This window comes from Listeria sp. ILCC792 (genome assembly GCF_900186135.1).
In the GTDB taxonomy this organism is placed as follows: Bacteria; Bacillota; Bacilli; order Lactobacillales; family Listeriaceae; genus Listeria; species Listeria goaensis.
The window spans coordinates 1-115343 of the sequence record NZ_FYBO01000004.1 but is presented as its reverse complement, the minus strand read 5'-3'; the positions used below and the strand labels follow the sequence as shown (position 1 = coordinate 115343).

119 protein-coding genes and 1 tRNA gene (1 of these 120 running past the window's edge) are annotated in these 115343 nt (G+C 40.9%); 88 read left to right on the top strand and 32 right to left on the bottom strand.

Annotated features, from left to right (window positions below):
• From CFS60_RS06535 to CFS60_RS06525, 3 genes are all read right to left on the bottom strand, one after another.
• Positions 1 to 871: the 5' portion of an LCP family protein gene (locus CFS60_RS06535; protein WP_088809725.1), read on the bottom strand. It extends 185 nt beyond the left edge of the window; only the first 871 of its 1056 coding nucleotides appear in the window; the start codon lies at positions 869 to 871; the stop codon falls past the left edge of the window.
• A gap of 219 nt (positions 872 to 1090) precedes the next feature.
• On the bottom strand, positions 1091 to 1633 hold the full coding sequence (locus CFS60_RS06530; protein ID WP_088809726.1) for a GNAT family N-acetyltransferase: 543 nt from the start codon (positions 1631 to 1633) through the stop codon (positions 1091 to 1093).
• Positions 1634 to 1637: 4 nt separating this feature from the next.
• Complete coding sequence (locus CFS60_RS06525; protein ID WP_088809727.1) at positions 1638 to 2270, bottom strand: YigZ family protein; 633 nt, start codon at positions 2268 to 2270, stop codon at positions 1638 to 1640.
• Between the two features lie 364 nt (positions 2271 to 2634).
• Here CFS60_RS06525 and CFS60_RS06520 point away from each other — a divergent pair, with 364 nt between their 5' ends.
• The 5 genes from CFS60_RS06520 to hpf all read left to right on the top strand — a co-directional run bounded on the left by CFS60_RS06520 (position 2635) and on the right by hpf (position 6930).
• Positions 2635 to 3321: a response regulator transcription factor gene (locus tag CFS60_RS06520; protein WP_088809728.1), complete on the top strand. Its 687-nt coding sequence runs from the start codon at positions 2635 to 2637 to the stop codon at positions 3319 to 3321.
• A gap of 18 nt (positions 3322 to 3339) precedes the next feature.
• Positions 3340 to 4194, top strand: coding sequence for a DegV family protein (locus tag CFS60_RS06515; RefSeq protein WP_088838997.1), 855 nt, complete (start codon positions 3340 to 3342; stop codon positions 4192 to 4194).
• A 196-nt stretch (positions 4195 to 4390) separates the two neighbouring features.
• Entirely contained in the window at positions 4391 to 5704 is a 1314-nt protein-coding gene (locus CFS60_RS06510; protein WP_088809730.1) for a DEAD/DEAH box helicase, read from the top strand.
• A complete protein-coding gene (locus tag CFS60_RS06505) occupies positions 5694 to 6194 on the top strand; it encodes a hypothetical protein (RefSeq protein WP_088809731.1) in 501 nt (166 codons plus the stop codon). Before CFS60_RS06510 ends, CFS60_RS06505 begins: the two co-directional genes overlap by 11 nt.
• 181 nt (positions 6195 to 6375) lie before the next feature.
• Entirely contained in the window at positions 6376 to 6930 is a 555-nt protein-coding gene (gene hpf / locus CFS60_RS06500; RefSeq protein ID WP_088809732.1) for a ribosome hibernation-promoting factor, HPF/YfiA family, read from the top strand.
• A gap of 45 nt (positions 6931 to 6975) precedes the next feature.
• Here hpf and CFS60_RS06495 read toward each other — a convergent pair whose 3' ends face one another.
• Positions 6976 to 8043 carry a chitinase gene (locus CFS60_RS06495; protein WP_088815777.1) on the bottom strand — a complete coding sequence of 356 codons (1068 nt, stop codon included), beginning with the start codon at positions 8041 to 8043 and terminating at the stop codon, positions 6976 to 6978.
• A 399-nt stretch (positions 8044 to 8442) separates the two neighbouring features.
• Here CFS60_RS06495 and secA point away from each other — a divergent pair, with 399 nt between their 5' ends.
• The 19 genes from secA (at position 8443) to CFS60_RS06400 (ending at position 29972) form a co-directional block, all read left to right on the top strand.
• Positions 8443 to 10956: a preprotein translocase subunit SecA gene (gene secA, locus CFS60_RS06490; RefSeq protein WP_088809734.1), complete on the top strand. Its 2514-nt coding sequence runs from the start codon at positions 8443 to 8445 to the stop codon at positions 10954 to 10956.
• Between the two features lie 117 nt (positions 10957 to 11073).
• Positions 11074 to 12175, top strand: a protein-coding gene (prfB, locus tag CFS60_RS06485) for a peptide chain release factor 2 (RefSeq protein ID WP_117590150.1) whose coding sequence is annotated in 2 segments (ribosomal slippage) — positions 11074 to 11145 and positions 11147 to 12175 — 1101 coding nt in all. Because the reading frame shifts where the segments join, the coding sequence is not laid out codon by codon here.
• Positions 12176 to 12188: 13 nt separating this feature from the next.
• A complete protein-coding gene (locus CFS60_RS06480; protein WP_088809841.1) occupies positions 12189 to 13052 on the top strand; it encodes a YitT family protein in 864 nt (287 codons plus the stop codon).
• Positions 13053 to 13666: 614 nt separating this feature from the next.
• Positions 13667 to 14353, top strand: coding sequence for a cell division ATP-binding protein FtsE (gene ftsE, locus CFS60_RS06475; RefSeq protein ID WP_088809736.1), 687 nt, complete (start codon positions 13667 to 13669; stop codon positions 14351 to 14353).
• Entirely contained in the window at positions 14343 to 15227 is an 885-nt protein-coding gene (gene ftsX / locus CFS60_RS06470) for a permease-like cell division protein FtsX (protein ID WP_088809737.1), read from the top strand. The genes ftsE and ftsX overlap by 11 nt, the downstream gene beginning before the upstream one ends.
• A gap of 63 nt (positions 15228 to 15290) precedes the next feature.
• Positions 15291 to 16496 carry an NlpC/P60 family protein gene (locus CFS60_RS06465; protein ID WP_088809738.1) on the top strand — a complete coding sequence of 402 codons (1206 nt, stop codon included), beginning with the start codon at positions 15291 to 15293 and terminating at the stop codon, positions 16494 to 16496.
• 111 nt (positions 16497 to 16607) lie between these two features.
• Complete coding sequence (locus tag CFS60_RS06460) at positions 16608 to 17924, top strand: murein hydrolase activator EnvC (RefSeq protein WP_088838996.1); 1317 nt, start codon at positions 16608 to 16610, stop codon at positions 17922 to 17924.
• Positions 17925 to 18085: 161 nt separating this feature from the next.
• The gene (gene cls, locus CFS60_RS06455) at positions 18086 to 19534 is read left to right on the top strand and encodes a cardiolipin synthase (RefSeq protein WP_088809740.1); all 1449 of its coding nucleotides are present in this window, start codon (positions 18086 to 18088) and stop codon (positions 19532 to 19534) included.
• 26 nt (positions 19535 to 19560) lie between these two features.
• Positions 19561 to 20736 carry a PDZ domain-containing protein gene (locus CFS60_RS06450; RefSeq protein ID WP_088839011.1) on the top strand — a complete coding sequence of 392 codons (1176 nt, stop codon included), beginning with the start codon at positions 19561 to 19563 and terminating at the stop codon, positions 20734 to 20736.
• A 146-nt stretch (positions 20737 to 20882) separates the two neighbouring features.
• Entirely contained in the window at positions 20883 to 21596 is a 714-nt protein-coding gene (locus CFS60_RS06445) for a response regulator transcription factor (RefSeq protein WP_088809741.1), read from the top strand.
• Positions 21593 to 23371 (top strand): two-component system histidine kinase PnpS, encoded by a 1779-nt coding sequence (pnpS, locus tag CFS60_RS06440; protein ID WP_088815775.1) that lies wholly within the window; start codon positions 21593 to 21595, stop codon positions 23369 to 23371. The genes CFS60_RS06445 and pnpS overlap by 4 nt, the downstream gene beginning before the upstream one ends.
• Before the next feature lie 211 nt (positions 23372 to 23582).
• The gene (locus CFS60_RS06435; protein ID WP_220387153.1) at positions 23583 to 23942 is read left to right on the top strand and encodes a peptidoglycan-binding protein; all 360 of its coding nucleotides are present in this window, start codon (positions 23583 to 23585) and stop codon (positions 23940 to 23942) included.
• Between the two features lie 235 nt (positions 23943 to 24177).
• The gene (locus CFS60_RS06430) at positions 24178 to 25074 is read left to right on the top strand and encodes a phosphate ABC transporter substrate-binding protein PstS family protein (protein ID WP_088809743.1); all 897 of its coding nucleotides are present in this window, start codon (positions 24178 to 24180) and stop codon (positions 25072 to 25074) included.
• A gap of 114 nt (positions 25075 to 25188) precedes the next feature.
• Positions 25189 to 26112, top strand: a complete 924-nt coding sequence (gene pstC / locus CFS60_RS06425; RefSeq protein WP_088809744.1) for a phosphate ABC transporter permease subunit PstC — start codon at positions 25189 to 25191, stop codon at positions 26110 to 26112.
• The gene (gene pstA, locus CFS60_RS06420) at positions 26109 to 26996 is read left to right on the top strand and encodes a phosphate ABC transporter permease PstA (RefSeq protein ID WP_088809745.1); all 888 of its coding nucleotides are present in this window, start codon (positions 26109 to 26111) and stop codon (positions 26994 to 26996) included. Before pstC ends, pstA begins: the two co-directional genes overlap by 4 nt.
• Positions 26997 to 27013: 17 nt before the next feature.
• Positions 27014 to 27841: a phosphate ABC transporter ATP-binding protein PstB gene (pstB, locus tag CFS60_RS06415; RefSeq protein ID WP_088809844.1), complete on the top strand. Its 828-nt coding sequence runs from the start codon at positions 27014 to 27016 to the stop codon at positions 27839 to 27841.
• A 45-nt stretch (positions 27842 to 27886) separates the two neighbouring features.
• Positions 27887 to 28633 (top strand): phosphate ABC transporter ATP-binding protein PstB, encoded by a 747-nt coding sequence (gene pstB, locus CFS60_RS06410; protein ID WP_220387234.1) that lies wholly within the window; start codon positions 27887 to 27889, stop codon positions 28631 to 28633.
• Positions 28634 to 28646: 13 nt separating this feature from the next.
• Positions 28647 to 29306, top strand: a complete 660-nt coding sequence (gene phoU / locus CFS60_RS06405) for a phosphate signaling complex protein PhoU (RefSeq protein ID WP_088809747.1) — start codon at positions 28647 to 28649, stop codon at positions 29304 to 29306.
• 81 nt (positions 29307 to 29387) lie between these two features.
• Positions 29388 to 29972: a DNA-binding protein gene (locus CFS60_RS06400; RefSeq protein WP_088838994.1), complete on the top strand. Its 585-nt coding sequence runs from the start codon at positions 29388 to 29390 to the stop codon at positions 29970 to 29972.
• On the opposite strand, the gene CFS60_RS06395 is transcribed toward CFS60_RS06400, so the two are convergent.
• The gene (locus tag CFS60_RS06395; protein WP_088838993.1) at positions 29962 to 31188 is read right to left on the bottom strand and encodes a DUF4408 domain-containing protein; all 1227 of its coding nucleotides are present in this window, start codon (positions 31186 to 31188) and stop codon (positions 29962 to 29964) included. The genes CFS60_RS06400 and CFS60_RS06395 overlap by 11 nt on opposite strands.
• Positions 31189 to 31648: 460 nt before the next feature.
• Between CFS60_RS06395 and CFS60_RS06390 the strand changes: the two genes are divergently transcribed.
• The 24 genes from CFS60_RS06390 (at position 31649) to namA (ending at position 55994) form a co-directional block, all read left to right on the top strand.
• A complete protein-coding gene (locus tag CFS60_RS06390) occupies positions 31649 to 31948 on the top strand; it encodes a metalloregulator ArsR/SmtB family transcription factor (protein WP_007474071.1) in 300 nt (99 codons plus the stop codon).
• Positions 31949 to 32012: 64 nt separating this feature from the next.
• The gene (locus CFS60_RS06385) at positions 32013 to 32399 is read left to right on the top strand and encodes a hypothetical protein (protein WP_088809750.1); all 387 of its coding nucleotides are present in this window, start codon (positions 32013 to 32015) and stop codon (positions 32397 to 32399) included.
• Positions 32400 to 32420: 21 nt separating this feature from the next.
• Complete coding sequence (locus tag CFS60_RS06380) at positions 32421 to 33074, top strand: HD domain-containing protein (protein ID WP_088809751.1); 654 nt, start codon at positions 32421 to 32423, stop codon at positions 33072 to 33074.
• A gap of 28 nt (positions 33075 to 33102) precedes the next feature.
• Positions 33103 to 33345, top strand: a complete 243-nt coding sequence (locus CFS60_RS06375; RefSeq protein ID WP_240310354.1) for a CsbA family protein — start codon at positions 33103 to 33105, stop codon at positions 33343 to 33345.
• Positions 33346 to 33528: 183 nt separating this feature from the next.
• A complete protein-coding gene (gene uvrB, locus CFS60_RS06370) occupies positions 33529 to 35502 on the top strand; it encodes an excinuclease ABC subunit UvrB (protein ID WP_088809753.1) in 1974 nt (657 codons plus the stop codon).
• Positions 35503 to 35509: 7 nt separating this feature from the next.
• Entirely contained in the window at positions 35510 to 38377 is a 2868-nt protein-coding gene (uvrA, locus tag CFS60_RS06365) for an excinuclease ABC subunit UvrA (RefSeq protein WP_088825724.1), read from the top strand.
• A gap of 185 nt (positions 38378 to 38562) precedes the next feature.
• Positions 38563 to 39813 (top strand): DUF4097 family beta strand repeat-containing protein, encoded by a 1251-nt coding sequence (locus tag CFS60_RS06360; protein ID WP_088838992.1) that lies wholly within the window; start codon positions 38563 to 38565, stop codon positions 39811 to 39813.
• A gap of 67 nt (positions 39814 to 39880) precedes the next feature.
• Positions 39881 to 41095: a PspC domain-containing protein gene (locus CFS60_RS06355; RefSeq protein WP_088838991.1), complete on the top strand. Its 1215-nt coding sequence runs from the start codon at positions 39881 to 39883 to the stop codon at positions 41093 to 41095.
• Between the two features lie 31 nt (positions 41096 to 41126).
• On the top strand, positions 41127 to 41324 hold the full coding sequence (locus CFS60_RS06350; protein WP_088809757.1) for a PspC domain-containing protein: 198 nt from the start codon (positions 41127 to 41129) through the stop codon (positions 41322 to 41324).
• A gap of 6 nt (positions 41325 to 41330) precedes the next feature.
• Positions 41331 to 41687, top strand: coding sequence for a phage holin family protein (locus CFS60_RS06345; RefSeq protein ID WP_088809758.1), 357 nt, complete (start codon positions 41331 to 41333; stop codon positions 41685 to 41687).
• A 93-nt stretch (positions 41688 to 41780) separates the two neighbouring features.
• Positions 41781 to 42716 (top strand): HPr(Ser) kinase/phosphatase, encoded by a 936-nt coding sequence (gene hprK, locus CFS60_RS06340; protein ID WP_088809759.1) that lies wholly within the window; start codon positions 41781 to 41783, stop codon positions 42714 to 42716.
• Positions 42717 to 42813: 97 nt separating this feature from the next.
• On the top strand, positions 42814 to 43644 hold the full coding sequence (lgt, locus tag CFS60_RS06335; RefSeq protein WP_088815770.1) for a prolipoprotein diacylglyceryl transferase: 831 nt from the start codon (positions 42814 to 42816) through the stop codon (positions 43642 to 43644).
• A gap of 30 nt (positions 43645 to 43674) precedes the next feature.
• Positions 43675 to 44328 (top strand): pyrophosphatase PpaX, encoded by a 654-nt coding sequence (gene ppaX, locus CFS60_RS06330; protein WP_088809761.1) that lies wholly within the window; start codon positions 43675 to 43677, stop codon positions 44326 to 44328.
• 1 nt (position 44329) lies between these two features.
• Positions 44330 to 44824 carry a DapH/DapD/GlmU-related protein gene (locus tag CFS60_RS06325; protein ID WP_088809762.1) on the top strand — a complete coding sequence of 165 codons (495 nt, stop codon included), beginning with the start codon at positions 44330 to 44332 and terminating at the stop codon, positions 44822 to 44824.
• Positions 44825 to 44903: 79 nt separating this feature from the next.
• Positions 44904 to 46367, top strand: a complete 1464-nt coding sequence (locus tag CFS60_RS06320) for a hypothetical protein (RefSeq protein ID WP_088838990.1) — start codon at positions 44904 to 44906, stop codon at positions 46365 to 46367.
• A gap of 82 nt (positions 46368 to 46449) precedes the next feature.
• Positions 46450 to 47406, top strand: a complete 957-nt coding sequence (gene trxB / locus CFS60_RS06315) for a thioredoxin-disulfide reductase (RefSeq protein ID WP_088809764.1) — start codon at positions 46450 to 46452, stop codon at positions 47404 to 47406.
• A 272-nt stretch (positions 47407 to 47678) separates the two neighbouring features.
• On the top strand, positions 47679 to 48068 hold the full coding sequence (locus tag CFS60_RS06310; protein ID WP_088809765.1) for a hypothetical protein: 390 nt from the start codon (positions 47679 to 47681) through the stop codon (positions 48066 to 48068).
• 104 nt (positions 48069 to 48172) lie between these two features.
• The gene (gene galE / locus CFS60_RS06305) at positions 48173 to 49162 is read left to right on the top strand and encodes a UDP-glucose 4-epimerase GalE (RefSeq protein WP_088809766.1); all 990 of its coding nucleotides are present in this window, start codon (positions 48173 to 48175) and stop codon (positions 49160 to 49162) included.
• A gap of 67 nt (positions 49163 to 49229) precedes the next feature.
• Positions 49230 to 50264, top strand: a complete 1035-nt coding sequence (locus tag CFS60_RS06300) for an aldose epimerase family protein (RefSeq protein ID WP_088838989.1) — start codon at positions 49230 to 49232, stop codon at positions 50262 to 50264.
• A gap of 48 nt (positions 50265 to 50312) precedes the next feature.
• Entirely contained in the window at positions 50313 to 52043 is a 1731-nt protein-coding gene (locus tag CFS60_RS06295; protein ID WP_088809768.1) for a phospho-sugar mutase, read from the top strand.
• A 102-nt stretch (positions 52044 to 52145) separates the two neighbouring features.
• The gene (rapZ, locus tag CFS60_RS06290; RefSeq protein WP_088809769.1) at positions 52146 to 53021 is read left to right on the top strand and encodes an RNase adapter RapZ; all 876 of its coding nucleotides are present in this window, start codon (positions 52146 to 52148) and stop codon (positions 53019 to 53021) included.
• Position 53022: 1 nt separating this feature from the next.
• Positions 53023 to 53985, top strand: a complete 963-nt coding sequence (gene yvcK / locus CFS60_RS06285; protein WP_088809770.1) for a YvcK family protein — start codon at positions 53023 to 53025, stop codon at positions 53983 to 53985.
• Between the two features lie 5 nt (positions 53986 to 53990).
• Positions 53991 to 54965: a DNA-binding protein WhiA gene (whiA, locus tag CFS60_RS06280; RefSeq protein WP_088809771.1), complete on the top strand. Its 975-nt coding sequence runs from the start codon at positions 53991 to 53993 to the stop codon at positions 54963 to 54965.
• 15 nt (positions 54966 to 54980) lie between these two features.
• Positions 54981 to 55994, top strand: coding sequence for an NADPH dehydrogenase NamA (namA, locus tag CFS60_RS06275; RefSeq protein ID WP_088809772.1), 1014 nt, complete (start codon positions 54981 to 54983; stop codon positions 55992 to 55994).
• Between the two features lie 44 nt (positions 55995 to 56038).
• Here namA and clpP read toward each other — a convergent pair whose 3' ends face one another.
• Complete coding sequence (gene clpP / locus CFS60_RS06270) at positions 56039 to 56632, bottom strand: ATP-dependent Clp endopeptidase proteolytic subunit ClpP (RefSeq protein ID WP_088809773.1); 594 nt, start codon at positions 56630 to 56632, stop codon at positions 56039 to 56041.
• A 182-nt stretch (positions 56633 to 56814) separates the two neighbouring features.
• Here clpP and CFS60_RS06265 point away from each other — a divergent pair.
• The 4 genes from CFS60_RS06265 to CFS60_RS06250 all read left to right on the top strand — a co-directional run bounded on the left by CFS60_RS06265 (position 56815) and on the right by CFS60_RS06250 (position 58916).
• A tRNA-Arg gene (locus CFS60_RS06265) sits at positions 56815 to 56886 on the top strand.
• 406 nt (positions 56887 to 57292) lie between these two features.
• The gene (locus CFS60_RS06260; RefSeq protein ID WP_088809774.1) at positions 57293 to 57523 is read left to right on the top strand and encodes a hypothetical protein; all 231 of its coding nucleotides are present in this window, start codon (positions 57293 to 57295) and stop codon (positions 57521 to 57523) included.
• Positions 57524 to 57589: 66 nt separating this feature from the next.
• A complete protein-coding gene (locus CFS60_RS06255) occupies positions 57590 to 57973 on the top strand; it encodes a hypothetical protein (protein ID WP_088838988.1) in 384 nt (127 codons plus the stop codon).
• Between the two features lie 16 nt (positions 57974 to 57989).
• Complete coding sequence (locus CFS60_RS06250; protein WP_088809776.1) at positions 57990 to 58916, top strand: dipeptidase; 927 nt, start codon at positions 57990 to 57992, stop codon at positions 58914 to 58916.
• A gap of 83 nt (positions 58917 to 58999) precedes the next feature.
• Here CFS60_RS06250 and CFS60_RS06245 read toward each other — a convergent pair whose 3' ends face one another.
• A complete protein-coding gene (locus tag CFS60_RS06245; protein ID WP_088809777.1) occupies positions 59000 to 59296 on the bottom strand; it encodes a hypothetical protein in 297 nt (98 codons plus the stop codon).
• 129 nt (positions 59297 to 59425) lie between these two features.
• Between CFS60_RS06245 and rpoN the strand changes: the two genes are divergently transcribed.
• The 10 genes from rpoN (at position 59426) to CFS60_RS06195 (ending at position 71316) form a co-directional block, all read left to right on the top strand.
• On the top strand, positions 59426 to 60769 hold the full coding sequence (gene rpoN / locus CFS60_RS06240; protein ID WP_088825720.1) for an RNA polymerase factor sigma-54: 1344 nt from the start codon (positions 59426 to 59428) through the stop codon (positions 60767 to 60769).
• Between the two features lie 409 nt (positions 60770 to 61178).
• Positions 61179 to 62225, top strand: a complete 1047-nt coding sequence (locus tag CFS60_RS06235; RefSeq protein ID WP_088809779.1) for a sugar-binding transcriptional regulator — start codon at positions 61179 to 61181, stop codon at positions 62223 to 62225.
• A gap of 35 nt (positions 62226 to 62260) precedes the next feature.
• Positions 62261 to 63271 carry a type I glyceraldehyde-3-phosphate dehydrogenase gene (gap, locus tag CFS60_RS06230; protein WP_088809780.1) on the top strand — a complete coding sequence of 337 codons (1011 nt, stop codon included), beginning with the start codon at positions 62261 to 62263 and terminating at the stop codon, positions 63269 to 63271.
• A gap of 140 nt (positions 63272 to 63411) precedes the next feature.
• A complete protein-coding gene (gene pgk, locus CFS60_RS06225) occupies positions 63412 to 64602 on the top strand; it encodes a phosphoglycerate kinase (RefSeq protein ID WP_088809781.1) in 1191 nt (396 codons plus the stop codon).
• Positions 64603 to 64635: 33 nt separating this feature from the next.
• Positions 64636 to 65391 carry a triose-phosphate isomerase gene (gene tpiA / locus CFS60_RS06220; protein WP_088809782.1) on the top strand — a complete coding sequence of 252 codons (756 nt, stop codon included), beginning with the start codon at positions 64636 to 64638 and terminating at the stop codon, positions 65389 to 65391.
• Between the two features lies 1 nt (position 65392).
• Positions 65393 to 66925, top strand: a complete 1533-nt coding sequence (gene gpmI, locus CFS60_RS06215; RefSeq protein ID WP_088809783.1) for a 2,3-bisphosphoglycerate-independent phosphoglycerate mutase — start codon at positions 65393 to 65395, stop codon at positions 66923 to 66925.
• 428 nt (positions 66926 to 67353) lie between these two features.
• Positions 67354 to 68646 (top strand): phosphopyruvate hydratase, encoded by a 1293-nt coding sequence (eno, locus tag CFS60_RS06210; RefSeq protein ID WP_088809784.1) that lies wholly within the window; start codon positions 67354 to 67356, stop codon positions 68644 to 68646.
• Between the two features lie 225 nt (positions 68647 to 68871).
• Complete coding sequence (locus CFS60_RS06205; protein ID WP_088809785.1) at positions 68872 to 69615, top strand: carboxylesterase; 744 nt, start codon at positions 68872 to 68874, stop codon at positions 69613 to 69615.
• A 61-nt stretch (positions 69616 to 69676) separates the two neighbouring features.
• Entirely contained in the window at positions 69677 to 70279 is a 603-nt protein-coding gene (locus tag CFS60_RS06200; RefSeq protein WP_088815752.1) for an SGNH/GDSL hydrolase family protein, read from the top strand.
• Between the two features lie 281 nt (positions 70280 to 70560).
• Positions 70561 to 71316, top strand: a complete 756-nt coding sequence (locus CFS60_RS06195) for a carbonic anhydrase (protein ID WP_088838987.1) — start codon at positions 70561 to 70563, stop codon at positions 71314 to 71316.
• A gap of 17 nt (positions 71317 to 71333) precedes the next feature.
• Here CFS60_RS06195 and CFS60_RS06190 read toward each other — a convergent pair whose 3' ends face one another.
• Positions 71334 to 71765, bottom strand: coding sequence for a MerR family transcriptional regulator (locus tag CFS60_RS06190; protein ID WP_088809788.1), 432 nt, complete (start codon positions 71763 to 71765; stop codon positions 71334 to 71336).
• Positions 71766 to 71874: 109 nt separating this feature from the next.
• Between CFS60_RS06190 and CFS60_RS06185 the strand changes: the two genes are divergently transcribed.
• Entirely contained in the window at positions 71875 to 72897 is a 1023-nt protein-coding gene (locus CFS60_RS06185; protein WP_088809789.1) for an aldehyde reductase, read from the top strand.
• A 41-nt stretch (positions 72898 to 72938) separates the two neighbouring features.
• On the opposite strand, the gene CFS60_RS06180 is transcribed toward CFS60_RS06185, so the two are convergent.
• The gene (locus tag CFS60_RS06180) at positions 72939 to 73904 is read right to left on the bottom strand and encodes a cation diffusion facilitator family transporter (protein WP_088809790.1); all 966 of its coding nucleotides are present in this window, start codon (positions 73902 to 73904) and stop codon (positions 72939 to 72941) included.
• A 154-nt stretch (positions 73905 to 74058) separates the two neighbouring features.
• Here CFS60_RS06180 and CFS60_RS06175 point away from each other — a divergent pair, with 154 nt between their 5' ends.
• The 4 genes from CFS60_RS06175 to CFS60_RS06160 all read left to right on the top strand — a co-directional run bounded on the left by CFS60_RS06175 (position 74059) and on the right by CFS60_RS06160 (position 77083).
• A complete protein-coding gene (locus tag CFS60_RS06175; RefSeq protein ID WP_088809791.1) occupies positions 74059 to 74283 on the top strand; it encodes a DUF896 domain-containing protein in 225 nt (74 codons plus the stop codon).
• A 133-nt stretch (positions 74284 to 74416) separates the two neighbouring features.
• Positions 74417 to 75352, top strand: a complete 936-nt coding sequence (locus tag CFS60_RS06170; RefSeq protein WP_088809792.1) for a ribose-phosphate pyrophosphokinase — start codon at positions 74417 to 74419, stop codon at positions 75350 to 75352.
• 21 nt (positions 75353 to 75373) lie between these two features.
• On the top strand, positions 75374 to 76132 hold the full coding sequence (locus CFS60_RS06165) for a tyrosine-protein phosphatase (RefSeq protein WP_088809793.1): 759 nt from the start codon (positions 75374 to 75376) through the stop codon (positions 76130 to 76132).
• A 108-nt stretch (positions 76133 to 76240) separates the two neighbouring features.
• Positions 76241 to 77083, top strand: coding sequence for a DUF72 domain-containing protein (locus CFS60_RS06160; protein WP_088825744.1), 843 nt, complete (start codon positions 76241 to 76243; stop codon positions 77081 to 77083).
• A gap of 62 nt (positions 77084 to 77145) precedes the next feature.
• Here the strand turns inward: CFS60_RS06160 and CFS60_RS06155 are convergent, their stop codons facing one another.
• Genes CFS60_RS06155 through CFS60_RS06145 form a run of 3 tightly spaced genes read right to left on the bottom strand, consistent with a single transcriptional unit; the run spans position 77146 to position 79032 of the window.
• Positions 77146 to 78231 (bottom strand): DUF4097 family beta strand repeat-containing protein, encoded by a 1086-nt coding sequence (locus CFS60_RS06155; RefSeq protein ID WP_088809794.1) that lies wholly within the window; start codon positions 78229 to 78231, stop codon positions 77146 to 77148.
• Complete coding sequence (locus CFS60_RS06150) at positions 78228 to 78710, bottom strand: DUF1700 domain-containing protein (RefSeq protein WP_088809795.1); 483 nt, start codon at positions 78708 to 78710, stop codon at positions 78228 to 78230. Before CFS60_RS06150 ends, CFS60_RS06155 begins: the two co-directional genes overlap by 4 nt.
• The gene (locus CFS60_RS06145; RefSeq protein WP_088809796.1) at positions 78703 to 79032 is read right to left on the bottom strand and encodes a PadR family transcriptional regulator; all 330 of its coding nucleotides are present in this window, start codon (positions 79030 to 79032) and stop codon (positions 78703 to 78705) included. The genes CFS60_RS06150 and CFS60_RS06145 overlap by 8 nt, the downstream gene beginning before the upstream one ends.
• 215 nt (positions 79033 to 79247) lie before the next feature.
• On the opposite strand from CFS60_RS06145, the gene CFS60_RS06140 reads away from it, so the two are divergent.
• Genes CFS60_RS06140 through CFS60_RS06130 form a run of 3 tightly spaced genes read left to right on the top strand, consistent with a single transcriptional unit; the run spans position 79248 to position 81307 of the window.
• On the top strand, positions 79248 to 80069 hold the full coding sequence (locus CFS60_RS06140; RefSeq protein WP_088809797.1) for a YusW family protein: 822 nt from the start codon (positions 79248 to 79250) through the stop codon (positions 80067 to 80069).
• 59 nt (positions 80070 to 80128) lie between these two features.
• The gene (locus CFS60_RS06135; protein ID WP_088809798.1) at positions 80129 to 80665 is read left to right on the top strand and encodes a hypothetical protein; all 537 of its coding nucleotides are present in this window, start codon (positions 80129 to 80131) and stop codon (positions 80663 to 80665) included.
• Between the two features lie 54 nt (positions 80666 to 80719).
• Positions 80720 to 81307, top strand: a complete 588-nt coding sequence (locus CFS60_RS06130) for a DUF5105 domain-containing protein (RefSeq protein WP_255387555.1) — start codon at positions 80720 to 80722, stop codon at positions 81305 to 81307.
• A 40-nt stretch (positions 81308 to 81347) separates the two neighbouring features.
• On the opposite strand, the gene CFS60_RS06125 is transcribed toward CFS60_RS06130, so the two are convergent.
• Together CFS60_RS06125 and CFS60_RS06120 are read right to left on the bottom strand one after the other, a co-directional pair.
• Complete coding sequence (locus CFS60_RS06125) at positions 81348 to 81689, bottom strand: DUF1634 domain-containing protein (RefSeq protein WP_088809846.1); 342 nt, start codon at positions 81687 to 81689, stop codon at positions 81348 to 81350.
• A gap of 30 nt (positions 81690 to 81719) precedes the next feature.
• The gene (locus CFS60_RS06120) at positions 81720 to 82556 is read right to left on the bottom strand and encodes a sulfite exporter TauE/SafE family protein (protein WP_088809800.1); all 837 of its coding nucleotides are present in this window, start codon (positions 82554 to 82556) and stop codon (positions 81720 to 81722) included.
• Between the two features lie 135 nt (positions 82557 to 82691).
• Here CFS60_RS06120 and CFS60_RS06115 point away from each other — a divergent pair, with 135 nt between their 5' ends.
• The 7 genes from CFS60_RS06115 (at position 82692) to treC (ending at position 90552) form a co-directional block, all read left to right on the top strand.
• Complete coding sequence (locus CFS60_RS06115) at positions 82692 to 84068, top strand: bifunctional UDP-sugar hydrolase/5'-nucleotidase (RefSeq protein WP_088815749.1); 1377 nt, start codon at positions 82692 to 82694, stop codon at positions 84066 to 84068.
• Positions 84029 to 84340, top strand: a complete 312-nt coding sequence (locus CFS60_RS06110; protein ID WP_369821464.1) for a YutD family protein — start codon at positions 84029 to 84031, stop codon at positions 84338 to 84340. Before CFS60_RS06115 ends, CFS60_RS06110 begins: the two co-directional genes overlap by 40 nt.
• Positions 84341 to 84355: 15 nt before the next feature.
• The gene (locus CFS60_RS06105; protein WP_088815748.1) at positions 84356 to 85120 is read left to right on the top strand and encodes a TIGR01457 family HAD-type hydrolase; all 765 of its coding nucleotides are present in this window, start codon (positions 84356 to 84358) and stop codon (positions 85118 to 85120) included.
• Positions 85121 to 85167: 47 nt separating this feature from the next.
• On the top strand, positions 85168 to 86457 hold the full coding sequence (locus tag CFS60_RS06100; RefSeq protein WP_088838986.1) for a hemolysin family protein: 1290 nt from the start codon (positions 85168 to 85170) through the stop codon (positions 86455 to 86457).
• Positions 86458 to 86516: 59 nt separating this feature from the next.
• A complete protein-coding gene (gene treR / locus CFS60_RS06095; RefSeq protein WP_088809805.1) occupies positions 86517 to 87215 on the top strand; it encodes a trehalose operon repressor in 699 nt (232 codons plus the stop codon).
• A gap of 171 nt (positions 87216 to 87386) precedes the next feature.
• On the top strand, positions 87387 to 88844 hold the full coding sequence (treP, locus tag CFS60_RS06090) for a PTS system trehalose-specific EIIBC component (RefSeq protein ID WP_088815746.1): 1458 nt from the start codon (positions 87387 to 87389) through the stop codon (positions 88842 to 88844).
• 46 nt (positions 88845 to 88890) lie between these two features.
• Positions 88891 to 90552, top strand: a complete 1662-nt coding sequence (gene treC / locus CFS60_RS06085; RefSeq protein WP_088815745.1) for an alpha,alpha-phosphotrehalase — start codon at positions 88891 to 88893, stop codon at positions 90550 to 90552.
• Between the two features lie 46 nt (positions 90553 to 90598).
• On the opposite strand, the gene CFS60_RS06080 is transcribed toward treC, so the two are convergent.
• A complete protein-coding gene (locus CFS60_RS06080) occupies positions 90599 to 91099 on the bottom strand; it encodes a phosphatidylglycerophosphatase A (RefSeq protein ID WP_088809808.1) in 501 nt (166 codons plus the stop codon).
• 87 nt (positions 91100 to 91186) lie between these two features.
• Positions 91187 to 91423, bottom strand: a complete 237-nt coding sequence (locus CFS60_RS06075) for a NifU family protein (protein WP_088809809.1) — start codon at positions 91421 to 91423, stop codon at positions 91187 to 91189.
• Between the two features lie 392 nt (positions 91424 to 91815).
• Here CFS60_RS06075 and CFS60_RS06070 point away from each other — a divergent pair, with 392 nt between their 5' ends.
• Positions 91816 to 92145, top strand: a complete 330-nt coding sequence (locus tag CFS60_RS06070; protein WP_088809810.1) for a YuzD family protein — start codon at positions 91816 to 91818, stop codon at positions 92143 to 92145.
• Between the two features lie 50 nt (positions 92146 to 92195).
• The gene (locus CFS60_RS06065) at positions 92196 to 92429 is read left to right on the top strand and encodes a YuzB family protein (RefSeq protein WP_088809811.1); all 234 of its coding nucleotides are present in this window, start codon (positions 92196 to 92198) and stop codon (positions 92427 to 92429) included.
• A gap of 33 nt (positions 92430 to 92462) precedes the next feature.
• On the opposite strand, the gene CFS60_RS06060 is transcribed toward CFS60_RS06065, so the two are convergent.
• Positions 92463 to 93092 (bottom strand): SDR family oxidoreductase, encoded by a 630-nt coding sequence (locus CFS60_RS06060; protein ID WP_088809812.1) that lies wholly within the window; start codon positions 93090 to 93092, stop codon positions 92463 to 92465.
• 173 nt (positions 93093 to 93265) lie between these two features.
• Between CFS60_RS06060 and CFS60_RS06055 the strand changes: the two genes are divergently transcribed.
• Entirely contained in the window at positions 93266 to 93463 is a 198-nt protein-coding gene (locus tag CFS60_RS06055; RefSeq protein WP_088809813.1) for a hypothetical protein, read from the top strand.
• Between the two features lie 86 nt (positions 93464 to 93549).
• On the opposite strand, the gene CFS60_RS06050 is transcribed toward CFS60_RS06055, so the two are convergent.
• Positions 93550 to 94545 carry an NAD(P)/FAD-dependent oxidoreductase gene (locus tag CFS60_RS06050; protein WP_088809814.1) on the bottom strand — a complete coding sequence of 332 codons (996 nt, stop codon included), beginning with the start codon at positions 94543 to 94545 and terminating at the stop codon, positions 93550 to 93552.
• 425 nt (positions 94546 to 94970) lie between these two features.
• Here CFS60_RS06050 and CFS60_RS06045 point away from each other — a divergent pair, with 425 nt between their 5' ends.
• Positions 94971 to 96182: an NAD(P)/FAD-dependent oxidoreductase gene (locus CFS60_RS06045; RefSeq protein WP_088809815.1), complete on the top strand. Its 1212-nt coding sequence runs from the start codon at positions 94971 to 94973 to the stop codon at positions 96180 to 96182.
• Between the two features lie 342 nt (positions 96183 to 96524).
• On the opposite strand, the gene CFS60_RS06040 is transcribed toward CFS60_RS06045, so the two are convergent.
• A complete protein-coding gene (locus tag CFS60_RS06040) occupies positions 96525 to 96938 on the bottom strand; it encodes a hypothetical protein (protein WP_240310352.1) in 414 nt (137 codons plus the stop codon).
• Positions 96939 to 97027: 89 nt separating this feature from the next.
• Positions 97028 to 97510, bottom strand: coding sequence for a divergent PAP2 family protein (locus CFS60_RS06035; RefSeq protein WP_088809817.1), 483 nt, complete (start codon positions 97508 to 97510; stop codon positions 97028 to 97030).
• Between the two features lie 118 nt (positions 97511 to 97628).
• Here CFS60_RS06035 and menI point away from each other — a divergent pair, with 118 nt between their 5' ends.
• Positions 97629 to 98000 carry a 1,4-dihydroxy-2-naphthoyl-CoA hydrolase MenI gene (gene menI / locus CFS60_RS06030; RefSeq protein ID WP_088809818.1) on the top strand — a complete coding sequence of 124 codons (372 nt, stop codon included), beginning with the start codon at positions 97629 to 97631 and terminating at the stop codon, positions 97998 to 98000.
• A 41-nt stretch (positions 98001 to 98041) separates the two neighbouring features.
• On the opposite strand, the gene mnhG is transcribed toward menI, so the two are convergent.
• From mnhG to CFS60_RS05990, 8 genes are all read right to left on the bottom strand, one after another.
• Positions 98042 to 98626, bottom strand: a complete 585-nt coding sequence (mnhG, locus tag CFS60_RS06025; protein ID WP_088809819.1) for a monovalent cation/H(+) antiporter subunit G — start codon at positions 98624 to 98626, stop codon at positions 98042 to 98044.
• The gene (locus CFS60_RS06020) at positions 98610 to 98897 is read right to left on the bottom strand and encodes a Na(+)/H(+) antiporter subunit F1 (RefSeq protein ID WP_088815737.1); all 288 of its coding nucleotides are present in this window, start codon (positions 98895 to 98897) and stop codon (positions 98610 to 98612) included. The genes mnhG and CFS60_RS06020 overlap by 17 nt, the downstream gene beginning before the upstream one ends.
• Entirely contained in the window at positions 98894 to 99373 is a 480-nt protein-coding gene (locus CFS60_RS06015; RefSeq protein ID WP_088809821.1) for a Na+/H+ antiporter subunit E, read from the bottom strand. Before CFS60_RS06015 ends, CFS60_RS06020 begins: the two co-directional genes overlap by 4 nt.
• A gap of 6 nt (positions 99374 to 99379) precedes the next feature.
• On the bottom strand, positions 99380 to 100864 hold the full coding sequence (locus tag CFS60_RS06010; protein ID WP_088809847.1) for a Na+/H+ antiporter subunit D: 1485 nt from the start codon (positions 100862 to 100864) through the stop codon (positions 99380 to 99382).
• On the bottom strand, positions 100857 to 101204 hold the full coding sequence (locus CFS60_RS06005) for a Na(+)/H(+) antiporter subunit C (protein ID WP_088809822.1): 348 nt from the start codon (positions 101202 to 101204) through the stop codon (positions 100857 to 100859). Before CFS60_RS06005 ends, CFS60_RS06010 begins: the two co-directional genes overlap by 8 nt.
• Positions 101205 to 101627 carry a Na(+)/H(+) antiporter subunit B gene (locus CFS60_RS06000; protein WP_088809823.1) on the bottom strand — a complete coding sequence of 141 codons (423 nt, stop codon included), beginning with the start codon at positions 101625 to 101627 and terminating at the stop codon, positions 101205 to 101207.
• Positions 101614 to 104028 carry a Na+/H+ antiporter subunit A gene (locus CFS60_RS05995; protein WP_088809824.1) on the bottom strand — a complete coding sequence of 805 codons (2415 nt, stop codon included), beginning with the start codon at positions 104026 to 104028 and terminating at the stop codon, positions 101614 to 101616. The genes CFS60_RS06000 and CFS60_RS05995 overlap by 14 nt, the downstream gene beginning before the upstream one ends.
• A 385-nt stretch (positions 104029 to 104413) precedes the next feature.
• Positions 104414 to 105622 carry a lmo2377 family MFS transporter gene (locus CFS60_RS05990; protein WP_088809825.1) on the bottom strand — a complete coding sequence of 403 codons (1209 nt, stop codon included), beginning with the start codon at positions 105620 to 105622 and terminating at the stop codon, positions 104414 to 104416.
• 238 nt (positions 105623 to 105860) lie between these two features.
• Between CFS60_RS05990 and CFS60_RS05985 the strand changes: the two genes are divergently transcribed.
• Positions 105861 to 106448, top strand: coding sequence for a peptidylprolyl isomerase (locus CFS60_RS05985; RefSeq protein WP_088809826.1), 588 nt, complete (start codon positions 105861 to 105863; stop codon positions 106446 to 106448).
• A 36-nt stretch (positions 106449 to 106484) separates the two neighbouring features.
• Here CFS60_RS05985 and CFS60_RS05980 read toward each other — a convergent pair whose 3' ends face one another.
• Positions 106485 to 107846 (bottom strand): aspartate kinase, encoded by a 1362-nt coding sequence (locus CFS60_RS05980; RefSeq protein WP_088825706.1) that lies wholly within the window; start codon positions 107844 to 107846, stop codon positions 106485 to 106487.
• A 225-nt stretch (positions 107847 to 108071) separates the two neighbouring features.
• On the opposite strand from CFS60_RS05980, the gene CFS60_RS05975 reads away from it, so the two are divergent.
• Entirely contained in the window at positions 108072 to 108383 is a 312-nt protein-coding gene (locus CFS60_RS05975; RefSeq protein WP_088809828.1) for a PTS sugar transporter subunit IIB, read from the top strand.
• A gap of 37 nt (positions 108384 to 108420) precedes the next feature.
• On the opposite strand, the gene CFS60_RS05970 is transcribed toward CFS60_RS05975, so the two are convergent.
• The 3 genes from CFS60_RS05970 to CFS60_RS05960 all read right to left on the bottom strand — a co-directional run bounded on the left by CFS60_RS05970 (position 108421) and on the right by CFS60_RS05960 (position 111594).
• Complete coding sequence (locus tag CFS60_RS05970) at positions 108421 to 109101, bottom strand: ABC transporter ATP-binding protein (RefSeq protein ID WP_088809848.1); 681 nt, start codon at positions 109099 to 109101, stop codon at positions 108421 to 108423.
• Positions 109101 to 110198, bottom strand: a complete 1098-nt coding sequence (locus CFS60_RS05965; protein ID WP_088809829.1) for an ABC transporter permease — start codon at positions 110196 to 110198, stop codon at positions 109101 to 109103. Before CFS60_RS05965 ends, CFS60_RS05970 begins: the two co-directional genes overlap by 1 nt.
• A gap of 226 nt (positions 110199 to 110424) precedes the next feature.
• On the bottom strand, positions 110425 to 111594 hold the full coding sequence (locus CFS60_RS05960) for a MalY/PatB family protein (RefSeq protein WP_088809830.1): 1170 nt from the start codon (positions 111592 to 111594) through the stop codon (positions 110425 to 110427).
• 165 nt (positions 111595 to 111759) lie between these two features.
• Here CFS60_RS05960 and yugI point away from each other — a divergent pair, with 165 nt between their 5' ends.
• The 4 genes from yugI to CFS60_RS05940 all read left to right on the top strand — a co-directional run bounded on the left by yugI (position 111760) and on the right by CFS60_RS05940 (position 114969).
• On the top strand, positions 111760 to 112110 hold the full coding sequence (gene yugI / locus CFS60_RS05955; protein WP_088809831.1) for a S1 domain-containing post-transcriptional regulator GSP13: 351 nt from the start codon (positions 111760 to 111762) through the stop codon (positions 112108 to 112110).
• Positions 112111 to 112295: 185 nt separating this feature from the next.
• Complete coding sequence (locus CFS60_RS05950) at positions 112296 to 112718, top strand: NUDIX hydrolase (RefSeq protein ID WP_088809832.1); 423 nt, start codon at positions 112296 to 112298, stop codon at positions 112716 to 112718.
• 75 nt (positions 112719 to 112793) lie between these two features.
• A complete protein-coding gene (locus CFS60_RS05945; RefSeq protein ID WP_088809833.1) occupies positions 112794 to 114146 on the top strand; it encodes a glucose-6-phosphate isomerase in 1353 nt (450 codons plus the stop codon).
• 64 nt (positions 114147 to 114210) lie between these two features.
• A complete protein-coding gene (locus CFS60_RS05940; RefSeq protein ID WP_088809834.1) occupies positions 114211 to 114969 on the top strand; it encodes a DeoR/GlpR family DNA-binding transcription regulator in 759 nt (252 codons plus the stop codon).
• Positions 114970 to 115343 lie beyond the last annotated feature (374 nt).

The window sequence follows — 115343 nt, the reverse complement described above, 5'->3', positions numbered from 1 at the left end:
TTTCAATTGAATTGGTCATACCGAATTTTGCAATAGAAAGCATTTGATTAAATGTTAGGTTCGTTTTCATATTTTCGCCAACAGCGTCAATGATGCTTGAGTATTTATTGATGGATGAGAATTTTGTAGCTTCTTCAACGATGGCTTCAATAATTAATTGCTGGCGTTTTCCACGTTCAATATCATTATCAATATGGCGTGTTCTAGCAAGAGCCAGCGCTTCTTCCCCGTTTAAACGTTGCTTACCTTTTTCGAGTGTGATTGCGCCAGCTTCATCTTTTGAGTTTTGTTCTGTAAAGGAAACAGGAACATCAACAGTGATGCCGCCAAGGGCATCGATAATCTTAAGGAAAGCATCGAAGTCAAAACGAACATAGTAATCAATTGGAATTTGGAATTTTTCTTCGACGGTTTGCATAGTTAGCTCAGGACCGCCATAAGCGTGAGCAGCATTTATTTTTGTATATTTGTCAATGCCTTTTTTGTCTGATTGAATATGAACATAGGAGTCTCTAGGGATGCTGGTCATTTCTACACGAGCATCTTTAACGTTTACTGTGGCTAAAATAAGTGAATCGCTTCGAGGATTACCATCAGAGGCGCGTTTTTCGCTTGTGTCGACACCGATAATTAAAACAGAAAAACTATCTTTAATCGGATCAATATCTTTTGTTCTTAAAGTTGAAGCCTGCCCGTTTCGGACGTTATCGTATGAATTATCTGCAGCTAATTTTGTTTTGCTAAATAAGAAAGTACCATATCCTACACCAACTAAAATGACAAGCATAATTGGTATGAGTATCCAGTAAAGTATCCTGCGACGGCGTTTGTATTTGGTTGCACGCTGGCGACCGTTAAAGCCATTATCCATTATCTTTTTCTCCTTAAAATGTCGTTTTCATTTGCTAACAACAAACATAAACATAATTGTACCATTTATAAGCAACCAGTTTGTTACATAAAATTTAAGATTTCCTAAATTTTAGCTGTCTTTTGAAATTATAGTACTCATCTTTACATTATACCTAACTATTTATGAAAAAAACATCGAAAACATACAAGCTTTCAAAAATGTAATATAAATGAAAGCTTACTTTTGGCTAAAATAAAACTTGTAAATAAAAATTGGGCTTACATTTTGTGTGTAAAGATCAAGCTCCGAAGTTTTGGTAGTGAGCTTAAAACCAAGCTTTTCTAGTAGGAAAATAGAAGCTGTGTTTTCAGGGAGAACTTTTGCAGAAACACCAGAAAAGGTTAAACAGTTTTGAATTTGTTTGAAAAAAGCCTTTAATAATTCTGTCATAAAACCGTTGTTCCAAAATTCTTTAGCAAGCTCATAACCAACTTCGAGAGTATTATCTAATGAATTGAATTCATTAATGCCAAGTGAGCCGATAATTCGATTGTTAAAAAAGATTGTATAACGGCAAGCATGTGGTTCTGCTTCAATGGCTTTTATCATTTCCTCGGCTTGACGGACAGTTGTAAATTGTTCGATATTCATGTATTCAGCGACTTCCATATCTGACCAAATTGTAAATAAAGCAGGTGCATCAATGATTGACGTTCGCTTCATCTGCAATCTATCTGTTTGAATGATAGCTGGAAGAGCCTGAAAAAAATCTGTACGCATTTAATTAAACATCCTTCTCACGATATTTTTGTTCTCCTTCTGTACAAGAAACTTGTCCACTAGAAATTTCTGTTAGCCATGCTTTAAAAGAAGATAAATCATCTTGGTCAACAAACACAGATAACGTTACCATTTCTGTAAACTGCTTATCCATAAGCTGGTAATTTCTTTGCTCTAGAAGATTTTCAAATTTACCTAGTTGACTATACTCGATTGTAAAATGAACAATAGTAGCTAATTTGCGTTCCACTATACCAATTTCATCACAAGTTTTGCTAACAGCGCCACCATAAGCGCGAACTAAACCGCCAGCACCTAACTTTGTACCGCCAAAATAACGAGTGACAACAGCCACAACGTTTTTTAGCTGTCGTTTTTTCAACACTTCAAGCATTGGAACGCCAGCTGTTCCGCTTGGTTCCCCGTCATCATTCGCTTTTTGGAATTCATCTCTCGCACCAATAAGGTAGGCAGAGCAATTATGAGTAGCATTCCAATGTTCTTTTTTTATTTGCGCAATGAAATTTTGAGCCGTGGTCTCATCTTCTGCTCGTGCAATATAACAAATAAAGCGTGATTTTTGTATAATCGTTTCGCATTCGCCTTGTTCTTTAATCGTTAAATATTGTTCTAACATAGTTTCCTCCTAACAAAATAGAAGTTCATAGTTGCTTTCATTTTAGCCGAAATAAAGTAGCTTGTATATAATTTTTTTTAGCAAAGATATCCTTCTTGATGAAGCGGGATTAAATTCATGTTATAATAAATTATACTATTACTTTAGATAGAGATATTGCTGAAAATATCTTTTCATATAGGCAAAATGAAACATATCTTCAGAGTGGAAAAGGATAATGAATAGCAGTAATAGAATTTGTTTTAAGAGCAGATGAAGGAAACTTACTATAGGTGTATTTAAGGGGATACTTTAGGGCTAGAAAACCAACAATGATTACAAACGGTAAATGAATTTTGGTTAAATCAGAGGAGGAAGTATTTATATGACTCTCAAAATTATGATTGTCGACGATCACCAATTGTTTCGCGAAGGAATTAAACGAATTTTAGAGTTAGAAGACTCGTTTGATGTCATTGCAGAAGCAGAAAATGGAAAAAATATCGTTGCGAAAGTTAGAGAATACAAACCAGATATCGTCCTAATGGATATTAACATGCCAACAGTTAACGGCTTAGATGCAACAGAAATGTTAGTAAGACAATTTCCAAGTATTAAAGTAATCGTATTAACTATCCATGATTCAGATGAATATGTTACCGAAGCTCTTCGCTCCGGTGCAGTGGGGTATTTACTAAAAGAAATGGATGCAAAAGAACTTGTGGATGCCATTAAAATTGTAGATGCGGGCGGCGCATACATTCACCCTAAAGCTGCAATTAAGCTTATTCGTGAATATCGCCATTTAGCAAGCACAAATACAGCGCAAGGCATTTATGGTTATCAACAACCCGAAGTGAAAATGCCACTCCATATTTTAACGCATAGAGAATGCGAAGTTCTCCAATTACTTACAGATGGAAAAAGTAACCGTGGTATTGGAGAAACTCTATTTATAAGTGAAAAAACGGTTAAAAACCACGTTAGCAGTATTTTGCAAAAAATGAAAGTGAACGATAGGACGCAAGCTGTTGTAACAGCCATAAAAAATGGCTGGGTTTACATCCGTTAAAAGGTTCAGGGGGAAGCCATGTCAAAAGAAAAAATTGCAATTGTCACAGATAGCACAGCCTATATACCAGCCGAATTGATTGAAAAGTACCAAATTCATGTGGTGCCTCTTTCGGTCATCATTGATGGCGTTGCCTATAAAGAAGAAGTAGAATTAAGTACAGCCGATTTTTATAAAAAGGTAAAAGAATCAACTAATTTCCCTACGTCTTCACAGCCCGCGCCAGGGGACTTCATTACACTTTTTGAAACCCTCAAGCAAGAAGGTTATAACAAAGTGCTTACTATCCACTTAACAAGTGGAATTAGTGGGACCTACCAAAATGCAGTGACTGCAGGCAACTCGGTTGACGGCATTGAAGTTATCGGCATTGATTCGGGAATTGCTTGCATGGCTCAAGGCTCAATCGTATTAAGTGCCGCTCAAATGGTTGCGGAAGGAAAAAACGTATCCGAAATTTTAGCGCACATCGAAGCCATTCAAAATACCATGGATGCGTATTTCATGGTTGATGATTTAAATACTTTACAGCGCGGCGGACGCTTAACGGGAGCTCAGGCTATCATCGGAAGCTTGTTGCAAATCAAGCCGATTTTGCATTTCCAAGATAAACAAATCGTTCTTTTTGAGAAAGTGCGCACGCAAAAAAAAGCATTGAAGCGGATTGAAGAAGTCCTGCAAGAAGCAGTTCAAAAAAAAGAGGCGGAACAAGCTTATGTTATTCATGGAAATGCGCCTGAAAAAGGGCAAAAATGGTTAGATGAGTTACAAAGCATGTTTCCAGAAGTTGAATTCCACCTCAGCTATTTCGGCCCAGTTATCGGCACGCACTTAGGCGAGGGAGCACTAGGCCTCACATGGTCAATTAAATAAACTTAAAAACTTGGTGATTTAGATCACTGAGTTTTTTTGTATAAAAAAGTTGGGTTGGCAGCGGAAATCATATTTTGCGGTACAGGAAATCATGTTTTTCACTAAGACAAAACCGTATTTTTACCCCTCGAAAAAGTGGTTTTAGCTTCTGCAAAGAAAACGAAAATAAGGTATAACTAAGTGGACGAGGTGATTTATGGCAAAAGGTATTTTATATTTCGAAAACGAGGTAACGCATCTGGAAAATTATGAGGCGCTGCCAAGTATCGTTGAAACAGATGTGAGCCCATTTTGCTTTAGGTGCGGGAATAATCAAGCTGAGCGTTTTGCGAATTTGCCTAGCAATGAACGGTATTGCAGAAATTGTCTGCTAATGAAACGAGTGAGCAGCTTACAGAAATTTTATTATCAAAAGCCAGCAGAAACAGAACGAATTTATTTTGAGGCACCGTTAATGTGGGAAGGTGTGCTTTCGTTTGCGCAACAAAGGGGAGCTGACGCGATATTAAATGCTATTCAAGAGCAGAAATCACTTTTGTTATGGTCTGTCGCAGGATCAGGTAAAACGGAAATGATGTTTCAGGGCATTGAAGCGGGTCTCGAAAAGGGCTTGCGAATTTGTTTAGCATCACCGCGAGTAGACGTATGCATTGAACTGGCGCCACGTTTGCAAGATGTTTTTCCTGATGTTCCACAAGTATGCCTTTACGGGGATTCAGAGGCAGTTTTCAACAATGAAACGTTTGTCATTGCAACAACACATCAATTGATGCGCTTTTATCGCTACTTTGATTTGATATTTATTGATGAAGTCGATGCCTTTCCATACGCCAAAGATCCTTGCCTTGAATACACGGTTCGAAAAGCGGGTAGCGAAGGAGCTATCCAAATCTTTGTGACGGCAACGCCAGAAAGAAAATGGCAACAGGAGTGCTTGATAGGAAAACGCAACTACGTAAAAATTCCAGCGAGGTATCACGGCTTTCCGTTACCTGTGCCACATAATTGCTGGATTGGAGATTGGCAAAAACAGCTAAATAAAAAACGGATTTCCAAAAAAGTTTTAACTTGGATAATGCGCTATGCAAAATTAAAGAAGCCCATCTTAATTTTCTTCCCAAAAATCGATGTTATGTTTGAATTTAGTGAAGTTATGAAACGATACGGATTTGAGCAGTTGACTACAGTCCATTCAGCGGACAAGCTACGCAAGGAAAAAGTGCAACAACTACGAGATGGAGCTATCCAAATTTTACTTACGACGACTATTTTAGAACGCGGCGTGACATTTGCAGATGTACAAGTAGCTGTTTTTGGTAGCGAGGGTTCAATTTTCACTGAAGCGGCACTGGTTCAAATAGCGGGAAGAGTTGGAAGGAAGCGAGATTTTCCGGCAGGTGAAGTTTGTTTTTTTCATTTTGGAAAAACAAACGAAATGATGCGAGCTATTCAACATATTAAACTTATGAATAAAATCGGGTGGGAAGAAGGGCTGCTTGGTGACAAATAAATGCTGCATTTGCTACCAACGAATTGAACGAGAATTTACTTGGCAGACATTACTATCTCCGTACAAAAAAAGCCTGATGTGCTCAAATTGCCGTGAAGAGTTTATTTGTGAGGAGTTGAGTGCGGAAAATAAAATAGTCCTTTTTAAGAAATCGATTTTTGTTGAAGAATTGCTAGAACGATTTTTAAAACTAGGTGATTATGCATTAGTTGGGGTCTTTAGTGAGTTGATAGCCGAAATCTATAGTTTTGATAAGTTACTGTATATTGAAACGGAAAAAATAAACGATGATTTAGGCTATAATCCTGAGCTAGAAGTGTTAAAGCAAGCGGGACTTGAGGTTGCTCACGTAACTAAAATGGATGAGGTTGCTTATTTAAATATATTCACTATTGTAGAATGGGAAAAGGAGCGTGAGCAAGAATTCATTGGAAAATATTGTATAAAAAGTGTTGAAGAGATTTACTTTACTGCTTTATTCGGAAAATAGTTGAAAATGAGGTTTGTTTTTTAGAAAAAGTGGAATGAATTAGTAAAGTAGGAGAAGACGAAAATTCCGTATTTGCCTAAGTAAATATTTGCAAAAAGTGGCATTATACCTTAGACTAGAAGTAAGAAGAGAAGCTTCTTCTTCGAAAGAATTTTTGTTTTATCCCAAAGGAGGAATTACAATGCTTAAGTACAACATTCGTGGTGAAAATATTGAAGTAACAGAACCGATTCGTAATTACGTTGAGAAGAAAATCGATAAACTCGAACGTTATTTTACAGAGGTTCCAGATGCAAATGTGCATGTGAATTTAAAAGTTTACTCTGATAAAAATGCAAAGGTTGAAGTAACAATTCCTCTCCCAAATCTTGTTCTTCGTGCTGAAGAAACAAGCGGAGATTTATATGCAAGTATTGATTTGATTGCAGATAAATTAGAAAGACAAATCCGTAAACATAAAACAAAAGTGAATCGTAAAATGCGTGATAAAGGTGCACAACAAGACTTCTTTGCTTTTGGAGAAGTTAGTGAAAGCGCACCAGATGAACATGAATCTGATTTAGAAATTGTACGTACAAAACAATTTGATTTGAAACCAATGGATAGTGAAGAAGCGGTACTTCAAATGAATCTGTTAGGGCATAGCTTTTATGTTTATACAGATGCTGAATCTGATGGTACAAATATCGTTTACCGTCGTAAAGACGGAAAATATGGTTTGATTGAAACAAATTAATTTGAAATTAAAACGTCCTGCCACATCGAGCAGGACGTTTTTTATTTATTTAGTTCCTAAAAATGGACCGTATGCGTTTGCGAATCCATTGTTATAAAGGACGCCGTTTTTATCTTTACCGACATCCCAATTTGCGGACCAGGTCATGAGTCCTTTAAGTGGGGTGCCGTCAGCTTTCAATTGGTTGAAGGCATCGTAAACGTTTTGTGGATTTATGACGTAGCCGGTTGCGGCAGCATCGTTATTGGCTGGAAGACCTAAGACTAATTTGTTGGCAGGAATTTTAAGGAAGCCGCGTGTTCCGTGAATCAACGAATCGGACATGTAGTATAAAAATTCTTTTTTGAGGGTATCATTGTTTTGCGCAATCCATTGGTTCGTTTCGTCCACCCAGACGCCATCGCCACCTTGGTTGTATAGTTGTGGTGCGATGTAGTCATAATAGCCATTTAGGGAAGTAATATACGTTTCGTAGGCACCGCCTGGTTTTAAGTAAGGGAATTCAGGCGCCATTGTAATCATGAAGTTTTTTCCTTCTGTCGCGTAATGGTTTTTTACTATTTTTAGTGCCGCGGGAATAACGGTTTGATTGTTTCCTGCCGTGATGGCAGTTTGTTCCAAGTCGATATCTAGGCCGTCAAAGCCGTATGTTTCAACTTGACGAATAATTTCATTTGCGAAGGCCTGCTCGTCGCCAGTTTGCAGTTGGACGTGCCCATCAGCACCGCCGAGAGCTAAAAGTACAGCTCGTCCTTGTTTATTTAGGTCCGCGACTTGGGCGCGAAATTCGTTATCTGTTTGGCCAACTGGTTTGAATGTTGGAATGCGGTTAACGCCATCGCCTTTCATAAAGGCAACAGGAATGACATTGTAAGCTGAGTTTACATCTTTTAACGCGATGTCTGCTGATGTGCCTTGTTTGTAGCCATCATTTCCAGTTGATTTCCAACTATGCCAATAACCTACGAGTACTTGTTTGCTTGTAAGGTCTGGCATGATTGTGGCATCATCTGTTATTGCTTTGGCTGTTTCGCCTCCCGTAAAGCTAAGTCCAATTGCAACAATACCTGCTAAAACACTTCCTGCTATCCATCTTCTTTTTTGAGTTAACATAAAAACCCTCCTTCTTTTTGTACGCGCTTACATTTGTGAGCGCGATTTGGTCGTGCTCTTGAAAATACCCGAGGAAATCGAGGCTAAACATGGAAAAATAAGATATATATTAATATGGTATAGACCAAATTGCAGTGAAAGAAGTTATAAGTAGTTTTTTTATGTGAACCAAAAAAACAAAATTTTTTTCAGGAAGTTAAACTTTTTCACACAATATCCACATCTATTTTGGGTATAAGGTGTTATAATGGTTGGTAGCTTATAAATCGGGGTATAAATAATCAATCCTATTTTCAATTTTGGAGAATAAGTGATAAAATTAATAAGTGTATCTTGTATAAGATAATCTGGAAATTTAAAATAGAGGTAGCAGTCAATTTATGTGGAGGAGAATCAATTATGGCAGGAATGTTAAAAAAGATTTTTGAATCGGGTAAAAGAGATATCAAATATCTTGAAAAGAAAGCCGATCAAATTGAAGCACTGGCTGATGAAACAGCGGCGCTTTCAGACGACGATCTTCGAGCAAAAACAGTAGAATTCAAGGAACGTGTGCAAGCAGGTGAAACTTTAGATGATATTCTAGTTGAAGCTTTTGCTGTTGCGCGTGAAGGTGCAAAACGTGCGCTTGGCATGTATCCATTCCGTGTTCAACTTATGGGTGGTATTGTTATTCATGAAGGTAACATTGCAGAGATGAAAACCGGGGAAGGTAAAACTTTGACGGCGACGTTACCGGTTTATTTAAATGCGCTTTCTGGTGAAGGTGTCCACGTTGTTACGGTCAATGAATACTTATCACAACGTGACTCGGAAGAAATGGGCGTGTTGTACAACTTTTTAGGTCTCTCGGTTGGGTTAAATTTAAATGCACTTTCTAGCGAGGAGAAACGGGAACAATACGCGTGTGACATCACGTATAGTACGAATAATGAATTAGGTTTTGATTATTTACGTGACAACATGGTGGTTTATAAAGACCAAATGGTACAAAGACCGCTTTCGTTCGCGATTATTGATGAAGTTGACTCGATTTTAGTTGATGAGGCGCGTACACCGCTAATCATTTCGGGTGAAGCTGAAAAATCGAATGTTTTATATGTTCGCGCAGACACTTTTGTGACGACTTTGACGGAGGAGAAAGACTATACGGTTGATATTAAAACAAAATCTGTCAATTTAACCGAAGAAGGTATGGCACGTGGTGAAAAATATTTTGATGTTGAGAACTTGTATGATTTAGAAAATACTGTTTTGCTGCATCATATTGCGCAAGCGCTGAAAGCAAACTACACGATGGCGCTTGATGTGGATTACGTGGTTCAAGATGATGAAGTTCTAATTGTTGACCAATTTACGGGTCGTATTATGAAAGGTCGTCGTTTCAGTGAAGGTTTACACCAAGCTTTAGAGGCGAAGGAACATGTGACGATTCAAAATGAGTCGAAAACGATGGCGACGATTACGTTCCAAAACTATTTCCGTATGTATAAAAAATTGGCGGGGATGACGGGTACGGCGAAAACGGAAGAAGAAGAATTCCGCGATATTTATAATATGCGTGTTATTGAAATTCCAACGAACCGCCCAATTGTTCGTGATGATCGCCCAGACTTGATTTATACATCAATTGATGCGAAATTTAATGCGGTTGTGGAAGATATTGCTGAGCGCCATGCGAAAGGGCAACCTGTTCTTGTTGGTACTGTGGCAATTGAAACATCTGAATTGATTGCGAGCAAGTTGAAACGCAAAGGGATTCGCCATGACGTCTTGAATGCGAAACAACATGAGCGCGAAGCGGATATTATTATGAATGCAGGGAAACACGGCGCGGTTACTATCGCAACGAATATGGCCGGTCGTGGTACAGATATTAAACTTGATGAGGAAACGGTTGCGGCGGGTGGTTTAGCTGTAATTGGTACGGAACGTCATGAGTCACGTCGTATTGATAATCAGTTGCGTGGTCGTTCGGGTCGTCAAGGGGACCCAGGGGTGACACAATTTTATCTTTCGATGGAAGATGAGTTAATGCGTCGCTTTGGCTCTGACAACATGAAGAGTATGATGGAACGCTTCGGAATGAATGAGGAAGCGATTCAAAGCAAGATGGTTAGTCGGGCGGTTGAGTCTGCACAAAAACGTGTTGAAGGAAACAACTTCGATTCTCGTAAACAAGTTCTTCAGTATGACGATGTTTTACGTCAACAACGTGAAGTGATTTATAAACAGCGTTATGATGTTATTACAGCGGAAAATGGCTTGCGTGAAATTATTGAAAAAATGATTGAACGTGCGGTTCATTATGTTGTCATTTCAAATGCTTCGTCGCATGAGGCTGAAGAAGATTGGAATTTACAAGGTATTGTGGATTATGTGGATGCGAATTTACTTCATGAAGGCGCGATTACGGTAGATGATTTACAAGGTCGTATCACGGAAGACATTGAAGCCTTTATTTTAGAAAAAATTAAAGAAGCTTATGACGAAAAAGAGCAGCTTTTACCTGAAGAAGAATTTAATGAGTTCCAAAAAGTTGTTCTGCTTCGTGTTGTGGATACGAAATGGGTTGACCACATTGATGCGATGGATCACCTTCGTGACGGGATTCATTTGCGTGCGTATGGTCAAATTGATCCGCTTCGTGAGTATCAATCGGAAGGTTTCGCGATGTTTGAGGCAATGATTTCTTCAATCGATGAAGATGTTGCACGCTACATCATGAAAGCTGAAATTAGACAGAACCTTGAACGTGAGCAAGTGGCGAAAGGGGAAGCTGTTAATCCGGATGAAGGGAAGCCAGAAGCGAAACGCAAGCCAGTTGTTAAGGGTGAGGAAATCGGACGTAACGATCTTTGTCCTTGTGGCAGCGGTAAGAAATATAAAAATTGTCATGGTAAGGAAGCATAAAAATCTCGGGGCGCTATTTTGGCGCTCCTTTTCTTCGGAAAAAATGTTCTGGCTTTATGCTCTTGATTTTTATATACTAAAATAAGTTTAGAATAATAAAAAAAGGTGGAAATAACTATGGAATTAGCAGAAATTCGTAATTCGCTTGAGAAAACGGCGAGCCAAATCACAGACTTTAGGGGGTCTCTTTGACTTAGAAACGATGGAGGTGCGCATTGCGGAGTTGGAAGATCAAATGCTCGATCCAAATTTTTGGAATGATCAACAGGCGGCGCAAAAAGTTATCAATGAGTCGAATGGTTTGAAAGAGGTTTACAATGCTTTTCATAAATTAGAAGAAGAACAGGAAAATTTAGAGGTGAGCTTGGAGCTCCTTCGTGAGGAAGCGGATGCTGATTTGCAAAATGAGCTGGAAGCGGAACTCATGACGTTTGTAAAAGAGCTTGATGAGTTTGAACTCAAGCTTATGTTAAGTGATCCTTATGATAAAAATAATGCAATTTTAGAGCTTCATCCTGGGGCTGGTGGTACGGAATCACAAGACTGGGGTTCGATGCTTTTACGTATGTATCAACGTTTTGCGGAGAAAAAAGGCTTCAAGGTGGAGACGCTGGATTATCAGGCGGGCGACGAAGCGGGGATCAAAAGCGTTACGCTACTCATTAAAGGGCATAATGCTTATGGTTATTTAAAAGCTGAGAAAGGCGTGCATCGTTTGGTGCGGATTTCGCCATTTGATTCATCTGGTCGTCGCCATACGTCTTTTGTGTCGATTGATGTGATGCCTGAAATGGATGATGATATTGAAATTGAAGTGCGGACGGAAGATTTGAAAATTGATACGTACCGCGCGACGGGTGCTGGTGGTCAGCATATTAATACGACGGATTCTGCTGTGCGGATGACGCATATGCCTTCTGGAATTGTGGTTACTTGCCAGTCGGAACGTTCGCAATTGAAAAACCGGGAACAGGCGCTTAAAATGCTTAAGGCAAAGCTTTATCAAAAAGAGCAAGAGGAGAAAGAGGCAGAGCTAGCAGAAATTCGCGGAGAACAAAAGGAAATCGGCTGGGGTAGCCAAATTCGCTCGTATGTTTTCCACCCATATTCGATGGTGAAGGATCACAGGACGAATGTGGAAACGGGGAATACACAAGCTGTCATGGACGGTGAGTTGGATGAATTCGTGAATGCATATTTGCGTTCGCGCATTCAATAAGGCGGGTGTTCGTATGACTAAAAAACGAAATCGCGCGCCGAGAAAATTGTGGCTTATGAAAACGCTAGATTATTTGTATGTTGTTTTGGGGGCAGCCTTTATTGCGATAGCCTTTAATGTGCTGTTGCTCCCCAATCACATTGCTTCTGGCGGCGTAAGTGGTATTAGTACAATTGTGAATTATTTGACGGGATGGACGCCAGCTTTTATCCAGTGGGCGCTCAATATTCCGCTTTTCATTGCGGGTGTATTCTTTTTGGGCTACCAATTTGGGATTAAAACATTTATAGGAACGATGACCATTCCGCTCTTTGTTTATCTGTCACAGGATTTTGCTCCGTGGACGCACGAACCGCTTATCGCTGCTTTGTTTGGCGGCATTTTAGTGGGCTTCGGGCTTGGAATTGTCTTTCGCGGGAAGGCTTCCACTGGTGGGACTGATGTCCTTGCCCAAATTGTGCATAAATACTTCCATCTGTCGCTAGGCATCTGTGTGGCAATCATTGATGGGCTTGTCGTGATTTCGGCGATGTTTGTCTTTAGTATTGAGTCGGGCCTCTACGCCTTAATTGCCTTGTTCGCGACTAGCAAAACAATCGATTTGGTTCAAGTCGGTTTAAACCAGTCCAAAACGGTGCTTATTATTTCTGAAAATCAAGAGGAAATTAGGCAGGCGATTTTATTCAAAATTGATAGAGGGATTACGCGTCTTTCTGCTAAAGGCGGTTATACCGAAGATGAAAAGCAAATTTTGCTTTGTGTGATTTCACAACGAGAGTTTCCGAAGCTGAAAGAAGTGGTGAAGGAAATTGATGCCAACGCGTTTGTTGTTGTGATGAGCGCTAGTGAAGTGATGGGTGAAGGTTTTACGGTGTAACGCGATATGGATGACAAACGGCAATCTTCGCTGTTAAAGCCTGTATTCCGCTCCCTTTTGCCTAGAGTTTTACTGTTTGTCAGTAGCTGAGTATGGTGCGGTGAGCGGCTTGCTAAAAAAGGTGTAACTAATACAAGTGATTAGTTACACCTTTTTTATATAACAGATATATGACAGAAAGCATCTGTGCATATGCAAACAAGTTGAGGTAGTAAGGAAGACTGGTCTATCCCAATCGTTGGAAACTGTAATCATTTTTAATCTGGCTGTAATGTTATTTTGAGGGGAAAAAGGATACAATAGGAGCAGTGGAAAGAGGGACCATGTAGATGGTTTTTAATGTGCCTAAAAATAGGTTGTAATTCCAACTCAAAACGAAACTCAAAAATTTAGTTTTTAAACATACGAAAAAGTTCTTTATAAGTTAACAAATGAGATTGTCACAGGCTGAAATATAACTGTAATGCAATTAACCTACTGATGAAAAACTAGGATGTTATAATAGACTTTGTGTTGAAGTGTATCCGGCACAGCATAACAGTTTTATGTCAAAGGTTATCATTGCATTACCTTACAAATGACGCTTTATTAAGAAAGGCAAATTAGGTGATAAAATGATATTGATGGAAGACGTGTATAAGAAGTACCCAAACGGCATTACTGCTGCTAATGGTCTAAATATCAAAATTGACCAAGGGGAATTCGTTTATGTGGTTGGTCCAAGTGGAGCAGGTAAATCCACTTTTATAAAAATGATTTATCGTGAAGAACGAGCGACCAAAGGAAACATTCAAGTTGATAATTTTGATTTAATCAACTTGAAAAATCGAGAAATTCCATATTTAAGACGTGATGTTGGCGTTGTTTTCCAGGATTTTAAATTACTTTCTAGCAAAACGGTATATGAAAATATTGCCTACGCAATGGAAGTAGTAGAAAAAGACCCGGTTGAAATTAAACAACGTGTTATGGAAGTTCTAGATTTAGTTAATTTAAAGCACAAAGTTAGAATGCTACCAGATGAGCTTTCAGGTGGAGAACAGCAACGTATTTCGATTGCTAGATCCATCGCGAATATGCCAAAAGTTTTGATTGCCGATGAACCAACCGGTAATCTCGATCCAGATACTTCATGGGAAATCATGAATATCCTTGAGGAAATTAATCGTCAAGGCACTACGATTGTGATGGCAACACACAACAAAGAAATTGTGAACACGTTGAAACATCGTGTTATTGCTATCGAAAATGGTCGTATCGCACGTGATGAGCAGCAAGGAGAATATGGATATGAAATTTAAAACCTTTGGAAGACATATGAAAGAAAGCTTCAAAAGTCTTTACAGAAATGGTTGGATGACTTTTGCAGCAGCGAGTGCAGTCACAGTAACACTTATTCTTGTGAGCGTGTTCTTCTCCATTTTAATGAATATGAATAAGCTAGCCTCAGATGTTGAAAATGATGTGCAAATTAACGTGCATATTTCACTCGGAGCTACACAAGAACAAGAAGATGAGCTAAAGAAAAACATCGAAAAGATTGACGGTGTGGATACTGTAACTTTCTCCTCTAAAGATGAACAATTGGAGAATTTAGTAGGAACATATGGAAAGAATTTCGAGTTATTCAAGCAAGATAATCCACTTCATGATGTATTTATCGTTCAAGCAGAACAGCCAGAACAAACGAAGACTGTAGCAACTAAGATTGAAAAATTAAAATACGTAGATGATGCAGAATATGGTGAAAAAACCGTAGATAAATTATTTGATACATTGCAATGGGCAAGATATGCTGGTATAGTATTAAGCATTGGGTTACTATTAACAGCGATGTTCCTCATTTCAAACACAATCAAGATTGCAATCTTCTCAAGAAGAAAAGAAATTGAAATCATGAAACTTGTTGGGGCGACAAACTGGTTTATACGCTGGCCATTCGTTTTAGAAGGGGCGTGGTTGGGTCTTATCGGTTCAATCATTCCAGTTGTATTAACTTTTGTAGGTTACATTAACACGTATAACCTATTAAACCCGAAACTTGCAACATCATCACTTTCGCTCTTACCACCGACACCTTTTGCGTATGAAATTAGCGCGCTAATTATTGTTATCGGCGTTTTAATTGGTGTTTGGGGAAGTGCTATCTCAATTAGAAGATTTTTAAAAGTTTAAGAACGAAAATAATAACAAAAAAAACAAAGAAAAGCTTAGGGAGCTTTTTAGGAGGTAAATTCTTTGAAAAAGAACGCTTTAATTGCAGTATCACTAGCAACAGTAATGACAATCGCACCGGTATTTACAACAAACGCATTTGCAGACGTTAATACTGACATTCAATCACAAGACAAAAAAATTAACGACTTAAAGGCAAAAAAAGGTGATTTAGAATCTGAACTATCTAAATTAGTTGCTGATATGGAAGCTGCTCAAAAGAATGCTAAGAAAATTCAAGCGGATTTTGACAATACTACTAAAGAGCTTAAAGAATTAAACAGTGATATTAAAGAAATCAACGAGAGAATTAAAGAGCGTGAAGAAGTACTTAAAGAGCGCGCACGCGCAATGCAAAAAACTTCTAACTCCAACGCATACTTAGATGTAATTTTAGGGTCTGAAGATTTCTCTGATTTAGTTAACCGTGTTTCTGCAGTTAACCAACTAGTTGATTCTGACAAAGCAATTTTGGATGATCAAAAAAATGATGAAGAAGCGTTAAAAACAAAGCAAGCTTCTGTGAAGAAAAAACAAGAATCTCAAAAAGAAGCGATTCATAAATTTGAAGCTGAACAAAATAAAATTGAAGCACAAAAAGCTGAAAAAGAAGCTGTTGTAGCACAATTAGCGGCTGACCAAGCAAGTGCTGAAAATGCTAAAGCAGGCTTAGTAAGTGAACGTGATAAACAAGCGGCGGCAGCAACTGAACGTGCACGCGCATTAACAGCAGCGGCAGCGCCAACTGCAGGTGTTGAAAATAACAATTCAGGAACATCATCATCTTCAACGGCTAAAACGTCTGCGAACAAAAATAGCAACAATAATAGCTCTTCCAGCAGTAATGTACAACAACCATCTGGAAGCGGATATTCTGCAATGATTTCAGCGGCACGTGCACAACTTGGTAAACCTTATTCATTAGGTGCATCTGGTCCAAGCGCATTTGACTGTTCTGGATTTACTTCTTACGCTTTCCGTGCAGCAGGCATTAGCTTACCAAGAACTTCTGGTGGACAATATGCAGCTGCTCAAAAAATTAGTGCTAGCCAAGCGAAACCAGGCGACCTAGTATTCTTTAACTATGGAAGTGGAATCGCACACGTAGGTATCTATGTTGGTGGCGGTCAAATGATTAACGCACAAAATAATGGCGTTATGTATGATAATATTTCTAGCGGCTACTGGGCTAAGTATTTAGTTGGTTACGGTCGTGTAGCTAACTTCTAAAAATAAATTTGATGTATTGAAAATAGAAAAGTACCTTTGTCTTGGCGGCAAGGGTATTTTTCTATCCTTTTTTGCCAAAAGTAATAAAAAAGTTAGGGGTTTTTCCAAAAAATGAAAAAGAAATTAATATCTGGGGTAATGGTACTGACTACTGTTGCATTCCTTACGCAACCGCTGAATGTACTTGCAGATGATATAAATGGTATGGAGAGTCAAAAGAAAAAGTTACAAGAACAAAAATCTTCAGTGGAAGGCAATATTGGCCAAAAGAACTCGGAGATGGAAAGCTTAGAAGCGGAGTCACAAGATGTAGCGGCATCGCTAGAGAAAGTTTCAAAAGAAATTGAAGCAACGAACAAGAAGTTAAAAGAGCAACAAGCGAAAGTGGTCACGGAGGAAGGCAAAGTTAAGCAATTAAAGGCTGATATTGCGGACTTGAAAGAAGAAATTAAACAGCGCAAAGGTGTGCTTGATAATCGGGCGCGTGCGATTCAAACGAATGGAAGCGGACAGAGTTATTTAAACGTACTTCTACAAGCAGAAGATTTTGCCGACTTTTTTGGAAGGGCATCACTTGTTACTGAGATTGTGAATGCCGATCAGGAAATCATGAAGAAGCAGAAGGAAGATCAAGATCTTTTGAAAAAAATGCAAGATACTTCTGAGAAGAAATTAGCAGAATTGAATCAGCTTGCTACGCAAATTACAGTAATCAAAAATAATTTGGAGAGTCAAAAAGCGGAGCAGGATGATTTGCTACTTACGCTAGCAACGAAAAAAGATAAGACAAATCAGGAAAAGGCTGTCTTGGAAGCACAAAAAGCCAATTTGTCGAAGGAAGAACAGCAAGTGGCTGCGAACTTAACGGCCGCGTATGCGGAAGAGCAACATAAGAAAGAAATGGCGGCGAAACAAGCTGCTGAAGCGAAGCGTAAGGCGAGCAGTAGACAAACTACAAGTAGCGCAAGCGCGCCGTCGCAACCTTCACAAGGAAGTTCATACTCGGCGCCTGCATCTTCTGGCGGAATGTTTATCAAACCAGCCGCGGGTATTTTAACCTCAGGATTTAGTGAGCGGACAAACCCGGTAACAGGGCAATATGAATCTCATAAAGGGCAAGATATTGCAGCAGGGGGAACGGTTCCTGTTTTTGCGGCCGCAAGTGGAACGGTTGTTTTTTCCGGTTTCGGAGCATCGGGTAGTGGTTATGGAGGCTACGGATACGTAGTGGAAATTGATCATGGTAATGGTTATCAAACGCTTTATGGACATATGCGTGCGGGAAGCTTGAGTGTTGTCGCAGGTCAAAAAGTGATGCAAGGACAAAATATTGGAATTATGGGTTCTACGGGTCAGTCGACAGGACAGCATTTGCATTTTGAGATTCATAAAAATGGCGTTCCGGTCAATCCAGCACCATATTTATAAGTTTAAAAAAAGTTTGGGACAAAATTTTGTTCCAAACTTTTTTTGCTATTGGAAAAGAATTGCTAAAATGTAATTTTATCTGCTTTTTTGTTGTAAAATGGGCGGAAACGGGGATTTTATGATATGATTGGATAGAATAAATCAAAAAGGGAGAGAGCAAAATGGGGATTTTGACAGCAATTCTCATTGTCCTGTTAATTTTAAATGTTTTCTTCGCAGCGGTAACAGTATTTTTAGAACGTAGAGATACGTCAGCAACTTGGGCGTGGCTGCTAGTTTTAACGTTTATTCCTATTCTTGGATTCGTTATTTACCTGATATTTGGTAGAAAACTTTCAAATAAGAAGATTTTTGACTGGAAAGGGCAGGAAAAAATTGGGATAAGAGAATCAACAGACAATCAAATTGAATTAATTCGACAGAAAGAATTTCCGTTTAGTGATTCGAATGTAAGAAAATATCGGGATTTAATTTATTTGCTACTTGTAAATGATGGTGCAATCTTGACGCAAGACAATGAAGTGGATGTTTATGTGGATGGGCATGAGAAGTTTGAAGCCTTGATGAAGGATATTGAAAATGCAACGGATCACATTCATATTATTTATTATATTTTTCATTCGGATGAGCTTGGAAAGCGAATGGTCCGCCTGCTTGAAAGGAAAGCCGCGGAGGGACTAAACGTGAAAGTCATCTATGACGCCATGGGCTCAAGGACAACGAAGAAGTCGTTCTTTCATCAACTGGAGAAAAATGGAGGTATAGTGAGGCCGTTCTTTCCTTCGAAGCTTCCGCTGATTAACTTTCGATTGAATTATCGAAACCACCGAAAACTAGCGATTATTGATGGTGAAGTTGGCTATATTGGCGGGTTTAATATCGGTGACGAATATTTGGGTCTATCGAAAAAGTTTGGTTACTGGCGTGATACGCATCTTCGTGTGCACGGGAAAGCGGTTTATGCGATGCAGACGCGGTTTATTATGGACTGGAATTCGGCTGCGCCGAGCCATAAGGTGGACTATAAAGCGCGTTATTTCCCTGCTTTTTATGGTGGTGGGCATACGAGTTTGCAAATTGTTTCAAGCGGCCCAGATTCGGAATGGCAGCAAATTAAAAATGGCTATATTAAAATGATTAATTCCGCTAAAAAATCAATTTATTTGCAGTCACCGTATTTTATTCCTGATGCGAGTTTGTTTGAGGCTTTAAAAATTGCCTCACTTTCGGGAATTGATGTGCGTATCATGATTCCAAATAAGCCGGACCACGCGTTTGTTTACCGCGCTACGACAAGTTATGCAGGTGAATTGATGGAGACGGGGGCGAAAATTTTCATTTATGACAATGGCTTTATTCATGCCAAAATGCTTGTCATTGATGGAGAAATTGCTTCGGTTGGAACGGCGAATATGGATTTTCGTAGTTTTAGACTAAATTTTGAAGTGAATGCGTTTATTTATGAGAAGGCTTTTGCACAAAAATTGGAAGATATCTTTTTGGAAGATATTTTGAAATCCTATCAGCTTACGCCTGAACTTTATAAAGAACGTTCGGTTTGGATAAAATTGAAAGAAGCTGTCAGCAGATTGCTGGCGCCAATATTATAGAAAGAAAGTAGAAGGGTGGGATGGAAATGGAAGTAATCGAAATCATTTTAAAAGGTTTGGTGAGTTTATTTCTTCAGCCGGTCTTTTATTTGGCCATCCTCTTCGTTATTCTTGCTGGATTTAACCGCATCAAGTGGGAACGTAAGTCATTTAGCGTGCGAATCTATTCACCATGGCTAGAGCTTAAAAACTTTTTCACATTAGGTGTGTTTGTTGCGCTTTTAATCTCTATTCTATTGTTCTTCTCTGGATTTAGTGTGATGATTTCATGGCTCGTTATTTTTAATGCCATAACAATTTTAGCACTACTTACATCAATGTTTCGTTTAAGCTCAGCAGCGATTACGATTGGTATTTCGAGTTTAGTCTTTTATTATTGTTATTATTTCGATATACAATTTGGGCCGCTTCAAGATAAGTACTTACTCTATGATAATTTAAATGTAGATAATTTTATGGTGGCAATGACGTTTTTACTAGCGATTGCATTGTTTGTTGAAGCCTATTTAATCAGCCATACGAGTGCAAGCTCACCTTCTCCGTCACTTCGGAAAAGCAGGCGCGGGAAATTAGTTGGCGCATTTCAATTGCGCAAGCTATGGTTTATCCCACTTGTTGTTTTCATTCCGGGGACGGAAATCACCCATTTGTTTGAGTGGTGGCCGGTCTTTAATATTGGAACGGATTCTTATACGCTCATTATATTGCCGCTTATTATTGGTTTTGAGCAAAAGACGCGTTCGGAACTGCCGCAAGTTTTAAGCAAACAGATTTCGGGGCAAGTAATGACGCTCGCGGTCTTTATTGCGGGAATTGGTTTATTGAGTATTGTAATACCGGTGCTGACATTGTTTGCTTTTGTGCTCGCAATTATTTCTAGGTTTTGGATTATGTGGCGCTATTATCGAAATGATAAGATGGCACCGCAAAAATACGCGCCGCAACCTGATGGCATTGTAATTTTGGGTGCTAGAGCGGGTTCGCCGTCAGCGCGAATGAATTTAACGCCGGGTGAAAAAATTACGGAAGTGAACGGAATGGTGGTTAAAACGCGGGCGGACATGTATGAGGCGCTTAATATTAATCGAGCTTTCTGTCGCTTGAAGGTGATGGATCAAAACGGGGAGCCGCGCATTGAACAGACGGCGCTATACGATAATGAGTCGTTTGAGCTTGGGATTCTTTTAGTTGAACCACGATAAATAAAAACGAGTGCTAAGCAAAATTTGGATTTTGTTTGGTGCTCGTTTTAAGTTTTTGTAAAGATAGATGTATTGCTATCCAGAAATTGTAAATTCATGCTATATTTAAGATAAAGTGCGGAATTTGTCAGGAAAGGGAGATTTTTGTGGCTAAAATTTTAGTTGTAGATGATGAGGTTTCAATTGTGACGTTACTTCAATTTAATATTGAAAAAGCGGGCTATGAAGTGGTGACGGCAACAGATGGTCAGATGGGCTATGAGCTTGCGATTTCGGAAAAACCGGATTTAATTGTGCTTGATTTAATGCTCCCGAAAATGGACGGCATTGAAGTGACCAAAAAATTGCGCCAAGATAAATATGATTTTCCGATTTTGATGTTGACGGCTAAAGATGAGGAGCTTGATAAAATTATCGGCCTCGAACTAGGCGCGGACGACTACTTGACGAAGCCGTTTAGCCCAAGAGAAGTAGTTGCGAGAATTAAAGCCATTTTGCGCCGTGTGGATAAGGTGCGTGACGAGAAAGAGCCTGCTTCTGTTGAAAATATTTTGGAAATTGGGGAGTTAGAAATACACCGGGAAAGCTACGAGGTTTTTATGCGCGGTGAGCAACTTGATTTAACACCGAAAGAATTTGAGCTACTGTTATATTTGGCGAACCACCGCGGGAAAGTGTTTTCGCGTGACCAATTGCTGGACGCGGTTTGGAATTACGATTATATCGGAGAAACGCGCATTGTGGACGTGCATGTAAGTCATTTGCGCGATAAAATTGAGGCGGACACGAAACAACCGCGCTATATTAAGACGATTCGCGGTTTTGGCTATAAAATGGAGAATGTAAAGGATGAGCTATGAAAAAGTTATGGTTTAAAATCGGGATTTCCTTTTTCATTTTATTTTTTGTAACAATGGGTATCGTTGGTTTGTTTTCAGGCGAACTGATGAAGACGACTTATTTAAGTATGAAAGAAAGCCAGTTGGAAGATGAGGCGCGGGTGCTTTTGCATACGACGAACATTGAAAATACGGATTTAGATAAAAATAGTGCTGAAATTCAGGCAGAGCTTAGTCCGCTGACAGAAGAAGTGGATGCGCGTATTACGATTGTTGATAAAGACGGGCGTGTCATTGCTGATTCGAAAGAGGATCCGACACAACTTGAAAATCATGCGAATCGCCCGGAATTTAAAGAAGTTTTGCAAAATGGGGATTCGGTTGGGATTGCGACGCGTGAAAGTGATACGCTCGGTTATAGTATGCTTTATGTGGCGGTGCCAATCGTACAAGACGGTGAAACGGCTGGGGCGCTTCGAATTTCGGTTTCGCTTGAATCGGTAGAATCCGCAATCAACACGCTTTGGGGCAATCTCTTCCTGATTTTCAGTTTGGCACTCATTTTGATTGCGCTCATTAGTTTTGTGATTGCGCGTCGGATTACGAAGCCCGTTCAGGAAATTATTGATGTTTCAACGGATTTAGCAAATCGCGAATATAGCAGTCGAATTTACGGGAAATCAAGCGGGGAGCTACAGGATCTTTCCAGCAGTGTGAATAAACTGGCCGAAAGTTTAGAAACGCAAATGTTTGAAATCCGTGAGAACTCGCAAAGACTTACGGCTATTGTGGAAAATTTGGTGAGCGGGGTCATGTTGATTAATCATGATAAGGAAATTGTGATGACGAACCGAATGATGTACCATATTCTCGGAGAACAGGAGATTACGGGCAAGCCGTTTTATGAGGTCATTAAAAGTTACGGCTTAAGCGAATTGATTGAGGAAACGCTGAAAACCAAACGCATGAAGCAACAAGAAATTGCGATTTATTTCCCAAGAGAAATGATTTTAGATGCGAGCGTATCGCCGATTTTGATGGAAGATGGTGAGATTTCGGGTCTAGTCCTCCTGCTGCATGACATTACGCAAATTAGACATTTGGAAAACGTCCGCTCAGAATTCGTTGCAAACGTTTCGCATGAACTAAAAACGCCTGTCACGGCGCTAAAAGGTTTTGCGGAAACGCTTCTTGACGGCGCGATGTACGATGAGGCGCTATTAAAGCAGTTTTTAACAATCATCAAAGACGAAAGCGACCGCCTGCACCGTTTAATTTTAGATATTCTAGCCTTGTCGAGAATTGAACAAAAAACGCTGCCGCTTCAAGTGGAGCAAATCAATATGAATGAAGTAATGGAGCAGTCGGTTAAAACGGTGAGCGAGCTTGCTTCATTAAAAGAAATTACGATTGAACAAATTTGGGACCATGAAAAGCCGCTTTTCATTGAAAATGAGCGTGACCGCTTGCAACAAATTTTAATTAATTTGCTATCCAATGCGATTCAATACACGCCTTTAAAAGGCCGCATTGTCCTCCAACTAGAAGACCTAGGCGACGAAATCCAATTGGTTGTGGCAGACAACGGAATTGGAATCCCGGCGAAGGATTTAGACCGCATTTTTGAACGTTTTTACCGCGTCGACAAAGCGCGAACTAGACATTCTGGCGGAACAGGTTTAGGCTTGTCAATTGTGAAACACTTAGTCGAAATGATGGACGGAACCATTCAAGTGACTAGCGAGGAAAATGTTGGTACTAAATTTTATGTGCGTTTACCAAAATCACATAACTAAAGAAATATCCTCCTTTTTTCAAAAAAGGAGGATATTTTTGTGGTTTGTAAAGGGGAATTTAATGGGCGTAAATGAAACTACTTTTAAAAACTAACAATTTTGTGATAAAAAAGTATGGATTTTTTATATAGTGTTGAAAAAAATACTTAAAAAGTTCACACAATTCATACTATTCTAATGATATAATAAATTCCATACTAAAGAGAAGGAGATGGAAAACATGATTCTAAAAAAAGTATTAACAAGTATTTGCATGGTGGCGATTTTATCAGTTGGCTTTGTTGGTGTTTCAACCGTTGCTCCGGAACAAAAAGTAGAAGCAGCATACTACAACGGCTATAATGTTGCATTGATTCAAACGTGGTTAAATAATTATCATCATGTGGTAAACAGCAAAGATTATTACTCAGGGTATCCAACGCTTGATGTGGATGGACAATATGGTCCAGCGACTTATGCGGCGGTGAAAGCTTTTCAAGCACGTAATGGTCTAAAAGTGGATGGACAATATGGCCCAGCAACGCATCGGATATTAATAAATCCACTTCTATGGTCGTATGCTAAATGGTAAAGTCCTTAAAAGTGCCAAATTTAATTTGGCACTTTTTTTATTTACGGCAGCTACAAATTTTTGTAATGAAAACGGCGTAAAAACCATGTTTTTAACATCTCTTTTTAACGAAATTTACATAAAAAAAGCGGGTTTACAATTTCTTAACATTAGCTACATATGAGCTTAACTACGAACGGTTATAGTTAGACATGTAAGAAACACTAATTTAAAAAATAAGGTGGGTAACGAAATTATGAATAAAAAAGTTTTGGGATTACTTACAGTTCTTTCAGCGTTAATGTTAGTTTTAGCTGCTTGTGGGAGCAGTTCATCGAGTGATAAAGCAAATGGAACTGGCGACGAAGTTTCTGGTTCAGTGACAGCAGTTGGTTCAACGGCACTTCAACCGCTTGTAGAGGCGGGCGGTAAACAGTTCCAATCAGAAAACCCGAAAACACAAATTAACGTGCAAGGCGGCGGTTCTGGTACTGGCTTAACACAAGTTGGGCAAGGGGCAGTTGAAATTGGGAACTCCGATGTTTTTGCAGAAGAGAAGGACGGAGTAGATGCTTCGAAACTTGTTGATCATAAAGTAGCGGTTGTCGGAATGGCGCCTGTTGCAAATAAAGACGTTGGCGTGAAAGATTTAACACAACAACAATTAATTGATATTTTCACTGGTAAAGTAACGAACTGGAAAGAGCTTGGCGGTAAAAATGAAAAAATTACAGTTATCAACCGCGCTGAAGGTAGCGGAACGCGTGCTACTTTCGAAAAATGGGGCTTAAAAGGCGCTACGCCAATGAAAGCACAAGAGCAAGATTCTTCTGGAACGGTTCGTAAGATTGTTAGCGAAACGCCAGGCGCAATTAGCTACCTTGCTTTCTCTTATATTGATGATTCTATTATGAGTCTAAAAGTAGATGGCGTCGAGCCAAATGAAGATAACGTTGCAACAAACGATTGGAAAATTTGGTCTTACGAGCACATGTACACGAATGGTGAGCCTAAAGGCGCAACGAAAGCGTTCTTGGAATATATGACGAGCGAAACGATTCAAAATGACCTAGTGCCACAATTAGGTTACCAATCGATTCACTCCATGAAAGTGGAACGTGACGCGGACGGAAAATTAACAGACGTAAAATAAAAAAATAAGCAGGCAAAGGAAAAAATGACCGGAAGCCTGCTACTTACGGGAAGTCTTTCTTGTTTAACAAGGGAGACTTACCCGCATGTTAGGGACTGAAAGGAGTTTTTAGCCTTGGAAATCATTAATGAAGAAAATCTGACAAAAACATCGAAAAAAGCGCGTTTAGAAACAAGAGGAAAGCTCATTACATTCCTCTGCATTAGTATTATGATCTTAGCGGCAATCTCTATCCTTTATCTTGTCATTTCAAAAGGTTTATCCACCTTTTTTGTAAATAATGTTTCATTTGTTGACTTTATCACGGGAACAGATTGGAATCCGTCAAAAGTTGATGCGGCAGGCAATGCTTTAGTTGGCGCACTACCGATGATTATCGGATCGTTTGCGGTCACACTTCTAGCCGCATGTATCGCTGGTCCGCTTGCAATTGGTGCCGCCATTTTTATGGTTGAAATCTCTCCTCGCTTTGGGAAAAAAATCTTACAACCAGTCATGGAGCTCCTTGTAGGTATTCCTTCGGTCGTTTATGGTTTCATTGGTTTGAGTGTGGTCGTACCGTTTATTCGGGAACACATTTCAGGTAGCGGCTTCGGAATTGCGGCGGCTACTGTCGTTCTTACAATTATGATTTTGCCGACGGTCACATCGCTTTCTGTGGACGCGATTAAGTCGGTGCCACGTCACTACCGCGAGGCTTCTCTTGCGCTTGGGGCAACTAGATGGCAAACCATTTGGCGTGTGGTGCTACGCTCCTCGCGAGCAGGTATTATGACCGCCATCGTATTCGGTATGGCACGCGCATTTGGCGAAGCTTTAGCCGTTCAAATGGTTATCGGGAACTCGGCAGTTATTCCAACTTCATTATTTGAGCCGGCATCCACTTTAACCAGTATTTTAACGATGGGCATGGGAAATACTGTCATGGGTACACTTGAAAATAACGTTTTATGGTCGCTTGCCATGGTATTACTTGCGATGTCCCTATTCTTCATCATCATTATCCGATTCATCGGTCGTAGGAGGAAAGCGAAATGAATGTAAAAACTAAAGATAAAATTGCAACGGGCGTATTTTATGCCATTGCAGCTATCATCGTCATCATTTTAGCAAGCCTTCTCGGTTATATTTTAGTCAAAGGTGTCCCGCAACTTAGTTGGCAGTTTCTAACGACACCGCCGAAATCATTCCAAGCGGGCGGCGGGATTGGACCTGAAATTTGGAATTCATTTTACATGCTCATTATTACGATGATCATTTCAGTTCCGATTGCGCTAGGCGCGGGAATTTACATGGCGGAATACGCTCGGAAAAATTGGTTGACGGACTTGATTCGGACAACAATCGAAGTTTTAAGTTCACTTCCATCTATCGTTGTCGGCCTTTTCGGCTTCCTCGTATTCGTTATTCAAATGGGCTGGAGCTTCTCGGTGATTTCCGGAGCACTGACGCTCACGATTTTTAACTTACCGCTTTTAATTCGAGTAGTGGAAGATGCTTTAAATGCGATTCCAAACACTCAGCGCGAAGCAGGACTGGCTCTCGGGTTAACCCGGTGGGAGACTATTACGCGCGTTTTAATCCCAGCAGCTTTACCAGCGATTATTACCGGAATTATTCTGGCAGCTGGTCGGGTGTTCGGCGAAGCGGCGGCGCTCATTTTTACGGCGGGGCAAAGTACGCCGGTGCTTGATTTTACAAACTGGAATCCGGCTGAGATTACGTCGCCATTAAATATTTTCCGTCCTGCGGAAACGCTTGCGGTTCATATTTGGAAAATTAACGGAGAAGGAATCATGCCAGATGCACGTGCAGTTTCGGACGGTGCTTCGGCGGTGCTCATTCTCTCTGTACTGCTTTTCAACATTTTAGCGCGTATCCTTGGAAAAGTTGTATTCAAAAAAATGACGTCTTCGTCTTAAAAGGAGTTTTGTAAATGATGATCACAAAAACGATGCCAATAAATGTGGAAGTCGAAGAAACACAAGCGATTGTTCCTCCTTTTGAAATGGATAGTCACGCGATGGCAACGAAGGATCTTCACGTTTATTACGGTGATAACCATGCGATTAAAGGAGTCAATCTTGCTTTCCCAGAAAATAAAGTGACGGCTCTTATCGGGCCTTCTGGCTGCGGGAAATCCACGTATTTACGAGCTTTAAACCGAATGAATGATGAAATTGAAGGCTGCCGCATGGACGGACAAATTTTATATAACGGCATTGATATCAACCGTAAAGAAGTCGATTTATACAAAGTGCGCAAGGAAATTGGTATGGTGTTTCAAAAGCCGAACCCATTTTCAAAATCGATTTATGAAAATATTGCGTTTGGCTTAAAACGCCACGGCATGAAAAATAAAAAAGAATTGATGGAACGTGTGGAAAAAAGCTTGCGCGGTGCAGCGCTTTGGGACGAAGTAAAAGACGACCTCAACAAAAGTGCGCTTTCACTTTCCGGCGGGCAGCAGCAGCGTCTTTGTATCGCTCGTGCCATTGCAATGCAGCCGAAAGTTCTCTTGCTCGATGAACCAGCATCAGCGCTTGACCCGATTTCCACAAGTAAAATAGAAGATTTAATTAATGAACTACAGGAAAAATATACGATTGTTATCGTGACGCATAACATGCAACAAGCGGCTCGTGTATCCGACTATACAGCTTTCTTCTATTTAGGCGAAGTGGTCGAATTTACGAGCACAACAGAATTGTTCACAAATCCGGCAGAAAAACGTACAGAAGATTATATTTCAGGAAACTTTGGATAAGGGGAGGCGAATAAATTGGTAGAAACTGCTGAAGCAACGAAATTTATGATTGAGACGGACAAAGTCGATTTATTTTATGGAACAAAACAAGCCCTCAAACAAGTTTCCTTACAGATTAAAGAAAACTATGTGACGGCGCTTATCGGCCCATCAGGTTGCGGGAAGTCCACGTTTTTAAGAACGCTAAACCGCATGAATGATTTGATTCCGAATGTGAAGACGACCGGAAGCATTCGAATTGCAGATGGAGAAGTCAATCAAGCGAAATTAGATATGGTAAACCTTAGAAAGCGTGTGGGCATGGTGTTCCAACAACCAAATCCATTCCCGTTTTCCATTTATGACAATGTCGCATATGGCCCGCGCATGCACGGCGTGACAAATAAAAAGGAACTCGATGCTATCGTTGAGCGCAGTTTAAGACAGGCGGCTTTGTGGGAAGAGGTTCATGACCGCTTAGATAAACCAGCAACAGGGATGTCAGGCGGGCAACAGCAACGTCTTTGTATCGCACGGGTGCTGGCCGTCAAACCGGAAGTCATTTTAATGGACGAGCCAACTTCGGCGCTTGACCCAATTTCAACCGCAAAAGTAGAAGACCTTATTTTAGAGCTAAAGAAAGATTATACGATTGTCATTGTGACGCATAACATGCAACAAGCATCGCGTATTTCCGATGAAACAGCTTTCTTTTTGAACGGCGAGATTGTTGAGTTTGCCGATACGACGACGATTTTTACAAACCCGAAAGAACAAAAAACAGAAGACTATATTTCTGGTCGATTTGGATAAGGAGTGTGCATAGATGGTTGTAAGAAAATTATTTACAGAGCAGTTAAATGAGTTACACCAACACTTGTTGAAAATGGGCGTCCTTGTAAACGAAGCAATTTTTAAGGCAGTCAAGTCGCTAGTGGAAAGAGATCAATTGCTGGCAGAACAAGTCATTGCGGAAGACAAAGCAATTAATGACATGGAGCTATCGCTTGAACAAGGATCCTTCGAATTAATTGCCCTCCAACAACCAGTTGGAACAGATTTACGTAAAATTGTAACGGTGATGAAGGCCAGTTCCGATTTGGAGCGAATTGGCGACCACGCTGTCAGCATTGCGAAAGCGACAATTCATCTTGGCAACAGCAAAGCGCTAAAACCGATTCCGGAAATTCCTGAAATGGGCGAAATCGTCAAAAATATGCTTCATGACGTTTTAAACGCCTACCTAGCAGGAGACGCAAACGCTGCCCGCGAAATTGCAGCCCGCGATAACGAAGTCGACAAATTGCACCGTCTAGTCTCGAAAAAATGTATTGATTTAATGCAAGAAGATCCTGAGCATTTAGAGGATATTACGCATTTACTACTAGTTGCGCAAAATTTGGAGCGGATTGGTGACTATATTACAAACGTTTCAGAGTGGATTGTGTACTTGGAGAGCGGCGAAATTGAAGAGCTGAATCAATAGCAAAAGCGTGTTCCTTGTGGGAGGGACACGCTTTTTGCATAGTTATGCTATAATATTCGTAAACAAGGGAGGGCGAAGTGGATGACGAACTTACCGAAAATTGGCAAACCGGCAACATCAGCTTTGGAAGCCGAGGGAATTACGACGTTAGAACAAGTCGTAGCGTACGACGAAAAGACACTCCTCGCTTTGCACGGAGTTGGTCCAAAAGCAATTGAAATACTGCGGAAAGCGCTAGCCGAGAGCGGATTAGCTTTTCAAACAAAATACGAGAATCAAGCATTTACCATCATCGTACCAGCCGACTGTGACAACGCACCTAAACGTCGAATCATGCGGGATTACACCATCGCAACAGCAAAAGCAGACCGTAAAACCCTAGAAGCACTTTTGGTGGAAAACTTTGTTTGGAGTGTCCCAGGTGAATTTGAAATCCGTGGCCGAACTAACTTTATGAACGAGCTTTTCAGCCATTCTGAACCAATAAAATCACTAGAGCTTGAAACCATTGTATCGCACGGCAAATTGGGCTCACTTAACGGAACGATGATTCAAAAAAATGGTCAGCACGTCTATTTCGCCGATGTATTTGAATTCGAGAATCACAAAAAAGAAGCACGAATCTGTAAAATTATTTCCTACGTGATTATCAAACCTAGCATTTAATGCTAGGTTTTTTGTTTTGAAGGAAAATACGCATATAAAGTACGCTAAATGTGATAACAACAATGCTTTTCGATACTAAAGTGGTGTCAATTGGGCTTGTGATGAGGGCATAAACAAGGGGTAAAATGACGATAAACTTTAATTTGATATCTGTAGTTGGAAGATTTTTTGTGATGGTAATCAGTAGCGCGACAAAAAGAATAATCATGAGCAAACAACCGAGAAAACCTACTTCGCCAAGCAGCATCGCCCAATAAGAATCCGTGGCAAATTGGGGGTTGCTTGGCGCGAGTCCCCATACACTGTCTAAATTGTAATACGCATAATACGGTGAATAATTGACGCGCGCAGCATGGGAGCCAAACATGCCCAGTCCCCCGCCAAATGGAAAATAGTCTTGGGCGATTTTAAACGAAGTTCTGAGCAACAAGCCACGAGCTTCTTGTGTGTTTCCGATAAGTTGATTCATAATCCGATCTGCATTTAGCCAAATGAATCCCCCACCAAGTAACGCGATAATCGCAATTGGAATCCGTTTAAGATACGGAAAAAGAAGCAGTAAAAGGTATAGACAAAGATAAAAGCCGATGGAAGTACTTCTCCCTGCAATAAAAATCAAAATGAAATTGAGCGCTAAATAAAGATAAGGCGGCTTTTTTTGATCAATGAGTTTAAAAAAGGTAGCTAAACTTGATAAAATTAAAATAACTAAGGCAAACTGCGCAGGATGACCGAAACCAAATGAATAGGTATAACGGTCAAATCGCATATCAAATGGCTGCAAGAGAGGGATAAAAAAGTTGATTATGTAGACGGCTAAACAACTAAGTGTTATGAACCAAGCTAAGCCTGTAAAAAACGATTTGGTAGAGGTGAGCTCAATGTTTTGAAAAAGATATTGCCCGCTTAAATAAAGCAAAACAAATTTAACCATACTAAAAAAAGTAAGCAGCTGATTGATAAGCGTATTTTGATGCAGAGAAAACACATTCGGCGACATCGCAACAATGAACAATAAAAAGATGACACCAATTAAGAAAATTCCGCTGCCTGAAATGCTTTTTTTGCCCTGTGCAGATTCATACACAGCTTTAAAGAAGGCGGCAATGAGGAATACAAGTACAATACCGTTTTCCAAGATTCCACCAATAGGAATAAATTGGGCGATGAAATTTGAGAAGAGGGCAAATACAAATAGTCCAGTAAATAAGTACATGCATGATTCTCCTTAAGGTTTAGAGGGATAAATTACAAGGTCTTGAAAACGTTATCAATTTTCATTTCGCATCAGAAGTTGGCCCGTTTTGTTAAAGTATGAGCAAATTTTTTTGGATAAAAAGGGAGTTTTCCTTGTAAAACAAGTCGAATGAAGTGGCGTACCTATAAAAATCACATGTTTTTTTAGAATCCTTGCTTTTCAAAAAGACTTTTGGGAGCAATATTTGCTTGTCGTGTAGACACCTTGGTAAGTTTAAACTACGGGCTTACATCTATAATGTTAAGTATAGCACACTCGCATCTTCATAGAAAAAATGTACTCTTTTGCATGCAACGCCTAGCAAAATGAAGGGCAGATTTAACCGAATTGTTCAGGCATATGTTGGCACATTAGTTGCGTGATGGATTGGTTAACGCTATCATATGAATATATGACCATATAATAATGGAGTGAGGAAATGAACCATTCAATCTTAGATGAAGAAACCCTTTTTAATGTGACTCAAATATTTAAAGCACTAGCGGATCCTACGCGCGTGCAAATTTTAAATTTACTTCAGGAACGAGAGTATTCAGTGAATGAAATCGCCCGGACACTTGAATTTAACCAAACGACTGTATCGCATCAATTGCGTTTTTTAAAAAATTTGCGGTTAGTAAAATCACGTAGACAAGGGACGACCATTTTTTATTCTCAAGATGATAACCATGTGCTAGAACTACTCGCGCAAGCTATCCGGCATGTTCACCACGAGTAGCCTTACAGCATTATTTGTTTTTTTATGGTAAAGTAAAAGCAAACAAATCTTTGGGGGAAAAGCATTGAAAAAATTAACGGCAACACAAAAAATGTTAGTGATTATTGGAATCATTTTGATGGTTGCAGTAACGGTTTTAGGACTTATTTGGAACAATCAATTGGCTGTTGTCATCGTGCTCGGCGTCATCCAATTTATACTCATACAAGCAGTTTGCTATGTTGGCATATATTCACAAATGAAAGTGGGCACTTCAAGAGGCACTAAGCTATTTAGTTGGGGAATTTTAACCACGTTTTTATTTTCAGCAATCATTGCCATTTTTGCTCCAGAAAACTTCAGATCCTATTCCGGTGCAATCATTGCGCTGTTAGGATACGGTTCCGCGCTCATTATGCGCGAAGTAGAAAATACGAATCCAGCAAACAAAAATCAAAAACGCGAAGAATAATGAATGGAAGGAGTGATTTTGATGGGCATTCATCAATATTTTCAAAGTTTATCTGATTTAGAAAACATTTATCGTTGTCCCGGGAAATTTAAATATCAAGAGCACTCAGTGGCAGAACATTCATTTAAAGTGACACAAATCGCTCAGTTTTTTGGAAATGTGGAAGAGCAAGCAGGAAATGAAGTGGATTGGCGCTCACTATATGAGCGCGCATTAAATCACGACTACTCGGAGCTTTTTATTGGCGATATTAAAACACCCGTCAAATACGCCACAGCTGAACTCCGTGAAATGCTCTCTGAAGTGGAAGAAAGCATGACGCAAAATTTTATTGAGCGGGAAATACCAGAAGAATTTCAGCCGACTTATCGCCATCTTTTAAAAGAAGGTAAAGATATGACGCTTGAAGGGAAAATTTTAGCCATTTCAGATAAAGTTGACTTGTTGTACGAATCATTTGGCGAAATTCGTAAAGGCAACCCAGAAAATATTTTTGTTGAAATTTATAGTGAAGCACTCGCAACAATTTATGAGTATCGTGATATGGAAAGTGTGAAATATTTCTTGCGTGAAATTTTACCAGACATGCTTGGTGAAAAAGGCATTCGCAAAACGGACTTGCCAGAACTTACGGCTGAAATAACAACAAAAGCGCTTCAAGATGGACAAAACTAGCGAAATGGTGAGAGGAAGATGAACGATGCTGGACCAAATTTTATCGGCAATTTTCTTCCCGGGCGTACTTGTCATTATTTTTGCGCGTGTCACGTTAAATCGTTTTGTGGCGTTGATTTTAATGGTGGGACTCATTGCTGCTAGCGCCAAACTTGGTTACACGGATACGTGGTGGCTTATTATAATTGATGCTTTTTCCATGACAGTGGGGTTTATGGTAGCAACAAATATGTTGAAACGTATTCGCGGCCGAGAGGAAGCACATAAATAGGTAAATATGCGATAAAGTGGTAAAATAGAAAAAGAAGGACGTAATCAAAATGATTGCGTTCTTTCTGTTTTACAAAAACAACCGAACGTATTTTCGGTTTTTGCTAGGATATAATTGTGCTTTATGGTAAAATAGAAGAGCTGAAAGTGGAGAAAAAAATGAAGCAGGAATGGGGGACTCACATTGACCGATAAATTTGAACTCGTCTCAGAATATCAACCATCTGGAGATCAACCGCGCGCAATTGAGCAATTAGTTGCTGGCTTAAATAGCGGCCTAAAACACCAAACTTTGCTTGGGGCAACCGGAACAGGGAAAACGTTCACGGTGTCCAACGTGATTCAAGAAGTCAATAAACCGACGCTGATTATGGCGCATAATAAAACGCTAGCTGGACAACTTTATAGTGAGTTTAAGGAATTTTTTCCAAACAATGCGGTGGAATATTTTGTTAGTTACTACGATTATTATCAACCGGAAGCTTACGTCCCGCAAAGTGATACGTATATTGAAAAAGATGCTAGCATTAATGACGAAATCGATAAATTACGCCATTCTGCGACTGCTTCATTACTCGAGAGACGCGATGTGATTATTATTGCCAGCGTATCGTGTATTTATGGTTTAGGTGCACCAGAAGAATACCGGGAATTAGTTGTGTCGCTACGTCCAGGTATGGAAATCAGTCGCGATGTTTTATTACGCCGCTTGGTGGACATTCAATATGACCGCAATGACATCGATTTTCAGCGCGGACGTTTTCGTGTTCGCGGCGATGTGGTTGAAATTTTTCCAGCGTCGCGTGACGAGCATTGTATTCGCGTTGAATTTTTTGGTGATGAAATCGAGCGAATCCGCGAAGTAGACGCACTCACGGGAGAAATTACAGGTGAGCGGGAACACATTTCAATTTTTCCAGCATCTCACTTCGTTACCCGCCAAGATACGCTCAAAAAAGCAATTGGAAACATTAAAATCGAACTCGAAGAACGTTTAAAAATATTACGTGCGGATAATAAACTTTTAGAAGCGCAACGCTTAGAACAAAGAACAAACTATGATATTGAAATGATGGAAGAAATGGGCTATTGCTCAGGAATTGAGAACTATTCAAGGCATTTGGCACATCGCCCAGCAGGCTCGACGCCGTATACGCTACTTGATTATTTCCCTGATGACTTCCAAATTGTTATCGATGAGTCGCACGTAACCATGCCGCAAATCCGCGGAATGTACAACGGTGACCAAGCAAGGAAGCAGATGCTTGTTGACCACGGGTTTCGTTTGCCATCAGCCCTCGATAACCGCCCGCTACGCTTAGAAGAGTTCGAGAAACACATCAATCAGATTATGTTTATTTCTGCAACTCCGGGTCCGTACGAACTCGAGAAAAATCCAGATGTTATCGAGCAAATCATTCGGCCAACAGGACTGCTTGACCCTGTTGTTGAAATTAGACCGATTGAAGGGCAAATCGATGATTTAATGGATGAAATTAATGAGCGCACAGAAAAAGATGAACGCGTACTCGTAACAACACTGACCAAGAAGATGGCGGAAGATTTAACGGACTATCTAAAAGAAGCTGGCATCAAAGTGCAATACCTCCACTCGGAAGTGAAGACGCTCGAGCGGATTGAAATCATCCGCGATTTACGCCTTGGCGTGTTTGACGTCCTAGTCGGAATCAACTTACTTCGTGAAGGAATAGATTTGCCAGAAGTTTCCCTTGTTGCAATTTTAGACGCGGATAAAGAAGGCTTCTTGCGATCAGAACGCTCACTTATTCAAACGATGGGTCGTGCGGCGCGTAATGAACACGGAAAAGTTATTATGTACGCCGATAAAATTACCGATTCAATGCGCGTTTCAATGGAAGAAACCGAACGTCGTCGTCATATTCAAGAAGCGTACAATGAAGAACACGGCATTACGCCGAAAACGATTCGCAAAGAAATTCGCGGCGTAATTGCGGCAACTACTGCTGTAGAAGGTGAAGAAGAGGCACGTCCAGATTTAAGTAAACTAACAAAACAAGAGCGCGGACAGCTTATTGAAGATATGGAACACGAAATGAAGGCGGCGGCTAAAGCGCTTGACTTTGAACGTGCAGCGGAACTTCGTGATGCATTACTCGAATTAAAAGCGGAAGGATGAAACGAATTTGAATAAAGATAAAATTATCATTCAAGGGGCAAGAGCCCATAACTTAAAAAATATCGACGTTGAAATCCCGCGTGACAAACTGGTCGTCATGACGGGGCTGTCTGGATCGGGGAAATCTTCCCTAGCTTTTGATACAGTCTATGCGGAAGGTCAGCGTCGTTACGTGGAGTCGTTATCAGCTTATGCACGCCAGTTTTTAGGCCAAATGGATAAGCCAGATGTAGATTTAATCGAAGGGCTCAGCCCAGCTATTTCCATCGACCAAAAAACGACAAGTCGAAATCCACGTTCCACAGTCGGAACCGTAACGGAAATTCATGACTATTTAAGATTGCTTTATGCACGTGTTGGGCACCCAATTTGTCCGAACCACGGCATCGAAATTACATCACAAACCATTGAGCAGATGGTGGAGCGCGTTTTAGAATACCCTGAAAAGACACGCCTGCAAGTGATGGCACCCATTGTTTCTGGCAAAAAGGGCACACATAAAAAAACGCTTGAAGAAGTCAAAAAACAAGGTTACGTGCGCATTCGTGTTGATGGAGAAATCTATGATATTAACGACGAGATTACAATTGAAAAAAACAAAAAGCATTCTATTGAAATCATCGTTGACCGAATTGTTATTAAAGAAGGCATTCAGTCGCGCTTGTACGATTCGCTGGAATCCGCACTTCGATTAGCGGACGGCTATGCGGTTGTTGATGTTATGGGCGAAAAAGAATTACTATTTAGCGAACATTATGCCTGCCCGTATTGTGGCTTCACAGTTGGGGAACTAGAGCCGCGCATGTTTTCTTTTAACAGTCCATTTGGCGCGTGTCCGACATGTGATGGTTTAGGTACGAAACTAGAGGTGGACGTTGAAACGGTCATTCCAGATACTTCGCTTTCTTTAAAGGACGGAGCAATTGTTCCGTGGCGTCCAATTAGTTCGCAGTATTATCCGCAAATGCTGGAATCGGCATGTAAGGAATTCGGGATTGATATGAAGAAGCCGTTTGAAAAGCTATCGAAAGAAGAACAAAATATCGTTTTAAATGGTTCGGGTGACCAAGAATTCTTCTTTAAATACCAAAATGATTTTGGAATGACAAGAGAAACATGGATGCCATTTGAAGGGATTTTACCGAACGTGGAAAGGCGTTACCGGGAAACAAATTCGGACTTTACGCGTGAACAGATGGCGCAATATATGACGGACTTACCGTGTCCAACTTGCCATGGTTACCGTTTGAAGGAAGAAGCACGAGCAGTGAAAATTGATGGCAAACATCTAGGCGAAATCAGCCATTTTTCTGTGACGGAAGGCCTGGAATTCTTTTCAGATTTGGCTCTTTCAGAAAAGGAAAGTCAAATTGCGGCTCCAATTTTAAAAGAAGTACGGAGTCGTCTAGGCTTTTTAAATAATGTAGGTTTAAATTATTTAACGCTTAGTCGGGCGGCTGGAACGCTTTCGGGCGGGGAGGCACAACGAATTCGACTAGCGACACAAATTGGTTCCCGCTTGACGGGTGTGCTGTACATTTTAGATGAGCCGTCCATTGGCTTGCACCAGCGAGATAATGACCGTCTAGTTGAAACGTTGCAAAACATGCGTGACATTGGAAATACGCTTATTGTCGTGGAACATGATGAAGATACGATGATGGCTGCGGATTATTTGATTGATATCGGTCCAGGCGCCGGTGAACATGGTGGACAAATTGTGGCTGCGGGTACACCAGAAGAGGTGGCTAAAGATAAAAATTCAATAACTGGACAATATCTTTCGGGAGAAAAATTCATTCCAGTACCAAGTTCACGCCGAGATGGAAATGGCAATAAAATCGAAATTGTTGGTGCGAAGGCGAACAATTTGAAAAATGTCAGTGCGGATATCCCACTTGGAACATTCACATGTGTGACGGGCGTTTCAGGTTCTGGAAAAAGCTCGCTTGTAAATGAAGTATTACGAAAAGCGCTGTCGCGCAAGTTAAACCGGGCGAATGCGAAACCGGGCGCGCATAAGGAGATTAAAGGGACGGAACACTTGGAGAAAATTATTGATATTGACCAGTCCCCAATTGGGCGGACGCCCCGCTCGAATCCGGCGACTTATACGGGCGCATTCGATGACATTCGCGACTTATTTGCCTCTACGAATGAGGCGAAAGTACGCGGATACAAAAAAGGTCGTTTTAGCTTTAATGTAAAAGGTGGTCGTTGTGAAGCTTGTAAAGGTGATGGCATCATCAAAATTGAGATGCACTTTTTGCCAGATGTCTATGTGCCGTGTGAAGTTTGCGGCGGGAAGCGCTACAACGGCGAAACGTTAGATATTCGCTACAAAGGGAAAAATATCGCGGAAGTTTTAGAGATGACGGTTGAAGAAGGCTTGGCATTCTTTAAAAATCAACCTAAAATTGCGCGCAAATTGCAGACGATTGTCGACGTTGGCTTAGGCTATATCCGTCTTGGGCAACCAGCCACGACTTTATCAGGCGGTGAAGCACAGCGGGTTAAACTTGCCTCTGAGCTCCATAAGCGGAGTAACGGTAAATCATTCTATATTTTAGATGAGCCAACAACTGGTTTGCATGCCGATGATATTAGTCGACTTTTAAAAGTGCTACAGCGCTTAGTTGATGAAAATGGCGATACCGTTTTAGTTATCGAACACAATTTGGACGTCATTAAGCAAGCGGACTATTTGATTGATCTTGGTCCGGAAGGCGGCGATGGTGGCGGTCAAATTATTGCGACGGGAACACCTGAAAAAGTGGCACGTTCGAAAAAATCGTATACGGGTAAATATTTGAAACGGGTTCTTGAACGCGATAAAAAGCGAACGAAAAACCGGATTGAAAGTGCCCAGAAATAAAACTTAAAAGCCTGATTGGGAGGGAGTCTTCTCATCAGGCTTTTCCTTTTCCCCAAAAGTCTAAAGAAAGAATCGTTCTTAAGTTGTATGACAGATGACGTGGAATCCTTCATAATGAACATATAGTTAAAAGACCTATGAATTTAATGACTTTACTTACAATATATTTTTTAGGAGGAACTGGAATGGAAAACGAACGTAAACGCATTTTAGAACTCGTGAAACAAGGTGTTATCTCAACGGAAGAAGCGCTAACGCTACTTGAAAATATTTCGAAAAAAGAAGGCAAATCAGCAGCCTCTGAAAATATTCGTCAAGCTGAGCGCAGAACTTCTTATGAGGAAGCTTTTGAGAACGAGGAAGAAGAACAAGGTTATGACTACTCGCAAGGCTGGAATACAGCCGGTAATCCGTATCGCGGAGGAGAAGCAAAGAAACCGCGTAGAGAACGTCCAGAGCAAAGAGCAAAAGATGAGGAACGTGCTCGTATTGAAAAGGAAAAACGCGAAGAATCAATGAAAAATGTGATGAACGATTTATCGCAAGCTGGTGAAAAAATTGGTTCATTCCTAAGCAGTGCTTTCAATCAAGTGAAAGATATGCCGTTTCCATTTTTAACATCAACAAAAATTGAACGCGAATTTGTTTATCATGATACAACACTTTCGATTTTAGAATTTGAAGTGGCAAATGGAAACATTGAATTTAAACCGTCCGATAATGATGATATTCGCGTCCATGCGATGATTAAACTATTTAAAGAATACCCAGAAGAAGAAGCAATGAAAATCTTCTTTGACCGCACAACGCTTCGTGTCGATGAAGAAACGCTTCGCTTTGAATCTAAATCCAAGCAAATCGTAACGAATTTAACAGTATACTTGCCACGTCGTGAATATGATTATGTGTCAGTGAAAATTTTAAATGGTAATTTCCACATTGATGAACTAACTGGCCGTGACTTGTTTGCGAAAACAACAAATGGGAACATTAGTGTCGGTACAATCCAAGCGACATTGACAGAAATCGAGTCGATTAACGGTAATGTACGCGTGCAAAACGGAAACGTGCGCGATGTTTCACTTAAAACCTTTAATGGCAATGTTTCAGTAAAAGGTAGTTTCTACTCAACCAATTTAATGACCAAAAATGGGAATGTCAATTATCACTTGCAAAATGAAGAAGCGGCATTCTTAAAAGCAAAAACTGGTGCAGGGAACCTAGAAATTACTGTGCCGAGAGAACTCGGATTAGACGGGCGCCTTCATACGAACCTCGGTAAATTATTATTAGATGTGAAAGATGCGAAAGTGTTGGATTCAAAATCTGAATCTGTAAGTAAAACGATGGTCTTCACGAAACCTGCTGCAGGTGATACACTTAAACTTGAGGCGGAAGCTACAACAGGTAGTGTCAAAATTCGTGAATCTAAGTGAAACGTGTAAAATAAAACGGAACTCAGAGTCTTCGCTTGGCGAAGACTCTTGAAAGGAAGCGCATAGTATGGACAAAAAACTAAGAAGATCTCGTGTTGATCGTAAAATCGGCGGTGTTTTTGGTGGTATTTCTGAATACACTGGTATTGATGCAACGATTCTACGTTTGATTTTCATTGTTGTCGCTGTTTTTACGATGAAAACGGGTATCGCAATTATTGCCTATATCATTGCCCTGTTTGTGATTCCTTCTGAAAATATGACGACGGAAGAAGTGCTTGATCATCATCGTAAACGTATTGATGAGAGAAAACGTCGTATGGAAGCGCGTAGAAATAGGCAGTATGACAGAAGAAAACACCACCACGAAGCGCATATGAATCATAAAATGCATCACGAAAGAGTAAGCAGGCAACATGCGGAAAGAAATCATTCAGGAAGTCGACCAAGACCGTCCCGTGAATTCAGCTTTGATGCTACAACATTTAGAGGGTTGAAAGTTCAAGTTGCAACCGGCGATGTGACGCTTCGTGTTTGGGAAAAGGACGACTTAAAAGTGCGCGTTGTACTAGCTGTGCATGAGAAAGCACGCTCCATTCGCCAATTAAGCGAAGACAAATTGTGGGACTATTTTTTCAGTCAAACCATGCTTGAAATTACGCCAGAACAATTTACATTTGAATCTAAGAATGATGTATTAAAAACAGATGTTGTGCTAACAGTGCCAAAACGGCTTTATGAACAAATGAAAATTCAGTTACTTAACGGAAACTTGAAATTTGATGATGTGTCTGTTGAAGATAGTATTTTAAAAGTGCGCCATGGCGACGTGAGATCTGCTGGGGCGAGTGGGAAGTTTTTAAGTGCCGAAGTAACGGACGGAGAAATTTTCTTTAAACGCGCCGATGTTGAAAATGTAGATTTGGCAACTCAAAAAGGTGATGTTTCGATTGCTGGAAACTTGCTTACAACGGTTGCTAAAACGGCTAATGGTGACGTGGATTATACAGTTTACAATGATACAGCCACGGCGGCTGATTTAAAGGCACCAAATGGAGATATTCGCATCCAAATTCCCGCATCGTGGAATGTGGACGGAACGCTTGGGACTAGACGTGAGAAGATTTATTTCGATTTGAAGAATGCAAAAGTTTGGGACAACTCGAATCAGACGTTTGTCTTTACGCAAAATGCGGAAGAGATTAGCACGGGAACAATTCAGGCGAATGTAAACACGGGTATTATTAAAGTAACAGAGCTTGAACAGCAAGAAGCAAAATAAGAAAAATAGTTTTAATCAGGAGGGAAAGTAAATGAAAAAGTTAACGAAATCTAACAACCAAAAAATGTTGGCTGGTGTATGTGGTGGTTTTGCAGAATACTTTGGTGTTGAAGTAACGTGGATTCGCCTAGCTTGGGCGGTTATCTCATTGTTCGCTGGTACAGGGATTCTACTCTATATTATTGCAGCGATTGTTATGCCGAAAGCTCCAAGTACAGAGTGGGAGTGATAGATTTTGCGTTTTATAATAGGTGTTTTAATTAATGCAGTACTGTTTGTAGCGTTATCGGGCTTCTTTTCTAGTTTTCACGTAGATGGTTTTACTACGGCGATACTGGCGAGCTTTATTCTAGCAATTTTGAATATGCTCATTCGACCGATTTTGCTACTGCTGACGTTGCCGATTAATATTTTAACGCTTGGCTTATTTACTTTTGTAGTCAATGCGCTCATGTTGGAACTGACAACGTACTTTATGGGAAGTTCTTTCAATATTGACGGTTTTGGAACAGCCCTTATTTTAGCGGCTATTATGGCTTTTGCCAATATGATTATTAATTCGGTTCTTTTTGACAATAAGAATCGGCGATAAGTTATGAGCAGTCGCTCATAACTTTTTGTTTGCGCTATTCGAATCTGGTGATCCATGGTAAAATAAAAGAAAAACCGTAGTGGAGGGACTTACATGACAAAAAGCGTGACGGTAAAGGAGTTAGTGGAGCGGCTTAACTTGCAGCTGATTTGCGGCGAAGAAGGTTTAGAGCGGCCCATTTCAACGAGTGATTTATCAAGACCAGGTCTTGAATTAACTGGTTTCTTTTCTTATTATCCAGAGGACCGTGTGCAACTTTTCGGCATGACGGAAATTTCGTTTTCGGAAGGAATGGAGCCTAGTGAGCGGTTAAAGCGTTATAAGCAAATGTGCACGAAGCGAACGCCGGCTTTTGTTGTTTCGAGGAATTTAGAAACACCGAAAGAGCTAATTCAGGCGGCTAGCGAGGCTGGAATCCCGGTGCTCCGTTCGAGACTCAAAACGACGCGTCTTTCTGTTTATATAACGAACTTTTTGGAAAGTAAATTGGCGCCAGTTATTTCGATGCACGGGGTGCTTGTAGATATTTATGGCCTTGGGGTTTTAATTACCGGTAGTAGTGGCGTTGGGAAAAGTGAAACTGCGCTTGAACTGGTGAAACGCGGTCACCGGTTAGTTGCCGACGATAATGTTGAAATCCGCCAAGAAGATGAACTATCCTTAATTGGCTCTTCGCCAGCAATTATTGAGCATTTGCTTGAAATTCGCGGTCTCGGAATTATTAACGTGATGACGCTCTTCGGGGCAGGGGCAGTTCGGTCAAGCAAGAAAATTACGCTTGTTGTGCACCTTGAAAATTGGGATCCAACGAAACATTACGACCGAGTGGGACTTGACGAGGAAAAAACGCGCATTTTCGATATGGACGTTCCTAAAATCACCGTTCCAGTTCGCCCAGGCCGAAATTTATCTGTCATCATTGAGGTGGCGGCAATGAATTTCCGCTTGAAAAATATGGGATATAATGCGGCGGAACGTTTCACAAGTGACTTAAACAATTTGATTAGCCAAAATAGCATGAACGATTAACGAAGGAGGCTTGGCAATTTGGTCAAGCTTCTTTCTTTTTTGTGCGAGAAAAGGTAAAATTGAATAGTGAAAATGAAGAAAAGAAAGTAGGTTCGGAATGGAAAATCAAATTACACCGCTTGATCCGGTGGCAATTCAACTTGGTAACTTCTCCATTAAATGGTACGGCATTATTATTGCGCTAGGTGTGGTTGTAGCGCTACTTTTGGCACTAAGAGAGGCGACTAAACGCCGTTTTGATAAAGAGTTGTTTGTGGACTTATTAATTTGGGCAATTCCGATTTCAATTATTTGTGCTCGCATTTATTATGTTATTTTCCAATGGGATTTCTATAAAGATAATCCAAGCGAAATCATTAAAATTTGGCACGGTGGGATTGCAATTTACGGGGCGCTTATTGGGGCGGTAGGTACGGCTATCATATTCTCGCGTATCAAGAAAATCTCCTTTTTCCAACTAGCGGATATTGCAGCTCCAAGTTTACTGATTGCGCAAGCGATTGGACGTTGGGGAAATTTTATGAACCAGGAGGCACACGGGGCGGAAACGACGCGTAGTTTCTTGGAAAGCTTGCATCTGCCAGACTTTATCATCAATCAGATGTACATAGACGGCGCTTATTATCAACCCACTTTTCTTTATGAAAGTTTATGGAATGTGCTTGGGTTTGTTGTACTCCTTGTTTTACGCCGGACGAAGATTCGCCGCGGAGAGCTGTTTTTGGGTTACGTAATTTGGTATTCATTTGGTCGTTTCTTTATTGAAGGAATGCGTACGGATAGCCTGATGTGGGGCGACATGAGAGTATCACAAGTACTGGCTGTAATTTTAATTGTAGTGTCAATTGGCATGATTATTTATAGACGAATCAAACTAAATCCACCTTATTATTTAGCGGACAAATACGGGGAAGTGCCAAAAAAATAAGCTTTGCTTCGGCAAGGAAAGGTTGAAAGTATGACGAAAAAGATTACGACTTTGCTTTTTGACTTGGATGGAACCTTGATCAATACGAATGAACTCATCATCGAAACGTTTAAGAAAACCTTGGCGGAATTTTTACCAGAAAGAAGCTTTTCAAGAGAGGAAATTTTGCAATTTATCGGTCCGCCGCTTACGGAAACTTTTGCAAGCTTAGCGCCAGAACGAGTGGACGAAATGATTGCGTATTATCGCGAGTTTAATATTGCGCACCATGACGATCTCATCTTAGAGTATGACGGTGTTTACGAGGCAATTCGCGCGCTTTATGAGGAAGATTACAAGCTTGCGGTCGTTTCCACGAAAATGTATGATGTCATCATGAAAGGTCTGAAACTCACTGGCCTCGATAAATATTTTCAGGTCGTCATCGGGCTCGACCAAGTGAAAGTGGCGAAACCTGACCCGGAAGGAATTGAAATGGCGCTTGCGCTGCTAAGTTCAGAGGCAGACGAGGCGATTATGGTTGGCGATAATTTCCACGATATTCACGCGGGGAAAAACGCGGGTACGAAGACGGCGGCCGTTTCATGGTGCATTAAAGGTCCGGATTACTTGACGCAATTTGAGCCAGACTACATGTTAAAAACGATGGGCGATCTACTTGAGATTGTCCGTACCGAGGCCTGATATGCGAAACTACAAGCGTTACGAGCCGAAAGTTGCGAACGAAAACCCGCTCAACCACGTTTACAAGACGGTTCCGTTTTGGCGCACCTTTAAAAACACTGTGGTTATCGAATTTGCGCGCTACTTCCCGTGGATGGGTGGCAAACGCAATTTGTATCGCAAACTGTTAGGCATGAAGGTTGGCGACAAAACGGCAATTGCGTTTAAAGTGACCTTTGATTTATTTTTCCCAGAAAAGATTACGATTGGTAAAAATTCAGTTATTGGCTATCAAACGACGATTTTGACCCACGAATATTTAGTGCATGAATACCGCGTGGGCGCTGTTTCGATTGGCGATAATGTCATGATTGGTGCGGGCGTCATTATTTTACCGGGCGTCCAAATCGGCGACCGCGCTGTGATTGGCGCCGGAGCAGTCGTTTCGAAAGATATTCCAGCGGGTAGCGTGGCATTTGGTAATCCGATTGTGATTAGAGAAAAATCCGATTCTTAAGCGAGAATGGGATTTTTTGCTGTATTGACGGAAACGCGAACTATGATATACTAAATAAACGAAATGGAGGGGAGAAATAATGGCAGAAAAACGGTTTCGGGAACCGAAAGTGATTCACTTTCTCCCAAACGGACAATTTTATTTTGAACGAGGCATTGTGGCTTTTCGCGAGGAGAAGATGACGGAAGCGATAGGCTATTTGGAGCGCGCACGTGATTTAGAGCCTTTTGAGCCGGTCATCATTTGTCAGCTGGCGATTTGTTATACGGAAATTGGGCAATTTCATAAGTCGAATCAACTTTTGCGTTACGTTTTAGAAAATTTGGATGGAAATATGTATTATTGTTATTACTTTATTGCGAACAATTTTGCTTATTTGAAGGACTTTAAACGGGCGCTTCAGTATGCTAAGCGGTATGTGGCGGAGGACCCAGAAGGCGAATATGTGGAAGAGGCGAACGATTTAATGGACGTTTTACTTGAAGAAACGCCAATCGGGCAAAATCTTGAAAATAAATTTATTAAAGTGGAACAGGAATTTTATGAATATAAAAAGGAAATCAACCGCTATTTGGCGGAGGAAGATAGTGTTTCGGCTTGTCGCGTTTTAGAGCGAGTTATTGATGAGAAACCGAACTTTTGGCCGGCTTACAACCAACTGGCGGCACTTTATTTTGAGCAGCTTCGCGAGGAGGAAGGACTTAAAGTTTTGTACGATTTACTAGAACGGTCAAGCGGCAATTTGTTAGGGCGCATTGATTTGTTTATGTATCATTACTTCAAGGCGAATGAAGAAGAAGTTCAGCAACTTTACGCGGAGCTTACGAAAATTGTGCCGATTTTGACGCATCACCGGGAACGGTTAGGCTACGTACATGCTATGATGGGGGCGTATAAGACGGCGGACGATTTTCTGGGCGATATTGTTGATTTAGAGGTAACCGAACGACCGAAGTTTTATTATTACCGGGCAAAAACCGCTTTTTATTTAGGTAATATTGAATTTGCGCATGAAATGTGGGCGCAATTTTTAAACTGCGACGTATATGAAAAAGAAGATTTTCCGTTTGATGAATCGGCAAATGATTTTGCGGCGCATGTACCAAACGTTTTGCAACTTCTGGCATCGAAAGAGCGTACGCTGCACTATCTAGGCGTTTATGCGCTCTCAATTTCACCTGCGCGCGCGGAACTTGTGCTTTTTCACCCGCTGTTTGAAATGACGAATTGGACGTACGAGGAGCACCTCGTTTTCACGCAATTTGTCTTTCTCGCAGAAGGCATTCCCGAGCAAAATAGTCGCTATATGGTAGAACTTTTCGAAGAACTAAGACGCAAAAGCCTACCTCTTTCGGATGAAAACTTAGCGCTTTATATGCAAGTTGTAAAAACGGTTTGGCAGATTACTGAAAAACAAATCCTCTTACCTGAGTACGAGAAGAAAGCTGTTTTATCGAGCTTCGTCACCCGTTTTGGCAGTCCAGCGCAAATTAAACAAGCGGCTTTAGACCAAAAAATACAAGATATTGATTTATTCAAGTAGTGTGAGCATATATATAGACGAACTTACTGTTTCGTATTAAGCTAGGTGTAGACTTTAAAGAGCGACCTTAGGAGGATGTAAAATGGTAAGTGAAGAAAAAATTTATGATGTAATTATCATCGGAGCTGGGCCTGCTGGCATGACGGCAGCGCTTTATACTTCCCGTGCTGATTTAGATACATTAATGATAGAACGTGGCGTGCCTGGTGGGCAAATGGTGAACACGGCGGATGTGGAAAACTACCCGGGTTTTGATAGCATTTTAGGTCCAGATTTATCGGATAAAATGTTTGCAGGCGCGAAGCAATTTGGCGCGGAATATGCGTATGGTGACATTAAAGGGATTGAAGATTTTAAAGCATATAAACTGGTGACGGCTGGTTCGAAAAGCTATAAAGCGCGTGCGGTCATTATTGCGACTGGTGCCGAACATCGTAAACTTGGTGTAACGGGCGAAGACGAGTTAAGTGGCCGCGGCGTATCGTATTGTGCGGTTTGTGACGGAGCGTTTTTCAAAAATCGTGATTTAGTCGTTGTTGGCGGCGGTGATTCGGCAGTTGAAGAAGGCACTTACTTGACGCGTTATGCAGATAAAGTGACCATCGTGCATCGCCGTGACAAATTGCGCGCACAACAAATTCTGCAAGATCGCGCGTTTAAAAATGAAAAAGTGGATTTTGTGTGGGATTCCACAGTGGAAGAAATTGTTGGCGACGACAAAAAAGTAACTGGCGTACGTTTAGTGTCCACAAAAGATGGCTCTAAACATGATTTAGAAGCTGATGGCGTATTCATTTATGTCGGCCTTGTCCCGCTAACAAGCGCGTTCAACGACCTCGGCATTACCGACGATGAAGGTTACATTCGTACGAACGAAGAAATGGAAACGAGTATTCCGGGCATTTTCGCTGCTGGAGATGTTCGCGCAAAAAGCTTACGCCAAATTGTAACGGCAACTGGTGACGGCGGCCTAGCTGGACAAAACGCACAAAAATTTGTAGAAGAATTAAAAGAATCGCTTGAAGCGGTGAGTGAATAAGGTTAAAAGACTGCCAATTGTAGGCAGTCTTTTTTTCTTGCAACTTCCTTAAATAGTTTGAAAATTAATACTTTTAGTGTGGGTTTTATTCTCTGGAATGTGCTACTATTTAATTGGGCGTGGATGGGTATATTATATCTAGGACATTAATTTTTATTTTTTGGCTGTACTTACTTGTAAAAACATTTGAATTTATTTCTAGTGATAAAAAATAAATGAACTAAAAATTTTATGTAAAATCTTTTTTTAAAGAACGAAAGGATGTCGTTTTAATGAAAAAAATTGCTGTTGTTACTATCGATGTGACTAAGGTTAAGGCTGCGGGCGGAAAAGAGGTCGCTTTTACGGTGCAGAATGAGGCGACGGAACAATGGGCTGAGGCGCATCAAGAATTCGATGTCAATCTTATTCGTATTCCCTGGTATGTGAAGACGGGCGACGCGCTTGTAAACTTCTTTGTGCGGAAAGTTTTGAAGATAAAAGACGTACCGGAATATGAAAATATGTTGCAATTCGTTTATTTCTCGCATATGAGCGCTTTTTATTTATCGAATGCGGAATTTGATGAGATTGTTTTTGAAAATCATGATCTGTTAGTTAAAACGTTGCCGCAATGTGAAAATGAAGCGCGGTACCGGGAAATTTCGACCGTGATGGAATGATGCGGGGCCCCCTTTTTTTGAGGGGGTTTTTTATTTAGGGGTGACGATTGCTTGGAACTGTTGTAAAATGGTACAAGAAGAAGCGGCGTAAGGAGGTCGACGAGATGAGTATTTTAGTGTTAGGTGGGGCTGGATATATTGGCTCTCACGCGGTAGATGGGTTGCTAGCGAAAGGGTATGATGTCGTTGTTGTTGATAATTTGCAGACGGGGCATCAGGCGTCTTTGAATCGTCAGGCGACTTTTTATAAAGGTGATATTCGGGACAAAGTTTTTTTACAAAGTGTCTTTAAAAAAGAAAAAATTGAGGGTGTAATCCATTTTGCGGCGAACTCGCTTGTTGGGGAATCGATGCAAATTCCACTCGTTTATTTAAATAATAATGTTTACGGGACGCAAGTTCTGCTTGAAGTGATGGAGGAATTTGGCGTTCGGCACATCGTTTTCTCGTCTTCAGCGGCGACATACGGCGAGCCAGAGCGTGTACCGATTACAGAGGACATGCCAACGAATCCTGAGAGCACTTACGGAGATTCAAAGCTTATTATGGAGAAAATGATGCACTGGTGTGACTTGGCTCACGAGTTACGTTACGTATCGCTAAGGTATTTTAACGTTGCTGGAGCGAAAGAAGATGGCTCGATAGGTGAAGACCACAATCCCGAGTCACATTTAGTTCCGATTATTTTGCAGGTGGCTTTAGGGCAGCGTGCGGAATTATCAATTTATGGTGACGATTATCAGACGGAAGATGGCACATGTGTGCGCGATTACGTACATGTGGTGGATTTGGTTGATGCGCATATTTTGGCGCTGGAGTATTTGAAAAATGGCGGCGTGAGCAATATTTTCAACTTGGGCAGTAGCAACGGCTTTTCTGTGAAGGAAATGCTTGATGTGGCGAGACGTGTGACAGGTAAGGAAATTCCGGCTGCAATTGGGCCGCGCCGAGCTGGTGACCCTAGTACACTTATTGCTTCGAGTGAGAAGGCTCGTCAAGTTCTTGGCTGGACGCCGAAACATACGGATATGGAGGAAATCATTGGAACCGCGTGGAAATGGCATTTGGGCCATCCGAACGGGTATGTAGAATAAAATAGCGTTTGAACTGGCGACTTGAATTGTCGTCAGTTTGTATGTTTGACGACGAAGGAGGGACAAATTGAAACGAATTTTTGGTGAAATCGATGGAGTACCAATTTATGAGTACACACTTAAAAATAATCGTGGCACGGAATTTTCGGCTTTAAATTACGGTGGGATTGTGACGCGTATTGTAACGGAAGACCGTTTTGGCGAGTTTCAAAATATTAGTTTAGGGTTTGACAATTTAGCTGACTATTTGGCGCATTCGCCTTATTTTGGGGCTTTTGTTGGTCGTGTTGCGGGGCGGATTCGAAACGGCACTTTTGTGCTTGACGGTAAACAATATGACGTTGTGAAAAATAATGGGAACCACCAGCTGCACGGAGGCCGTCCGAATTTCAGTAAGGCGATTTTCCAAGTGGAAGAAGTACAAAATTCGCTTATTTTTTCCTACAAGAGCCCTGCCTTTGAAAACGGCTATCCCGGTGAAGTCGATGTGGTGATGCGCTATACGCTGACGGATGACGATGCATGGGTGATTGAATACGAGGCGAAGACCGACCAGCCGACGCTGTTCAACCCGACGAATCATACATATTTTAACCTTTCGGGGGATGTTAAAAAGGCGGTTTTCGAGAATGAGCTTTTTGTGCGAAGTCACGCATTTGCATGTGTGGACGCCGATTTAGTTCCAACTGGAGAAATTAGAGCGACAGCAGGAACCGCGTTTGATTTTACTGCGAAAAAACGAATTCAAGACGCCATTTCAAAAGGTGACCCGCAAATCGATTTTGCGAGCGGTGGCCTCGATCATGGCTTCGTTTTGGAACATGAAGCGGGGCAACCAGATGCCGTTTTAATGGATGCTGAAACTGGTCGCGGGGTGGCTGTTCAGACGGACGCGCCAGCCGTTGTCATTTATACAGGAAATACGTTGTTTGGCGATTACAAAGTTTTTGGCGAAACAATTCGGCCTTTTTCAGGTATTACGTTTGAAACGCAAATTTTACCAGATGCGATTCACCACCCGCATTTTGGTGATAGCGTGCTGCGCCCTGAAAAGCCTTTTTATTCCAAAACGACTTTTCGCTTTTTTGTAAATAAAGCTTGAAACTGATAAAATATAACAGAAGGTATTTGTGAGAGGAGCCTATGAACGATGAATTGGAATACAGAATATGAGAAATGGTTAAACAATGCGCAACTAGATGCTGATTTACGTAAACAGCTTGATGGCTTGAGCGGTGATGAAAAGACACTTGAAGATAGTTTTTATAAAAATATGGAATTTGGAACTGCTGGAATGCGAGGTGTTCTTGGTGCGGGCACTAATCGCATGAACATTTATACGATTCGTAAGGCGTCTTACGGACTTGCAAAATTTGTAGCAGAAAATGGGGATGCGGCGAAAAAACGCGGTGTAGTCATTGCCTATGACCCTCGTCACATGTCACAAGAATTCGCGTACGAGAGCGCTTCGGTTTTAGGCGCCCACGGGATAAAAAGTTACGTGTTTGAATCGCTTCGCCCGACGCCGGAACTTTCTTTCGCGGTTCGCGATTTAAACTGCTTCAGTGGGATTGTCATTACGGCGAGCCACAATCCGCCAGAATATAACGGATACAAGGTTTACGGCGAGGACGGCGGGCAAATGCCACCAGCAGGAGCGGATGCGGTGACGGAATATATTGATTCGGTTGAGGACATTTTTGCGGTGGAAATTCGCGATACGAGCGAGCTCAAAGCGAGCGGGTTGCTTGAAGTTATCAGCGACAAAGTGGACGTGCCGTATTTGGAAAAATTAAAAGAGGTTACGGTGAATAAAGCGCTTGTAAAAGAAAAAGGTGACACGTTGAAGATTGTCTTCACGCCGCTTCACGGGACGGGTGGCATTCTAGGCGTGCCTGCCCTTGAAAGTGTTGGATTCACAAACATCATTCGGGTGACGGAGCAATTTGAAAACGATCCAGATTTTAAAACGGTAAAATCACCAAATCCAGAAAACCGTGAAGCTTTCCTACTGGCGATTGAATACGGTGAAAAATACGATGGGGATATTTTAGTTGGAACGGATCCTGATGCGGACCGTCTAGGCGTGGCTGTTCGCACGAAAAACGGCGAATACAACGTGCTTTCAGGTAACCAAATCGGCGCCCTCATTTTAAACTACTTGCTAAAACAAAAGAAAAACCAAGGCGAGTTGCCAGCTAACGCGGCCGTCTTGAAATCCATTGTAACAAGTGACCTTGGTCGCGAAATCGCTGAATTTTACGGGGCGGAAATGATTGAAGTTCTAACAGGCTTTAAATTTATCGCCGAACAAATTAAGCGTTTTGAAGAAACAGGTTCCAATACATTTTTATTTGGCTATGAAGAAAGTAATGGCTATATGGTGAAGTCATTCACACGCGATAAAGATGCTATCCAGGCGGTGCTTGCGATTTCAGAAGTGGCACTGGATGCTAAAGAGCGTGGATTCACGCTTTCCGAAGAATTGGACAATATTTTCTCCCAGTTTGGCTTTTATAAAGAGGATCTTGTGTCGCTTACGCTTAGCGGAAAAGACGGATCGGAGCGGATTAAAGAAATTATGACGAGCTTCCGCGAGAAATTGCCGACTGGTATGGGTGGCGAGAAAATCGAGCGTGTGGAGGATTACTTGCGCAGTGAAACGAATTTTATTGCGTCTGGCGAATCCGCGCCTATCTTGCTTCCGCGCGCGGATGTGCTTAAATTTTACTTGACTGACGGTTCATGGTTCTGCTTACGACCATCTGGAACAGAGCCAAAAATCAAGTTCTACTTTAGTATAAAAGGGGCAACTGAAGCGGCTAGCCAGAAAAAACTCGAGAAAGTTCGAGATGCACTCTTAGAGCTTGTTGAGCATTAAAATAGAAGGGGTTTTCGCAGATGCGAAGCCTCTTTTTGCATCATTATAGTGGTGATTATGGTAGAATAATAGATATAGTGAACGATGGAAGGATGAGTGCTTTTGGCAACGAATCAATTGCAATTAGTTATTATTACTGGAATGAGCGGGGCAGGTAAAACGGTTGCCATGCAGTCTTTAGAGGATCTTGGTTATTTCTGTGTCGACAATTTACCGCCGACTTTGTTACCTAAGTTTTGGGAGCTTATGAAGGAATCCGGCAAAATGAATAAAATTGCACTTGTTATGGATTTACGCGGACGTGACTTTTTCGACTCCATTGAGCAAGCGCTAGATGAACTCGATAACACTTCTTTTATTACGACTAAAATTCTCTTTTTAGAAGCAGATGATGGGGTTTTAGTTTCGCGCTATAAAGAAACAAGACGGCACCACCCACTTGAACCAAATGGCTCCGTTTTAGAAGGTATTAAAGCGGAACGCGATTTATTAAGTGATTTGAAAGGTCGCTCGCAACTTGTCATCAACACATCGAATATGAAGCCGCGCGAGCTTAGAGAACGAATCAATCAAGAGTTTAGAGCAGAGGATAAAGATGTTTTCAATGTGCAAGTGATGTCTTTCGGATTTAAGTACGGCTTGCCGATTGACGCGGATCTTGTGTTTGATGTACGGTTCTTGCCGAATCCGCATTATATTGATAAGATGCGTCCTTTAACAGGACTTGACAAAGATGTTTATGATTACGTGATGAAATGGCCAGAAACGCAAACTTACTTGGATAAGACGCTTGATTTACTCAATTTTACGCTGCCTTATTACAAACGCGAAGGGAAGACGCAACTTGTCATTGCGATTGGCTGTACGGGCGGGCAACACCGTTCTGTTGCACTTTCTGAATACATTGGAAAAGCGTTGCAAAGTAAATACGAAACGACGATTTCACACCGAGATATGAAACGCAGAAAGGAAAAGTAGCATGGAAAAAGCAAGGAAACCGAAGATTGTAGTTATCGGCGGTGGCACTGGCATTCCCGTCATTTTAAAAGGCTTAAAAAATAAAAATGTTGATTTAACTGCGCTCGTCACAGTTGCTGATGATGGCGGTAGCTCGGGGAAAATTCGGCAGCAAATGAACGTGCTTCCACCCGGTGATATTCGCAATGTCATGGTTGCTTTATCAAACGCTGATCAGCGCCTCGTTGACCTTTTTCAGTATCGCTTCAAAGTGGACGGTGATTTATCGGGTCATGTCGTAGGCAACCTCATTTTAACGGCGCTTTCTGAACTAAACGCAAACTATGTAGATGCCATTGATGTTCTTTCCAAAGTCATGCGCATTCGCGGCAAAGTCATTCCCGTAACCGACCACCCGCTTGTTTTAAAAGCAGAGATGGAAGACGGGGAAATTGTAACCGGAGAATCGATTATTCCTTTACAAGGAAAGCAAATTAAACGGGTGTTTATTGACCCAGAAGATGTGGCGCCACTTGAAACGGCCGTAGCTGCAGTACAAGACGCAGACCTAATTGTTATCGGCCCAGGCAGCCTTTATACGAGCATCATGCCAAACTTACTCGTTAAAGGATTAGCAGAGGCCATTGTGGCATCAAAAGCAGAGAAAGTTTACATCACGAATATTTTAACTCAAATTGGTGAGACGGATTATTTTAGTGATGCGGACCATATTCAGGCGATTCACGAGCATGTGGGAACGCCATTTATTACGAAAATGTTAATTAATACTGAAAAAGTTCCGGTAGAATTGCTATTTCCGGACGATGTTCGACAAGTAACACATAGTGACGCAGCGCTTAAAAAAATTGGCGTTGAAGAAGTGTATCATGATTTTCTTTCAACAGAAAATCGCCTTGTCCGGCATGATGGTGAAAAAGTGGCGCAAGCTCTTTTAAGCATGCTTCCCAATGATGAAAAGGAGTGAGTGTTGTGTCGTTTGCCTCGGAAACAAAAAAAGAACTGACGAATATGGAAGTGACAGAAGATGAGGCGAAAGCCGAACTTGCCGCCTTCATTCGAATGAACGGTGCGATGTCATTTTCAAATGGTTTGATGGTGACGGACGTTCAAACGGAGAACGCAGCCACTGCTAGACGGATGTATCAACTCTTAAAGCGTTTATACGACGTCCCGATTGAGCTTTTAGTCAGAAAAAAAATGAAGTTGAAGAAAAATAATGTGTATATTGTTAGGCTGAAGGCGAAAACGAAGGAAATTCTTGAAGATTTATATATTTTGCAAGATAATTTTACGTTTACGAAGTCGATTGATAGGGCATTTGTAAAAAAACGGAATGCAAAACGTGCTTATTTGCGAGGGGCTTTTCTAGCAAGTGGCTCAGTGAACAATCCGGAAACATCGTCCTATCATCTTGAAATTTTCTCGGTTTATGAGGAACATAATGAGGCGGTATGCGCGTTGCTTAATTCATTTGACTTAAATGCGCGGACGCTCGAGCGGAAAAATGGTTTCATTACGTATTTAAAAGAAGCCGAGAAAATCACGGAATTTTTGAGTATTATTGGTGCAACACAGGCGCTGCTTCACTTTGAAGACGTTCGGATTATGCGCGACATGCGAAATTCCGTCAATCGCCTTGTTAACTGTGAAACAGCAAATCTCAATAAAACAATCAATGCGGCAGTTAGACAAATCGAAAACATTAAATTTATCCGCGCTGAAGTTGGTTTAGAAGCGTTACCAGAGCGCTTGCGTGAAATTGCAGAACTGCGCATCACGCATGAAGACGTTTCGCTAAAAGAACTCGGTGAAATGCTTTCAAATGGCGCCATTTCAAAATCAGGCATTAATCATCGTTTGCGAAAAATCGACCAAATTGCCGAACGCCTGAAAAACGGGGAAACCCCTTCACAAATAGGTTTAAATGTTCAAAGTATAAAATAAAGGATGCGAATGTTGATGTCGAAATTATTTTCCAGTTACAAATTACAAGATGTTACCTTAAAGAACCGCCTTGTGATGTCGCCGATGTGCATGTACTCGGTCGATAAAGAAGACGGCATTGCAACCGATTTTCACCTTACACACTATATGAGCCGCGCCGCTGGTGGAACGGGACTCGTGATTTTGGAAGCGACTGCTGTTCAAGAAATCGGCCGCATTTCCACAAAGGATTTAGGCCTCTGGTGCGACGAGCAAATCCCAGCGCTCAAGCGGATTACAGACGGAATTCATGATCACGGAGCAAAAGCAGGAATTCAACTTGCTCATGCGGGTAGAAAAGCTGAACTTCCTGGGAAAATTGTTGCGCCGTCTGCTATCGCATTTAGTGAGAAATACAGCGAACCGAACGCGCTTACTTTAGAGCAAATAAAAGAAGTGGTGGAAGACTTTAAACGTGCGGCTTATCGTGCGGCAGAAGCCGGATTCGACGTCATCGAATTGCATGCAGCACACGGATATTTGCTACATCAATTCCTATCGCCAATTACAAATCGCCGTGAAGATGCATACGGTGGCCCTGCGGGTAACCGCTATCGCATTGTTAGTGAAATTATAAAAGCGGTGCGCGAAGTTTGGGACGGCCCGGTCATTGTACGCGTTTCAGCCTCAGACTATGCGCACGGTGGTTTAAAACCAGAAGATTATGTGCCTTTTGCAAAATGGATGAAAGCAGACGGCGTCGATTTAGTAGACGTATCAAGTGGTGGCCTAGTGCCCGTAGCACCGTCTAGCTATCCCGGCTACCAAGTGCCATTTGCCGAATTGATTCGCCGTGATGCTGGAATCGCAACAGGCGCTCTAGGTCTTATCACAAACGCCACACAGGCAGAAGAAATTTTGTGCAATGACCGCGCGGATTTAATCATCATCGGCCGCGAATTACTACGCAACCCGTATTTTGCACGCGAAGCAGCCATTGAACTTGGGGAAACAATCGATGGTCCGAGACAGTATAGTCGCGGGTGGTAAAACAAAAAATCCGAACTCGTCTGAGTTCGGATTTTTTCGTTTCATTATTTCAAATTATTCTTATTCACAACAATATCATCAATCAAGCCGTATTCTTTCGCTTGTTCCGCGTCCATGAAATTGTCACGGTCAGTGTCGCGCGCAATAACTTCAAGCGTTTGACCCGTTTTTTCGGATAAAATACGATTCATGCGATCCTTGATTTTCAAGATGTGGCGTGCTGCGATTTCGATTTCAGTAGCTTGTCCTTGGGCTCCGCCAAGAGGTTGGTGAATCATGATTTCCGTATTAGGAAGCGCAAAACGTTTGCCATCAGCTCCTGCAGCTAGTAAAAACGATCCCATCGAAGCAGCCATTCCCATACCAATTGTTTGAACATCGGATTTTACGAAATTCATTGTGTCATAAATCGCCATTCCAGCAGAAATGCTACCACCTGGCGAATTAATGTATAGGAAAATATCTTTCTCAGGGTCTTGGGCGTCCAAGAAAAGTAGCTGCGAAACAATCGAGTTCGCAACATTGTCATCAATCGCAGAACCAAGCATAATAATACGGTCTTTTAAAAGGCGGGAATAAATGTCGTAAGCACGTTCCCCGCGGCTTGTTTGTTCAATTACTGTAGGGATTAAATTCATATCAAGATTCCTCCTATAAGCCTAAAATTTAAGATGGGCATATCGCCCATTCACTGATTACATCATACAATATTGGTCAAATTAGGTCAAATGAAAGACTCTTAAAACATTTTCTTTTGATTAAAAACTTGTCAAAGTACACTGCTTCCGCTATAATTACTATTCGTACGGTAAATTTATTTGCCCTCGTGGTGCAAAGGATAGCACGTGAGATTCCGGTTCTTAAAATGGGGGTTCGATTCCCTCCGAGGGCGCTCTAAAGAAGAGTTGAAATGGCGTTGTATAGCTGTTTTGGCTCTTTTTGTTTTAAACTTTTACATTCTATTTTCATAATAGTGCGACATGAAAATCCAGCAACTTTTTTTAATGCTGACCTAAAAATAGCTTCTGTCTGAGCAATGAAAGACAAAACATGCGTCCAATTACTTGCTTATTTTGATACAGATAACTTATGATACAAACACGCAAAAGAAACTCGCTAAGATTGTGACGAATATAGAAAGATTAATTGACTTTACCTCCTTTGGAAAACTGAACGAATAATCAATTAACACGGGACTGGAATATACTCTAGTCCTTTGTTTCGTCCATTCGACCTATTTTAAAAAAGAACAAATGTTCGTATAATGGTTATTAAGAAGTTGAATAGGTGGCGACGATATGTATAGTTTATTTGAACAGGAGAAAATGATGAAAAATGAAATCATCTTTACTTTATTAAATGCAATGAATTTGAAAAAGGCGGTTTGCATCCGGTTGAAGCATGTTGACTTAGCGCTTTTTCCAAGTTTTATTGATATGCGGGAAGAAATCGTGGAATTGTATGACGAAAATGAACAGCTGAAAACATTGCTTTTAAAGCAAATTATAACTTGTTCGATAGTAAAATGAAGATTTTCCTACCCTTCTTTAAAAATCCCGTTTATAATGGAACTATTAATGAGAAAAGGTGATTAAATGGGTTTGAAAGATAGGCTTGAAAATGAGCTTTTTAGCTACGCGAAAGAAAATGCGCTTTCGATTTCTGAGATACATTTCATGTATGCTGGTCCAACAATGCGAACACGTCATACACTTATCTTGGCTTTTACAAACGTTGGCATGTTCACCTTTCAATTTAAATTAGGTGAAGCAGAAATGCATTTTCTAGAGAAGGCCCAGTTACATAAAATTGAAATGCGTAAAAAAACACTTGTTTATGAACTGAAAATTCAAGCGCTCACGGAAGATGGAAAGCTTGAGGAAGGCAAATATTTAGTTAGTAAGCGGGTTATTGGGCGGAAGTGGCATCAAAGCACGGTACAGAAACTTTTGAGTCTCGAGGGACAAGCGCTATTTTAGAGGGAGGATTTTAATCATGAAAATTGTTGATATGCACTGTGATGTTCTTTATAAATTGCAAAAAGCCAAGGGGCGCATGACGTTTCAGGACGATGCGGAGCTGGATGTGAATTTTGAGCGCCTGCTTGCGGGAGATATTTTTTTGCAGGGATTTGCCATTTTTTTAGATCCGGAAGTGCCTGTTGAGCAAAAGTGGAAAAAAACGGTGGAGCAAGGAAATATTTTCAAGCAACACGTTTTGCATCGTGACGGCATAATAAAACCGCTCAAAAAATGGACGGATTTGGAAACTTTGCCTGATGGGAAAATTGCGGCGGCATTAACATTAGAAGGGGTGGAGCCGATTGGTCAGGATTTAGATCGCTTGGAGCAAGTGCTAGATAACGGTGTGCTTTCGGTGGGACTAACATGGAACAATGCGAATTTAGCGGCAGATGGTATTCTTGAACCGCGTGGGGCGGGGCTCACGCAATTTGGGAAGGGAATCATTCGGCGTTTAAATGAACGAAAAGTTTTTACGGACGTTTCGCATTTAAGCGTCAAAAGTTTTTGGGATGCAATGGACGCTTCGGAATTCCCAATTGCGAGCCATTCAAACGCAAAAGCAATTTGTTCACATGTTCGTAATTTAGATGATGACCAATTGAAAGCGATGATTGCGCACGATGCGATGATTCACGTAGTTTTCCACCCGCTTTTCACAACGAATAGCGGCACTGCAGAAATGGAAGATATCGTGCGCCATATTGAGCACATTGCTGAACTAGGCGGCATTCGCAATATTGGATTTGGTTCGGATTTTGATGGGATTCCTTCGCATGTAAAAGGACTTGAACATGCTGGGCAATATCAAGATTTTATCGAAGTATTACGGCAACATTTTTCCGAAGAAGACGTGGAAGGTTTTGCTTATAAAAATTTCATGAATCATTTACCGCGATAAAGAAGCGGCCAGACAGCGACAAAAAATAAGTATAAATCCAGTAACCCCATTTTCGTAAATGGCAGTATTGCTGGATTTATACTTTAAATTGTTAAAAATTTAGTACAAAATAAGATGAAAATATAGATGATGAAAGCGGTATAGATAATAAATTCTAACGTAGAGATTTTTTGTTTTGCCGCACTTTCATCATTAATTTCATCAGGGTTTAAAATTAGACTTTTTAAAGCTTTTGAAGCGCAATAAACACTGGCCATGAATAGAATGGCTAGCTGGCCTTGCTTCTGACTGAAGCCGAAAATCCACGGACTAAGTAATACAAGGATGAAAAGAAGTCGAAAGTATAGTGTATGCTTAATTGACTTTAGTTGTATTTCCATGAAGCCCTCTTTTGTTATTTTAAGTATAAGTGATTCAGGCAAACGCGTCAAAGTTATTTTTTGAAAACTTTGTCTTTTAACGGTGTTTTAATCCCGTGTTATAATAATAGATGAAAAGGAGGTTTTGACATGAGATTTGAATCCAATTATGTGCAAAAGCAGCAACAAAAACAATCGATGAAGCTTGCGATGACGCAGCAACTTTCCCAATCTATTGCAATGCTACAATTTACAACGGCTGACTTAACGACTTTTTTGGAAGATAAAGCTCTGGAAAACCCTCTAATTGAAGTGGTCGCTGGCATTGATGTTGCAACAGACTACAGTTATACGAAGCGCAAAAAAAATTATGATACGGATAATGACTGGTTGGAACAAATTGCGGACAGCAAGGAAACGCTGCCTGATTTTTTGAAGAATCAAATCGCGCTTATGAAATTAAGCTACAAGGAAAAAATTGTTTTGCTGTATCTTGTGGAAAGTTTGAATGATGCCGGTTATTTAGTGACGGACATTGAAACGATTGCGAGCGGGCTTTTGATGAGCGAAGCGGATGTGCTCGCGGGTCTTGAAGTTTTACAAAGCCTAGAGCCGGCTGGTGTGGGTGCGCGTGACGCGAAGGAGTGCATTTTGTTGCAGATTGATCGTTCGATAGACGCGCCGTATATTGCGTACGACGTGATTTCAGAACATTTTACTGCTTTTGCGGAGAAAAAGTGGAAGAGCATCGCGAGCGCGCTTGATGTCCCGCTTTCAGAGATTCAGCAAGTTTCTGATTTTGTGCAGACGTTAAATCCTAAGCCAGGGTCCGAATTTGAAACGGAACGCGTGCAGTACGTTGTCCCGGATTTGATTTTGCAACAAGTTGGACAGGAGCTGTTCGTTTCAGTAGCGAAACAATTCATTCCACAAATTAGATTCCAAGAGAACTACTATAAAATGATGCGCGACACGAAGGAAAAAGATGTGCTGAACTTTTTGAAAGACAAAACTGGCGAGTATGACTGGCTTGTGAAAGGCATGGAGCAGCGCGAGGATACATTAAAACGTGTCGGCAAAGCAATTGTTGCCCACCAGAAAGCTCACTTTTTAGAAAATGCCCATCTAGAGCCGCTAACCCTTAAAGAAATCGCTGAAGAAATTGGCGTCCATGAATCAACGGTTAGTCGAGCTGTGAACGGGAAATATATTGAAACAAGCCAAGGTGTGTTTGAACTAAAGTCCTTTTTTGCGTCCGGTTTACAAAAGAAGAAGGAAACGGCAACGGATACAGGAGATGTTTCAAGCGCGAGTATTAAACAGTTGATTCTTGACTTTGTAAAAGAAGAAGACAAGCGAAAACCACTTTCAGATCAGAAAATTGTTGATTTGCTTGCAGAAAAAGGGATTGAAGTTTCGCGTAGGGCGATTGCCAAATATCGGACAGAACTGCGAATTCCATCTTCTTCTAAAAGAAAACGATTTGATGAATGATAGACGAATTTTGTCCCAGTTTTAAAAATGATGGGACGAAATTTGTCTTTTTTTATGGAAACATGGCAAGGGCGCTATTTCAAATGAAGCTAGTCATAAGAAGCTCTAAGTAAAATGAAATATTTTCCTTTTGTAAAAAAATGATTGCTTTTTCATAAATGTCCCACTTATTACTTGAAGAAATTCCAAAAGGCTGTTAAAATAAATGTTGTAGGGTAATAAAGGAATGATAAAGCTTCATCATAATGCACGTAGAGCGAGAGAAGGTAAGAAAAAGAGAAAGACGTATGATTTGAAAAATTCATCCAGTCGAAAACTTAGAAACCTTTATCTCCACTTTTTTTAGTTTCAACGGGACGCTTGATGACTATGCGGGTCGAATGGTGTCCAAAAGCGAGGAGCAATTAAAATGTCAGATTTAATTAACATTCAACAAAAGCTATTACCCGACGTTTTAGCGGTCATGCAAAAACGCTATCAAATACTTCGTTCCATTTATTTTGCAGAGCCTGTTGGCAGGCGGACTCTAGCGGGAATGCTCGGCATGAGTGAACGCGTTCTTCGCGGCGAAGTTGAATTTTTGAAAGCGCAAGGACTGATTGATATTGCATCATCAGGAATGACTGTGACAAAAGAAGGGCTCATTGTTTTTCGTGATCTCGAAAGCATAATGAATCAACTATCTGGTTTACATTCTGCAGAAAATAGACTGGCGGAGCTTTTACAAATAAAGAAATGTTTAGTCGTGCAGGGAGATAGTGATATTACGCCGTGGGTACGCGAGGAAATGGGTCGTGTTGCTGTAAAACAACTTGATTTAGCATTAGTTGAAAAACGCAATGTTGTAGCTGTCATGGGTGGTTCTACAATGGCAACCTTTGCAGATACAATGCCAAGCGATTTTGCTAAAGGGCGAGAGTTGCTTTTCGTTCCTGGGCGAGGTGGAATCGGCGAAGATTTAGATAATCAAGCCAACACCATTTGCGACCGCATCGCAACAAAAACAGGTACTAAACACCGTGTTCTATACGTGCCAGAACAGTTAGGTGAAGAAGCTTATCAATCTCTTATGAAAGAACCTGCGATTCAAGAAGGTTTGCGCTTGGTGCAATCGGCAAACGCAATCGTTCATGGTATCGGTGACGCGCTTACGATGGCGAAACGCCGCCATACAAGTGATGAAGTTATCGATAAGATTACACGTCTTGAGGCAGTTGGCGAAGCATTTGGTTATTATTTCAATGAGCAAGGTGAAGTCGTACATAAAGTTTCTACATTTGGCCTGCAATTTGAAGATTTAGCCAAAATCCCGCACATCATTGTTGTTGCTGGTGGGACTTCAAAGGCGAAAGCAATTAAATCGTATATGAAAAGCGCTCCGAAAAATACGATTTTAGTCACGGACGAAGGAGCAGCAAATATGCTTTTAAATGGGAGTAAAACCCATTTGAAATAAAAAAATTTCACTTATTTTCAAGGAGGAAATAACTCATGACAGTTAAAGTTGGTATTAATGGTTTTGGACGTATTGGACGCTTAGCATTCCGTCGTATTCAAGAAGTAGAAGGAATTGAAGTAGTAGCAATCAATGACCTTACAGATGCTAAAATGTTAGCACACCTTTTAAAATATGACACAACACAAGGTACTTTCGGTAAAGATGTTGAAGTACACGATGGTTTCTTTAAAGTTAACGGAAAAGAAGTTAAAGTTTTAGCTAACCGTAACCCTGAAGAATTACCATGGGGCGACTTAGGTGTAGAAATCGTTCTTGAATGTACTGGTTTCTTCACAACACAAGAAAAAGCTGAATTACACTTAAAAGCAGGGGCTAAAAAAGTTGTTATCTCTGCTCCAGCAACTGGTAACATGAAAACTATCGTTTATAATGTTAACCATGAAACACTTGACGGAACTGAAACAGTTATCTCTGGTGCAAGTTGTACAACTAACTGCTTAGCTCCAATGGCTAAAGCTTTAGACGACAACTTTGGTATTGTTGAAGGTCTTATGACTACAATCCATGCTTACACTGGTGACCAAATGACTCTTGATGGTCCACACCCTAAAGGTGACTTCCGTCGTGCTCGTGCAGCGGCTGAAAACATCGTTCCTAACTCTACTGGTGCTGCTAAAGCAATCGGTGAAGTATTACCAAGCCTTAAAGGTAAATTAGACGGAGCTGCTCAACGTGTTCCAGTTCCAACTGGTTCCCTTACTGAACTTGTAACAGTTTTAGACAAACAAGTAACAGTTGACGAAGTAAATGCTGCAATGAAAGCTGCAAGCGATCCAGAAACATTTGGTTACACTGCTGACCAAATCGTATCTTCTGATATTAAAGGTATCACTTACGGTTCTTTATTCGATGAAACTCAAACTAAAGTTATGTCCGTTGGCGACAAACAATTAGTTAAAACTGTTTCTTGGTATGACAACGAAATGAGCTACACTGCTCAATTAGTTCGTACTTTAGAATACTTCGCTAAAATTGCAAAATAAGCCTGAATTAAATAAGTTTTAAACGAATAGGCGGAGACATGTATTTGTTTCCGCTTGTTTTCTGAAGTTATTTAGTTTTATGTTACAAACTCAAACTACACGAGCGACTGTGTATTTTGTTATTATCAGGAGGAATCCAAATGGCTAAAAAAGTAGTGACTGATTTAGACTTAAAAGACAAAAAAGTACTTGTTCGCGTTGACTTTAACGTGCCAATGAAGGACGGCAAAATCACAAACGATAATCGTATTGTAGCTGCTCTTCCAACTATTAAATATATTGGACAAGAAGGCGGAAAAGCAATTTTATTCTCCCATCTTGGAAAAGTGAAAACTGAAGAAGATAAAAAAGACAAATCCCTTCGCCCGGTTGCTGAACGTTTAAGCGAATTACTTGGCAAAGAAGTGAAATTTGTTCCTGTAACACGCGGCGCTGAACTTGAAACTGCTATTTCTAATATGAAAGACGGAGACGTTCTTTTATTTGAAAATACGCGTTTTGAGGACGTTGAAGGTAAAAAAGAAAGCGGCAACGACCCTGAGCTTGGCAAATACTGGGCATCTTTAGGCGATGTATTCGTAAACGATGCTTTTGGTACAGCTCACCGTGCGCACGCTTCTAACGTTGGAATTGCTTCTAACTTAGATTCTGCAGCTGGTTTCTTAATGGAAAAAGAAATTAAATTTATCGGTGGGGTTGTTGAAAACCCAGATCGCCCACTTGTAGCGATTTTAGGTGGCGCGAAAGTATCCGATAAAATTGGCGTTATCGAAAACTTATTAAAAGTAGCAGACAAACTTTTAATTGGTGGCGGTATGGCTTATACATTCATGAAAGCAAAAGGCTATGAAGTCGGTATTTCTCTTCTTGAAGCGGATAAAGTGGATCTTGCAAAACGTTTAATGGAAGAAGCTGGTGATAAACTTGTTCTTCCAATTGATACTGTTGTAGCGAAAGAGTTCAGCAATGATGTTCCTTTCCACACAGTTGCATCTGATGCTATTCCTGCTGACGAAGAAGGACTTGACATTGGCGAAAAAACAATCGAACTATTTGCGAAAGAGCTTGAAGGAGCGAAAACAGTTATTTGGAATGGTCCAATGGGCGTTTTCGAAATGAGCAATTTTGCAAAAGGTACAATTGGTGTTTGTGAAGCTATCGCAAACTTAAAAGATGCAACAACAATTATTGGTGGTGGTGACTCGGCAGCTGCAGCTATGCAACTTGGATTTGCTGACAAGTTCACGCACATTTCAACTGGCGGCGGTGCTTCTCTAGAATATCTAGAAGGTAAAGAACTACCAGGCGTTGCATCTATTAGCGATAAATAAAAACAAATTTTTTAGTTCGAAAGGATGTTTTTCATGCGTAAACCAATTATTGCTGGAAACTGGAAAATGAACAAAACAGCGGCTAAAGCTGCAGAATTTGTAGAAGAAGTGAAAGGGAAAGTGCCAGCTAAAAGCGCGGTTGATTCTGTAGTCGCTTCCCCAGCTTTATTCCTTCGTGACTTAACTCGTTTAGCGGAAGGAACTGATTTGCAAATTTCTGCTCAAAACTGCTATTCAGAAGATGAAGGTGCATTCACTGGAGAAACAAGTCCGTTTGCACTTGCTGATCTTGGTGTATCTTATGTGATTATCGGTCACTCTGAACGTCGTGAGTATTTCCATGAAACAGATGAAGATATTAATAAAAAAGCACATGCGATTTTCAAACGTGGCATGACACCAATCATTTGCTGTGGTGAAACACTTGACCAACGTGAAGCTGGTCAAACTGAAACTTGGGTTCGTGGTCAAATTCGTTCTGCTATTGCAGGGCTTACTGAAGAACAAGTGAAGAAAACAGTTATTGCTTATGAGCCAATCTGGGCAATCGGTACTGGTAAATCTTCTACAAGTAAAGATGCAAACGAAACTTGTGCGGTTATCCGCGCGGAAATTGCTGACGCTGTTTCTAAAGAAGCGGCAGAAGCGGTTCGCATTCAATACGGCGGAAGTGTAAAACCAGAAAATATTGCTGAATACATGGCAGAATCAGATATTGATGGCGCTCTTGTAGGGGGCGCAAGCTTAGAACCTAAATCTTTCTTAGCTTTATTGGAGGCAGTAAAATAAAATGAGTAAATCTCCTGTAGCGATTATTATCTTGGACGGATTTGGACAACGTGCTGAAACAGTTGGAAATGCTGTTGCACAAGCAAATAAACCAAATTTCGACCGTTACTGGGCTGAATTTCCGCATAGTACGTTAAAAGCTTCGGGTCTTGATGTCGGTCTTCCAGATGGACAAATGGGTAACTCAGAAGTAGGGCATACAAATATCGGTGCAGGTCGTATCGTATATCAAAGCCTAACACGTATTGATAAAGCAATTGCGGAAGGCGAGTTCCAAGAAAATAAAGCCATTAACAACGCATTTAATCATACGAAGGAAAACAATTCCGATTTGCATTTGTTCGGTTTGCTTTCTGACGGTGGTGTTCATAGTCACATTAACCATCTTGTTGCACTACTTGAAACAGCGAAAGCGAAAGGTGTTCCAAACACATATATCCACGCTTTCCTAGATGGTCGTGACGTGGCGCCACAGTCTGCTGTTGAGTATTTAAAAGAACTTCAAACAGCTATTCAAAAACTTGGATATGGTGAGATTGCGACTGTATCTGGACGCTTCTACGCGATGGATCGCGACAAGCGCTGGGAACGTGTTGATAAAGCCTATAAAGCGCTTGTGTACGGTGAAGGTGAAAAATTTGCGGATCCAATTAAATTAGTTGAAACTTCTTATGAAAATGGGAAAAACGACGAATTTGTTGTGCCGGCAATTATTGCGAAAGACGGCGAAGCTACTGCGACGGTGAAAGATAATGATGCAGTCATCTTCTTTAACTTCCGTCCAGACCGTGCTATCCAACTTTCAAATGCCTTTACAGACAAAGAATGGGAACATTTTGAACGTGGGGAGAAACATCCTAAAAACGTGAAATTTGTGACGATGACTTTGTATAATCCAAGTATTGACGCTGAAGTAGCTTTCGAGCCAATTGAAATGAAAAACGTAATTGGGGAAGTATTATCTGATGCCGGCTTATCGCAACTGCGAATTGCTGAAACGGAAAAATACCCACATGTTACATTCTTTATGAATGGCGGAAGAAATGAAGAATTTCCAGGCGAAAATCGGATTTTAATCAACTCACCAAAAGTTGAAACTTATGATTTAAAACCAGAGATGAGTGCTTATGAAGTAACAGACGCACTTGTTCAAGATATTAAAGACGACAAGCACGATGCGATTATTTTAAACTTCGCGAATCCGGACATGGTTGGTCACTCTGGTATGCTTGAGCCAACAATTAAAGCGATTGAAGCGGTGGATGAAAATCTAGGTCGTGTAGTTGATTTGATTTTAGAAAAAGGTGGTTCTGCTGTTATTTTCGCGGATCACGGAAACTCTGAAACGATGTCGACTCCAGAAGGAAAACCGCATACTGCGCATACGACAGTTCCGGTTCCGGTCATCGTAACGAAAAAAGGTGCAACATTACGCGCTGACGGCCGTTTGGCGGATGTGGCACCAACTATGCTTGATTTATTAGGCGTAGAAAAGCCAGTTGAAATGACTGGTGAAAGTTTAATTGAGAAATAAAACAGTTTTTACTTTTGTTTTTACTAAAACAAAGCTACAATAAAAATGTAATTTAAAATGTGGGATTGGACGAGTTGAGAGAATACCAATATGTGTGTGGTGGAGTTGCTTTGTTCGAAGGGGCTTTTGGGGATTGTGATTTTGGAAGGCACTTTGTTCGAAGGGGCTTTTGGGGATTGTGATTTTGGAAGGTACTTTGTTCGAAGGGGCTTTTGGGGATTGTGATTTTGGAAGGCACTTTGTTCGAAGGGCTTTTGAGGATTGTGGTTCTGGAAGGCACTTTGTTCGAAGGGGCTTTTGAGGATTGTGGTTCTGGAAAGTACTTTGTTCGAAGAGTCTTTTGAGGATTACATGTTCGCTTTGCTCACATGCATATTGGGACTCTAACTCACTTTGTTCGAAGAGTCCCAACAAAGGAGAAGATATTAATGTCTATTATTACTGAAGTATATGCTCGCGAAGTTCTTGATTCTCGTGGTAATCCAACTGTTGAGGTAGAAGTTTATACAGAAGCTGGTGCTTTTGGTCGTGCGCTTGTTCCAAGTGGTGCGTCTACTGGTGAATACGAAGCTGTAGAATTACGTGATGGCGATAAAGGTCGTTACCTTGGTAAAGGTGTTTTGAAAGCTGTTGAAAACGTAAATGATATTATTTCTGATAAAATTATCGGTTTTGATGTTACTGATCAAATTGGTATTGATAAAGCGATGATCGACTTAGATGGTACACCGAACAAAGGTAAATTAGGCGCTAATGCTATCCTTGGTGTTTCTTTAGCTGCTGCTCGTGCTGCTGCTGACGAATTAGGCGTACATTTATACGAATACATTGGTGGAACGAACGCGAAAGTTCTTCCAGTTCCAATGATGAACATTTTAAACGGCGGCGAACATGCTGATAACAATGTTGATATTCAAGAATTTATGGTTATGCCAGTAGGTGCTGCTAACTTTAAAGAAGCTTTACGTATGGGTGCTGAAATTGTGCACGCGCTTAAAGGTGTTCTTAAAGGTAAAGGTCTTAACACTGGTGTTGGCGATGAAGGTGGTTTCGCGCCAAACTTAGAATCTAATGAAGAAGCAATTGAAGCGATTATCGAAGCAATTGAAGCTGCTGGTTACAAACCAGGCGAACAAGTTAGAATCGCAATGGATGCTGCATCTTCTGAGTTCTATAACCGTGAATCTGGTAAATATGAACTTAAAGGTGAAGGCGTAACACGTACTTCTGAAGAAATGGTAGCTTGGTATGAAGAAATGATTAACAAATACCCTATCATCTCTATTGAAGACGGCTTAGATGAAAACGACTGGGATGGTTTCAAACTTCTTACAGAACGTATTGGTTCTAAAGTACAATTAGTTGGTGACGATTTATTCGTAACAAACACTGAAAAATTAGAGCAAGGGATCGAAAAAGGTATCGCGAACTCTATCCTTATCAAAGTTAACCAAATTGGTACTTTAACTGAAACTTTAGATGCGATTGAAATGGCTAAACAAGCTGGATACACTGCAGTTGTTTCTCACCGTTCTGGTGAAACTGAAGACTCCACAATTGCTGATATCGCAGTTGCAACAAATGCTGGTCAAATTAAAACTGGTGCGCCAGTTCGTACTGACCGTGTTGCGAAATACAACCAATTATTACGTATTGAAGATAACCTTCAAGATCTTGCGGAATACCGTGGTCTTAAAGCATTCTACAACTTGAAAAAATAATTGAATTCTGAGCTCGGTGAGCGATGCGGAAACGCATGGCTCGCCGGGCTTTTTTTATTGGGGGATTTTAGGCGGGGAAGGGGGTGTTTTGTGGGATTTTTAACTTTGTTTTAGTTAGGAAAAAGCAGTTGATTTTTAGGGTTGACAGTTGCCAAACTTCGCGTTATGATAGGTCTATTGTAATTCACAAAACCTTTATTTTAAGGGTAGGAGGACTGCTGAAAAATGAGTGCGGATCGTAGCTTTATGTTAAAAGCGGGAAATCGTGCTGTTTTACTCTTGCATGGCTTTGCAGGGACTACAGAAGATGTCAAAAGTTTAGGAGAATATTTAGCTGAAAATGAGTATACGGTGTATGCTCCGAATTTCCGTGGACACGGAGATGAGCCAGCGTTATTCTTGAAAACGACGCCTGAAATGTGGTACGAAGATGCTGTTTCTGGGTATAAGTTTTTGGAAAAAGAAGGATACCATGAAATTGCGATTATTGGTGTTGCGATGGGTGGCGTGTTTGCGCTTAAAATGGCGGAATCATTTTCACCGAAAGCGATTGTACCTTTATGTGCGAACGTTAATCGCAAAATGCGCTATATTCCAGTAGAGAAATATTTGCTAAAACAACTTGCAAAAGAAGGTTTTGAAGCGGCGTCTGCGGAAGCGATGCTAAAAAGCTATGAACCGGAAATTAAAAAGATGGCAGACGCACGTTCTGATTTTTATAAATTTGTGGCGGATAATATTGAAAAAATCCATGTGCCAACAATGATTGGGCAAGGTTGCCAAGATGAGGAAATTGACGCGGATAACGCGAATTATATTTTCAAAAATATTCATACGGCGGAAAAACAACTTTGTTTTTATCAAGGAAGTGGTCACGATATTGTGAACGACTGTGAACGCGACATTCTAGAAGAAGATTTGCTTTATTTCTTGGATGATTTAAACTGGTTGGAAGAAAAAGTTGTATGATGTGATGAACACTGACGAGTACCTACTTGTTGGTGTTTTTTTATAAATTAGGAGGAGTTTTATGAAGACGATACTTTTTCAAGGTGACAGTATTACGGATGCGGGACGGAATCGCGCGGATAGTGGGAGTTTAGGCGAGGGTTATGTGGCCATGATTTCGCGAATGCTGCCTGAATTTCGGGTGATTAATCGTGGTGTTTCTGGTGATTTAACGACGGATATGCGTGCGCGCTGGCAACAAGACGCAATTAGGCTTGCGCCGGATTATTTGTCGATTTTAATTGGGGTTAACGATACTTGGCGGAGCTTTTCGGAATGGCGGGATACTTCGACTAGCGCGTTCAAAGCGGTGTATGCAGATGTTTTGGAGGACGCTACTCAAAATACGGAGGCGAAGCTAATTTTAATGGAGCCGTTTGTATTGCCAATTCCGGCGGATAGGAAAGACTGGCGGGCTGACTTGGATCCGAAAATTCATGCTGTGCGGGAGCTTGCTGATGAGTACGGGGCGTTGTATGTGCCGCTTGATGGGATGTTAAACGCAGCGGGGATCGCGCAAGGATATGCTGAAATTGCGCCTGACGGGGTTCACCCGACAAAAAGAGGACACGAGTTGATTGCGGAAGCTTGGTGTTCGTCTTTTGCTAGCTTTACAAAAAAATAAAAAAATGCTATATTAAAGGTCATGCGATGAGCCTTATGCAGCGTGATTTTTAGCTGCCGAGTGTTTTCTGCATTTATGGGTTTGTGGAGACCCGCAGAAAACCGCATTATGTCTCGTAAAGACAGGAGCACCCGTTTATTAAAGCGGGTGTTTTTTTTTGTGTGTATATTCGACGCTAAAAGTCTCATTTTTTGTGAAAAACGTCACAATTTGTCTACAGCATTTAGGTGTCATTATTGGTATGTTAATTAGGTTGATTAAATATTACGGAGGTTAATTAAATGAAAAAAATGTTGTTAGTTCCAGCTACAATGCTTGTGGCCGTGGCGTTGCTTACGGGTTGTTCGAATGATGCAAAGTCAAAAGCGAGCGAAAAAGTGGTGAAGAAAGAATCAAGTGACCATATCGATTATAAAAATCAAAAGGATTGGAAATTTGAGTCTGGGGATTCGCAGTCACCAATTAATATTGAAACTGCTAAAACCGAGCCGATGAAAGATTCTGGAGAAATTGAGCTTGATTATTCAGATGCTGTAGTAGATGAGGTGGATAACGGGCATAGCATTCAAGTTGATGATACGGGTACGGCGAAGATTAACGGGCGTAACTTTGAACTTAGTCAGTTCCATTTCCACGCAAAAAGTGAGCACACGCTGAATGGGGAGCATTATCCGATTGAAGCGCATTTTGTCAACCAGTCGCAAGATGGACGAATCGCCGTAATTGGTGTGTTCTTTAAAGAGGGTAAGGAAAACGCAGGTTTTAATACGGTGCTTGCGAATATTAAAAAAGGTGAAAAAGTAAAAGTTGGAGATACGATTAATGTGGCAAGTATGCTTCCAGAAAATAAAAGTTACTATCATTATTTAGGATCGCTTACAACTCCTCCTCTTTCAGAAAATGTGGAATGGTATGTGATGGCAAATCCCGTAGAAGTTTCAAGTGAACAAATTAAGGAGTTTGACCGATATTATGAGGCAAACAATAGGGAAATTCAAAAGCTTAACGGTCGTACAGTGTTAGAACATAAAGAATAGAAGGAAAAGGCAGCTTTTTAGTAGGGGTTAAAAAGAGCTGCTTTTTCCTTTTCGCTTCGGACAAAATTGCGCTGTGCTTCAATAATTTCGGCGGCCATTGGGGAGCTGTAAACATCCAATTTTTGCTCAACACCCTTTAAATTTTGTTGTAATAGTGCTATTTCTTCTAAAACTTTATCACGATGATCAGAAAGTAATTTTTTTCGCGAAGCAATCGATTCAGTTCCGACCATACAGTATGAAATGTAAGTCCGAATATCTTTGATTGACATTCCAGTCGCTTTTAGACAACAAATTGTGTGGATGAACTGTAAGTCCGATTCCGTAAACTCTCGGTAGCCAGATTTATTTTTTGAAACAAATGGCAGTAATCCTTGTTTATCATAGTAACGAATTGTATAGATACTTAAATTAAACATTTCAGAGACTTCTTTAATTGTATAAGTCATAGTTCCTCCTAAAAATAAACGCTTGCTCTAGATTATGGTCTAGGGTTTATTCTAATAATAGCTTAAAAAGTTATTTTAGTAAATAAAGATGATATTTGGAGGAATTGGCATGAAAAATAAAGTTTTAGTAACTGGTGGAACAGGTTTTATGAGTATGCAAATTATTTTACAATTATTGCAGCAAGGATATAATGTAAAAACCACTGTTCGCAATCTTAATAGTAAAGAAAGAGTTTTAGATACTTTGCTAGAGCATGGTGTGGGTGTGGACACGCTTGAATTTGTTGAAGCTGATTTAACTAGCGACAAAAACTGGGAAGACAATATGAAAGATTGTGAATATGTACTAAGTGTTGCATCGCCTGTTTTTTTCGATATACCTAAAAATGAAGAGGAGGCAATTCGGCCAGCGATTGAAGGAGTCTTACGTATTTTAAAGGCTGCACATAAATCAGGTGTAAGACGTGTTGTAATGACATCTAATTTCGGAGCTGTAGGTTTTAGTAATAAGGATTTAAATTCGACAACTACAGAAGAAAATTGGACGAACGAACATGAGGCAGGGCTTTCAATTTATGAAAAATCTAAGCTTTTGGCAGAAAAAGCAGCTTGGGAGTTTGCTAATGAGAATCCGAATTTAGAACTAGTGACAATTAATCCGGTAGCCGTTTTTGGACCTGCGTTAGATAGTCACGTCTCGGGGAGTTTTGGTTTGCTTAAAATGCTACTAGACCCAAAAGTAAAAAAAGTTCCCAATATACCGCTTAATGTGGTAGATGTTCGTGATGTGGCTAGCATGCATATTCGTGCTATGACAACGAAAGATGCGGCAATGCAACGGTTTATTGCTTCGGCAGACGGAGAAATTTCCATGCTAGAAATAGCTAAACTACTAAAAAAAGCACGACCAGAGTTAGCAGACAAAGTAACGACAAGAACCATTCCTAATTGGTTCATAAAAATTGGTGCGAGGTTTAACCGTCAAGCGAAAGAAGGGTTGTTACTTTTAGAGATGAACCGGAAAATCAGTAATGCCAAGGCGAAAGAAGTCTTAGGTTGGGAGCAACTTGCAACGAAGGAAGAGGCCGTTCTTTCGGCAATAGATAGTTTGAAAAAATACAATTTAATTTAAAAAGAACGGAAAATCAGTTTGTTGATTTTCCGTTCTTAGTTTTATCTTCCGTCGCCGAATTCCCAGTCCATAACGGAATCCACTTCATCAAACGTAATCATAACGTCGGCTACGTGTGGAATGGTGGCGACAGAATCTTCAATACGTTCGCGAATTTGGTCGATTTCAGCAAGCGTGAGCGAGGAGTCAAGTTCAACCTCAGCATCGACATGGAAAGAATCTCCCTCTTTTAAAACAGTTAAAACTTGGATATCTTTCACATCAGGGTCGGTCATAATAAGCTGCCCAATTTGGAGGTGCATGCCTTCGTCGGACTCTCCAATCGCACCAGCAGCGTTGTCTAGGAACACTTCGCCAACCACGATAAACATCATTAGGCCAATTAAAATCGAAGCAATTCCTTCTGCTTGATGGAATGGTGTATAATGGGAAATCACAACAGCAAGGGCAGCCAAAAGCCCACCGCCAGTTGCAACAGAATCTTCCATAAAAACAAGCTTAGTAGCGGCTTTTGCTGACTTTAAATTTTTCATCGCAGCAGGGAAAAGTTTGAATCCTTTCGCTTGAACGCCCGCTTCATGCGTAATTTCGCGCATCGCCTTCACGAGGACAGTCGCTTCTAAAAGCGTACAAGTAAGTAAAACAATTAGGTTGATTAAAAAACCAGTCGATTCACTGGGGTGAATTATATGGGTGATGCCTTCTTTAATGGTTTCGTACGCCATGATGCCAACGACAAGGACAGCGCCGAGTAAAACTAAATTGACGACACGGCCAAAGCCTTTTGGAAAGCGTTTCGTCGGGCGTTTTTTACTAAGAGCAGATCCTGTGAAAACAAAAAGCTGGTTGGCGGCATCGCCTAAACTATGTAGCGTTTCAGCGAACATCGCCACATTGCCAGTAAACATATAAGTTATGCCTTTTACGAGTGAAACGACTGCATTTACAATTGCCGCCATCAGTGCCGATTTATTTCCGTGTTTTAATAGCTGAAAAAATTCTTTCAAATTGTCTCCTTCTTTCGGATAAGTTGTCTTTCATTATTTTAGCATGAAACATGGTGCGATAATAGCAAAACAAATACGATTTGACTATTTTTGACCAATGTGTTATTATTTTGTTAGTTACTTACTAAGGGTAACCAATTAGAGGAGGGATCACATGAAAGAATTATTAGCAAAAATCAATCATTACGGGGCAAAACAAAAAAGCGAAGGGCTTACGGCAGCTGAAAAAGCGCATCAAGCAGAACTTCGCAAAGAATATTGCCAAATGATTCGCGGGACGCTTCAAGATAATTTACATCATGTGACCATTGTAGATCCATTAGGCGACGATGTAACACCGAATCGATTAAAAGAAATTAAAGCGGATTTAAAAAAATAAATGAAGCAAAGGGCATACCGATTTATCATAGAACGGGTATGCCTTTTTCTATATTAAATGAATATGGTTGCGACAACCCAACTTGTTTTATATAATATTAAGTGTCAAATTAGTTTGCTGGAAGGGGATAAGAATGTCAAATGAAATGAGGCTTTTTTCTGTAACAAATGAACGGCCGCTTGCGGTTAAAGTTTCAAAAGCACTAGGCGTGCCGCTTTGTGAGATTGAGTTGCAAAAATTTAGTGATGGCGAAGTTAAAATCAACATCGGAGAAAGCGTTCGCGGAACCAATTGTTATGTACTCCAGTCGGCGAATAGCAATGTAAATGAACGCCTTATAGAAATGCTTATTATGATTGATGCATTAAAACGTGCTTCAGCGCATTCGATAACCGTTATTATGCCCTATTATCCTTATGCTAGGCAGGACAGAAAAGCACGAAGCAGAGAGCCGATAACGGCCAAATTAATCGCTAATTTACTGCAACAGGCTGGTGCAACAAGACTTATTTCAGTTGACTTACATGCTGCACAAATCCAAGGTTTCTTCAATATCCCAATCGATCACATTTCGGCTGTACCACTTTTAACCGCGCATTTGGTTGAAAAATATGGAAACGACGATGTGGTGATTGTGGCGCCAGACCACAGCGGAGTTGTTCGTGCTCGCCGAGTGGCCGACAAAATGAATGCGCCAATCGCGATTTTAAACCGAAAACCGCGTCCAGACGAACGTGAAATTTCAAGTATAATCGGCGATGTAGCCGGCAAGCTTGCCATTGTCGTAGACGACATTATTGATACCGGATACCGAGCAACTACTTCCGCTGAAAAATTGCTTGAAAATGGCGCTACAGGAGTTGTAACTTGTGCCACTCATGCTGTTTTAGCAGGAGACGCAGCAGAACGGCTTGCTAGTTCGCCGATACAAGAACTTGTGTTAACAGATGCCATTGATATTCCAGAAGAAAAATGGCAAGATAAAATGACATTGATTACAATTGGTGAGATATTAGCAAGGGCGATTTCAGGCGTGCAAGAAAATCGCTCGCTTCATCCGCTTTTTTAGATTAAAAGGAGTTGGCGTAAGATGATAGACATTCATTGCCATATATTACATGGAATTGATGATGGCCCTAAACGTATAGAAGTGAGCTTGGAAATGGCTAGGCAAGCTGTAGAACAAGGTTTCAATGACATAATTGCAACGCCCCATCATCTAAAAGGAAAATTTGTTAATCCAGGCGATGCAGTCAAGGCGCAAGTGGAAGCGTTCAATGAGATTCTTTTTGCGGAGCGAATCCCGCTAACCGTTCACCCAGGTCAGGAAGTCCGCATTCACGGTGAAATGCTTGAAGGGCTATCAGACGGTTCGGTGCTAACGCTTGGCGGAACGAAGTATATCCTAATCGAATTCCCGACAGACTCCATCCCCCTTTTCACCCAAGAGTTGTTTTTTAATTTACAAATGAAAGGCTATATACCAATTATTGCGCATCCCGAGAGAAATCGGGAGGTCATGCGTGATTTAGAAAGTTTGTATGAGCTGGTTGATGCGGGGGCGTTTGCGCAGTTAACGTGGGGTTCTTATATGGGAGCGATAGATAAAAGTATTAAGAAGCTGAGCGACCAGTTGATAAAAGCTAATCTCGTGCACTTTATTGCAACAGATGCGCATTCATATGCGGGACGTTCGCTGGATATGCGAGATGGGCTCCAAAAACTTCGTCGAATAGAGGGGCGAGAAAAAAGCAATTACTTTTTAAATAACGCGAAAGCGCTCTTGAATGATAAAGTATTCAATCCCTATGATCCAATTGAGCTAAAGAAACGATTTTTCTTCTTTTGATAGTTCTTGCCTGCGCATGAATGACATGCTGACAGAATGCACATGCATTCTGTTTTTTTGTGCTTTGCGGTATAATAAAATAAAATGACGAGAAGGGTTGGGATGCAGATGATAACGATTGGTTTGACGGGGTTTAGTGACCATGACTCTTTAAATCTTTCCAATAAACATAAATTAGTCGATTATGCGGCGCATTTTCCGCTTGTTGAGATTGATACTAGCTTTTATGCCATTCCGTCACCACGTACGACAGCGAATTGGGTAAATGATACGCCAGAACAATTTTTCTTTGTCGTCAAGGCTTTTAGCGCCATGACAACGCATAAAAAATGGCAAGATTATTTTGATTCGGAAATTGAAATGTATCGTCGTTTCATGGATGCCATCGCACCAATAAGTGAAGGTGGAAAATTAAAAGCCGTGTTATGCCAGTTTCCGCCGTACTTTAATTGTACAAAGGAAAATGTGGCTTATTTACGCCATTTAGCCAAACAAATGGGAGATTTACCTGTTGCCGTTGAGTTTAGAAATGCAAGTTGGTATAGCGAAGCAAATAAAGAAAAAACGCTCGCTTTTTTAAAAGAATTGAATTTGATTCATGTCGTAGTGGATGAGCCGCAAGTTGGTTCGGGCAGTGTCCCTATCGTGCTACGAGGAACGAATAAGGATGTAACTTTAGTTCGCTTACACGGTCGAAACCAATATGGTTGGATGAAAGCGAACAGCCCAGAGTGGCGAGAGGTACGAACGCTTTATCGTTATAACGAGGAAGAAATTTCTGAATGGGCGAAATACGTATCACATTTACAAAAAGAATCAGGCGAGGTTGTTGTCATTTTCAATAATAACAGTGGCGGTGATGCAGCAGATAACGCCAAGCATTTACAAGAAAAAATGAAAATCGAATACACTGGTCTAGCGCCAATGCAAATGGACCTATTTTCAGAATAAAAAAACGGAAGTGGACAAAGTCCACTTCCGTTTAATCTGATTGCACGTGTTGTTTTTAAATTTTATGCATCGCCCTCTAAAACTTTTACTTCACCGCGCAAAGTTTGAATTTTCACCGTAGCGTTTTTCGCATTGTCTTGCCATAAAAAATCAGATGTCACTTGGCCATGCGGCGCAACAATTTGGAATTTCTCTTGATGATAATCATTTGAAAGCGTCATTTTGATTAGCCCATTTTCACTCTTAATATTCATATTTCCGCTAACCGCATTTTCCTCCACAATAATATCACCGTTTTTACTCTCCACAATTTGTTCGCCGTAATTAGCTCTTAAAATACTTTTTCCGTTTAAAGAAGTTAAAAATAGTTTTCCTTCGAGCTGTTCAATGATGTTTGTTCCATTTTGAGAATCAATCGTAAGGAGGCCAGACTTGATGCGTGTAGTAATCACTTTACCGGAAGTATTGTCAATTTCACCTTTTTCCGCTTTTTGCCTGTGAACTTGTGACATGCCATCCGAATTGTGAAGCGAAAAGTCACCAGTGGAATCCTTAACAATTTGATTGCCGGAACTAGAAACTAATGCGATATTTCCTGTCCAGTTCGTCAAATCAGTTCCAGCCGAATTGGTTGTGATTTTTGCGTTTTTAAAGGCACTTTGCTCTCCTACAAAATCCCCATTGCTAAGCCGAATCGAAAGACCTTCGCCCGTTAATTCATTGATGTGGACATTACCGTTGTTTAATTTTGCCGAAAGGGTTTTAAAAGAATAATCTTTCGGAACTTTAACGCGCACTTTTTGCGTGCCATATGCGGGAAGGTGCCAGCGCTCTAGCCACGTCCGAAAAGTCCCAATCTTAATTTCCGTACTGTTTTTTGAAGAAGTTGGTTTTAAATCTTGAATTTCCCGATTCGAAAGCTTGCCGGAAATAGTAACGGTGGGCTTTTCGACATCGGCTTCTTCAATGTTGATTGCCACATTTTTCTCGCTAGAAAGGTCTAAATTAGCAAATTCTTCATTGGTAAATTGCCAGTTATTCGTATAATTTTTGCCGCTATCTTGAAAATTTTGCGTGAATAGGCAGAACAAAATCCCGATGCCGCCAACAATTAAAAAGATACTACTAACCCAAACATGTTTTTTCATAAAAACCGCCCTCTTCGTGTTGTGTAAATGAACCACAATTGTCTGATGCCAAGAATTGTTATATATAAAACGCCGATTGCGAATAATAAAATAAAGATTTGGAACAGAATGATTTGTCTAAAGAAGATGATATCTGCAAGTAAGAGAAAAATGCTGACAAAACTACTTAAACAAATGATTCCAAGTAAGAGAAGCCCACCTATAAAGAGAAATTGAATGAAGAATCTTTTCCAAAAGCCTTTTAAAGCAAGTTGCTCATAAGCTTTTTGCTCGAGTGGGACAACGCTATTCGCTTCCAAATAAGCTTCAGCAATTTGACTAGGTTTCCCTAGTTCTTCTAAGATTTCAGCTTCCGTTTTTCCTTCTAAGCGTGCGTTATCTAAGTATTCTTCGTAATATTGAATAAGTTCTTCTTTTTCTTCTTTAGGTAAGCCAGAAAATGCTTTATCTAATTCTTTAAGGAATTGATGTTTAGTCATTGATATCCGCTTCCTTTCGTAGTTGGTTAAAACTTGTGACGAACTCATCCCATTCTTCGAGCATATCTTCTAAGTAAATTCGACCTGTGTTCGTAATATGATAATATTTTCGAGACGGTCCGTTAGGGGATTCTTGCAAATAGGTAGAACAATAGCCCTCTTTTACAAGTCGTCTTAGTGATGGATAAAGAGCTCCCTCGGTAATTGGAATATAACTATTTACTTGTTGCGTCAAATCGTACCCATAACGATCTGTCTTTTGTAATAAGTAAAGGACACAAATATCGAGAACTCCTTTTTTAAATTGTGCGGATGAGCGCATTTTCTTTCCTCCTACATTCGCTATTCACTTTTTTATATTAGTTAAGAACATCTCTAAGTATAGCATTTTCAACGGTTTTGTACAAATGAATATTCACTACTATAAAAAAAATAGTAGAAAAAGCTTGACGAATAAAAGGGTAGTGTATATACTAAGTTTAGCTAGTATAAATAAAACAATACTACATAATTTATAGGACAAAGGAGAAATGAGACATGAACAAATTTGTAAAAGTAACAGCAATCACAGGGCTAGCCTTAACGATAGGTGTAGCAACGCTAGCTCCAACAGTATCCGAAGCAGCGACAGTACCGGGGAAAATTGTTTATCAAGATGCGTATAAGAAAGTTGTTGAATTTAGTAAAGCTGATGTAGAAAAAATTACAGGTATCAAACTTACAACAGCGAATATCACAAAAGTTTACAACCAATTTAAAGTAGCTAAAACTTGGGAAAATGCTGGCTTCACGAAAGCTCAAGCGAAAGTAATTGCTTCAAGAGCATCTTCTATAAGCTACGCTAACCAATTAAAAGGTATTCTAACTTCGATTTCTAAAGGAGAAAAAGTAGGTCTTAAAGTCATTTATGTGGCTAACAACTGGACAACGCAAGTGAACTTTGGAACATATTCAACGGCTACAGTAGTTCCAACACCAGCCCCAACTCCTGAAAAAGAAGAGGAAGCTGCAACACCAACTCCTGATAAAGATACAACAAAAGCAACTGCTTTAAAAATTAAAGATTTAGAAGTTGAAATTGAGTATAAAAAGAAAGATGTTGAAATTGATTACGAAGTGAAAAGTAATGGTAAAGTGGAAGCGGAATACAAAAATGAATTCACTGGTCAAAAATTAAAAGGTAAAGATGCACAAGTTGCTATCGAAAAAATCTTTAACGGCTTCGATTTCCAAAACAAAAATAAAACACAAATCATTAATCATGTAACATCTAAATTAAATCTTAAAAAAGACTTTGAAAAATTCGAGTATGAAGTCAAACAAACTAACAATGCAAAATTTGAATTTAAAGTTAAATAATTCTGTGGAGTCCCGTTTATTCGGGCTCCATTTTGCATGATATAAAAGGAGAGTAGAACATGTTACAAAAAAAATATGTGAAAGCAGTTTGTATGGTTTGCTTCCTCGTAATGCTATCCATTTTATTTCAGCCCTCAGCTAAAGCAACTGCGCCATCAACTTTCAATAAAGTGCAAGAGGTTGCGATTCAGAAAAAAATTGCTGCGATTCGCGCGAAAGTAAAAGTAAAAGTGGATACGACACATGTGAAAAAAGTGGAAGAGAAAAAAGTGGCTACTGAGAAAGCTGCAGCAGCGAAGAAAGAGCAAGAAGCTCGTGAGGAGGCAGCAGCAAAACAAGCGGAACAGTCTAAACAAGCTGCAACTTCAAATGGTCAAGAAAGCCAGTCAGGAACAGAAAAGAGTGCTGAGTCTAAATCGTCTTCAAGTACGCAAAGCGAACAGCCAGATGCGACTACAGGTGCGAGCCAAAGTGGAAGAGAAATTGGGGAGAAAAATCGTGAATATGGAAATCAATTAAGCGATCCTAATCTTTCGGATGCAGAGCGTCAGCGCATTATTGAAGAAAAGAAAAAATATAATCAAAGCCATCGTTAGGAGAATAAAATGAAGAAATAGTTCTTTTTAGTGATTTTGGGTGCCATTTTCCTCGTGCTTGCAGGATGCAAACAACCAGAAGATGCTAAAAAAGCTGGTGATGCACTCATACAAAGTTATATTTATGAGGAATCGACGCCTGAATTAAAAGCGATTTTTGGAATTGATGATGCAAGTATGATTAAAGAAAATCAAAATACATTTGTATCATCTATTCAAGAACAATTTCCAGATAAGTCGAAGTCAGAGCTGGAGGACTTTCAGCAAGAGGTACAAAAACATTTAGAAAAGGTGAGTTCCTATTCGATTAAAGTTGAAGATGAAAGCAGTGAAAAGGCGACTTTGATGATTGCTGTAAAAGGGCTAGACACGGATAGTGGGACTGTCAATAAAGAAATCGAAAAATTGATTAATCAAACAGAACAGAAAATTACGGCAGATAGTTCGGAAGAAGAGTTGAACGCGGTGATTAACGAAGTGAGTTATAAGTCGCTTGAAACGATGTACTTAGAAAGCCCTGCTGAAGAAAAGGCGGTAACAGTTAAACTTGAACTGGAGCAAAATCCTGATGATAAAGAAAAATGGCAGATTGTTAATGAAGACATCTTCTTCAAAAATATTTATGAAGCATTTGGATTATAAATAAAAATGAGATTTCCTAAAACGCGGAAATCTCATTTTTTTATCCTTTACCAATTAAAAAGCTGATTAACAAGATGAAAAGGACAATGCCGGTAATGCCAACATATAAATAATCTTTTTCTTTTAAAAAAGTAAAGAGGGAAACGATAACGCGAAATACGGGCGTGAAAATCAGGCAGAGCAGTCCAAACATCATAATCGCAAATGGTTTTAATGCGGCAAGTCCAGAAAAAATCGCTGTGAATGATGTTGGATAGGTTGACCCAGGATAGCCGCTTTCGCCAGTGACCATGTAAAGACCGAGGCCTAAAATTATAATTGCTGCGCTGACTAAAACGCCGATGCGAAGCAGTCCGCCGACGATAATTTCAACGTGATACATTTCTTCTTCTTTTTGTTTATCGCTCGCCAATTAAATCCACCCCAATCCTTCAAGAATCATTTGGATAGCAACGTATAAAAGCACTGGGATGAAAACGATGCGAATGACTTTGCTTTTTAGGCGTTGCATAACGCGCGTTCCAATTGTGGCGCCGATTAAAACGCCGATGGCAACTGGGGCCGCAATGGTTGGATCGATGTCGCCCTTGAATAAGTATACGGTCGCGCTTGCGGCAGCGGTCACGCCCATCATAAGGTTGCTCGTTGCACTGGACACTTTAAGCGGCATTTTCATGAAGACGTCGAGTGCCATGACTTTAAACGCACCACTGCCGATTCCAAGTAAGCCGCTTGCGACGCCGGCTCCGTACATGACGCCAAACCCTGCTTTTACGTTTGCAACATTGTACGGAATTTCTTTTCGAAGCGCCTTGTCGTAATAACTATCGTGGAGTTTCAATTTGGTAGCGATAGAATCTTTTTCTACGTTGACAGGAAATTCGGAACCTACTTTTTTAAACATATTATAGCTGGAATAAAGGAGGAGTAGACCGAAAATAATATAGAGCGCGGTTGCGGATAGCAGTCCGCCAACGAAGGCCCCGGTTATTGCGCCGATTGTGGTGGCGATTTCTAAAAACATGCCGACGCGGAGATTTGTGATGTGATCTTTTATGTAAGCAATCGCGGAGCCACTGCTGGTCGCGATGACGGAAATAATGCTTGCGCCGATTGCATACTGAATGTCGATGCCAAAAATGAGCGTTAGCGCAGGTGTAATAATAATTCCGCCGCCAAGCCCGAGAATTGACCCGAGTATTCCGGCAAAAATGGCGATAATCAGTATCATCATCGTTTGCGTGTCCATAAGTTCACTTCTTTCTGTTAGTCATCATCTTTTTATCATACGCCAAAAAAAGTAAAATGAAAAGAGCGGGAGCGGAGTTGCGTGTCAAAAACAGGATTTTAAGCTACAATAGAGGGAGAAAAAGGGGATGATGCTATGAAAAAACTCCAAATTTGGCATACGAACGATATCCATAGTCACTTGGAAAATTGGCCGCGAATCAAAACCTTTTTGGCTGAAAAAAAGGAAGAAAATGCGAGCGACAGCCTTTTGTTTGACATTGGTGATTTTTTGGACCGCGTTCATCCGTTAACAGAAGGCAGTGCGGGAAAAGCGAATGTGGAATTGCTAAATGAATTAGCGTATGATGCGGTGACAATTGGAAATAATGAAGGTACAACATTGTCCCATGAACAGCTTTCAACGCTTTATGATAATGCTAATTTTCCGGTCGTATGTGCGAATGTATATAGCGACGTGGCAAGAACAAAGCGGGTGGACTGGGCGTTGCCTTTTATTTATAAGGAAGTTAACGGGATTAAAATGGCGGTTATTGGTGTGACGGCGGCGTTTAGCGAGTATTATGAATCGCTTGGCTGGGGCATTAGAGAACCAATCCAGTGTATCCGCGAACAAATTGCGGCGCTTGATGCAGATACTGACTTCATCATTTTGCTTTCGCACCTTGGGTTGCCGTCCGATGAACAAATCGCAGTGGAAATTCCCGAAATTGACGTGATTTTAGGAAGCCATACGCATCATCTTCTTGAAAACGGGAAAACAATTGGCTCGACGCTACTTGCCGCGTGCGGCAGATGGGGCGAATATGTTGGCGAAGTGACCGTGACCTTCAGTGATGAAAACGCGGTTTTAGGGAAAACAGCTACAGTATACAAAACGGAGACGCTCCCCGCGCCAAATGATGAGGAGGCGCAAATTGCCGCCTTTTTTGAAAAAGGAAAAAATATGCTTTCTAAAAAAGTGGTTGCACTCCCTGAAAAGTTAGAGCATAATTGGTTTGGAGAGTCAAAAATCGCAGAGGTATTCTACGAGGCAGCTTGCGCTTTTAGCGGGGCGGATACCTTTTTAACGAATGCCGGAATTTATATGTCGGACCTTGAAAAAGGTGACGTAACCGCGTTTGACATCCACCAACTGTTGCCGCATCCGCTGAATTTAATTGCGGTGACGCTTTCAGGGCAAGAGCTTGAAGTTTTAATTCAGGAAATCGTCCGTAAACAAGACGAGCTTAGAGAATTCCCCTTAAAAGGATTTGGCTTTCGCGGCGAAATTTTCGGTGCCGTTTTAATGAAACGCATGGGCTTTGACCCCACTTCTAGCGCGCCACTCTGGGACGGAAAACCCATTGACCCTAGTCGGAACTACCGAATTGTGACCCATGATACGTTCGTTTACGCACCATTTTTCCCGATTATTAAACAAGTAAAGAAAAAAGAAGTATATACACCGGAATTACTCCGTGATATTTTAACATGGCAGCTAAAAAAACTGTACGGGGAGGAAAAAGAATGATTACAATAGAAAAACAAGAATATGAACTGCTAACGAATTACCGTGAATGTTTCGATGAAGAAAAACTAATGGAACGCTTTAGCGATATTTTACTTCGCTATGATTATATCGTTGGTGACTATGGTTACGACCAACTGCGTCTAAAAGGTTTTTTTGAAGATAACAATCGCAAATCTACTTACGACAATAAAATTAGCACGCTAAAAGAATATTTATACGAATACTGTAATTTTGGCTGTGCATACTTTGTTTTGAAAAAAGTTAAGAAATAGAAAGGCGTTTTTAGTTTGAAACCATACGATGCGTATTTAATTGATTTAGATGGAACGATGTATCGCGGCGGAGCGGTGATTCCAGATGCGATTCCGTTCGTTAAAACGTTGAATGAAAAAAATATTCCACATTTATTTGTGACGAATAATTCAACGAAAACGCCTGAACAGGTGAGCGAACGCTTGAATGAAATGGGAATTCCAGCCACACCAGAGGATGTTTTTACTTCGGCGCAGGCGACAGCCGCATTTATGACGCAACAAACCGATGAACGAAGCGTTTTCTTCATAGGAGAAAAAGGGCTTGAAACGGCATTGTTTGATGCGGGATTTGAGGTGCAGACGGAGAACCCGGCGTTTGTCGTTGTGGGCATGGACACGAGCTTGACGTACGAAAAAGTGGCGACGGCAGTGCTTGCGATTCGCGGCGGGGCGCGGTTTATTTCGACGAATGCCGATGCGGCAATTCCGACTGAACGTGGACTTTTCCCTGGAAACGGCTCGATTACGGCGATGGTATCGGTTGCGAGTGAAACGGCGCCCACAATCATCGGAAAGCCCGAGCGAATTATTATGAATCAAGCGCTCGCGCGGCTTGGCGTAACGAAGGACGCCGCGATTATGGTTGGCGATAATTATGAAACGGACATTTTAGCGGGGATTCATGCGGAGATGGACACGCTTATTGTCCACACAGGTTTTACTTCCAAAGAAGCGCTGGCACAAAAGGAAATTCAGCCTACTTATGCGCTTTCTAGTTTAGCAGAGTGGCAATTTTAAGAGCGTTTTTGTGACGCTTTTTTACTTGGGAAAAAGGAGGGGTGAGCGTGGATATTTTGAATGACCTTTTTGTTGTATTTCTAATTGTAGCAACGGCATTTTTCGTAGCATCTGAGTTTGCCATTGTCGCGATTCGCAGGCCAACCGTTATAAGTCTTATCGAAAGTGGCAATAAGCGCGCAAAATACGTTGCACGCGTGACGCAAAATATGAACGATTATTTGGCGGCTTGCCAGCTTGGCAATACACTAGCAGCACTTGCAATGGGCTGGATTGGCGAAGAGACTATGCAAAAATTCCTTGCGCCAGTATTTGAATGGTTGCCGCTGTCGAGTTCGCTCGAAGGCCCCATCTCCATTTTTGTCTCGTTCATTCTCATCACATTTTTCAATGTCGTTCTAGGTGAACTAGCACCGAAAACGCTGACCATTCAAAGCACAGAAAAAGTGGCGCTCCTTATCGCGCGTCCGCTCGTATATTGGTATAAGTTAACTTTCCCGCTAAACTGGCTACTAAATCGCTCCGCCAACCTCATTACAAAACCTTTTGGGGCTAAAAATCAAGCGAATAGTGAGCAAATGACGCCAACTGAGTTAAAGATTATTTTCGAAGATAGCTACCGCCAAGGACTTTTAAATCAGCAAGAATTCAAATATATGAAAAATATTTTCAAACTTGCGGACGTCCCCGCAAATGAAATTATGATCCCCCGCCTGAAAGTCGCTACGATTGACGAAACGGCTACAGTTCTTGACTTACTAAAATTGACCGCCCAACATACGTATCACATTTTTCCAGTCACCGAAGAAAACAACAAAGATAAAATTGTCGGTATCCTTCAAGTGAGCGGTGTCATGGCAGGGCTTGGAGAAGACCAGAATATCCTAGGAAAATCAATTCGCCCCTTTATAACAGAAGCGCTTGAAATGTTTGAAGGTATTATGCTCGAAGAATTGCTTGTGAAAATGCAGGAGCGTGCGGCGGATTTCGCTGTTTTGACAGATGAGTACGGCGGGACTTCGGGCATTGTGACACTTGAAGACGTGATGGAAATTATTGTCGGCGATATGGAGGAAGCGAAAAATCCGAAAGGGATTCGCCGACTTGCAAAAAACCATTTTGTTGTGGAAGGCTCGGAACCGCTTGTTAGCGTAGAGGAAGTTTTAGGAATCGAACTTGTCGGGCAAGGCGTGCACACGTTATCCGGCTGGCTGTTTTTACAAAATTTCAATTTGGATAGCGGCGATGTCGTAGAAGAATCTGGCTGGCAATTTACCATTTTAGCGATGAACAAAAACTCCGTTCGGCAGGTGGAAATACGGAAATCTGCCAACTAAATTTGATTTCAACAATTCGCGATGTATGATAAAATACAGTTTAGGTGGTGCTTTGCAACATGAACAAATATTATCAAATCTATGAGGACTTAAAAACTAAAATTATAAATAATGAATATCAGCAACAGCTGCCTTCTGAAAGCCAATTGACTGAAAAGTATGGTGTAAGTCGAAATACGATTCGCCGAGCAATCGATTCGTTAATTAGTGATGGTTTAGTCGTGAGCAAGAAAGGCAAGGGTGTTTTTGTGCTGGAAAATCGTTCTTTTGAGTTTGCCATTAACGGTCTTGAAAGCTTTCAAGAAGTTATGGTGCGCACGAAGGAAAACTTCCAAACTGATGTAGCCTTGTTTGAACATATGATTGCTGATGAGCAGTTGGCAAACAAGAGCGGCTTTGCACCTAATACTGTATTAACGCATATTAAGCGAGTACGTTCGCTCCAAAATGAACGGATTATTCTTGATGTGAATTATTTTGCGCGGGAGCTCATACCGGGATTAACCCCAGAAATTGCTCAAAAATCGATTTATACATTTATAGAAAAAGAGTTGGCGATTGAAATTGGTATTGCCAAAAAAAATATTGTGATTGAACGGGCAACAGCTGATGATTATGAACATCTTGATATGCTTGATTTTGATCTAGTTGCGGTTGTCCATAACTTTGTTTACTTACAAAACGGCGTATTATTTGAATATACTCAGTCAAGACATCGCCCGGACCGCTTTGTTTTTACCGACATTGCCCGGCGTTAAAAGCATACATTCAGTAATCATTCCCTATTATAAACGGGCTTTTACTGAATATATGCTTATTTTATTTATGCCTAAAATTATTTTCCACACAAACTTGTTTAAACATGTTGACAATCATGTTCGAACAAGTTATAGTATTATGTAAAGGCTTTCAATTTAGGAGGGTAAAGTATGGGGAAATATACGGAACAAGCTGAGCTGTTGCTTGATTATGTTGGCGGAAAAGAGAATATTGTGTCATTAACGCATTGTGTGACACGACTTCGATTTGTTTTAAAAGATGAAAGCAAGGCTGATGTAGCAAAAATTGAGACGCTTGACGACGTGAAGGGAACTTTTACGAGTGCAGGACAGTTTCAAGTCATTATCGGAAATGCAGTTGCTGACTTTTATAAAGATTTTGCGGAAGTTAGCGGTGTTGAAAAAGTAAGTAAGGAAGAAGTAAAACAAGACGCTTTACAACATCAAAATATCGTGCAACGCCTAATTGCTAACCTGGCAGAAATTTTTGTACCAATTATTCCAATCTTATTAGCAGGCGGTTTAATTTTAGGATTGCGCAATATCATTGGTGAAATCAAATTTGATGGCGGTTTAACGTTAGCACAAATGTATCCATGGGTGGATTCGCTGAATGCATTCTTGTGGGTTCCCGGGGAAGCAATTTTCCATTTCCTCCCGGTCGCGATTTGTTGGTCTACTGTGAAAAAATTCGGTGGAACACCAGTACTTGGAATTACGCTCGGAATTATGTTAGTATCCCCGCAATTGCTGAATGCTTACGACTATGCAGCAGCTAATGCAGCAGGTGAAGTACCCGTTTGGGATTTCGGCTGGTTTGAGATTCAAAAAGTGGGCTACCAAGCACAAGTGCTACCAGCTTTAATTGGCGGTCTTGTCCTTGCCAAAATGGAAACGTTTTTAAACAAATATATCCACGATGCTTTAAAAATGGTCATTATTCCAATTACAGTTTTATTAGTTACGTTAGTATTATCCTATACGATTATTGGACCAATCTCACGAGAAGTAGGGAACGGCATTGCCTTCTTCTTTGAATGGTTGTTGACAGGGTCGTTCAGCTTCATTGGAGCGATTATCTTTGGTCTAGCATATGCGCCGCTTGTGATTACGGGATTACATCATACCTTTATTGCAGTTGATTTACAGTTGATTGCTAATCTTGGTGGAACAATGATTTGGCCGATGATTGCTTTAAGCAATATTGCGCAAGGTGCTGCCGCTTTTGCATGCTACTTCTTATACAAAGATTCGAAAACGAGATCAGTCACAACATCTTCAACTATCTCAGCTTGGCTTGGCGTAACTGAACCAGCCATGTACGGAGTCAACTTGAAATTCCGTTATCCGTTTTATGCTGCGATTATTGGATCTGCTTGTGCCGCCGTTGTATCCACTGTCAGCGGTGTAATGGCTAATGCTATCGGTGTCGGCGGATTGCCAGGAATTCTATCCATTCAACCGCAAGATTGGTTACCGTTCGCCATTGCAATGGTTGTAGCGATTGCGGTGCCGATGACGCTAACTTTTGTATTCCATAAAATGGCAGTGAAAAAAGCTGGCGGACAAGAAATAATAACGCCAGAGGATACAGATTTCGGTATGTAGAACAGATAAAATACCAAAAGGCATTTGATTGAAGAGAGGCTAAGAAATGAGTACAAATTTTAAACAATCTGTTGTTTATCAAATATATCCGAAAAGTTTTCAGGATAGTAATGGTGATGGCATAGGGGATATTCAAGGAATTATTGCACGTTTAGATTATTTAGAGGAACTAGGCGTTGATTATGTTTGGTTGACGCCGATATATGTATCGCCGCAGCGCGATAATGGCTATGATATTGCTGATTATTATAATATTGACCCCCAATATGGCACGATGGCTGACTTTGATGAATTACTTGCTAAAGCGCATCAAAAAGGAATAAAAATCATTATGGACTTAGTTGTTAATCATACTTCAACGGAACATGAGTGGTTTATACAGGCAAAAACGGGACGCGAGAATCCCTATTATGATTATTATATATGGCGCGAGCAAGCGAATAATTGGCAGTCAAAATTTGGTGGTAGCGCATGGGAATACAACGAGGGAACTGAAAATTATTACTTACATTTATTTGATGTGACGCAGGCTGACTTGAATTGGGAAAATCCGAAGTTGCGCGCAGAAATTTATCAGATGATGCGTTGGTGGCTTAAAAAGGGAATTGACGGATTTCGTCTAGATGTGGTCAATTTACTATCGAAAGATCAGCGCTTCTTAGATGATAGCCTATTATCGGCGACTGATGATGGCCGCAAGTTTTATACAGATGGTCCGAGAATTCATGAATTTTTACACGAAATGTATCAAGAAGTCTTAACCGACTTTCCAGATGCACTAACAACTGGAGAAATGTCCTCAACAAGTTTGCCAAGTTGTGTCGCTTATACGAATCCAGAGAATGAAGAACTAGATATGGTGTTTAATTTTCATCATTTAAAAGTTGATTATAAAGATAAAGCAAAGTGGACTAAAGCACCATTTAATTTTATTGAATTGAAACAATTATTTGCAGACTGGCAGACTGGCATGTATCAAGGCGGAGGCTGGAACGCATTGTTTTGGAATAATCATGATCAGCCACGCGCAGTAACGAGGTTTGGTAACGATGAAGAATATCGCTATGAAAGTGCAACAATGCTAGCCACAGTGTTGCATGGTATGCAAGGGACGCCCTATATTTACCAAGGGGAAGAATTTGCTACTGGTAATCCTGCTTTCCGTTCAATCGATGAGTATCGTGATGTGGAATCACTGAATGCCTATGAGAGGCTCAAAATGGCTGGAAATAGCGAACTAGAAACATTGGCCATTTTAGCGGATAAGTCGCGGGATAATGGTCGCACACCAATGACGTGGGATACGAGTGAGGCAAATGGTTTTACTGCAGGTACACCTTGGATTGGCGCCGGCAAAAACGCAACAACAGTGAATGCTGCGGCGGATCAGGCAGCGGCAAAGTCAGTGTTTAAATATTATCAGCAACTCATTAAGCTTCGTAAAACACAACAGATTCTTGCAGAAGGAGATTATCAACCGCTATTCCTTCACGATAACCAAATTTTTGCCTATACGCGGAATACAGCAAAGGGCCATTTATTAGTCGTTGCTAACTTTTATGAGCAGTCAGCGACCATCGACTTGCGCGAATTAACATGGTTAGACAAAGGCGGACAAGTATTGCTTGCTAACTACGAACAGGAAGGCCGAGCACTAAAAGGCACGCTTCAACTAAGACCATATGAAGCGCTAATAATATCAGATTAAAATAGTAAAAGCCTAGCAATCTCGAGCTGCTAGGCTTTGTTTCATTTCACTGCACAATATCATCGTGATAACTATGGGCAAGTCTACTCGCGGCCGCAGCTGCAATAGCTCCCACAATGTCGTCTAAAAAGGTGTGAACGTCTTGACCATTATGTTCATTCAGCCTTCCTAAAATGCCAGGTTTTACTTTATCAATATAGCCATAATTGGTAAAACCGATGGAGCCATAGACGTTAACAATGGACAACGCCAAAATTTCATCAACACCATACAAACCTTCATCGTTACTAATAATATTTTGTAGCGGCTGCATTAATTCGCCTTTTTCGGCTAAAATATCCAATTGAATGCCTGTTAAAATGGCATTTTGCACTTCGCGTTTACTTAAAACTTGTTCGACATTTTCAATACAAACCGATCGTTCTAACTTCGGATGATATTTTTTTTGTAGAAATAAAACTAAATCGGCGATGTCATCAATTGTTACGCCGCGTTCAGTCAGCATTGTACGCGCTTTTTGTTCTAAAACACTTTGTTTTTCTACCATGTAAAATTCCTCCTCGTACTAAAACGCGACAATCCGCATTGTCATCAGTCAGATTATGGCGCGGTTACGTTTCATTTAACATTTTCCTTAAAAAACTTGAACGACTTCTTTAAAGCCAAAAATTTTCTCTGAAAGTGTGAGTTCAATGCCCATTTTTAGAGTCATATCCGAACTGGGACAGGTTACGCAAGCGCCAAGAAGTTTAATTTTAACTATGCCATCTGGCGTCACATCAATAAGTTCATAATCGCCACCATCTCGGAGTAAATACGGACGGAACTTTTGTAAAGCTTTGTCAACTGCATCAAAACTAATTTCTTCCATACGCAAACAAAACTCCTTTTCAAGTGATATTCATTATTATAACAGGAGTGAAGGAGAGATGGAAGCACTTGACATAAAACATGCCCGCTCCTAAGGCTCAGAAAGGAACGGGCAAAACGCGGTAGGTAAAGCCGCGTAAGACTGGTTATTTAACCAGCCAAAAAGGGAGTGTTGTTATATAAACCGTGATTTTTTCACGGAAACAACCAGTATTCATTTGCCGCTTTATCACCAACAAGCGTTAAAGTGACAGAATTGTTTTAATTATTATAATATACTGCTTAAACACTGTCAATGAATATCTAATCAGTGAAATTCACATTTATTCATTTGAAACAGAAAAGTCGATTTTGCTAGTTTTTTTTAGTACAATGTGTGTGAGGTGAGTTGCGATGGAAAATCAAGCGAAACTTTATGTGTATGGTTCTTCTGTTATTTGCGCGAGCTGTGTGGGTGCACCTTCTTCAAAAGAAACGGAAGAATGGCTACGTGCAGCTGTTTCGAGAAAGTTTCAAGATCAACCGTTTGAAGTTGAATATGTCGATATTTTTGACCCAGAGCAAGTTGACTCTAATGTAAGGGACTTAGCGAGGAAATTTGTCGATGAAGATTATATGTACCCCGTCATTGTGGTGGACGATGAAATTATTGCAGAAGGAAACCCAAGACTTAAGGATATTTATAAAGTGATGACTGATCGAGGCTATGTTCCGACGATGTAGAAAGACGAAGTGTGAAAGGCTTCCGTTGTAAAGAAAGGAAGTAAAAAAACGTGAATCCGATTGTGGAATTTTGCGTCAATAATTTAGCGAGCGGGGCACAGGAAGTCTATGAGCGTTTGAATGAAGATCCAAATTTGGACGTCGTGGAATATGACTGCCTCACCTACTGCGATTTATGTGCGACAAGTCTTTTTGCGCTTGTGGACGGCGAAGTGGTGCGCGGAAATGATGCCGCTGAACTATTACGTAACATTTATGCATTTCTTGAAGAAAATCCAATTTAAATAAATCAAAAGCCGAGGAAATCCTCGGCTTTTTTAGTGAATATAATTGGAGATAGGAGTTTGACCATTTTGGAAAGTATAAATTTTCCTGTATGTGGTCGCCTCAGACAAAATAGCGCACGCAAATTGTGCGACATCAGCGCGGGTGATAGTAGCTTGGCCAAATTCGCTAGCATCGTCCACAAGCCCCGTAGGCGAGTCGTTTGTTAAAGTGACGGGACGCAAAATGGTGAAGTCTAACTGACTTGCTAACAGCGCATTGTCGGCATGACCTTTTGCGGTTAAGTAATTTGCGAGCGATGCGGGACCTTTTTCAGGTTCGCCAGCTAAAATGGAGCTGATTAGAATGAAACGCTTAATATTTTTTTCTTCGGCAAATTGAATGGCTTTGATGGCGCCATCTTGGTCAACGCTAATGGTTTTTTCGGGACCTGTATGCCCGCCAGAACCGGCGGCAAAAATGACGGCGTCGATTTCATCGTAAGCGTAGCTAAAATCTTTTTCTAAATCAGCAATAATGGGCTTGCCACCTAGTTTTTCTAATTCGTCCATTTGGCTTGCTTTACGAATCATGGCGCGCACAAAGAAACCTTTTTCCAGTGCCAACTCGCGCACAATTTGCTTTCCAATTTGACCGTTTGCTCCAATAACTAAAACATTCATAAATTGGCCTCCTTTTAGTTTTGGTAGTTGTCTTTTTCCCCTGACGGAGCAAAATAAAACTGAGGCTGAAAATTCTGAACAGTCTACACAAAATGTGAAAATTATGCTTACATTTGTTATTTAGGACTAAAAATAGGGTTTCTAGGGTATTTTACGTTTTGAAGCCTCGTTTTATGATACCATTTAATCATAGAGAAAAAAGAATATATGAGGTGATAAATTTGTTAAGGAGGATACGCGCAAAACTCAGAGAGAAAAAAGAAGAAAGTGCCACGATGGAACGTGAGTTGGCAGAGCTTAAGGTAAGAATGCGGAACATTCAGGAACAGATTTACAATGATAAAGATAGACGCTTAATTAAGCATCAATAAATAAAAAGATGATGAAAAGAAAGACACTATGATAGGGTTTTTACGAGTAAAAGGAACTTAGCTGAAGAGCTAGGTTCCTTTTTGGTTTAAGCGAACATGGATGTGGAGTGCATCGGTTGAACGCGTGCTGTCGGGTCGATGAAATTAATGGCATTATTGACGGCTGTCGGCGCTTCGCCAAATCCAGTGGCGATGAGTTTAACTTTGCCGTCATACGTACAAATATCGCCTGCGCTATAGATGCCGGGAATCGATGTTTCCATTTTTGAATTCACGACAATGGAGTTTCTTTCGATAGTTAGACCCCAGTCTTTAATAGGACCAAGTTGGCTCACGAAGCCGTAATTAACGATAAAATCATCAATTTCGAGCGTTTCTGTTCTAGAACCTTTTACTTCGTCTAAAACAATTCGTTCGATGCCCGCTTCTGTCCCGTGTAGCGCAGTTGGAATGAATGGGGTTAAAACTGTTACGGAAGACTTTTCAAGGTTTGCGACACTATGCTCATGCGCGCGAAACGCTCCACGTCTATGAATAATCGTAACTGATTTCGCGATAGGTTCAAGCATTAATGCCCAGTCGACTGCTGAATCACCGCCGCCACAAACAGCAACACGTCGCCCTTTAAAGCGATTTAAGTCGTTGATAAAATAGTGCAAATTCGCACCCTCAAATTGCTCCGCCTCTTTTAATTGAAGTTTACGCGGTTCAAACGCACCGTTTCCGGCTGTAATAATGATGGTCTTGCTATAATGAACATCTTTCGTCGTAGTAATTTCAAATGTGCCGTCCGCTTGTTTTTCCACTTGCAAAACGGCTTCTTCAAGACAAATACTAGGATTGAACGGTTGCATTTGCTCAGTTAAATTATTGATAAGTTCTTGGGCACGCACAGCTTTAAATCCGGGAATATCATAAATATATTTTTCAGGATAAAGCGCGGTTAATTGGCCACCTAGTTGGGGTAAACTTTCGATGATTTTCACATTGGCTTTGCGCATGCCGGCATAAAAAGCTGCGAAAAGTCCAACGGGGCCGCCGCCGATAATGGTTATATCATAAATTTTGGTTTTATCATCCAAAATAAACTCCCCTTTCAATCAAATAATATATCCATTCTAGCATAAAAAAATTAAAAGCGATGCAACTTTTGCTTAAAACCATATGTTTCGAATTTCACAATGTTGGGTAGGAGGACTATATGGGGGAAATTTCCAGTACACCATACCAATTTTTGTTAAAATATGAACAAAACGGTCTAAATAATTAGCAGTTGCATTTCAAGGTGTGAAAAATGACTGTACCACTTAGAAAGCCTTAAATGTACCAATTTTTCTAAGCATCAATTCTTGAAATACTTGCCTAAAACGTCTATCATAGAAACTATAAGTGGAACATTTCACTTAAGGTAGATTTTTAGCGCAATCTACATAAGAAACACGGAGAATATTCGCGATTTAATTTAGTTTGTGAAAAAAATATAAAGGGAAAGTAGATGTGATTACAGATGAATAAACCGAAAATCGTCATTCTAGGTGCTGGTTACGGTGGATTAAAAACGTTAAAGAAATTGCAAAACTCAAATGCAGATGCTGAACTTGTACTTGTAAACAAGAATGACTATCACCACGAAACGACTTGGTTGCATGAGGCAGCGGCAGGGACACTTGAACCTGAAAAACTCGTGTATCCCTTAGACAAAGTCATTGATCCAAGCAAAACCACTTTTATTCAAGATACGGTTGTAAAAATCAATAAAGAAGAGAAAACGGTGTCTTTAACGAATAATGGTGAGGTTTCCTATGATTATCTGTTAATTGGTTTAGGTTCGGAAGCTGAAACTTTCGGTATTGCTGGATTGAAAGAATATGCGTTAACGATTACGAGTGTGGAATCTGTTAAGAAAATTCGCGCCCACATTGAATCACAATTTGCGAAGTGGAAAACGGAGCAAAAAGACGAACTGCTAACGATTATCGTTGGTGGTGCAGGATTTACGGGCATTGAGTTCTTAGGGGAACTAACTAATCGTATTCCTGAACTTGTGAAAATGTATGACGTACCGCGCGAAAAAGTACGCATTTTCTGCTTGGAAGCATCGCCTAAAGTATTGCCACAATTTGATGCGAAATTAGTAGATTATGGCGTGGGCGTTTTGGAAGACCGCGGCGTAGAATTCTTAGTTGGGAAACCAGTAAAAGAAGCGACCGCAGAAGGCGTGAAATATGCTGCAAGTGAAAATGAAGTGAAAGAAATTAAAGCGGGCACAATTATTTGGGCAGCCGGCGTTCGTGGCAACAGTGTAATTGAAGCTTCTGGATTTGAACAAGGCCGCGGCCGTGTGAAAGTGAATAACAACTTAACTGTGCCAGGCAATGAAGAAATTCTTATCGTAGGCGATTGCTCACTAATCATTAACCCAGCCAATGATCGTCCGTACCCACCAACTGCACAAATCGCGATGCAACAAGCCGATATCGCGGCTATAAATTTAGCGAAACTTGCAACTGGCGACACGGATCTTGTTGATTTCGAGTATCACGAAAAAGGAACAGTTTGTTCTATCGGCGATAACGACGCCATCGGAATTGTGTTCGGCAAAAACTTAAAAGGCTACCCCGCATCTGTGATGAAAAAGGTTATCGATGACCGGGCACTGCTCCAAATCGGCGGACCTAGCGTGATGGTGAATAAAGGTAAGTTTAAGTTTTATAAATAGCAGTTATCTATCAAAATAGCAAGCATGAATCTCGTGATACTTCCATTTTGAGAATGGAGAGGTTACGGGATTTGTGCTTGTTTTTGTTTGCTCATAATAATTGAAAAATTTGATTTTTGGTGCAACAGATAATATAAGTTTGCAAGGTCATAAAATGTGATACAGTGAAAGGGTGGCATGCGTCAACATAATTTTCTAGTAAACGCCATTACAGCAGAAGTAGATTGGCGCATCATCATAAACTCGTTAGCAAGATTTATTATGATATAAGCAAATCGTCCTCCAAAAGTTAGACAATAAATCTAACTTTTGAAGGACGATTCTTCATATCTTTTCGACGCCTCACACTGAATGATACCCATTCACCAATGTCAAGCAAGCTGACGCTTCTATTCTACGGATTTCTAAAATCACCTCGAAAAGCGCTTCTTGTGAGCACATTAATGTTTTCTTTTCGTAATGAATCATTAAGAACTCGGTCATTGCTGTAAAAAAAGTTTCTAAATTTATATAAGCGTCATGAAATGGTGTTTGCATATCACGGCGGTCTTCAACAATTTCATTAAGGTAAGGAATACTCTCGTTTTTTCCAAAACAGTGCAGTGTTTCTTTAAAAAGAAGGATAGCTTCGCGGCGCTCGGCATCTAAAAAACCTATGGCGTGTCTGCGAATCGCATATTCTTCTGAGCGAACATAATAGGTGCTCAACCAGTAATTAACGAGTTCTTCGGTTCGGGTGTCTAAGAATTTTACCACGGTAATCAAAAATATCACTTCCTCTGTTCCAGCATTATCTTCATTTTAGCATGATGAAAATAGAAATGCTGTGACAGATTGGTGAATCTTTACAAACTTCCCATCAAAAAGGCGATTAAAAAGCCAATTATTATACCGGTGATGGCGCCGAAGAAAACTTCCATCGGTTTATGCCCCAAAAGTTCCTTTAAATGTTTTTGTTTTTCAGCTTGTTCAGAAGCCGTTAAACCTTTCGCATGTTCCACAAATTCTTGGAAATCACTCACAAGTTTATTTAAAACCGCAGCTTGTTCCCCTGCTTGGCGTCTAACGCCGGTCGCGTCAAACATGACGATGATGCCAAATACTACAGCAATCGCGAAAAATGGCGAACCTAAGCCATGTTCAATCGCAAGCGTGGTCATGAGAGCAGTCACAGCAGCAGAGTGGGAGCTAGGCATGCCACCAGTTGAAAACATTAGTCCCCATTCAAACCTTCCTGAAATCATCAAACGAATCGGAACTTTAACAAATTGAGCAAACAAAATGGCAACAATCGAGGCTACCAAAGGTACATTTTCAAAAATGGTCATAGCAATCTCCCCAGTCTTTCTTCTTTGTTCTTATTTTACCACAATCAAAATAATGAAAACCCAATTTTTGCCAAATTCCCGAAAAGCTTTATAATAAAAGAAAAAGGACGGTGAAAATATGGATTTTGGAGAAAATATCGGAATTGAAGTTGTGTCCGCTGAAAAAGGTTACGTTAAACTAAAATTGCCAGTTACGGATAAAGTGAAACAACCCTTTGGCTTTCTGCACGGTGGCGTTTCGGTGGCGCTCGCAGAACACGCAGCAAGCATTGGCGCCTCGCTATCAGTCGCAGAAGACGAAATCGCCTTCGGGCTAGACATCAACGCCAGTCATCTGAGGAGCGTTCAGAGTGGCGACATCTACGCTATAGCAGAACCTATACATATCGGTCGCACCACCCAAGTTTGGCAAGTTCAAATTGAAAGCGAAGACCAAATCATTTGCGTGAGCCGCGTAACAATTGCCGTCAAGAAAAAACGAATTGAGTAAACAAAAACCCGAAATCCTCACGTGGAATCGGGTTTTTTAATTTAATCGTCTTGTTTCTTTTCAGTATGGCTATCTTCTTGTTCGATGATTTGATTTTCCGAATCATCCGCCTCTTCCTCGATGGTCTGCTCGTCATGCTCGCGCTCTAAGTCCTCATTGCGTTCGCGGGCATCAATTTGTTCCTCGCGAAGCTCGTAGTCTAGGCGGTCCTCGAGTTCCTCTTTCTCCTGACGTGCTTTTTCAATTTGCTCCTGACGAATAATTAAATTTTTCCTTGCTTTAATTTCATCTTTCTTGACTGAACGCAATTGGTCGCGAATCCGAATTGCAAGCGGCACGCCTGTGTCATAGGCAGCACGGTTGATAAGATGGGAAGCGACAGGCGTCGTTAAATAAATAAAGAAAACGGCGAGCAAAACGCGGGCATTGAAACCTTCGCCGGAATGGAAAAAGAACCCAACAGTTGCGAATAAGAGAATGCTAACACCGAATGTATTACTAATACCAGCCGCATGTGTGCGCGTATAGACGTCTGGCAGGCGAATGACACCAATAGCGGCTAAAATACTTAATAAACCGCCGAGGAGAACCATAATAGAAATAATGATTTCAATTATCACGTTCACGATCAATCACCTTGCCTTTCTCAATAAATTTGGAGAAGGAAACCGTTCCGATAAACGCAAGAAGCGCAATTAAAAGAATGACGTCTAAATAGGCATTTGTGTCATAAAACATTGATAGAAGTGCGACAGTGGCGACTAAATTCATGCCGATAGAATCGAGTGCCACGACTTTATCTGACGTAGTAGGACCTTTTAAAATACGGTACAAGTACAGGAAAGTGGAAATGGAATAAAGTAAAAGTGCGATGGATAGGGCAATCTTTAAAATCATCCGTGAAACACCTCCATAATGGCACCCTCATATGATTTTCGAATGGTGGCAATTTCTTCTTCGATATTTGGAACATGTAGCGAATGAACATAAATTGATTTATAATCGTCAGAAATATCAATGGAGAGCGTTCCAGGCGTGAGCGTAATCATAAGCGCAAGCATGGTTACTTCCCAGTCAGTTTCTAACAAAGTATCATATCTAAAAATCCCTGGACGAATGTTCATATCCTTTTTTAAAATAATGCGGCTCACATGAATGGTCGATGCAATTAAATCGCGCAAAAAATTGTATAGCAACTTAATGAGCGCAAAAAGACGGAACAAGTAAAACGTTGAGCCAAGAAAACGACGCATGAAGAACAGTAGCACAATCCCTATCACAAAGCCGATAATAAATGTACCGAACGTGAAGGATGACTCAAGGAACATCCAAAAGCAAGCTAAAATAACGTTAATAATCAATTGAAACGCCATGTGTCATCACTCCTTTATCACAGCATTAATATAAATATTCGGATCGATAATTGGATCAACTGCATCGCTTATAAACGGATAAAGCGCGTTTGAAAAGACGCCGTATAAAACGGAACAAGCGAGTAAAATAACGACCGGAAACATCATTTTTTTATAGGGAATAGCGAGATTGAATTTGCCGCTTTTCTCACCCCAAAATCCGCGAGTGAACACTTTGATGAGTGACATTAAAACGAATAAGCTCGATAGCAGGATGACGATACCCCCGAAAATTTCGCCAGTACTAAAGGCGCCTTCTACCATCAATAGTTTTCCAAAAAATCCGCTCAGTGGTGGAATCCCGGCAATCGCTAAAATCGCGATGAAAAACGACCAGCCAAGTGTCGGCTTTACGGTCATTAAACCGCTGAATTTTTTCACCGTAGACGTGCCAGTAATCGCCATAATAACCCCGATTATGAGGAAAAGCGCCGATTTAATGATCATATCGTGAATCAGGTAGTAAACGGCACCGGTCATGGATTCGCGAGTCATGATGGAAACACTGAACAAAATCGCGCCAATCGCAATTAAAATGTTATAGATAACGATAGTTTTCATATCGTAATAACTAATAACCCCAATTACGCCTAGAATAATAGTTAAGAGCGCCAAAACCCCGAGGAGTGGCATCGCGAATGTGGTTTCTTTTGCGAAAAATAAGCTATACGTCCGAATAATTGCATAAACGCCAACTTTTGTTAAAAGTGCGCCAAAGAGGGCGAGGACTGGCATTGGTGGCGCGAAATAGGAGCCCGGTAGCCAGAAGTAAAGCGGAAAGAGTCCAGCTTTCAACCCAAAAACGAACAGAAACATAACGGCGGAAACGCTTATCATGCCTGTATTTGCACCGTTAAGGGCATTGATTTTTTGAGAAATATCCGCCATGTTTAGCGTACCAATCATTGAATATAAAATGCCGATTGAAACGACGAAAAAAGCAGAGCCGACCACATTGATGAGCAAGTATTTAATGGTCGCTTTCAGTTGGATTTGCGTGCCCCCAATGACGAGCAGGACGTAAGACGCCATGAGCATCACTTCAAAAAACACGAATAAGTTGAAAATATCACCTGTTAAAAAGGAGCCATTTACACCGACGATGAGAAACAGAACTGACGGGTAGTAAAGGAACTTTTCGCGGGCTTTGCCAATAGTGTAAAACGAATAAATGATAACGCAAGTTAACACTAAACTTGTTGTTACGACTAGAAGAGCGGCCAACATATCGGCTACGATTGTAATCCCAAAGGGCGCACGCCAATTGCCAATATTGAGCGTTGTGATACCGTTATTTTTTACATAAAAGAGTAAGAAAAGGTCTGAAGCAACAAGTAGTAAACTCATAATCAGAGCAATCGTGCGCTGAACGATGACTTTTTTTGGCACTAACATTAAAATAATAGCGCCGACTAGCGGGATAAAGATGGGCAGTAAAATAATATTATTCATCATCGGCTTCATGTCCTCTCGTTTTGGATACGCTCTCGCTGTCTAATTCTTGATAAGCTCGGTAAGCTAAAACTAGGAAAAAAGCGGTGACACCAAAGCTAATAACAATGGCGGTTAAAATGAGCGCTTGTGGCAGTGGATCATTATAAGAGGCGGTGACTTTCAAGCCTAAAATGGGCACATCACCACGTTTAATTCCGCCCATCGTTAAAACGAGCAAATTGACGCCGTGACTTAAAATCGCCGTTCCAATAATAATCCGCAATAAACTTTTTGATAAAATTAAATAGACAGCAGCGGCAAACATTAAGCCGATGAGGATAGACATTAATAATTCCATTTAGTCACTCTCCCCAATCGTTTGAATAATCGTCAGCGTTACGCCGACAACGACAAGATAGACGCCTAAGTCAAATAGTGTCGCAGTATGAAGGGACGTATCGCCTAGAACGGGCAAGTCGACATGCCCATATAAATGCGTCAAAAACGGCTTTCCGCTGAAAACACCCAGCAGCCCAGTACCTACGACGAAAATAAGACCAATAGCTGTAATGATTATCGTATTCATATTGAGCATGCTTTTCACCGTTTTAATATCGTAAGCAAGGAGGGTAAGCGTGATGGCGCCAGCGCTCGTAAGTCCAGCAACAAAGCCGCCGCCGGGATTATAGTGCCCCGCGAAAAAGAGGTGCAGTGAAAATAAAAAGATGATGAATGCCACCACTTTTGTAACATTGCGGAGCAGTACGTCATTGGTTTTCATTTTTATCCCTCCGTTTCGTAAGTCGTAGTTTAATCATTTGGAAAATCCCAATAGATGCAATAGCAAGAACAGTCGTTTCGAACAATGTATCAAAACCACGGAAGTCAACAAGAATCACGTTTACAATGTTCTTTCCGGCAGCTTCTTTATATGTGTTATCGATATAGTACTGCGAAATAGAATCATAAAACGTTGTATCGTAGGCAGATAATGCGACGAGTGTAATCGTGATGCCGACCCCAATACTTAAAAACGTTTTAACCGAAAAGAATCGCGGCTTTTCTTCAATATTACTAAACTGTGGCAAATGATAGAAGACGAGTAAATAGAGTACAACAGAAATCGTTTCAATCACGAGCTGCGTTAGCGCAAGGTCTGGAGCTCGAGCGATTACAAAGAAAATACTAATCGTGTAGCCCATCGCACCAAGCAAGATGATGGACGTAATGCGCGATTTCGAGAAGACCGTACCTACTAAGGTCACAAGAATTACCGCGGCTAAAACATAGTCCACAAGTGTGATAGCCGTTAAGTTATCAAAGTTAAAATTTAGCGAGCCTGTTAGAATGAGTGACCCAAGGACAAGAACAATAAAAGCAAATAACATGTAGTTCAAATAGGTGCGCAGCCACCCTGTCATGATGGTCATCGTCATGCGGTAGGAACCTTGTTCAAGGTAAGACATGCCTCTATCATAGCTTTTGCCAATTCGGAGCATTTTAGGTACTCGTGTTGTAATAAATGGCTTCCAGTAACGATGCGTCTTATAAACTAGTGTTCCAACAATGATGATGCCTATAGTCATAAGTAAGGCCGGTGTAATGCCGTGCCAAAGGCCGATGTGAATGTGGAAATCATCATTTGTCGCAAGCGATGGCACAATGGATTTCACAGCTGGTTCTAAAATTGGTGCGGCAATCAAATTGGGAAATAGCCCAATCAAAAGTACAAGTGATGCTAAAATCGATGGAGGTAGCAATAAGCCAAAAGGTGCCTCATGTGGTTTCTTTGGCAATAAGTACGGCTTTTGTTTGCCAGTGAAAGTCTTAAAGAAAATAATCATGCTATACGTAAACGTAAACACGCTAGCGATCCACGCGCTAATTAGAATAAATATTCCCCAAGTATCCGCATTCCAAAGATTAAGGTGCGTGAGGTTAACAAGGCTCTCTAAAAACATTTCTTTACTCAAAAAGCCGTTAAAAGGTGGTAATCCGGCCATCGCGAATGTTCCGATGAACGCGATTGTTGCGGTGATAGGCATGATGCGCATAAGTCCGCCGAGGCGTCTGATGTCACGTGTGCCGGTTTCGTGGTCGATAATCCCCGTCATCATAAACAGGCTTCCTTTGAATGTTGCATGGTTGAAAAGGTGGAAGACGGCAGCGACAACGGCAAGAACGTAAATATCATCGCTTAAATTATCAAAATGTAAGCTGGCGGCCCCGACTCCGAGCAGTGTCATGATTAAACCAAGTTGACTGATGGTGGAGTAAGCTAAAATGGCTTTCAAGTCATTTTTCTTCGTCGCATTAATCGAGCCCCAAAGGAGTGTAATGCTGCCGACAATGGTGACCGTCCAAAACCAAACTGATGAAACGGCAAAAAGCGGTGTAAAGCGTGCTACGATGTAAATACCTGCTTTAACCATTGTAGCGGAGTGAAGATAAGCGCTGACAGGTGTGGGAGCTTCCATCGCGTCAGGAAGCCAAATATGAAAAGGTACTTGAGCGGATTTTGTGAACGCGCCAAGTAAAATTAAAATCATTGCGGGAATGAAAAGGGCGTTTTGTGAGATAGCTTCACTAGCTGCGAGGATTTCCCGAATGGAAAAGCTATCCGTCATGATGTGCAGCATTAGGAATCCGCCGAGCATCATTAAACCGCCAAAAACAGTAATCATCATTGATTTTCTAGCGCCATAACGAGAACGCTCGCGGTGATACCAGTAGCCGATGAGAAGGAAAGAACTAATGGACGTCAATTCCCAAAATAGATAAAGAACGATGAGGTTATCACTAAGTACAACGCCAAGCATCGCTGTCATAAAAATCATCAGAAAGGCGTAAAAATTGTTTAAGCGTTCCTTGTTTTTTCCTAAATAATAAATAGAGTAGAACACAACAAGCGAACCGATTCCCGTAATTAAAAGGGCGAACAATAAGCTAAGACCGTCTACAACGACAGTGAAGTTAATTCCGTATTCAGGAATCCAAGCAAAGGTTTCTGTTGTAGCTCCCTGCATTGTTTCCGGAATAAAAGTTAAAAAGTAAATGAAGAGCACGATTGGAACCGGTAGAACAAGCCAACCAGTATGAATTTTTTTCGTCCACTTATAAATAAGCGGGATAATAAGTGCCACGATAAATGGCAGAATGATTGCAAGATGCAACAATGACAAAGTCGGTTCCTCCTTTTTAATAATCTATTTCAAACGTAACGTTTTTATTTTTTAAGCAAGTACTTACATTTTTTGAAAAAAAGCAAATACAATTTATTATAGCATACTTTTTTGGTGGAAAAAAAGGTGGAAAACTTGTTCTCTTAACAAGTTTTCCACCTTTCAGACTGATGACAAACGGCAATCTTCGGAGTTTTTGCCTGCGTTCCGCTCCGCTTCGCCTAACTTCTCACATGGTCGGGCAAACTACACCCTTCCTGTTTTCAGTCATCACGTACTCGAGTACGCTCCGGTGCAGTACTCGGCAATGCGTGAGAATCTCACTATTTGTCATCAGTCTGATTGTGTGTAGTCCGTTTTGAATGGCGCAAATTTATTTTTCTAATCAATCCACGTTCAGATGGCGTTTTCTATCCGCGTGAAGGGCGTAGAGTAAAATGAAGAAGGCGACGAAAAACATGCCGCTCATGAATAAAAAGACGTTGTTGATGCCGACGAAGCCCGCGAGCGTTCCACCAAGAATTGGCCCAATGACATTTCCTAAAAAACGCGCGCTTTGGTTATAACCAAGCATTTCGCCTTGCATCGCGCCAGGAGCAGCGAGTCGAATATACGCCGTGATACAAGGAACCATACCACCAATCGCAATGCCGAATAAAAAGCGAAAAATAATGAACGTCCATAAATGCGAGACGAACGCCTGCGGAATCACTGTGAGCGCCGCAAGTATTAGTAAAATATTTAAGATTTTCTCATAGCCATACTTATCGCCAAGACGCCCCCAACTACGCGTCATAACAAGATTACCAAACCCAGTAGCCGAGAAGGCAAGCCCAGACATGAAAGCGACGTTAGACGAATGCGTCATCTCCCCCACATAAAGCGCAAGGAGCGGTTGAACACTGAAGTTCGCAATTTGGATAAGCGCTGTAATGACCATCACTGTAAAGAGCACTCTTAGGGTGAAAATTTTCTTCAAGACGGCTCTCCGCGAATAAATTGGCCGACCTGTTTTTTGTGTTTCGCTTCGCACTTCCTTTAAACCAAAGGCAACGAGAAATGAAGCAATTAAAATCGCGATTCCCGTTACAGTAAAGGTGTTTTTAAAACCAAATAAATCCGCCATAGCACCACCAATTAGCGGACCGAATAGCATTCCTGTAACCCCGCCGAGTTGGAGCGTACCAAGGATTTTGCCGGCCTCGTGCTTATCCGTTTGGCGCGCGATAAACGCGTTTGAAATCCCGATAAACCCAGTGACTATCCCCATGAAGATTCGCAAAATAAACAAGTATGTCACGGAATGAGCAAAGCCCATTAGAAAAATACTAATCGCCATACCAAATGAAGTAAAGATGAGAATTTTTTTATAGCCAAATCGGTCGCCAATCCGTCCCCAAATCGGTGAAAATATAAAGGCGACTAGAAAGGTGACGCCGAATATGTAGCCAGCCCATTTTTGTACGTAAGCCGGATCATGGTCACCGAAAGTTTCAATATAAAGAGATAAGAAGGGCATAATCATCGTTGTGCTAGCAGACATAAGTAAATTCGCCAGCATGCAAATGTATAAATTGCGTTTTTTTACTGACATATTTTGACATCTCCGTTCGTTTTAGTTTCAAAACGCGCAGTTTTTTATTAGAATAAAGAAGTACTGAATAAATCAGAGCGGCAAGAGTCGCTCTTCTAACAAAAGGAGCGCCTCATGGTTAAAAAAATTATCATATGGACACTCGCAACAATTTTAGTGCTTTATATGGTTGCGGTTTTCGTAAATCTTTTAATAATCTGGTTTGGAAGGTAAATTATGACAAAGGAGCTAATCATATATGACATACCCACAATTATCAAAAGAAATCGCTGAGAACGAAATCTTAGCTGAAATGGTTACAAATCGCGGCACAATTAAGCTGAAGCTTTTCAAAGAGGTGGCACCAAAAACCGTTGAGAACTTTGTGACACACGCAAAAAATGGCTACTACGATGGCTTGATTTTCCACCGTGTTATCCCTGAATTTATGATTCAAGGCGGCGACCCTGACGGAATCGGAACAGGCGGTGAAAGCATCTGGGGTGAGGCATTCGAAGATGAGTTTTCAAAAAACGCATTTAACTTGCGTGGTGCTTTATCAATGGCCAATGCAGGTCCGAACACAAACGGAAGCCAATTCTTCATTGTACAAAAACCGGATATGCCAGTAGAAATGATTGGGCAAATGGAAGAAGCTGGTTTCCCTACAGAAATTATTGAAGCTTACAAAGAAGGCGGGACACCATGGTTAGATGGACGCCACACTGTTTTCGGTCATGTCATCGAAGGAATGGACGTTGTAGATAATATCGCAAGCGTTCAAACAGGCGCACAAGATAAACCAGTCCATGATGTTGTCATCGAAAAAATTAATATTGTTGAATAACAGAAAAAGCGAGTGACAAATTGTCCTCGCTTTTTATTATACCTCTACTTCTTGAAAAAATTCATTATAAAGGGCTTGAACGGCTGTACGTTCATCTTCTTTTTTGACGCCGAACATGATGCTAACCTCGGAAGAGCCTTGGTTAATCATTTCAATATTGACGTTTGCGTGAGAGAGGGCGCGGCTAGCTCGGAATGTTGTCCCAATGTTTTGACGCATTGCTTCGCCTACAATCATGATGAGGGAGAGGTTGTGCTGGATGGAAACTAGGTCGGCATTTAGTTTGTGCGTGAGTTCGTGGATTAGTTTTTTTTCTAACGCCGCATCAAGTTGATTTTCCCGCAAGATAATCGTTAAATCATCGATTCCAGACGGCATATGTTCATAGTTTAGTCCCGCTTGCTCTAAAATCTCGAGGACTTGTCTACCGAAACCGATTTCGCGGTTCATCAAATATTTGCTAATGTAAATGCTGCAAAATCCGTCATCGCTGGCAATCCCTACAACAGGACCATTCGAAGTATCTCTTTCATGAATCACACGCGTCCCAGTGCTTTCGGGGTTGTTCGTGTTTTTTATGTGGACTGGAATACCCGCCCGAAACGCTGGAATGAGCGCTTCGTCATGGAACACAGAAAAGCCGGCATAAGAAAGTTCACGCATCTCGCGGTACGTAAGTTCAGCCACTTGCTGGGGTTTTTTAACAATAGCAGGGTTTACAACAAAAACGGCATCAACATCGGTGAAGTTTTCATAAAGTTCCGCTTGAATTCCGTTTGCGACAATCGCGCCCGTAATATCTGAACCGCTACGTGAGAATGTTGTAATCTCACCAGACTTCGTATAGCCAAAGAAACCAGGAAAAACAACAAGTCCCGGGTAATCGCGAAGCGCGAAAAGATTATCATAAGACTCAGGCAAAACACGCGCATGAGCATGGTCTTCGGTCACGAAAAGCCCCGCGTCCTTAGGGTTAACATAAGTTGCAGGAAGACCTTTGTGGTTGAAAAACGCGGCAACTAATTTTGCGTTATTGTCCTCGCCGCTCGCTTTCATTTTATCCATAAATTGGTCGGGATTGGATTTATCAGATTGCAAAATGGTCGTTAAATTGTCGCTGATTTCCGATATGACGGCCTCGCTCATACCAGTATCCAACACAATATCGTGATAGCGTGCGACGATTTGATTGAAAATATCCGTCGTGTCTTCCGAAAGCAAGGCCTTTGCCGCGCAATCAATGAGAAGGTCAGTTACTTTCGTGTCATCTGAAAAACGCTTTCCAGGCGCAGAAACGACAATGATTTTGCGCATAGCATCACTTTTCACTACATCTAATACTTTATTCAGTTGAAGTCCGGAAGCTAGAGAGCTTCCACCAAATTTAACGACTTTCATGTATACAGCTCCTGTCTAGTTTAATTTAAGCGAAATTTTACGTATTTTCTGTCTATTATCGCTCTTTTGGGGGAAAAGTGCAATCTATTTTTAGTTTATTTTAAAAATGCGTGTGTATTTAGTGAGATAAAGTTGTTGATAACGTTTACTTGTTTAAAATACTACACGTATTGTATAATGAAGGTGTTACAACAATAGCCGTTTAATTGGAAAGGAAGAATAGAAATGAATAATATCGTTTTAATCTGTGCGGCAGGGATGTCCACAAGCTTACTCGTTACAAAAATGGAAAAAGCAGCCGCTGCAAAAGGCGATGAAGCAAAAATTGCTGCTTACTCAATAGCTGAAATTAATGAAGTTATTAAAGATGCTGATGTCGTGTTGCTTGGTCCGCAAGTGCGTTACCAAGAAAAAACAGTTAAAGATGCAGCCGCAGGACGCATTCCAGTTGACGTTATTGATATGATGGCATACGGGAAAATGGACGGCGAAACAGTTTACGCCCAAGCGCTTAAATTGATTGAAGAAAATAAATAAAAAAGTGTAGGAACATCGTTCCTACACTTTTTTATTGTTAACGTTCTTTCGTCAAACGCCCGTCTTCCATGCGGTAAACATGGTCACATAAGTCAAGCATGCGCTCATCATGCGTCACCATAATCGCCGCGCGCTCCGTGCCCTCTACTTCGCTACGGAGCAACTGTACAACCTCTCGACTCCGCTCAGTATCTAAGCTTGCCGTCGGTTCGTCCGCCAAAATGATGGACGGCGAATTAATTAAGGCCCGCGCAATCGCAACCCGTTGCTTTTCACCACCAGATAAATCTTTTGGATAAAAAGTTGTCCGAGTTTCGAGACCAAGGTGGTTCAAAAGGGAGACACTCTTTTCGGTCACCGCATCTTTATTTTGCTTCGCTTGTTGCCCGATAAAACGGACTTGGTCCACCACGCGAAGGTAAGGGACTAAGTGCGCCGCTTGAAAAATAAAACCAATTTCCGTCAGACGAATTTGCGTCTGTTCTTTTTTCGTTAGCTGACTAATTTCCTGCCCATTTAAAATGATTTTGCCATCTGTAGGCGTAAGTAGCGCCCCCGCCAGTGACAAGAAAGTACTCTTACCAGATCCACTCGGTCCAACAATCGCAATGAGCTCACCGCTGTTTGCTTCAAAATGGGTCTCACGCAAAGCATGAATCGTAGTGGGACCAGATTTATAGTTTTTCGTTACACCTTCAAATTGTAAAATTGGACGCATCATTCATCACCTCCGCGAATTGCATCAAGCGCATCAACCTTATTAATTTTCCACATCGAAAGCAGTGAACCAATCAGCGCTACAACGAAGAAAATCACGCTATATAAGCTAATTGTGAAGCTCGACAAGCGGAACGGCATCGCCTCAGGCAACACGTTCGGCAACAAGAGCGTAACACCAACACTGATTAAAATGCTTATGAGGGAAATCACGATAACTTGTGTGATCACGCTCACCGCGATATAGCCGGACTTGGTGCCTAGCGCTTTTAAAATCCCAAATTGTGTCGTCTTTTGAAGCGTCATCACATAGAAGAACGCCGTTAAAATAAAGCCGCCAATCACAATTAAGAAATAAATCATCATATTTAGCGTCATTTGTTCCGCCGAATAGCCCGGAATCTGGTCTAAAAATTCAGCTTGCGTTAAAACAGACAAGTCTTTGTTCGCTAAATTGACAGTATCGCCTTTAGGCTGGATTGCAATCGCGCTAACTTGCGGTGTTTTTTGGTGGTATAAAACTGGATTAATGGATTGCCAAGTCGGCATGTTGATGTAAACAACGGGCGCGTGACTATATTTTTTATTCTCCGTAAAACCAACAACCGTTAGCTCTTTGTTAAGTTGGTCGTCCATCAAAATATCGCCAAGTTTAATCCCATCTTTTTTCAAAGAAGAATCTACTACGATTTCATCGGGTTTCGTCACTTCAAGCCCTTTACCAGATGAAATTTTTGGATCGAGGAAAGTGCCAGGTTGAATGGCGAAAAAAGCGATACTGAACTTCTTATCATCACTTTCGCGTTTCAATGTTTGCATCGATTGCCCAAGCACCGCTGCTTCCTTCACGCTTTTATCCTCTTGAACACTTGCCAACTCGCTTTCATCAAAAAGTGAGCGTGACACTTTACCTTGCGCATCTTTCGCAATCGCATAAAACGGAACCCCGTTATCCGCAACAGCAGAAGCGTTATCGTATGCCAGACCATTTGCAAGGCCTGATAAAATCAGTGAGAGCAACATAATCAAAACCATGATGCCTGTCACAAGTATGTATCGCAATTTTGAATAGAGCATTTCACGTAGCCCTAAAAACATAACTTCTCCAACTCCTTTTACAAAAATAAAGAAAAAACGATTTTCCTCGTTCCTCCTAAAAACCATACTACAATTTTAGTATAACAAGGTTCCATGTGGTTTACCAAAAACCTGATTTACAGACGACGATATTTACCGCTTGTCGTCGTGCTAAACGTGCGTGATGCCTTTTGTGTAGCCTTTTCTACAAACTAAAACCAGACTATTTCAGTCTGGTTTTAGTTTACTATTTTTGAATCCCCGCAATTAGTGCAGCCACGCCTTTTTTAAGTGTTTCACGCGGACAAGCAATATTCAGGCGGATAAATTTATCGGCCACCGCGCCAAAACCTGACCCCATTTGAACGCCGCAACCCGCATCGATAATATCTTGATACAGCGTCGCTTCATCTTTTTTGAGCGCCCGTGCATCAAGCCACATCAGATAAGTCGCTTCAAGCTCCGTCACGCCGATTTCAGGACAATGCGTATTCAATTCCGCTTTGACATATTGGAAGTTTTCGTAAATATAATCGCGCAGCTCATCTAGCCATTCCGCACCTTCATTATAAGCCGCTTCAAGCGCGATTTGACCAAATTCATTAATGCCTGGCGCATGCACATATTGCTGTAACTCACGGAATTTCGCCCGGTAATCTGGATTATCAATAATCAAGTAGGACACTTTCAAAGCCGCCAAATTAAACGTTTTCGTTGGTGCCATCAGCGTAATAATTTGCTCCTTGTAATACGGTGCCACCTTAACAAGCGGCGTATGTACATGGTTTTTCATCACTAAATCCGCATGAATCTCGTCCGACACAATCGGCACATTATAACGTGCACAAAGCTCAACCAATTGCGTAAGTTCTTCTTTTTTCCAGGAAATTCCGCCCGGATTTTGCGGATTGCAAAGTAAAAATAGCTGAATATCATTTTGGGCAAGCTTCTGTTCCATGTCGGCAAAATCAATTTCAAACCGCGTGCCCGTGTGTTTTAACGGTGAAAGCACGACTTCGCGTTTCGTTTCATCGCCAGTCACCTTAAAAAACGGCGGATAAATTGGCGAATGCATCAAGACTTTCTCTGAAGGTTTCGTTAGCGCCCGAATCGCGAGTGAAATCGAAGGGACAACAGCGGCGTTATATAAAATCGCATCCGAATCCACATCAAATCCGTGCCGCGTTTTATTCCAATTCAAAATGGCTTTCGTCATGCCATCTTCACATTTCGTATAGCCGAAAACACCGTGGTCAACTCGTTTTCGGAAGGCATCTAAAACAGGCTTCGGCGCCCGGAAATCCATATCAGCAACCCACATGGGGATAATATCTTTCCTTCCAAATAAGGCTTCCGCCCCGTCCCATTTTTCAGAATTTGTATCTAGGCGCGGAATTACTTCATCAAATTGACTCATATTTAGTTCCTCCTTCGACAAGCATTTCTTTTTTTATAATGCCATTGTAACACAATTTTAGAAAGCTGCATCAGCTTTAATCAAAGTAATGAATAATTGTGGTAATCCTAAGCAAGTGGTATAATTGTACATTATCGGTATTTTGGAAAGTGGGTGTGTTTGTAGATGAGTACATTTAAAGTAGGCGACGTTGTAACAGGGAAAGTCGCAGGTATTCAAGGATACGGAGCGTTCGTGGCGCTTGATGATAAAACGCAAGGGCTTGTGCATATTTCAGAGGTGACGCACGGTTTTGTTAAAGATATCCATGATTTTTTAGAAATCGGACAAGAAGTGAAAGTCAAAATTCTTGATATGGATGAAGAAAATAATAAAATTAGTCTTTCGATTCGTGCGACCGAGGAAGTAAAACCAGAGAGAAATTCCTCGCCTAAAAAAGAAACAAAAGGTGCAGACGAAGGTTTTAACACACTCCGAGATAAACTGCAAGAATGGGTTGAAAAAGCAGATAAGTAAGCATGTTTGGAAACTTCTTTCGACAAGGAGCTTCCGAAGCTTTATTTCAAAAAGTCAGATAATTCACGTTTTAGTCAGTATTTCATCAATTGACAATTAGTCAAACTAAATTTAGGGTAATAGCCATTTCAGTTTTTAATTAGTTCAGGTAGTTTAATCATTTTCAAACGAAAAGGGAGGATACCATGAAAAGAACGATTAACGTTGAAGGATTTATCTACAATGAGAAAAAAGATGAGATTTTAGCAGTGCGTAAACGGGATCTTTCTTGGGGGTTCCCGGGGGGCGTAGTTGAGAAAGACCAGACAATGGAAGAAGCGCTCGTTCTTAAAGTGAAACAACAAACGAATGTGACGATTTCCGTCGACAGTCTCCTTTTTTGTAAAGAGCGCAGGACAGAGTGGGAACACGTTTGCACAATTGTGTTCCGTGCAACTGCAATGGGGGATTTTAATTGGCCAGAAAACGATGAAAGTGTCTTTCGTGTGAAATGGTTGTCGATTCCTACAGCAGACAGCCTTCTCGAGTTAGAAAAGACGCCGCTCAATAAACTGATTTTTGACAAAGGTGTGCTCTATGATCATCATAATGAATTTCCTGTCAGCTAGCGACAATCCTTGCTAAAGTTCGCCTTTTGAGATAAAGTTAAAACAGAAATCTTTATAATTTTTGGAGGGAAAATAATGACACACATTAGTTTTGATTATTCCAAAGCATTGCGTTTTTTTGAAGAACGCGAATTAGCGTACATGGAACCTGCAGTAAAAGCAGCACATGATATGTTACATAACGGTACTGGTGCGGGAAGTGACTATCTTGGCTGGGTTGATTTGCCAAGTAACTACGATAAAGAAGAATTCGCACGCATTTTAAAATCAGCAGAAAAAATTAAAAATGATTCCGAAGTTTTAATCGTCATCGGTATCGGCGGCTCCTACTTAGGGGCACGCGCCGCGATTGAAACACTAAATCATTCCTTCTATAATGTGCTGGATAAAGCAGAGCGTAAAACGCCACAAGTTTTCTTCGCAGGAAACAGCATTAGCTCCACTTATTTACACGATTTAATCGAAGTTGTTGGCGATCGTGATTTCTCTGTAAACGTAATTTCAAAATCAGGTACAACAACAGAGCCCGCCATCGCATTCCGCGTATTTAAAGAACTCTTAGAGAAAAAATACGGCAAAGAAGAAGCGAAATCACGTATTTATGCCACAACAGATAAAGCAAAAGGCGCGCTTAAAACATTATCTGATAACGAAGGCTATGAAACTTTCGTAGTTCCAGATGATGTTGGCGGTCGTTTCTCTGTACTAACTGCAGTAGGACTTCTACCAATCGCAGTGAGCGGTGTAGACATTAAAAAAATGATGGAAGGCGCAGAAGCTGCATCTAAAGACTTCTCAAAACCTTCTTTAAAAGAAAATATCGCGTATCAATATGCGGCAGCACGTAACGTGCTGTACAGAAAAGGCAAGGTAACAGAGCTTTTAATCAGCTACGAACCAGGTTTGCAGTACTTCAATGAATGGTGGAAACAATTGTTTGGCGAAAGCGAAGGAAAAGACCAAAAAGGCATCTACCCATCCAGCGCGAGCTTCTCAACTGATTTACATTCACTAGGTCAGTACATTCAAGACGGTCGTCGTAATCTTTTCGAGACGGTAGTCAAAGTGAAAACTCCGCGTCATAATTTAACCATTAATAAAGAAGAAGTTGATCTTGACGGTTTAAACTATTTAGCAGGTGAAACGGTTGATTTCGTGAATACAAAAGCATTTGAAGGAACGCTTCTTGCGCATACTGACGGCGAAGTACCGAATTTTGTAGTCGAAGTGCCAGCGCTTGACCCATACACATTCGGCTACCTTGTTTACTTCTTTGAAAAAGCAGTAGGCATTAGCGGTTACTTAAACGGCGTGAATCCATTTGACCAACCAGGTGTGGAAGCTTACAAAGCAAACATGTTCGCGCTCCTAGGTAAACCAGGTTTTGAAGAGAAAAAAGCGGAACTTGAAAAACGCTTAAACGACTAAAATGTTCGAGGAGTCCTTGCGTTTCGTAAGGGCTCTTTTCTTTTGTAGGAAAGGAGAAAAAATAATGCTCTCTATTGAACGAAAGCGCGCGATTGTCCAATATGTACGCTCAAGAAAAATTGCAACGGTAAGCGAACTTGCGAAACACTTTGAAGTTCACGAAGCCACCATCCGCCGCGATTTAACAGCACTAGAAAAAGACAAAAAACTAAAGCGAACCCACGGTGGCGTTATGATAGAAGAAAAGGTCGTTTCAGAACCCGATTGGAAGAAACGAAGCGAAGTCCGCTATGAAGAAAAAAAGAAAATTGCGACCTATGCTGCGGAAATGGTCGAAGAAGGCGACACGATTCTACTTGATGCTGGTACTACAACGGGTCATATCGCAGAAGCGCTAAAAGAACGTTCAGGCCTAACCGTCATCACAAATGATATCAATGTAGCTTCCATTTTGCGTTTCTCAAAATCAAAAATTATTGTAACAGGTGGAGTCGTCTATCCAGAAACCTACATCTTAAACGGCATGATTACAAGTGGCACCCTGCGCAATTTGCACGTCCACAAAGCATTCGTGACAACTCCGGCTTTAGATAGCGACAAAGGTTTAATGCACTACGACGAATATCTCGTCCCCGCCAAACAAGAAATGATCCACTCCGCCGACGAAGTCATTCTCGTGACCGACCATACAAAATTCGGCCGACTGTCACTATATAAATATGCAGAACTCGATGACCTCTCGTATATTATTACAGGAAGCGAAATTGATCCCGTTCTAAAGCTACAGTTTGAAGAAAAAGGAGTTCAAATATACATTACCTAAACGTGCTAAAATAATCATTTATACAGTCAAAAACAAATTGTTTTTCAGGATATTAAAAAAAAATGAGAAAAACTATTGACGAATGCATAAAAAGTTGGTATATTTATAAACGTTGCTGATGCGTTAAGCGCGCACAGGACAAAAGAAAGAATGACCTTTGAAAACTGAACAAAACGAAGATGAAAAAGCGATGAAACAGATGTTTCACCAATCAATTCATAGGACAGGAAACAAAAAGATGTTTCCAAAAAAAGTAAGAAACAAGCTAGCAAAGTCAATTTGTGACGCTAAGGAAACTTATTCACGGTGTTGAATAAGTATTCAAATTCGATTTATTTTAAAGAGAGTTTGATCCTGGCTCAGGACGAACGCTG

What these genes read in the sequence shown, in the direction of transcription:
- CFS60_RS06140 (WP_088809797.1), top strand. Translation starts at nt 79,248, where the DNA reads ATGAACAAATTTGTAAAAGTAACAGCAATCACAGGGCTAGCCTTAACG.
- CFS60_RS06195 (WP_088838987.1), top strand. Translation starts at nt 70,561, where the DNA reads ATGAAAAAAATGTTGTTAGTTCCAGCTACAATGCTTGTGGCCGTGGCG.
- CFS60_RS06525 (WP_088809727.1), bottom strand. Translation starts at nt 2,270, where the DNA reads ATGTTAGAACAATATTTAACGATTAAAGAACAAGGCGAATGCGAAACG.
- pstA (WP_088809745.1), top strand. Translation starts at nt 26,109, where the DNA reads ATGAATGTAAAAACTAAAGATAAAATTGCAACGGGCGTATTTTATGCC.
- CFS60_RS06380 (WP_088809751.1), top strand. Translation starts at nt 32,421, where the DNA reads ATGGGCATTCATCAATATTTTCAAAGTTTATCTGATTTAGAAAACATT.
- gap (WP_088809780.1), top strand. Translation starts at nt 62,261, where the DNA reads ATGACAGTTAAAGTTGGTATTAATGGTTTTGGACGTATTGGACGCTTA.
- CFS60_RS05990 (WP_088809825.1), bottom strand. Translation starts at nt 105,622, where the DNA reads ATGTCAGTAAAAAAACGCAATTTATACATTTGCATGCTGGCGAATTTA.
- CFS60_RS06010 (WP_088809847.1), bottom strand. Translation starts at nt 100,864, where the DNA reads ATGAATAATATTATTTTACTGCCCATCTTTATCCCGCTAGTCGGCGCT.
- gpmI (WP_088809783.1), top strand. Translation starts at nt 65,393, where the DNA reads ATGAGTAAATCTCCTGTAGCGATTATTATCTTGGACGGATTTGGACAA.
- ppaX (WP_088809761.1), top strand. Translation starts at nt 43,675, where the DNA reads ATGACGAAAAAGATTACGACTTTGCTTTTTGACTTGGATGGAACCTTG.
- CFS60_RS05970 (WP_088809848.1), bottom strand. Translation starts at nt 109,101, where the DNA reads ATGCGTCCAATTTTACAATTTGAAGGTGTAACGAAAAACTATAAATCT.
- CFS60_RS06245 (WP_088809777.1), bottom strand. Translation starts at nt 59,296, where the DNA reads ATGGAAATACAACTAAAGTCAATTAAGCATACACTATACTTTCGACTT.
- pstB (WP_220387234.1), top strand. Translation starts at nt 27,887, where the DNA reads ATGATTGAGACGGACAAAGTCGATTTATTTTATGGAACAAAACAAGCC.
- menI (WP_088809818.1), top strand. Translation starts at nt 97,629, where the DNA reads ATGGATTTTGGAGAAAATATCGGAATTGAAGTTGTGTCCGCTGAAAAA.
- yugI (WP_088809831.1), top strand. Translation starts at nt 111,760, where the DNA reads ATGAGTACATTTAAAGTAGGCGACGTTGTAACAGGGAAAGTCGCAGGT.
- ftsX (WP_088809737.1), top strand. Translation starts at nt 14,343, where the DNA reads ATGAAATTTAAAACCTTTGGAAGACATATGAAAGAAAGCTTCAAAAGT.
- CFS60_RS06120 (WP_088809800.1), bottom strand. Translation starts at nt 82,556, where the DNA reads ATGGACACGCAAACGATGATGATACTGATTATCGCCATTTTTGCCGGA.
- hpf (WP_088809732.1), top strand. Translation starts at nt 6,376, where the DNA reads ATGCTTAAGTACAACATTCGTGGTGAAAATATTGAAGTAACAGAACCG.
- CFS60_RS06435 (WP_220387153.1), top strand. Translation starts at nt 23,583, where the DNA reads ATGGAAAACATGATTCTAAAAAAAGTATTAACAAGTATTTGCATGGTG.
- hprK (WP_088809759.1), top strand. Translation starts at nt 41,781, where the DNA reads ATGACAAAAAGCGTGACGGTAAAGGAGTTAGTGGAGCGGCTTAACTTG.
- pgk (WP_088809781.1), top strand. Translation starts at nt 63,412, where the DNA reads ATGGCTAAAAAAGTAGTGACTGATTTAGACTTAAAAGACAAAAAAGTA.
- CFS60_RS06060 (WP_088809812.1), bottom strand. Translation starts at nt 93,092, where the DNA reads ATGAATGTTTTAGTTATTGGAGCAAACGGTCAAATTGGAAAGCAAATT.
- ftsE (WP_088809736.1), top strand. Translation starts at nt 13,667, where the DNA reads ATGATATTGATGGAAGACGTGTATAAGAAGTACCCAAACGGCATTACT.
- clpP (WP_088809773.1), bottom strand. Translation starts at nt 56,632, where the DNA reads ATGAATTTAATCCCTACAGTAATTGAACAAACAAGCCGCGGGGAACGT.
- lgt (WP_088815770.1), top strand. Translation starts at nt 42,814, where the DNA reads ATGGAAAATCAAATTACACCGCTTGATCCGGTGGCAATTCAACTTGGT.
- CFS60_RS06495 (WP_088815777.1), bottom strand. Translation starts at nt 8,043, where the DNA reads ATGTTAACTCAAAAAAGAAGATGGATAGCAGGAAGTGTTTTAGCAGGT.
- CFS60_RS05950 (WP_088809832.1), top strand. Translation starts at nt 112,296, where the DNA reads ATGAAAAGAACGATTAACGTTGAAGGATTTATCTACAATGAGAAAAAA.
- yvcK (WP_088809770.1), top strand. Translation starts at nt 53,023, where the DNA reads ATGGAAAAAGCAAGGAAACCGAAGATTGTAGTTATCGGCGGTGGCACT.
- CFS60_RS06320 (WP_088838990.1), top strand. Translation starts at nt 44,904, where the DNA reads ATGGCAGAAAAACGGTTTCGGGAACCGAAAGTGATTCACTTTCTCCCA.
- trxB (WP_088809764.1), top strand. Translation starts at nt 46,450, where the DNA reads ATGGTAAGTGAAGAAAAAATTTATGATGTAATTATCATCGGAGCTGGG.
- CFS60_RS06070 (WP_088809810.1), top strand. Translation starts at nt 91,816, where the DNA reads ATGGAAAATCAAGCGAAACTTTATGTGTATGGTTCTTCTGTTATTTGC.
- CFS60_RS05940 (WP_088809834.1), top strand. Translation starts at nt 114,211, where the DNA reads ATGCTCTCTATTGAACGAAAGCGCGCGATTGTCCAATATGTACGCTCA.
- CFS60_RS06150 (WP_088809795.1), bottom strand. Translation starts at nt 78,710, where the DNA reads ATGACTAAACATCAATTCCTTAAAGAATTAGATAAAGCATTTTCTGGC.
- CFS60_RS06450 (WP_088839011.1), top strand. Translation starts at nt 19,561, where the DNA reads ATGGAAGTAATCGAAATCATTTTAAAAGGTTTGGTGAGTTTATTTCTT.
- CFS60_RS06355 (WP_088838991.1), top strand. Translation starts at nt 39,881, where the DNA reads ATGGACAAAAAACTAAGAAGATCTCGTGTTGATCGTAAAATCGGCGGT.
- rpoN (WP_088825720.1), top strand. Translation starts at nt 59,426, where the DNA reads ATGAGATTTGAATCCAATTATGTGCAAAAGCAGCAACAAAAACAATCG.
- CFS60_RS06190 (WP_088809788.1), bottom strand. Translation starts at nt 71,765, where the DNA reads ATGACTTATACAATTAAAGAAGTCTCTGAAATGTTTAATTTAAGTATC.
- CFS60_RS06260 (WP_088809774.1), top strand. Translation starts at nt 57,293, where the DNA reads ATGTATAGTTTATTTGAACAGGAGAAAATGATGAAAAATGAAATCATC.
- CFS60_RS06400 (WP_088838994.1), top strand. Translation starts at nt 29,388, where the DNA reads ATGACGAACTTACCGAAAATTGGCAAACCGGCAACATCAGCTTTGGAA.
- CFS60_RS06510 (WP_088809730.1), top strand. Translation starts at nt 4,391, where the DNA reads ATGGCAAAAGGTATTTTATATTTCGAAAACGAGGTAACGCATCTGGAA.
- CFS60_RS06080 (WP_088809808.1), bottom strand. Translation starts at nt 91,099, where the DNA reads ATGGTAGAAAAACAAAGTGTTTTAGAACAAAAAGCGCGTACAATGCTG.
- secA (WP_088809734.1), top strand. Translation starts at nt 8,443, where the DNA reads ATGGCAGGAATGTTAAAAAAGATTTTTGAATCGGGTAAAAGAGATATC.
- CFS60_RS06530 (WP_088809726.1), bottom strand. Translation starts at nt 1,633, where the DNA reads ATGCGTACAGATTTTTTTCAGGCTCTTCCAGCTATCATTCAAACAGAT.
- CFS60_RS06430 (WP_088809743.1), top strand. Translation starts at nt 24,178, where the DNA reads ATGAATAAAAAAGTTTTGGGATTACTTACAGTTCTTTCAGCGTTAATG.
- CFS60_RS06295 (WP_088809768.1), top strand. Translation starts at nt 50,313, where the DNA reads ATGAATTGGAATACAGAATATGAGAAATGGTTAAACAATGCGCAACTA.
- CFS60_RS06515 (WP_088838997.1), top strand. Translation starts at nt 3,340, where the DNA reads ATGTCAAAAGAAAAAATTGCAATTGTCACAGATAGCACAGCCTATATA.
- treR (WP_088809805.1), top strand. Translation starts at nt 86,517, where the DNA reads ATGAACAAATATTATCAAATCTATGAGGACTTAAAAACTAAAATTATA.
- namA (WP_088809772.1), top strand. Translation starts at nt 54,981, where the DNA reads ATGTCGAAATTATTTTCCAGTTACAAATTACAAGATGTTACCTTAAAG.
- CFS60_RS06325 (WP_088809762.1), top strand. Translation starts at nt 44,330, where the DNA reads ATGCGAAACTACAAGCGTTACGAGCCGAAAGTTGCGAACGAAAACCCG.
- CFS60_RS05965 (WP_088809829.1), bottom strand. Translation starts at nt 110,198, where the DNA reads ATGTTTTTAGGGCTACGTGAAATGCTCTATTCAAAATTGCGATACATA.
- CFS60_RS06310 (WP_088809765.1), top strand. Translation starts at nt 47,679, where the DNA reads ATGAAAAAAATTGCTGTTGTTACTATCGATGTGACTAAGGTTAAGGCT.
- CFS60_RS06250 (WP_088809776.1), top strand. Translation starts at nt 57,990, where the DNA reads ATGAAAATTGTTGATATGCACTGTGATGTTCTTTATAAATTGCAAAAA.
- CFS60_RS06015 (WP_088809821.1), bottom strand. Translation starts at nt 99,373, where the DNA reads ATGGCGTTTCAATTGATTATTAACGTTATTTTAGCTTGCTTTTGGATG.
- CFS60_RS06045 (WP_088809815.1), top strand. Translation starts at nt 94,971, where the DNA reads ATGAATAAACCGAAAATCGTCATTCTAGGTGCTGGTTACGGTGGATTA.
- CFS60_RS06075 (WP_088809809.1), bottom strand. Translation starts at nt 91,423, where the DNA reads ATGGAAGAAATTAGTTTTGATGCAGTTGACAAAGCTTTACAAAAGTTC.
- CFS60_RS06460 (WP_088838996.1), top strand. Translation starts at nt 16,608, where the DNA reads ATGAAAAAGAAATTAATATCTGGGGTAATGGTACTGACTACTGTTGCA.
- CFS60_RS06145 (WP_088809796.1), bottom strand. Translation starts at nt 79,032, where the DNA reads ATGCGCTCATCCGCACAATTTAAAAAAGGAGTTCTCGATATTTGTGTC.
- CFS60_RS05945 (WP_088809833.1), top strand. Translation starts at nt 112,794, where the DNA reads ATGACACACATTAGTTTTGATTATTCCAAAGCATTGCGTTTTTTTGAA.
- CFS60_RS06135 (WP_088809798.1), top strand. Translation starts at nt 80,129, where the DNA reads ATGTTACAAAAAAAATATGTGAAAGCAGTTTGTATGGTTTGCTTCCTC.
- CFS60_RS05985 (WP_088809826.1), top strand. Translation starts at nt 105,861, where the DNA reads ATGACATACCCACAATTATCAAAAGAAATCGCTGAGAACGAAATCTTA.
- CFS60_RS06255 (WP_088838988.1), top strand. Translation starts at nt 57,590, where the DNA reads ATGGGTTTGAAAGATAGGCTTGAAAATGAGCTTTTTAGCTACGCGAAA.
- CFS60_RS06205 (WP_088809785.1), top strand. Translation starts at nt 68,872, where the DNA reads ATGAGTGCGGATCGTAGCTTTATGTTAAAAGCGGGAAATCGTGCTGTT.
- CFS60_RS06020 (WP_088815737.1), bottom strand. Translation starts at nt 98,897, where the DNA reads ATGATTTTAAAGATTGCCCTATCCATCGCACTTTTACTTTATTCCATT.
- CFS60_RS06160 (WP_088825744.1), top strand. Translation starts at nt 76,241, where the DNA reads ATGATAACGATTGGTTTGACGGGGTTTAGTGACCATGACTCTTTAAAT.
- CFS60_RS06390 (WP_007474071.1), top strand. Translation starts at nt 31,649, where the DNA reads ATGAACCATTCAATCTTAGATGAAGAAACCCTTTTTAATGTGACTCAA.
- pnpS (WP_088815775.1), top strand. Translation starts at nt 21,593, where the DNA reads ATGAAAAAGTTATGGTTTAAAATCGGGATTTCCTTTTTCATTTTATTT.
- eno (WP_088809784.1), top strand. Translation starts at nt 67,354, where the DNA reads ATGTCTATTATTACTGAAGTATATGCTCGCGAAGTTCTTGATTCTCGT.
- CFS60_RS06005 (WP_088809822.1), bottom strand. Translation starts at nt 101,204, where the DNA reads ATGGAATTATTAATGTCTATCCTCATCGGCTTAATGTTTGCCGCTGCT.
- CFS60_RS05975 (WP_088809828.1), top strand. Translation starts at nt 108,072, where the DNA reads ATGAATAATATCGTTTTAATCTGTGCGGCAGGGATGTCCACAAGCTTA.
- CFS60_RS06125 (WP_088809846.1), bottom strand. Translation starts at nt 81,689, where the DNA reads ATGTATCACGTTGAAATTATCGTCGGCGGACTGCTTCGCATCGGCGTT.
- CFS60_RS06055 (WP_088809813.1), top strand. Translation starts at nt 93,266, where the DNA reads ATGATACCATTTAATCATAGAGAAAAAAGAATATATGAGGTGATAAAT.
- phoU (WP_088809747.1), top strand. Translation starts at nt 28,647, where the DNA reads ATGGTTGTAAGAAAATTATTTACAGAGCAGTTAAATGAGTTACACCAA.
- CFS60_RS06000 (WP_088809823.1), bottom strand. Translation starts at nt 101,627, where the DNA reads ATGAAAACCAATGACGTACTGCTCCGCAATGTTACAAAAGTGGTGGCA.
- CFS60_RS06155 (WP_088809794.1), bottom strand. Translation starts at nt 78,231, where the DNA reads ATGAAAAAACATGTTTGGGTTAGTAGTATCTTTTTAATTGTTGGCGGC.
- CFS60_RS06395 (WP_088838993.1), bottom strand. Translation starts at nt 31,188, where the DNA reads ATGTACTTATTTACTGGACTATTTGTATTTGCCCTCTTCTCAAATTTC.
- tpiA (WP_088809782.1), top strand. Translation starts at nt 64,636, where the DNA reads ATGCGTAAACCAATTATTGCTGGAAACTGGAAAATGAACAAAACAGCG.
- CFS60_RS05960 (WP_088809830.1), bottom strand. Translation starts at nt 111,594, where the DNA reads ATGAGTCAATTTGATGAAGTAATTCCGCGCCTAGATACAAATTCTGAA.
- CFS60_RS06185 (WP_088809789.1), top strand. Translation starts at nt 71,875, where the DNA reads ATGAAAAATAAAGTTTTAGTAACTGGTGGAACAGGTTTTATGAGTATG.
- CFS60_RS06115 (WP_088815749.1), top strand. Translation starts at nt 82,692, where the DNA reads ATGAAAAAACTCCAAATTTGGCATACGAACGATATCCATAGTCACTTG.
- treP (WP_088815746.1), top strand. Translation starts at nt 87,387, where the DNA reads ATGGGGAAATATACGGAACAAGCTGAGCTGTTGCTTGATTATGTTGGC.
- CFS60_RS06110 (WP_369821464.1), top strand. Translation starts at nt 84,029, where the DNA reads ATGGCAGCTAAAAAAACTGTACGGGGAGGAAAAAGAATGATTACAATA.
- treC (WP_088815745.1), top strand. Translation starts at nt 88,891, where the DNA reads ATGAGTACAAATTTTAAACAATCTGTTGTTTATCAAATATATCCGAAA.
- CFS60_RS06235 (WP_088809779.1), top strand. Translation starts at nt 61,179, where the DNA reads ATGTCAGATTTAATTAACATTCAACAAAAGCTATTACCCGACGTTTTA.
- CFS60_RS06520 (WP_088809728.1), top strand. Translation starts at nt 2,635, where the DNA reads ATGACTCTCAAAATTATGATTGTCGACGATCACCAATTGTTTCGCGAA.
- pstB (WP_088809844.1), top strand. Translation starts at nt 27,014, where the DNA reads ATGATCACAAAAACGATGCCAATAAATGTGGAAGTCGAAGAAACACAA.
- CFS60_RS06035 (WP_088809817.1), bottom strand. Translation starts at nt 97,510, where the DNA reads ATGACCATTTTTGAAAATGTACCTTTGGTAGCCTCGATTGTTGCCATT.
- CFS60_RS06170 (WP_088809792.1), top strand. Translation starts at nt 74,417, where the DNA reads ATGTCAAATGAAATGAGGCTTTTTTCTGTAACAAATGAACGGCCGCTT.
- CFS60_RS06175 (WP_088809791.1), top strand. Translation starts at nt 74,059, where the DNA reads ATGAAAGAATTATTAGCAAAAATCAATCATTACGGGGCAAAACAAAAA.
- CFS60_RS06165 (WP_088809793.1), top strand. Translation starts at nt 75,374, where the DNA reads ATGATAGACATTCATTGCCATATATTACATGGAATTGATGATGGCCCT.
- cls (WP_088809740.1), top strand. Translation starts at nt 18,086, where the DNA reads ATGGGGATTTTGACAGCAATTCTCATTGTCCTGTTAATTTTAAATGTT.
- CFS60_RS06480 (WP_088809841.1), top strand. Translation starts at nt 12,189, where the DNA reads ATGACTAAAAAACGAAATCGCGCGCCGAGAAAATTGTGGCTTATGAAA.
- CFS60_RS06350 (WP_088809757.1), top strand. Translation starts at nt 41,127, where the DNA reads ATGAAAAAGTTAACGAAATCTAACAACCAAAAAATGTTGGCTGGTGTA.
- CFS60_RS06360 (WP_088838992.1), top strand. Translation starts at nt 38,563, where the DNA reads ATGGAAAACGAACGTAAACGCATTTTAGAACTCGTGAAACAAGGTGTT.
- CFS60_RS06200 (WP_088815752.1), top strand. Translation starts at nt 69,677, where the DNA reads ATGAAGACGATACTTTTTCAAGGTGACAGTATTACGGATGCGGGACGG.
- CFS60_RS05980 (WP_088825706.1), bottom strand. Translation starts at nt 107,846, where the DNA reads ATGAAAGTCGTTAAATTTGGTGGAAGCTCTCTAGCTTCCGGACTTCAA.
- galE (WP_088809766.1), top strand. Translation starts at nt 48,173, where the DNA reads ATGAGTATTTTAGTGTTAGGTGGGGCTGGATATATTGGCTCTCACGCG.